Origin of the sequence: Bacillus sp. OK048, assembly GCF_900103525.1 — a bacterium.
Classification (GTDB): Bacteria; Bacillota; Bacilli; order Bacillales; family Cytobacillaceae; genus Neobacillus.
The window spans coordinates 57672-173014 of record NZ_FNHN01000009.1; the positions used below are offsets into that span (position 1 = coordinate 57672).

A 115343-nucleotide genomic window follows, 5' to 3' on the forward strand; every position below is an offset into this window, starting at 1 on the left:
CTTAAAATGAACCTAAGCTTTAACTGTTCCTATTTTCTTTTAGGCTGTGTTAAAGGTAAATGTTGATTTCACTCAATTTGAAAAATAGGCGGAGAAATTCCGTTTATATTGTGAAATACCCATATTCTCCTTAAAATAAGCGGAGTTTTTCCGGTTATACGATCCAAATCGGTGGATTTTGTCTTATTTAGAGCAGTTAAGCGTAATATCTCCGCTTATTTCTGCCTCTAAAGCCTCCACTATAGACAATAACCGGAAATTCTCCGCCTATGAATTCTTATACCTACACGAAAATCAACAATGGGTAATAACATAGCCTTCTTTTAACAAATAATCCTCGAAGCTATTGTGTCATTTCCCTGCCCTCTATATACTCCGATAAGTCCTTCAAATAAAAAAGACCATTCGAACCTCTGTATTAATTGGTATTTCGAGTGGAGCTAATAAAATTTAACCAAACAATTCTTTAAAGATTACCAAGATTATTGTACTTCTAACTCTTTTACAGTTTCGCCTTCAATTAAGACTGGCTGATAATAGGTTTGGTTTGGTAAATCCTTCTTTCCTTGTAATTTCTTAATGACCCAATCAGCTGCATCACGTCCCATTTGTTCTTGTGGATGTGTTAGTGTCGTTAGTTTAATATTAGCACTTCTGGCAAAATAAGAATTGTCCTGGCCAATAATTGATAATTCTTCTGGAATAGAAATATCAAGTTGTCTGCATACATTTGCCACTTCTAACCCTACCTCGTCGTTATAGCAAACCATTGCAGTTATTAGGTCTCTATTTTCATTTAGGAATTCCTTCAGGTTAGTGTATAGATCCAGTTTCGTCTCTGTATTGTACGAAAGAACCTGCTCTGGTTGAAATCGTAATTTGGCTTCCCCGAGCGCTTTTATATAGCCCTTCATTCGATACTTTCCTTGTAAATCATCCATTTTTGAAATAAGTCCAATTTGTGTGTGTCCTTTCGAAATCAATTCTTTTGTTGCGAGGTAGCTAGACTGCACGTCATCGAGACAAAAGAAAGGAACTTCTAGTTCTTCATAATAAGCATTGATCATGATGAACGGAACATCCTGTTCCTTGAACGATAGGTAGTAAGCAATATTGGGATTGTATAGATTGCTTTTCGTAGGTTCAACAATCAAACCGTCCACCCCAAAGGACAACATCATTTCCAAAGCTTTTTTTTCTTGTTCGACATCATTATTTGTACTAGCTAATAGTAACGAATAATTATCCTCATTCAACCTACCTTCAATTCCACGAATAATTGAGGGAAAAATGTAATCAGAAATATAGGTCGTGATTACACCGATTGTTTTATTATTGGAAATTCCACCAGATTTTGATTGATATTGGTTACTAACATAAGTGCCAGATCCTTTTTCACTTCTTAAGAATCCCTCTTTTGACAGCTCTAAAATGGCCTTTCGAACAGTGTGCCGGCTAACTTCGTATTTTTCCTGCATGGCGGATTCAGTAGGTATTTGTTCTCCTACGCTGTAATCTCCTGAAAGAATTTTACTCTTTATATCATCAATGATGACCTGATACTTATGTATCATGTAGATCACTTCCCTCATAGTTGTTCGTATTTTAATTAATTCACTCAAAATATTTGTATGGACATATTTTATCATGGCTTTGAAGTTATAAATAGATTCTACCTAATTATCATACAAATTACCAAACGGTAAAAACCTTTCTATCTTCTCTATTTTTTATTAAGGTCTTATATCAAGTGAATCCTTTCCGTTACATACATTTGTGCAGTAATAGCGTAATTATTATTATAAATTACATACGCACAAATAATTTAATTATTGACATTTGTACGTACAGAAAATATACTAAAGTTGTGAATAAAACTAAACGGAAAGAAAGCGCCATCTTTCGATTGTAAGTTTTGAAATCGTTATCAAAGAGGTGAATATTGTGAAAAATAACCAAGTAAAGATTAAACAAGCAATTACTAAGGGAGAAACATCACTTGGAATCGAATTCGGATCCACACGTATCAAAGCTGTGTTAATTGATAATAGCTTTGAAACAATTGCATCTGGAAGTTACGAGTGGGAAAATCGCTTAGAAGATGGAATTTGGACGTACAACCTAGTAGATATTATAACTGGACTGCAAACAGCTTATAGTGAAATGAAACAAGAAGTTGAACAGAATTATGGAATCACAATTCGAACAATTGGTTCTATTGGATTTTCCGCAATGATGCATGGGTATATGGCTTTTGACAAAACAGGTGAGCTACTTGTTCCGTTTCGAACTTGGCGTAATGCAACAACAAGTGTTGCAGCAAAAGAATTAACTGATAAGTTCCAATTTAATATCCCTGAAAGGTGGAGTATTGCTCACCTTTATCAAGCAATATTAAATGAGGAGAAACATGTGCCTCGTATTGATTTTATTTCCACTTTAGCTGGATATATTCACTGGTTACTGACTGGTAACAAAGCAATTGGCATTGGGGATGCTTCGGGCATGTTCCCGATTGATGAAGCTACCCAGGACTACAATGAATTGATGGTCAAACAGTTTGACGAACTAATTGCGACCAAAGGTTATCCTTGGAAGCTAAAAGATATTCTTCCCAAAGTATATATATCAGGCGACCAAGCAGGAGAATTAACTAAAGTTGGCGCGAAAATTCTTGATCGATCACAAAATTTACAACCTGGTATTCCAATTTGTCCACCAGAGGGTGATGCGGGAACAGGGATGGTTGCGACCAATAGTGTGAAAAGGCGCACTGGAAATGTCTCAGTTGGAACTTCAGTTTTTGCCATGATTGTATTAGAGAAAGAGCTTTCAAAGGTATATCCGGAAATTGATTTGGTAACCACACCCAATGGAAGTCAAGTTGCAATGGTTCATGCAAATAACTGCTCAAGTGATATTAATGCTTGGCTTGGCTTGTTCCGTGAATTTTCTGAGGCAATGGGACAAACGGTTGATATGAATAAATTATTTGAAGTGATGTTGAATAAAGCTTTGGAAGCGGACCCAGATGGCGGTGGCTTGCTTAGCTACGGCTATTTATCAGGTGAAAATATCACTGGATTAGAAAAAGGACGACCATTATTTGTCCGGTCACCTGAGAGCAATTTTAATTTGGCGAACTTTATGCGGACTCATCTTTTTACTGCATTTGGTGCATTGAAAATCGGAATGGATATTTTGAAAAAGGAAGAAAATGTCGCCATTGATAACATTTTAGCTCACGGTGGTTTATTTAAAACCCCTGTAGTTGGACAAAAAATTGTTGCAGCTGCAATAAATGCCCCCGTTTCAGTTATGGCAACCGCTGGAGAAGGTGGAGCGTGGGGAATTGCTATCCTTGCTACTTATATGATGAACAAAAAACAAGAAGAAAGCTTAGAGGACTTCCTCGACAATAAAGTCTTTGCAGATGTTGATGGACAAGAAATTTATCCAGATGGATATGACATTAAAGGGTTTGAAGATTTTATCAAACGATACAAAAAAGGGTTAGTGATTGAACAGGCTGCTGTTGACCATCTAATTTCATGAGTAGAAAGAGGGAGGAACAGACGTGTTAGAACAACTAAAAGAAGAAGTGTTTCAGGCAAATTTGGACTTGCCTAAACATGGACTTGTGAAATTCACTTGGGGAAATGCAAGTGCAATCGATCGAGAAAGTGGTTTATTTGTTATCAAGCCAAGTGGTGTTGAATATGAAACGATGAAAGCTAGTGATATGGTGGTTGTTGATTTAGATGGCAATGTGGTGGAAGGAGAACTGAATCCTTCTTCGGATACAATGACCCACGCAGTACTTTTTAAGCATTTTCCGGAAATTGGAGGAATTGTACACACACATTCAACTTGGGCAACAATTTGGGCACAGGCTGGTCTTGATGTTCCCGCGATGGGAACCACACATGCAGACACATTCTATGGTTCTATACCATGTGCGCGATTCTTAACACAAGAAGAGATTGATGGTGGTTATGAAGCGGAAACTGGTCGTGTAATTATCGAAACATTTGAAGAACGCGGGTTAGATGTTTTAGAGGTTCCTGGTGTTTTACTACATGGTCATGGTCCATTTACGTGGGGAAAAGATGTAAAATCAGCAGTAATGAACAGTGTGGTATTAGATGAAGTTGCGAAAATGAATTTATTTGCACGAGGATTAAATCATTTTGCTGTGGAATTACCACAACGTATTTTAGATAAGCACTATTTACGAAAACATGGGAAATACGCATATTACGGACAAAAATAATATAAAACTATTAATCTAAGAAAAGAGGATTATTATGTCAATAATGGATAAAAAGGAATTTTGGTTTGTGGTAGGATCACAGCATCTATATGGGGAAGAAGCGTTAGCGGAAGTCAAAGCACACGCACAAACGATGACTGATGCATTAAATGAAAGCGGCGTTTTACCTTATCCACTTGTATTGCAAGATTTAGCCGTTAGTGCTGATACAATCACAAATATAATGAAAGAAGTCAACTATCGTGACGAGGTTGCCGGTATTATCACTTGGATGCATACATTCTCACCTGCAAAAATGTGGATTCGTGGAACAAAGTTATTACAAAAACCATTACTACATTTAGCAACACAATTCAATGAAAGTATTCCTTGGTCAACGATTGATATGGACTTTATGAACCTAAACCAATCCGCTCACGGTGACCGCGAATATGGTTTTATTAATGCACGATTGAAAAAGCAAAATAAAATTGTAGTAGGTTACTGGGAGCGCCCTGAAGTGCAACGTCAAATTGCACAATGGATGGACGTAGCGGTTGCTTATAACGAAAGCTTCAATATCAAGGTCGCTCGCTTTGGGGACAACATGCGTAATGTTGGAGTGACCGAAGGGGATAAGGTTGAAGCACAAATTCAATTTGGATGGACAGTGGACTACTTTGGAATTGGTGACCTTGTTAAATGTGTGAATGCAGTTACGGAAGAAGAAATTGATGATTTATTAGCAGAATACGCAGACCTTTATGAATTTGATTATGGTACTAACAGTAAGGAAGAATGGGAAGCAAGTGTAAAAATACAGGCAAGCTATGAAATCGCCATTAAACGCTTCCTTGATGTTGGTGGTTACAATGCCTTCACAACTAACTTCGAAGATTTATATGGAATGAAACAGCTTCCTGGTCTTGCCGTCCAACGGTTGATGGCACAAGGATATGGATTTGCAGGTGAAGGGGATTGGAAAACGGCAGCACTTGATCGCTTACTTAAAGTGATGAGCCATAATCAATCAACTGGCTTTATGGAAGATTACACATATGAATTAACAGTTGGTCAAGAATCAGTCCTTCAATCCCATATGCTTGAAGTAGACCCAACCTTAGCAAGCAACAAACCGAAAATAATCGTATCTCCATTAGGTATAGGTGATCGTGAAGATCCAGCGCGGTTAGTATTTGATGGTAAAGCAGGAGACGGTGTGGTCGTTTCAATGGCTGACTTTGGTACTCATTACAAACTATTGATCAACGAGGTTTCTGCATTTGAGCCAACTATTCCAGCTCCTAACCTTCCAGTAGCACGTGTACTTTGGGAAGTTAAACCAAATTTCCAAGATGGGGTTAAAGCTTGGATTGAGAATGGTGGGGGTCACCATACAGTAGTTTCATTGAATTTAACAACAGATCAAATTATAACCTATGCAAGACTTGTTGATTTGGAATACGTAGTTATTAAATAATATCTCTCTCCTTCAAGGAGGCCTTGCTTCCTTGGAGGGGAAAAATAGGTATCCCTTTATTTGTAAGCATGGTTGTGGTTTTCAGGAATAGATGAAAACGTTTTAATAGTACAATAAGGACACAGAATTCATCCCAATAAATAATTTGTTAGGTTGAATATACTAGCATAATTTTTAGTTTGATAACACTATTATTATTTCTAAAAATAATCAGTATTTTAGTAGTGGGATTTTTTAAAAAGATAATTTTAAAACCTTGAGGAGGGAACTTTAATGGTTAATGAAAAGAAAATCTCAAGTGGCTTCATATACTTTTTTGGGGCTTTTGGAGGAATTCTCTTCGGTTATGATATCGGCGTTATGACGGGTGCTTTGCCTTTTTTGCAACATGATTGGAATCTTCAAAACAACCCTGGTGCTATTGGCTGGATTACCTCTTCGTTGATGTTTGGAGCTATTTTTGGAGGTGCCCTGGCCGGACAACTTTCTGATCGTTTAGGACGGCGCAAAATGATTTTAATATCTTCTATCATTTTTGCTGTTGGATCCATTTTGGCAGGAATATCCCCTCATAATGGGATCCTTTTTATGATTGTTGCTCGGATTTTATTAGGATTGGCTGTTGGTGCTGCTTCTGCGTTGGTCCCAGCCTATATGTCGGAAATGGCGCCTGCACGTTTACGTGGACGTCTGTCAGGAATTAATCAAACAATGATTGTTTCTGGAATGTTGCTTTCGTACATTGTCGCTTATTTATTGAAAGACTTACCAGGAACAATGGCATGGCGATTGATGCTTAGTTTGGCTGCCATACCTGCTGTGATCTTATTTATTGGAGTGTTAAGGTTACCCGAATCACCACGTTTTTTAATTAAGAACAATAAAATTGTTGAAGCTCGTAAGGTGTTGGGCTATATTCGCTCTAACAAAGAACAAATTGATTCTGAAATAGCACAAATTCAAGAATCTGCCAATGAGGAAGCAAAGGCAAATCAAAAAGCATCATGGGGTACACTCTTAAGTAATAAATACCGTTATTTAGTAATTGCCGGTGTGGGTGTTGCTGCTTTTCAACAATTCCAGGGTGCAAACGCAATTTTTTATTATATTCCTATGATTGTTGAAAAAGCAACAGGGAATGAAGCCAGCTCAGTACTGATGTGGCCAATTATTCAAGGGGTTATTCTCGTACTAGGTTCATTATTATTCCTAATGATTGCTGATAAATTTAATCGCCGTACTTTACTAACAGTAGGCGGAACAATTATGGGGCTATCCTTTATTTTGCCGGCAATATTGAATTTATTAATTCCTAATGCGAATCCGATGATGATCGTTGTTTTTTTAAGTATCTATGTAGCACTTTATTCATTCACGTGGGCTCCTTTAACTTGGGTCATAGTTGGAGAAGTTTTCCCACTGATCATTCGCGGGCGAGCGTCAGGATTAGCTTCATCCTTTAACTGGATTGGTTCTTTCTTGGTTGGATTGCTATTTCCAATCATGATCGCTTCGATGGCTCAAGAAGCTGTTTTTGCAATCTTCGGTGCTATTTGTTTACTTGGTGTTTTATTTATCCGGACATGCGTACCTGAAACTCGAGGTCGTACTTTGGAGGAAATTGAAAAGATTGGAGAAAATAGACAACCTAAGGGAAAAGTTGCTTAAATAGCGGTATGAGGTTTGGAAGCGTGCATTTTGAATTAGGATATTCATAAGTAGAGACACTTCTGAGTTGATCATAAATAAATCGTAGAGAATTTGATATGCTTATCCAATTCTTTTCTTGAGGCCGGAGTTGTTATTTCGGCCTTTTTTCTAATATTAAACTTTTGATTAAGGAGAATGACATGTATGAAAGATTCTCATTAAATTAAACGTCATTCACAAAATTGTTTCATATGTAATGCAGGAATTCTTTTTAGTTATAGGGCACGTTTTTATCATCTGATGCAAAGAAGGGAATTACATGGAAGTTATAAAGGAAGACTTTGGGGAACACAATAATCAGTCTATATATTCTTATAAAATCACAAATGACCGAGGAGCGGAAATAACCTGTATCAATTTTGGATGTATAATTACTAAAATTATCGTACCTGACAAGCAGGGGAATTTAGAAAATGTTGTCCTTGGGTATGATACTCTTGAGGAATATCTGAACGACACAGCATTTCTCGGTGCTGTTGTTGGCCGCGTGGGCGGGCGGATAAAAGGAGCACATTTTGAATTGGATGGACGAAGCTATACACTTGCAAAGAATGAAAAAATTAATCATCTTCACGGCGGCATAAAAGGATTCAATAGGGTTATTTGGGATGCCGAAGTATTTGAAAATGGAGATGAAGCAGGAGTTCAATTCAAGTACTTAAGCCCTGATGGTGAGCAAGGGTATCCTGGAAATGTAAGAATAAATGTTACCTACACACTAAATAACGAAAACGAATTAATTATTACTTATGATGCTGATACAGATCAAAAGACACTTTTGACAGTGACAAACCATTCTTATTTTAATTTAACCGGCAATCTGAAACGGGATATATTAAATCACACATTAAAAATTAAGAGTGATAAGTTTTTAGAACTGGATCCAGAATTTATCCCGACCGGTACACTTTTAGATGTAAGAAACACCCCATTTGATTTTACGCAAGAGAGGAGTATTAAAACAGGAACTCTCTCCAATCATCCGCAAAATGATTTAGTAGGGGAAGGGTATGACCATCCATTTGTTTTAAACAGCAATCGTGACAGAGAAATAGTACTGAAGGACCCTGAAAGCGGAAGAACGTTAATTGTGGAAACGGACGAGGTCGGAGTTGTTGTATATTCTGGTAATTCATTAAGCAATGAAGGAGAAATTCGCGGTGTTCCATGGAGAAAGTACTTGGGAATCTGTTTGGAAACACAAGGTCTTCCAGATGCAATCAATCATCCTACATTTCCATCAGTAGTGCTTGATAAGGATCAGAAATATTTCTCGGTTACGAGATATCGATTTGGTTTGGAATAGGTTAGTATCCTGTTAAAATAAGTCAGGAAATTGATTTGGGAGGTTTTCTTTAGGAACCCCCCAAAACTATAGTTTTATTTTTATACTTTCATAATATCAAGAAAATTTCCTATTAAGATAGAAAAAACACCTAATGCTGACGTAATTAAGGTACCATGGGTACGGTTATGTCTTTATCACATAAGATTCCTTATATAGGGTAACCATAAACCGTCCCCTTGACTGCTACCAATTGACTCACCCTAGTAAACTTTTTTTTAATCCCTCAATTCGGTCCTTTTCTGTATTTTTTGTCGATAATAAAATAATAGGAACATTGCTGTCCAATTCATAGCGCATCCACCAACAAAGTTAAGATTCGGTTAATTTTGAGCGTTTCGTGAACAAATACTATCCAAGGTATTATGCTTTAAAATGGAGGAAAACGGAAAAAATTTTCAGATTCTCAAGGAGTCTTCTATCCACATAAAAAAGCCACTAGGGTTCCTGGAATATCAGGATATCGTCTCTCTTGAGGTATAAAGAGGATATAAGGGTATAAATTAATAAGGAAATCCTAAATTAAGGAGGAGGAAGCAATGAGTATCGGAAAAGAAATAGAAAAAGAGAGAGACAACATACCAACACTCGATTCGAGATACATTCAGCAGCATTTAGCAAATGAAAGAACGTTTTTAGCTTGGATTAGAACTGCTATTGCAATCATAGGAGTGGGTTTCTTAGTTACGAATTTACATTTTAATATGAAAGAAAGTCTTTCACCTGTTGGGGATTTACTTGCAAATATGATTGGAATTGCTTCAGTTGGTATCGGAATCATTACAATCATTATGGCAACCGTTGTTTATCTAAAAAAAATCAATACGATTAATAACCAAACATATACAGCATCAAAAAAATATATTATTACTCTTAGTGTATTAATAATTGTTATTGCCCTATTATTTGGTTCATATTTCTTACTGGTATAATATAAATTTTCATATTCTACAGGGGACTGAACTATAGAATGGTAGGTTACCAATTGATTTTGAAATGGCGAGTATTTTATTGGCCGCTGGTAACAGCGGTCTTTTATTCGAAAAACTTTTTTAATAAACCGTTGACACCATACCTATAGGGGTATACTATTGAGCGTGTCATTGAAATTTGTTTCTTTGTAGGAAGCTTAAATGATATATTTAATATTAGCGTCAATAGTAATACTAGATATACTATATAAAAGATATTTTCCAGTTTTTGGTTGTAATAAATTATCAAATAGGAGATCTTGATTTGTCTAAAGTGAAAATTCTACTGTTAAGGAGGTAAAAGTCATGGACTATAATGATCAAATAAAAAATAGGGTTAAACGTATCGAGGGGCAGCTTAGAGGAATATTACGATTAATGGAAGAAGAAAAGGATTGTAAAGATGTTATTACCCAGCTATCCGCAGCTAGAACAGCAATTGATCGAACAATTGGGGTAATTGTAAGTTCAAATTTAGTCGAGTGTGTTAAAAAAGCAGAGGAAACACATGAAAGAAGTGCAGAAGAATTAATCAAAGAAGCAGTAGACCTACTAGTTAAAAGTCGATAAAAAAGGGTTGACACCCTCTTTTATTTTTATTAACATTATACCCATAGGGGTAAGGGTAGCGTAATTATTTTTTGGTTAAAACAAATACCCGTATAGGTAATTAATATATAGGAGGTCATAAAAATGACAGAGAAGAAAAAAACAACAATCGTCTTATTGAGCGGTGATTATGATAAAGCAATGGCAGCTTATATTATTGCGAATGGTGCAGCCGCCTATGATCATGAAGTAACGATCTTTCACACTTTCTGGGGATTAAATGCATTACGAAAAGATGAAAGTATTTCAGTTGAAAAAGGATTTTTGGAGAAAATGTTTGCAAAAATGATGCCAAGAGGCGCTGATAACATGGGATTATCCAAAATGAATTTTGCTGGTTTTGGACCTAAGCTTATCAAAAAAGTAATGAAAAAACACAATGCAATGCCTCTTCCTCAACTAATTGAGATGGCACAAGAGCAGGATGTAAAATTAATAGCATGTACGATGACGATGGATTTACTGGGTCTGCAAGAAGAAGAGCTTTTAGATAATATTGAGTATGCAGGAGTTGCAGCATATTTAGCAGAAGCTGAAGATGGTAATGTCAATCTGTTCATTTAATTTATATGGGGAATTTTTTCCCAAAACTATAGGAGGGCTAGACTTGGAATATATCAATTACGTATTCATTGCAATTTTCATCTTATTTATTGTTTATCGTTTCATGCCGACTAAAGGTGTAAGAAATATTTCAACAACAGAATTAAAAAATGAATTAAAGGATAAAAATAAATTGTTTGTAGATGTAAGAACACCTGGAGAATTTAAAGGAAATCACATTAGGCAATTTAAGAATATTCCCCTTAATTTACTTGCACAAAAAGCGGAGAAAGAACTTTCAAAGGACAAAGAAGTAATTGTTATTTGTCAAAGCGGAATGAGAAGCGGACAAGCAAGTAAGATATTAAAAAAATTAGGCTATACGAAAGTAACAAACGTAAAAGGCGGCATGAATGCATGGTCATAAAAGAAAATAGAGGCGGATTTTAAAAATGAAAGCAATAACTGTAAAGGAAGTTGAACAATTACTAAATGAAGGAAAAGAATTAAATATTATTGATGTTCGTGAAGTAGATGAGGTAGCAGGTGGAAAGATACCTGGTGCTGTAAATATTCGCTTAGGATTATTGGAGTTCCGTATGCATGAATTAGATAAATCAAAAGAATATATCATGGTTTGCCGGTCTGGAGCTAGAAGTGGTCAGGCATCACAATTTCTTGAGTATCAAGGATTTAATGTGATTAATATGACAGGTGGAATGTTGTCCTGGGAAGGGAAAGTAGAATAAATTTTTTAACCACAACAATACCCGTATAAGTATAAAGGCAGGAGGATGTTAAATGGATAGCATGAAAGCAAACGTAATTTTAGACGCAAAAGGATTAGCATGTCCAATGCCAATTGTTAAAACAAAGAAGACTATGAGCGAATTAGAGGCTGGTCAAGTATTGGAAGTCCAAGCAACAGATAAGGGATCCAAAGCTGATATTAAGGCATGGTCTGAGAGATCAGGTCATCAGTATTTAGGCACGTTGGAGGAAGGAGAAGTATTAAAGCATTATTTAAGAAAGTCCTCTAATGATGAAACAATTGAGAGAAAACATCCGAATGTCGTTAATAATAACGAACTCGAAAAGAAACTTGCTACAAGTGAAAAAATTGTTGTTCTTGATGTAAGAGAAACAGCGGAATATGCTTTTAATCATATTCCTAATGCTATCTCTATTCCCTTGGGGGAACTAGAACAACGTTCAGGTGAATTAGATAAAGCAAAAGAAATATATATTGTTTGCCGGACAGGAAGTCGTAGTGACCTTGCTGCACAAAAGCTAGCAGAAAAGGGATTTACTAAAGTTATTAACGTACTACCAGGGATGAGTCAATGGTCCGGAAAAACAACTGCACTATAGGATAAGATCGTAGATTAGTCAATTTTTTTGAAATAAAATATACCGTAGGGGGTAAGTTGATATGACTGTCAATCCAATGACTTCTAAAGAGGTAACGAAGAAAGTTTTTAATAAGGAAGAATTATTTATTCTAGATGTTCGAAATGAGAGTGACTTTCAGGATTGGAAAATTGAAGGGGAAAACTTCAATTATTTTAATATCCCTTATTTTGAATTGCTAGATGGTGTTGAAGGGATTATGGAAAAGATTCCTTCTGATAAAGAAGTTTTGGTAGTGTGTGCGAAGGAAGGATCATCTATTATGGTGGCTGAAATGCTCTCTGATGAAGGACTGACTGTTTCTTACCTACAGGGTGGAATGAAAGCTTGGAGTGAGCATTTAGAACCTGTAAAAGTCGGGGATTTAAAAGATGGTGGCGAAATTTATCAGTTTGTACGTATTGGTAAAGGATGCTTATCTTACATGGTTGTGTCAAACGGCGAGGCCGCTATTATTGATGCCACTCGGATGACGGATATCTATCTTGAATTTGCTGAAAGTATTGGCGCAAAAATTACTCATGTTTTTGACACACACTTACATGCGGACCACATTTCCGGTGGAAAAATTATTGCAGAAAAAACAGGCGCAACTTATTGGCTGCCTCCAAAGGATGCAACAGAAGTAACTTTTTCTTATCAGCCATTAAAGGACGGTAATGTAGTAGAAATCGGTAACGTGAAAATCAATATTCATGCCCTATATTCACCAGGTCATACCATTGGGTCTACTTCATTTATTGTGGATGAAAAGTTTTTACTATCTGGAGATATCTTGTTTATTAATTCAATCGGAAGACCTGATTTAGCCGGCTTGGCACAAGATTGGGTTGGAGATTTGAGAGAAAGTCTTTATAAACGCTACAGAGAATTATCAGAGGATTTAATCGTTCTTCCTGCTCACTTTATGATCATTGAAGAATTGAATGAAGATGGCAGTGTATCAGAAAAATTAGGAACACTGTATGCTAAAAACCATGGCTTGAACATTGAAGACGAAAATGAGTTTAGAAAATTGGTAACGGAAAATTTACCACCACAACCTAATGCGTATCAAGAAATTCGTGAAACGAATATGGGGAAAATAAATCCTGATGAAGAAAATCAACGTGAAATGGAAGTTGGACCAAATCGCTGTGCCGTTCGATAAAAACAACAATAACTAGGAGGTAAAAGAAATGGAGGCAAATAAGATTTTAGATGCAAAAGGGTTGGCCTGCCCGATGCCGATTGTAAGAACAAAAAAGGCGATGAATGAATTAGAAAGTGGTCAAGTGTTAGAAATCCATGCGACGGATAAAGGGGCAAAAAATGACCTTGTAGCATGGGCAAAATCAGGCGGTCACGAGGTTGTGAAACACGAAGCGGAGAACGATGTTTTGAAGTTCTGGATAAAAAAAGGTTAAGAAATAGGGAACCGATTGGGGTTCCCTTTTCTTAAGGGGGAGGTAGTACCATGGATATTGGCTTTATTATTACTATTTTCATAATTGGTTTTATTGGTTCATATATATCTGGAATGTTAGGAATAGGCGGTTCTATTATTAAATATCCGATGCTTTTATATATTCCCCCTATATTTGGTTTAGCTGCATTTAGTGCCCACGAAGTATCAGGGATAAGCGCTGTTCAGGTGTTTTTTGCGACAATCGGTGGTGTTTGGGCGTACCGTAAAGGAGGCTATTTAAATAAAACACTAATTGGATATATGGGAGCCAGCATTTTAGTTGGTAGTTTTGTTGGCGGTTTTGGTTCAAGGTTAATGTCAGAGGGCGGAATTAATTTAGTTTATGGGATATTAGCATTAATAGCCGCTGCCATGATGTTTGTTCCGAAAAAAGGAATTGATGATATCCCATTAGATCAAGTGAAGTTTAATAAATGGCTGGCAGCATCGCTAGCATTCATTGTTGGAATTGGCTCCGGAATCGTTGGAGCAGCAGGAGCGTTTTTATTAGTTCCAATCATGCTAGTTGTTTTAAAAATACCAACACGTATGACGATTGCTTCTTCATTGGCTATTACATTCCTTTCTTCAATTGGTGCGACTATAGGAAAGATTACTACTGGACAAGTAGAATTCTTACCTTCCGTAATTATGATTGTTGCAAGTTTAATAGCTTCACCATTAGGTGCAATGGCTGGTAAAAAAGTAAATACCAAGGTTTTACAAGTGGTATTATCCTTTTTAATTTTAGCAACAGCTATAAAGATTTGGATGGATATTTTATAAGTCGAATACTTAAGAAAAGGGTACTGCAATTAAAGAAGATACTGTTTTCCAAGGGGGAATTAAGATGACTGAAGGACAAAATAAAAAGACTAATTGCACTGAAACTGGAAATCGCGAAGAATCAATAATAAAGATACTATTTAATTAACAGGCTCACCAGCACCCCATGAGCTGCCACATACACACGACACACGTTGAGTGCGTCTCGCAGATAGTTTTAAAAGAAGCAGCAGACCCCAAATAGGGGATTCTGCTGCGTTTTAATCGGGTATGGAAGCCTAAACAGGCACTTTTGTATTTATTAAGGTATACTCACTACCTCTAATGAAGTAACGAGGTTCGTAAGAATATCTTCCACATATTTGAAAAAATTAATGGTAACTAGTAATTAATGATTGCTAACCTCTTCTAACAGGAGCTAATTCTTTCTATTCTTGTTAGAAAAGCGATATCGGTTCTCTGTTTTAATCGAAAATGAAAAAGCAGCCATACCATTGGGTATAGCTGCTTTTTAAGCTTTTACTTCTTAGAATTATCGTGTTTTACCACAATTTCCTGAGAAGCAGTAACTGTGTTTCCGGCACTATCGGTTGCTCTATAAGTAATAGTATAAACACGGTCTCCACTGCCACTTCTTTCAGCACGTACTAAGAAGTTTAGATCGGATGTCCCGAATTCAGCGCCTTGTATATCTTGAGTTGTATTTCCAGAACCTTTTGCGAGATCCGGTTGATTACTTACAATCGATACCAATTCATATGAATCAACTCCAGATAAATTGTCGACTGCTTTGACTGAAGCATTTATCGGAACCAACTTGTGGTTTTTATTTGTGATAACTGATTGATCTAAAGAAACGGTTAATGTTGGTGCTGTTTTATCGATTTTTACCTCAATGGATTTAGTTTCTTCAACATTACCTGCGTTATCAATGCTCTTATACTCAACTGTGTTTACGCCTTCGTTTTGTAATTCGAACGCATTGGTATACTGGCTCCAATCACCATCATTTATTTTATATAATGTTTTAGCAACTCCCGATTTATCATCAGTAGCATTTAATGAAACTTTGACATCACTTGAGTACCATTCATTAGCCTTTGGTAAAGAAGATTTTAGTTCCATTTTTGTTACAGGGCTAATTTGATCGGATGGGACTATTTTAATAGAATAATCGCTTAAATCGCGGTCCTCATAAGTGGATACATATTCTAAATCGCGGTATATATAAGTTAATTTTTCGTTATAATAAGCAATGGAATTATTTTGATTATCCCATACATAGATGTTTTGTAGTTTATATTCACCTTCAGCATCATTCTTATTGACGGGGAAAGTCCCTTCATATTTTCCGGTTTTAGAGTTATAGTAGAGGCCCATAGATCTAGTACCCCCGTTCGGAAAACGATAGCTCACATTTACATATTTAACCCCTGATAAATCGTCTGTTATATCTGCCGACATCTTAACATGATTACCAACGGAAGCCTCTCTAGCTGAAACTGTAAAACTATTTACTGTTGGCGGTGTAACGTCTGAATTGGTTCCATATACATTGATATCATATTCGCTTAAATCGCGGCTTTCAGAATTATAATCACTGAAGGGGTATGTTTGGTTTATATATTCATAGTCATTTCTTTGATTATCCCATACTCCGATGCTACCTATTTTCCATTTACCTTCAGTATCATACTGACCGACGTTGAAAATCCCTTCATATTTTCCAGTTGCAGAGTTATAATAGAGGTTAACAAGTTTACCACCCGTGCCTTTCGGATTATCATAAAACACACTTACAGATTTAGTTCCTGATAAATCATCTGTCACATCTGCCGATATCTTAACTAGGTCATCAACCGTGGCCTCGTTATCTGAAACTGCAAAACTATTTAATGTCGGTGGTGTACGATCCTCTTGTGCAAAGCCTGTTGATGTTGGAGATACTAATGATACTATCATCAATAAAACCATTACTTGTGCAAGAAAACGTTTCTTCAAAACTATCATGATCAAACCATCTCTCCTCTGAATTACGATTTCATTATCTTATTAAATAACACATCTACATCTTATTACTTTTGCATTATATTATTAAAGAATAGTAAAAAAAAGTAAATCAATGGAAAATGAGCGATTAGACTTAGATTTGGGACGTGGGGATAGGTCCGTTGACCCGCCATATCCTTCTAAAATTAAATCTTCGATCGCAGTATTGGATAATTTCATCGTTTTAGGTGTCTGTGCATTGAGATCAAAAAGTAGAGAAAAATATATTCTTATCTTAACAAGGGCCCAGAGCTATATAGCTCTGGACCCTTTTTTCTTGCCATTATTTTTTAAAAATAAGGGAGTAATTCAACAGGCTGCATCTCTCATTTTTTGAATAAAACGATTGACCCTACAAAAGGCTATTTGGTACCAAGGTTTATATTCGTTCTTCAGCAATCGGGCGCGATTGTGGAATAAGCGTCTTTTTACCTTCTTCAACTATAGAGGGTTTCAGTTGAGGAAGCTAAAGTTGAATATGTATAAGAAAAATAGGCTCGATTCCACTAAAATAGGGACCGAGCCTAAATAACTGAACCCACCAGCACCCTTGTGTTGCCACCTACACTCCGCACATGTGGAGTGTAGGTGGCACAGATAGTTTTAAGGAATTAAAAACAAACGTGCTAGTGTTAGGGGTGCTTTATCATTAAAGATATACTACTATATAGCACCCCTTAATAAAGCCTCATATACAGACACAGAATATAGTGAATAAAAAAGAAGATGAACACTACATTTTGTATAGAATTCATCTTCTTTTTCGTTTGAAGGGGCTTTTGTCAACCGCCCCTTGAGTTGTTTATTTTTGTGTGTAACATCCTAAATCTTAATATCAATCTTCGCATTTTTCTTTAACTCTTCAACCTGCTGAGCGAGTTTTTGCTGCTGTTTTTGCTGTTGAAGAGATTGCTCGATTTGCGGTTTTACTTCATCAAGCTTTGGCACTTCTTGCCCAGTACTCTTTCCTTGTTCCGCATATTGATCATACGCTTTTTGAATTTCTTCATCGGTTATTTTAGCAGCCGGCACTTCTTTCTCAACGTAGATCTTGAATATTTTCTACATATGATCTTCCACAATCGTGCCCGATTGCGGAAGATCTCTATAGCTAAAAATTAATATTCTAGTACTAATTCTTATTGAACAAAGCCGTTAGTTGAAACTTTTTTGTGGAGGATCAAATAGATGTTAAAGCCATTTCATACTTATTGAACAAACATTTTAATATCCTTTGTAAAATTGATAACGCATCAAACGTAGTCAACTCGATAATAACAAAAATCCTATTTCTTAGAACGAACGTGAACCAAATTACTAAAATATTAAAAATGCCTCCCAATAAACTCTTTGAATAAATTTTTGCTATTTTCTTAATCCTCCCATTACTTACTTTTTTTACAATGTTAATAAAATGTAAACTACCATTTACAATTTTTCTTCTCTACTATAAATAGTAGTCTAATTAATATATATATCCTACAAACAACCTGTGTAATTATTCCCTAAATAAATTAATTTATCAAATCAAAAGGTAAGCATAATTAACCAATTTATAGAGAAAACGCATACTTACTAATACAATATGCCTAATATTCTAATAATTTACACTGTCGTAATAATTATTTTGCTATATTATTTTTAGGGCAAAAAAATATATTGCAATATTATTTTTGGCGTCTATTAAACTCAAAAAAATATAGAAGGGAGGATTAAAACGAATTAGTTTAATACATAGGCAACATAGATAGAAAGGGAGAGGTTAAGATGAAGATGAAGAAACGAATTAGTTCAGTTTTGTTGACAGCAGCAATCTCTATGTCTACGTTAGGAATTCCTGTTAATGCGATGAGCGATGGAACGGAAGGGAACAGACCCTGGATGAACACTCAGCTCTCTGCTGAGGAGCGCACCGAGCTGCTTCTCGATGAGATGAAGATGGAACAGAAGATCCAGCAAATCGCCACCTCGCGCTTTAATGAGAACGACACCGGTAAGACGGTCGTCATCAATAATCCTTATAAAGCAACCGAGTACCGGAACGGTGAATTCGCGCCCCAGGGTACTCTGCCCGGGTGTGAGTTTCAGGACACTGGCCGTCAGATCCGTGGGATCGAGGAGCTGGGCATCCCCACAATCCGCATGACCAACAGTGGTACGGGCGTGATGGGCGGATCGTGTGGCAATAACCCAGAGGCGACGGGCCTACCGTCCACCCCGGGCTTGGCCGCGAGCTTCGACCGTGATCTGAACTATGAGGCCGGCCGGATCCTCGGCGAGGAGGCCCGGGCCTTCGCGCATCACGTGCTGCTTGGGCCGAGCATGAACCTCATCCGTCACCCGTACGGTGGCCGGGCCTTTGAGTACTTCAGCGAGGACCCGTATCTGACGGGTGCCATGGCGACCGAGCAGGTTAAAGGCATCCAGGAACAGGGTGTCCAGGCCCAACTTAAGCACCTGGCAGGCAACGAGCAGGAGACCGAGCGTAATACGATGGGTGGCGAGATTCCCTCAAAGGCCATGAACGAGCTGTACATGCTGCCATTCGAGATGACCGTCAAGGATGCTGACCCGGCCTCCGTGATGTGCTCGTACCCGATGGTTAACAGCACCTTTGCCTGTGAGAGCCCTGAATTGCTCCAAGAAGCACTAAGGGACAACTGGGGCTTCGACGGTTGGGTAATGAGTGACCGTCGCGCGGTTCACGACACAGTCGGTGCCATCAAGGCGGGCATGAATGTCGAGCTAGATTGGGCACCGCAAAACTACACCCTAGAGAAGATTCAGGAGGCCCTCGACTCAGGTCTGGTGACCGAGGACGACATCGATAATCTGCTTCGTCCACGGTATATCAAGATGATCGAGATCGGCCAAATGGATCATCCTTACGACAAGTTCCTGCCAGAGATCGTCGATCCGATGGCCAACGGCGCTAGCGCACGTAAGATGGCCGAGGAAGGGTCTGTACTGTTGAAGAACGATAACGGCTTCCTGCCACTGAACGGAGAGCCGAAGTCGATCGCGCTGATCGGCGTCGAGTGGTTCGCTGGCATGGCGAAGCTGCCGGAGCACTCGCTCAAAGCCAATAACACGAACGTCGTGACCCCTTACACGGTCACACCGCAGGAGGGTCTGGAGAACGTCATCAAGGAGCTGGGCTACGACACCAAAGTGACGTACAACGATGGCCGTGACCCAAAGGCTGCCGCTATGCTTGCCGCTGAGTCCGATGTCGTGCTGCTTATGGTCGGCGACAACCCAGCTGAGAGCAGGGACCGCGAGACTCTTGGCTTCCCGGCGATCGACCTCGACCCGACCGCCAAAGGAGTGGACTTGGTGGAGCAGGAACCGCTGATCGATGCAGTTCTAGAGGCCAACGCGGAGAAAACCGCTGTGATCCTGAAGACCTCCGGTACGGTACTTATGCCGTGGCTGGATAAGGTACCTGCCGTCCTCGAGGCGTGGAACCCGGGTATGGAGGATGGCAATGCCGTTGCTAACCTGCTTTACGGTAAAGTCAATCCTTCCGGTAAGCTGCCAATGACGTTCGGTGCCACTGAGCGTGAAGCTGCATTCGCGACTGAGGCGCAGTTCCCAGGAACCCGTAAAGATACTGGTAATGCAGGTGGTCCGGGCGCGTACGGTGATGGTTCCGACCAGCTAATCACCCAGTACACTGAGGGCTTAGAGATGGGCAACCGCTGGTATGAAGCCAACGACGTGAAGCCGCTCTTCCCATTCGGGTACGGCTTGTCGTACACGACCTTTAAGTATGACGACCTCAATGTGAAGGTGGGCCGCGGTTCAGGCCCTGAGAATGGGGGTCAAGGGGTGTCCAGTATTGACGTGTCCTTCACCGTCACGAACACCGGCGACGTTGCCGGCGCTGAAGCGGCACAAGTCTACTTGACTCTACCGGACGAGGCTGGGGAGCCGTTCAAGCGTCTTGTTAACTTCGAGAAGGTTGACCTTGAGCCAGGTGATAGCCAACAGGTGACTATGCGTATTGATCAGGCTGACTCTAACCACCCGTTCTCTTATTTCATTCCGGCAGAACCGGACAATCTAGCGAACTGGGCTGACGGAGAGTGGGCTACTGCTGACGGGAAATACCGCGTGCATGTTGGTGGTTCATCGGCAGACACTCCGCTGGAAAAGAGCATCACAGTAAACTTCAAGAAACCTACAGCTGAAAAAGCTGAAGAACAGAAACGTGAAGAAGCTAAAAAAGCTGAAGAACAGAAACGTGAAGAAGCTAAAAAAGCTGAAGAACAGAAACGTGAAGAAGCTAAAATAGCTAAAGAACAGAAACGTGAAGAAGCTAAAAAAGCTAAAGAACAGAAACGTGAAGAAGCTAAAATAGCTAAAGAACAGAAACGTGAAGAAGCTAAAAAAGCTAAAGAACAGAAACATGAAGAAGCTAAAAAAGCTAAAGAACAGAAACGTGAAGAAGCTAAAAAAGCTGAAGAACAGAAACATGAAGCAGCTAAAAAGGCTGAAGAACAGAAACGTGAAAACTGGTGGAATTTTTCTAACTGGTTTACCAAACTCTTCACCAATTTTCAGTAATGAAAAATCAGTCAACTAAAAAGGCTGAAGAACAGAAACGTGAAGCAGTTAAAAAAGCCGAAGACAAACTCAACTAGGACGACTGTAAGGGCAAGGGGAACTCCCGTTAGGAGGCCCCTTGCCATGGGATGACATAGGCGACCTGGTAGGGGTCTTCAGGCATCCTGAAAGTAGTGAGCCCACGGGCCTCGGCGTGATTCGCCGAGCCCGCGGGCTCACTGTTTTTCTCGACGCCTCTATGGGCGACGAGAGGGACGAAAGGAGTCATGGAAGGAGAGGAGAAGTATGATGAAGGAATCAGTTCGGAACAGCTGGCGAGGTCCGGCGCATTCGTGGTGGGTGGTCATCGGCTTGGTGTTTCTCTTGACTGCATGCACCGTCGAGGGATCCGACGGGCCGGTCGTGAGCGATGACGTCGTGGGACCCGCCCCGTCCGAGCACGGCGACTGGCATGTCCCTGGCTTGGTGGACCGGTCCGGCGCGCCGATCGAGGTGCAGATGCCGGGTCCGGCCACGGGAAGGACCCTAGACGTCACGCACTTCGGGGCAGATCCGGATCCGGACTCACACGATGACGCAGCAGCCATCCGAGCGGCCATGGACGCGGCCGAACCGGGTGATGAGGTCGTGCTGCCGGCAGGCACGTATGACCTGCGCTCCACTGACCCGGCCGACGATTCGGCGAACATCGTGTTGCGCAGCGGCGTGGACCTGCGCGGAGAAGACCAGGAGAGCACCGTGCTGGTGACCTCCTTCGACGGCGAGGACGATAGCCGGGTGATCCGCGGATCCGGCGTCCACGACGTCATCGTCGCTGACTTCACCATCACCTCCCGTCATGAGGGTCCACTCGGTGACGATCCTGACGGCGGTGACCTGGGTGGCGGCCCGATGTTCGGGATCCACATTGGAGCCCGCGAAGGAAAGGCTAGCTCCCGGGTCCTAGTGGAGAACTTGGGTATCCGCAGGTTCGAGCGCCACGGCATCTCCGTCAAGGCCAGCCGTGAAGTGACCCTCTCTGGAAACTATGTCAGTGAGGCAACTGCCGTCGGTCCCGGCGGACAGGGCTACGGCATCGCTATAGAGGGCTCAGTGGACCAGCACGACCCGGACGCTGCGAATGATTCCCGTCACAATGTCGTCATCGGTAATACCTTCGATGGCAGGCATTTACGTCATGCCATTTTGCTGCAATTCCCCACGCACAATAATCTCGTGGCGGAGAACAACATCGTCGGCAGCCATCTTGACGCCATCGACGTGCACGGCGAGGGTGAATACCTGAACGAGGTTCGGGATAACACGGTCATTGACGGTCAGCGGGCTGGTATCGCGCTGGGCAACTCCGGCGGGGCCAAGAACAAGCACGACGCCTCGGGGCCTGGAAACTGGGTGCACTCCAACGACCTGATTGGAAATCGTCAGGGAATCCTCGTCATCCTTGGAACTCCTGACAGCCTCATCGAGGACAATAGGATCACAGCTGGGGAGGATTCGGAGGCCGGCATCGAGGTCCGTAATGCACCTGGCACTGAGTTGCATGGTAATCACATCACTGGAGGGATTGACGGGTTCTGGGCTATCCGGCTCAGTGAAGACCGCGGTAATGACGGACGGGGTACAGGAATCCCCTCAGGCATTAGGATCGAGTACAACGTCATTCGACAGGCCGCCAACGGCATCAGGATCGATGCCGGGAAGGACCTCAGCATGGTCGAAAACGTCGTGGATGGCATCGTTGGAGCCGAGCTGAGGGTGGCCGACGGGATCGAGGTCGCGGGTCAGGGCTCAAACTAAGAAAGTTGGTATTTGATTCCCGTGCTAAAGAGATAGCAGACAAATCTGGCTTTTCTTTGAACTAAGTAAAGAAAATTCAATAGGGATAAATGTGGCACCATCTGTCCAACCAAGGGTAAGCATGCGAAATCCCTTATAGAAACGCAACGGTGCGAAAGTTGAGTAACTAGTAATTCTTATTTTAATTTCTATAATTAACCCAGCCTTCATCAAAAAGATGGCTGGGTTCCATCTAATAAGTTCACTCATTTTTCACATAAACCATATTTAATATATTTACTCACTACTTATTCAATATTTGCTTCAACATAAAATAGGCATAAAAGAGAAAACATAATCTGGAGGTGCTTTTAAATGAAGGAGAAAAAAAGTAGCGCTAATTTTATAATTATTATTATAGTCATAATAGTTGGATTATTAGCTGCACTATATTTTTTAGGCAAACAACAAAATGCAAACCTGGAAAAACAATTTCCTTTGTATGAAAGTGTAGAATTAAAAAAAGAAGTAACGGATTTTGATTATGCAAATCAACCGTTTATAGGGGATGAAAATGCTCCTGTATCAGTAGTAGAGTTTGGAGACTTTAAATGTCCTGCCTGTGCACAGTGGAAACAAATTGTTTATCCCACTTTGTATAGTGAGTATATTGAAACAGGTAAAGTGAAATTCTATTTCATTAACTTTCCGTTTATAGCTGCTGATTCAAGACTTGCTGCGTTAGCAGGGGAATTGATTTATCAGCAAAACAAAGATGCTTTCTGGCAATATTACACTGAATTATATGCAAATCAACCACCAGAAGCACAAATTTGGGGAACATATGAATTTTTAACTAAGTTCGTAAAAGAGAATGTAACTGGCATTGATTACGAAAAATTCAATAAAGAATTAAAAGAATTTAAGGATTTTGAAGAAGTTAAATACGATTTTGAAATCGCAAAAAAATTGAACGTACAAGGAACACCAGCTCTTTTTGTTAATGGACAACAATTACAAAATACGAGTTATGAATTGTTAAAACCTAGTATTGAAGCTGAATTAGCTAAATTAGAGGCAAAATAATAATGATAAACAGTATTAGATTCGCGTGGATTGTTTCTGTTGTAGCAACATTAGGAAGTTTGTATTTTAGCGAAGTTCTTGGTTGGGTACCGTGTATATTGTGTTGGTATCAACGTATTTTAATGTATCCGATGTCGATTATTTTAGGGGTATCAGTCTATAAAAATGATACAAAGGTTATCCCTTATATACTCCCATTGCCTATTATTGGATTGTGTATATCTACATTCCATTATTTAAAACAACACTTACCCTCTTTTGCTGAAATAGGTTCTTGCGAATTTGGTGGTGTTTCATGTACAACAGATTACATTGATTGGTTTGGATTCATCACTATTCCTTTCTTAGCAGGGACAGCTTTCTTATTAATTTTAATTACTTTTATATATGAACTCAAAAAAAATAAAAAGAAGTCAGAATAAATCTGGCTTCTTTTTATTTTTCTAAGTAGAAATCAATAGCGATGTTTATCGTATTAGATTCAAAACCGTTTCTCATCAGAAATCCGTAGCATTTGCTTTTAAATTCATAATCAGAATTAGATTTTCTAATGATTTTATTTTAAAGAAGTAATCACTAAAATTTTCACCTTTAATCTGTATTAATCTAATGGCTAAAAAAAGCAGGTGAGTTACATTTCATCTGCTTCAAAGATTTACACTACTAACTAATTTTACACATCACTCATAGAAAACCTTGTATTAATAACGTTTAAGACCTATTTCGACCCCGACCACTTGCCGGATTGCCTCTATCGTTAAAAATTGTTTTATTGGTTTTTTCGATAGAATTTCAATAAAACTAGTCAAAATATCAATGTGACAAAAAGGTGAAATCTCTTTGGATGAGAATGATTCCTGATATGATAAGTAGGCATCGAAGTTTGAAATTAAAAGGGAGAGTTCAGAATGTTTAGAGGAAAAAGAAATCCGGTTTTACTCATCATGTTGCTGCTTTTAGCTATCTTAAGTGTAACGGCCTGTAATTCAGATAAAAAAGATCAGCCTACAAATAAAAAAAGTGATGAAGCAAAAACAGCTATTACAACGGAAGAATTACAAGAAAAACTAAATGATGATTCATGGGTGGTTGTTGACACTCGTATTAATGATGCTTTTAACGGTTGGAAGCTGGATGGAGTAGAAAGAGGCGGACATATTGCTGGAGCAGTTGATTTTTCTGCCAATTGGCTAAAAGTAGAAGCTGATAATAAAGAAAAAACGTTAGACACAGCGCTTGAAACAAAAGGGATCAGTTCTGATAAAAATATTGTTTTGTATGATGCAAACGGAACGGATACCAAAAAAGTAGCTGAATATTTAAAAGGAAAAGGCTATGAAAATGTCTTTACGTATGATGTAAAAGAGTGGGCTAAAGATGAAAGCCTTCCTATGGAGAACTTTGAAAACTATCATATGATTGTACCCGCAAGTGTTGTAAATGATATTATAGATGGTAAAACACCTGAAACATTTGAAGAAGGAAAAAAAGTGAAAATTGTGGAAGCGAGCTGGGGAGAAGAGAAAGACGGGTATGCTAATGGTCACGTACCAGGGAGCTTCCATATCAATACTGACGACATCGAGCCACCACCAGCATGGATGTTAGCAAGTGATAAGGAGTTAGAAAAAGTTGTCTTAAACTATGGGTTTACGAAAGATGACTCTGTCATTGTCACTTCAGAAAGTCAAATGGCTGCCTATCGTGTAGCTGTAGCTCTTCGTTATGTAGGTATAGAAGATGTACGGGTTTTAAATGGTGGGTTGGGAGCTTGGACTGCAGCTGGCTATGAAGTTGAGACAACTAGTCATAAGCCGAAACCGGTTACTGATTTTGGTGCTTCAATACCTGGGAATCCGGATTTAATCGACACAATCGAAGAAGTAAAAACGGAAGTTCTAGCAAATCCTGAAAAGAATACATTAGTAGATAATCGTACTTGGGAAGAACGTATCGGAGAAACTTCCGGATATTCTTATCATGATAAAAAAGGTCGCATTCCGGGATCTGTATATGGATACGCAGGATTGACAGATGCGAACTCACTTGAAAATTTCCGTAACATTGATAATACAATGCGTAATTTTGATGAAATCGTAGCTCTATGGAAAGAAGAAGGAATTGATTTAGAGAAAGATCTTTCCTTCATGTGTGGAAGTGGCTGGCGTGCAGCTGAAGTCTTAACGTATGCACAAGTTTATGGACTAAACAACTCTTCTCTTTATAGTGATGGATGGATTGGATGGAGTAACAATCCAAGTAATCCTGTTGAAACAGGAGAAGAATAAAGGAATAGATAGTTATGAGTAATAAATTCCTAAAATGGATCTTACACATTATTTTACTTTTCATTCAGATTGGTTTAATAATTGCTGTTTTTGTGGTCAATTATCTGACTGGTACTAAAGCAGGTGTCTACCGCCATATTTATACGAGAAGGATGCAATATGCGGAGGGGATTTACTCACCTTCACATTTGCTATGGCAGAGTATTATTGCAGCATGTATCTGTATACTATTTATATTCCTTTTCTACTATGCAGTGAAAAAGGGTCATAGCAGGTTTTACAAAGTCCAAATTGCCTTAGCTTCCTTATTGAGTTTCTTCGTAATCGTAGTGATCCAAAGCGGATTTTTTATCAATATGATGGCATATCCATATTTCATCATGGTTTTCGAAATCATTTTGGTGATTCAAATCATCATTGTAATCATAGGGAGCTTCTATGAAAAACAAGTAGGAAGCAATAGGCATAGAGCTTACTGAACTAAACCTCAAAGGGGCACTTTTTAAGTGCCCCTTTTGAGGTTTTTACCTATTTACGAGAACGTAGTTTATTAACAAACTAGGTGAATTTCTATAAACGGTAAAGTTTTGTTATAATTCATTTCAATATACCAGTAATTTTTTTTGGTTTTCTTTAGAAAATGTGTAATTTAGTTTTGGTAGAAAACAAAGGCTATCTCAGCACTAGAATGGATTGATATTGTAGCATCTGTATAACAATGAAGGTGTTTTTATTTAATAAAAAAACATACCTAATAAGTCTCCGCTTGTAAATTTATATCAGCCCAAAAGGATAGAAAAAGGGGTTAGTCCCGATCGCTTTAACGCACGGGGGGACTGACCCAAACTACTAATGAGGTGAAATCTACATCACCTTATAATTTTATTAAGGACCGTTACAGTCCTGTTACCGAGGATGATGTGACAATATAAATTAAATATTATACAAAAAGTGAAGTGGAAATAGGAAGTGAGGGAAGAGATTACTAGATAGTAGATAAAGGTAACAATACAAGGTACAATATTAAATGTAATCGGTTAAATAAAAAAAGGGGAATGTGTATGGTTACAAGAAAAGATGTTGCGCTAAAGGCAGGAGTTTCACCATCAACAGTATCGCGTGTCATTAATAATAACGGGTATGTTGCCCTGGAGGCAAGAAAAAAAATAGAAGCAGCTATTGCCGAATTGAACTACATACCGAACCGGGCAGCACAAAATTTACGGGCGAAATCCTATAAACAAATTGCTTGTATCTCCCCCTCTATTAGTAACCCTTTTTTTTCAGAGATGTTTATGGGGATAGAGGAAATGGCAATTGAGTGCGGATATTCATTATCTTTGTATAATATTACGAAGAAAAAACGAAATTATTTAAAGCAAGTTGTAGAAGGTCCTTATGATGGGGTGATTTTGCTTGCATCACATGAATTAATCATAATTAAAGATTTTCTTGAAAATATTCAAAACATGCCACTGTCTATCTATTGGGATCGAATTGATAAAATAAACATTCCACGTAAAGCAGAAATTCCTCATGTATATGTGGACTTAAAGAGAGTAATGAGACAATCGGTAGATTATTTGATAACAAATGGACATAAGGAAATTCTCTTTTTAGGCCATTATTATGAAAAAGAAAGAAACAGTAATCCAAGATACAAGGGCTATGAAATGGCTATGAAGGAAAATCACTTACCGATTAAGGATTATTTTCAAATATTCGTTGAAATGTATGAAGATAAATTGACGACGGGGTATGAAGCGATCAAGATGTTATTGGATAAAGGGCAAGATTTTACTGCTGTAGCTGCGTCTAACGATTTGTTAGCAGCTGGAGCCATAAGGGCGATTATTGAAAGTGGGAAGAAGGTTCCTGAGGATATTTCCGTCATTGGTGTGGATAATATTGAGTTAGCCAAAATCGTGACACCAACATTGACTACGATGAATATTCCCAAAAAAGAAATTGGCAGAATGCTAGTACGGCAGTTAATGGATCAAATACATAACGAAAGTACGATGAAGAAAAGTATTGAAGCTGAAGTTATTTTGAAGGAAAGAGAGTCAGTAAAAAGTCTAATAATTAAATAATTTTGATTGACAACGGTTACAAAGTGATTTATTTTTAGAACATAGCAGAAAAAATATCTAGTTGAATAAATCGATGCGAGATTTTTTTATTAAATAATGTGGTTACGTGGCCATGTTATTTTTTGAGCATTGTGGTCACGTGACCATTTTTTCTGCAAAGTGGTCACGTGACCACAAATTTAGAAAAGGGGAGCGAAAAAAATGAAAAGATTTTCAGTATTATTGTCATTACTATTGGTTCTAACAGTCTTCTTGACAGCCTGTGGCAGTGGAAAAGATGAAAAGGCTAGTTCTACTGATGGAAAAGCTACCATTACGGTGGCATCCTGGAATGCTGCTGCGGATGCTTTAACAGAACAAATTGAAGGATTTAACAAAAAGTATCCAGATATAAAAGTGGAAGTACTACATACGGATACTGGATATTCCAAAGTTACCCCAGCTTTAGCAGCAGGAACAGGAGCTCCGGATATTATTCAAACACAAGCAAGGGATTTTCCAGCATTTCTTCAGAAGTTTCCTGATCAATTTGCGGATCTAACAGACAAAACGGAAAAATATAAAGATGATTTTATTGAGTCTTCTTGGAAAAGCGTAACAAAAGATAATAAAGTTTATGCAATGCCATGGGATGTAGGCCCAACTGCATTATATTACCGAATCGATTTATTTGAAGAAGCAGGCATTGATGTTGAATCGATTAAAACATGGGACGATTATATTGAAGCAGGTAAGAAATTAAAAGAAACATTCCCTGATACAGCGATGACCCTCTATACAAATGATTTTAATCTTTATGAAATCTTCTTAAACCAATTGGGTGGTTCTTATGTGAAAGATGGAAAAATTAATGTAAATTCACCGGAATCAGAAAAAGCACTTTTACTGCAAAAGAAAATGAAGGATGAGGGCATTGCCATTAATGTTCAAGATGGTAATGGACGAATTCCAGCACTAACGAACGATAAAGCTGCCAGTGTTATTTTACCTGTATGGTATGCAGGTACGTTACGCCATTCTGTTGAAAAACAAGCTGGCAAATGGGGCATCGTTCCGATTCCGGCTTTTGAAGAGGGTGGAAATACACAAGCAAATTTAGGCGGATCCATATTAGCAGTGTCAAAACAGTCTAAAAATGTGGATGCAGCATTTAAATTTATTGAATATGTGTTAACGACAGAGGAAGGTCAAAAGATTATGCTAAAATACGGACTTTTCCCTTCCTATACGCCTTTCTATAAAAGTGAAGCATTTAATACAAAAGATGAGTATTTTGGAATGGAATTATATCCTTTCTTTGCGAAACAAACGACAACCATTAAAGATATGGAATATGGTCCGATTATGTTAGACGCAACGAAACCGCTTAAAGATATGATCGATGGCGTGCTGGCAGGAAATGATGTCAAGAAAATGATGGGCACGACTGCAGAATCAATATCGAAATCTACTAAGCTTAAAGTAAATAATTAGAAAAAATAATAAGGTAGGTGTTTGCTAGTTGAACACCTACTCTTCTTTATAGGAGGTGCCAAAATGAGAGAAACAGCTGTGGGAAAAATGACAGGACCTTCTGTTGCCAGAAAGAAAAAACGGAATCAAAAAAAATTAACTCCCTACCTATTTCTATCGCCGTTTTTCATAGTATTTGCCATATTCATGGTATATCCCATTATTGAATCATTGTATTTATCTTTCACTTCTGCTCAAGGAAACAGTGCAGAATGGGTTGGATTTGAAAACTTTAAAAACATCCTTACGGACGGATTATTTTGGAAATCCTTATATAATGTTTTTATCATCTTAATTGTTCAAGTACCAATCATGCTCATTATAGGGACTTTATTAGCTGTCCTATTAAACTCAAATTTTATAAAGGGAAAGGCCATCTTTCGATTATTTATCTTTTTGCCGGTATTAATTGATTTAGTCACCTATTCCATTGTCTTTACCCTTATTTTTAATGAGCAATATGGAATGATGAATTACCTTTTAGGTCTCATTCATATTGACCCAATTCAATGGTTTAGTGACCCGTTCTGGTCGAAAGTGTTGATTATTATTGCGGTGACATGGAGATGGACCGGTTATAATACGATTATTTTGTTAGCAGGAATCACAACGATTGATCACTCGTTGTATGAATCTGCTGAAGTGGATGGGGCCAATAAATTCACCCAATTCTTTAAGATTACCATTCCCATGTTAAAACCAATCCTTCTGTTTTGTGGAATTCTTTCTACCATTGGGACGATTCAATTATTTACGGAGCCTTCTTTATTAACTGCTGGCGGACCAAACAATGCAACCAATACACCTATTATGTACCTTTATCAATTTGGATTTCAAAGCTTCCAATTTGGATATGCATCAGCCGCAGCGTATATCATTACCATTATCGTTGGGATTATTAGTTTCTTCCAAATCAAGGTTTCAAAAGGAGGAGAGATTTAATGAAAGGACCATCCTTCTTAACAAAATCAGCAGGATATCTATTTTTAATTTTGGCTAGTATTGCTTCTGTGTATCCGTTTTATTGGATGTTTGTAGGCTCTACTCTATCAGATAGTGACATTTTCCAAAGTCCTCCTAAGTTATTACCGAGTGGAGAGTTTATGAATAACATATCAGGACTAGCGGCATCTGCTCCTATTTGGCAGGCATTGGGTAATAGTTTACTCATTTCTACTATTTTTACGATTGCTACTTTATATTTGTGTGCGATTGCAGGATACGCCTTTGCAAAATATGAGTTTAAAGGGAAAAACGTCATGTTCGTTATCGTATTAATTACGATGATGCTGCCACACCAAGTAACCTTAATTCCTTTGTTCAAAATGATTATCGGGTTCGGCTGGCAAGATCAACCCCAGGCGGTTATTTTACCAGCACTCGCGAATGCCTTTGGGGTCTTCTTTATGAGGCAAAATATGATGAGTATTCCGACTGAAATGATAGAAGCAGCAAGAATTGATGGCGCTAGTGAAATGTCCATTTTTCATAAAATTATTTTGCCCACATCCTTACCGCCATTAGCTGCATTGGGTATATTGAGCTTTATCCAACAATGGGGCAATTACTTGTGGCCGCTTATTATTTTACAGGATCGAGAAAGTACCACGTTACCTGTTCTATTATCCCAGCTAGTGGCTCCAGGCCAAGTTGTCTATTATGGCCAAGTATTAGCGGGAACTGTTGTCAGCATTGTTCCGGTATTAATTTTATTCCTGTTATTGCAAAAATATTTTATCAGCGGAATATTTGGCGGATCTGTTAAAGGGTAATATCGAGAGGAGAAGGAAAATGAGTTTACAACATGATTGGGAAAACTTGAACGTATTACAAAAGAATCGGCTGCAAGCCAGGTCATCCTTTTTTAGCTATAAGAGTAAACAAAAGGCCCTTACGTATGAGCGAGGAGACTCACAGGGTTTCTTATTGCTCAATGGTAATTGGAAATTTCATTATGCGAACTCGCCGATGGAGTCACCGAGTGATTTTTACCAGGAGGATTACTCCACTGATCATTGGGCGGATATCAGTGTTCCATCCCATTGGCAATTAAAAGGGTACGGGAGACCACATTATACAAATGTCCAGTATCCTTTTCCAGTAGAACCTCCGTATATTCCATCCGAAAATCCAACTGGATCATACAGCCGAACCTTTACTGTTACAAAGGAAGCTTTACAAGGGAGAGTACATCTCATATTTGAGGGTGTGGATAGCTCTTTCCATGTTTGGGTGAATGGAAATTTCGCAGGGTATAGTCAAGGCAGTCGACTTCAATCAGAGTTTGATATTACTCTTCTTGTAAGAGAAGGCGAGAATCGGATCTCGGTACGTGTCTATCAATGGGCCGAATCCTCTTATATTGAAGATCAAGATATGTGGTGGTTAAGCGGAATATTTAGGGATGTCTATATTCTCTCAAAACCGGATGTTCATATCCGTGATTTGTTTTTGAATGGTACTCTAGAACATGACTATCAAGATGGCCGACTTGACTTTGAAATTGATTTGTCCGGAGTGTATCAAGATCATACGGTAGAAGTGGAAATCCAACAGGAGGGCACTGTTGTCGCATTACACAAACAAGGTGTAGCGTGCGAAACGGTGACAGGTTCGATCCACTTGGATAAAGTGAAATCATGGAATGCTGAAATTCCCTTCTTATATGATGTGGTGGTCACTCTACTAAATCCTGCTGGGGAAGTGGTAGAAGTTATTCCACAAAAATGCGGATTTAGAACGGTTGAGATTAAAGGCGGCCAATTATTGGTAAATGGTGTAGCCATTATGTTTAAAGGTGTAAATCGACATGATGCCCATCCAGATTACGGAAGGGCAGTCCCATTACGGTCCATGATTGAGGATTTAGTTTTAATGAAACAGCATAACGTTAATGCCATCCGAACTGCGCATTATCCAAACGACCCGAGATTCTATGATCTTTGTGATCAATTTGGCTTTTATGTGATTGATGAAGCCGATCTTGAGTGTCATGGGTTGACCAAAATTGGCCAGCCACATGTACTAAGTAATGACCCAGCATGGAAACCTGCCTATTTAGATCGAATGGAAAGAATGGTAGAACGAGATAAAAACCATCCTTCCATCATTATGTGGTCATTAGGGAATGAGTCCGGTTTTGGACAAAATCATGTTGCGATGTATGAATGGGCAAAAAGAAGAGATCCTTCAAGACTGGTCCACTATGAAGGGGAGACGAGGGAAATGTTGTTGGAGGATAACTTTATCCCAACAAAGGATCCAGTAGCAACGGATGTTCATACGTCCATGTATACGCCAATTGAAAAATTAAAGGCCATTGGGGGATTAACCTATTTAAACAAGCCCCATATTTTATGCGAATATGCTCATGCAATGGGCAATGGCCCAGGTGGTTTTAAAGAATATTGGGAGACCTTTTATGCCTATGATCGATTGCAGGGCGGTTTTGTATGGGAATGGGTTGACCACGGTTTACGCCAATATACAGAGGATGGAACGGAATATTTTGCATACGGCGGGGATTTTGGAGAGACACCGCATGATGGAAACTTTGTCATCGATGGATTAATTCGGCCGGATCGTGAGCCATCCCCAGCCATAGCTGAATTAAAAAAGGTGATCGAACCCGTTGTCACATCCCAGTTTAATGACAAAGAAAAAAACATCCTAATCCAAAATCGATTTGATTTTTCCGATTTATCAACTTTACAGTGTGAGTGGTTTATTGAAGCTGATGGACAAATCCTTGAAGGTGGAATAGTCGATGTTCCAGACATACCTGCAAACACGGCTAAGGTGGTTGACTTACCGATTCATCTGCCGACTGTAGTGAAGGAAAATACAGATTATTGGTTAAATCTCGTTTGGAAGACGAAAGAAAAGACAAGATGGGCGGATTCAGGTCATCCGGTTGCGTGGTCACAATATGAACTCCCAATCTCTCGTTTCGTTCAGATTGAACCCCAACATTTAGGTCAAATAACGGTTCAAGAAAAAACTTCTACAACGAAAATAACTGGACCTACCTTTGAGTTGACCTTTAATAAACATAATGGACGAATAGAAGATTTTTGTTTTGATGGTCAGTTAGTGATGTCAAAGGGACCAAGGTTAAATTTCTGGAGAGCACCAATCGATAATGATTTATTGGGATCGGAAGAGTTTAACGCAAGCTCCGTTACAAAACGATGGAAGGAATTTGGTGTACATGCCATTCAACATCGAATAATCGGAACCGACGTGACTATCAGTGAAGACCTCCAGTCCGTGGTCATTCAGTGTGAAGCCAAACTAGCACCACCTGTTCTTGCGTGGGGATTCCATGTGACCTATCTTTACACCATCCATGCGAATGGAAGAATCGTAGTAGAAATCAAGGGCGTGAAATCTGGTGAGGGACCTCAGTACCTGCCGCGAATTGGTGTAGAGATGGATGTAGAAGATACCTACGATTACGTGCAGTGGTATGGATTAGGACCAAATGAAGCCTATAGTGATAGCAGGCAGGCGGCAAGGATGAGCGTTTGGTCATCCACCGTTGATTGCTTACATACGTCATATGTGGTCCCGCAGGAAAACGGTAACCGCCACCAAACAAAATGGGCAAGTTTTACACAAGAAAGTGGAAAAGGATTGTTCATCAGTGGATCCTCTTTTGATTTCACTGCAAGCTATTATACAGTTGAACAGTTGGAGACAGCCAAACATACAAGTGACCTATTTAAACAGCCGTATATCACCTTACATGTTGATAAACAGCAATATGGGTTGGGCTCAGCCAGCTGTGGTCAAGAAGTGCAAGAACAGTATCGTTTGGAAAATGAAAACTTTGAATTATTATTTTCAATGATGCCATATGATGAAAATGCCAATTCTCCTATTGCTTTAAGTAAAAAGTTTACTAGTGTAACACATCAACTTAAAGAAGAATTGCAGAAACAGTGAAAATGAAGCAAATTTCCAATCTGTTTATAGAAGGCAAAGACGCGGACTTACCCTTTTAACCTAGAAATAGGTATCAGTGATTGGTAGATAGAAGTTAAGAAAAGGGAAGCATTCTACCATTTAGAATGGCTTCCCTTTTTAGTGGCTAGTGTGAAAGTGAAAATACGTTGCTTTATATAGAAGGATGATAAAAATGACCGATAAGTTACCAGTGTTGATGCAGGCAGTACGGGGGCTGATCGATTATTTAAAAGGGTACCCAAGTGAACTTTAATTCATTGGGTACCCCTTAATCTTTATTTAAAACACTTTCGTAGTCCAATCCTCACAATTCCAAATATCGGTCGCAATTTCACGATAGAAGTCAGGTTCGTGGGATACCATTAAGATACTTCCGCGATATGCCTTTAAAGCACGCTTCAATTCTTCTTTTGCGTCAACATCCAAGTGATTGGTAGGTTCGTCTAGAATTAATAAATTTGTTTCTGTGTTTAAAATTTTACACAATCGAACTTTGGCTTTTTCGCCACCAGAAAGGACCTCGACTTTACTTTCAATATGTTTCGTCGTTAATCCACATTTTGCAAGAGCAGTACGGACTTCAGCCTGATTCATACTTGGGAACTCGCTCCAAATCTCTTCAATACAAGTGTTGTAGTTAGACTGTTTAACTTCCTGCTCGAAGTAACCGACGTGTTGATACTCACCACGTTCCACTTTACCCGAAATGGGATCAATCAACCCAAGAATACTTTTTAAAAGAGTAGACTTACCAATACCGTTTGCACCAACGAATGCAATTTTTTGTCCGCGTTCCATTTTCAAATTCAGAGGGCGAGAAAGTGGTTCATTGTAACCAATAACAAGATCTTCAGCTGTGAAAATCCAACGACTAGCAGCACGAGCTTCTTTGAAAATAAACTCTGGTTTCGGCTTCTCTCTCCCCAATTCAATAACTTCCATTTTGTCGAGCTTCTTTTGACGAGACATCGCCATATTACGAGTAGCCACACTTGCCTTGTTACGAGCAACGAAATCCTTCAAATTCGCAATTTCTTGTTGTTGACGTTTGTAAGCAGACTCTAGCTGCTGTTTCTTCATCTCATGAATATTTAGGAAGTTATCATAGTCACCAACATAGCGATTCAACTCTTGGTTTTCCATGTGATAGATTAAGTTAACAACATTGTTCAAGAATGGAATATCATGTGAAATCAAGATAAATGCATTTTCATATTCCTGTAAATAGCGCTTCAACCACTCGATATGCTGTTCATCCAAATAGTTTGTAGGCTCGTCTAGTAATAGAATTTCAGGCTTTTCTAGCAAAAGCTTAGCTAGTAAAACTTTCGTACGTTGCCCACCACTAAGATCATCAACATCTCGATCGAGTCCAACATCGTCTAATCCTAGACCACGGGCAACTTCCTCAACTTTTGCATTAATTTGATAGAAATCATTGCTATCTAACGTTTCTTGTAGCTCTCCAACTTCTGCAAGTAATGCGTCGATATCAGCACCTTCATCACCCATTTTTGCATAAAGGTCATTAATCTCTGCTTCAGCATCAAATAAATATTGAAAAGCAGTACTCAAAGCCTCACGCATCGTAGTACCTTTTTGAAGTACAGCATGCTGATCTAAATAACCAACACGAACTTTTCGTGACCACTCAACTTTCCCCTCGTCGGGCTGCAACTTCCCAGTAACAATATTCATGAAGGTAGACTTACCCTCACCATTTGCCCCAACTAGTCCAACGTGCTCTCCTTTTAAAAGTCGGAAAGACACATTATTAAAAATCGCACGATCACCGAAACCATGACTTAAATTTTGTACGTTTAATACGCTCATTTTTTTATCCCCTTATCTAATATCACATGTGGATATCTTACTAGATTTTTGCTGCTTTTTCTACTTGAAGTTATATTTTCCAATAACGATTTAAGGGTACCTGACCACCGGTATAGTAATATTTTTATGAACTGGTGTCAGGCACCAATATTCTAATTAACCTTGTATGGTGTGTTCACATAATTGTAGAAAACCCTTACAAAAGAAAAATTAATATGAAAATATAGTGTGATATAATTTTATCGGAAGGGAGGTAAAAAATACCAAAGTAGTATCAATATTATTATTTTTTTAAAGGTAAGATTCCTTTCTACTAAATCCGCGATTTTCCCCTTTCATTTCTCATCATTTTAAATCCACTACTAGACTTATAATAACTTCCTGTAAAAATGCTGAATCCAATTTAATAATTAAATAATTGGGGAAGCTGCCGGTAAAATCCAAGTTATACAAAAGGTTATGTATACCACTTTTGTACGAAAATCTAAATTTGAAGGAGGATGATTAAAATGGGTCATGATATATCGGGATACAATAATGCAGGAGAGGAAATTGCTTATGCCCGTTTTAGCATGGGGAATTACAATTCAACCATATTGTACAGATTACTTGATGCTAATGATTTTTACGCAGGAGTTAGTGGGAATGGCAGGAGCACCACCTTCTCAACAGAACAAATGGAAAAGGCGTTGAAAGCCTACAAGGAATTTTTTCGTACTGGTGACTCCCTGTCAGGAATTGATTTATTAGGGATGGATCAAAAACAAATCCTGAAGTTTATACTCAACTGCTTAGCAGCAGCACAAAAAGAAAACAGTGTAAAAGTCTATTTTGGCTAATGTATTGTAAGACACTACACGGAATATTACCGCTTCAAAGCATCCCAATAACTCCTTTATATTTCTTCTTTCTGCATTCAATCTCAAGAATTGCCCATAATTTCCTAAAAACCCATGACTCAAACCTTCCATAAACAACTTCCTTTTTTGCAAAGAGCAATATTAGAAAGAATCATATAATTCTATAGGAAAAGAGCAATTGCATATTACTGGTGTTAACTGAAAACGAAGTGCATGGAGTATCAATGAACGGTCATGGTTAACTTTTAGGCGGAGAATTTCCGGCTAATGTATATAGAGGTAGCATAAGAAGCAGATATAAGCGGAGATAATTCGATTACCTGCTCTAAATAGGAAAAAATTTAAAGATTCGGATACTATAAACGGAAAACCTTCCTTTATGAAAAAATAGCAGTTTCCCAAAATAAATGGAATTTTTCTGTTTTTTTTCAAACGCAGTGAAATCAACATTCGGTTATAACAAAGCAAATAAAATCGATCATTAGTTCAAGTTGGTAATGATATAATAAAGAATGAATATGGAATGAATCGGAGGCGTATGTAAATGAAATGGTCTGAAGTACGTCAGCATTTTCCAGAACGTTGTGTCTTAGTAGAAGCATTAAAATCAGAAACAAGAGGTAAAGAAAGAGTCATTGAGGAAATGGCAGTAATTGATGACTTTGAGAATGGCAATGCAGCATGGAAAGCCTACAAAAAACTGCATTTAGAAAATAAAAGCCTAGAATTATATATTTTTCACACAAATAATGAAGAAATAAAGGTAATTGAGCAACCATATATAGGAGTGCGTAGAAGAGTATGAAATTTGAAATGGATGATCATTTACCTCTAGTTGCTGTTCAGATTGAATACAACGGAATGAAAATGATTTTTACTAACGTACTGCTTGATACTGGCTGTTCTTCAACCATTTTAGATACAGATTTATGTGAAGAAGTCGGATTGATGCTCGATTTAGAAAACGCCATTACACGGAAAATGTACGGAATTGGCGGTACTGAAGTCTGCATTGAACAAAAAGTGAGCGGTATGACTATAGATAAGTTTCCACTTAATGATTTCACTATCCAGCTAGGCGATGTCAGAGAAATGCATGGATTTGACGGGATCATCGGCAGTGATTTTTTTCTTGCAAATAAATTAATCATCGACTTCAAAAATATGGAAGTACGAAAAACTAGATTAAGGTAAACACTACTACACCATTCTATCTGCGATCACTATTCAAGCCATATGGAGTGCTGTAACAATAGGAGCAGGAAAATCTATTCACTGCATTATACCTTTAAATCGTTTTAAACAATCTTTTACACATAAGTTATTGAATACCTTATTAACTAAAAACCCTACATTACTTATGTATGTAGGGTTTTTGTTTTATTTTGGCTTCTCTGGAGGATGGGGGAAATCCCGAAGAACATTGTGAAAATGATGGCAAAACTATCAATTTATCATAATGCCACGAAGAGTAGCATCGGTGACAACAAGTATTTGTTGGATTTTGCAGAATAAAATGATATAAATTTCCTAACGACAAAGGAGGAATTGGTTTGACATTAGGAGAAAAGATAAAAGACTTTCGAACGAGAGCTGGATTATCGCAGGAACAGTTAGCAGAAAAATTATGTGTATCAAGGCAGGCAATTACAAAATGGGAAAATGACCGAGGAATTCCTGATATTAATAATTTACAGTCCATTGCAAATTTATTTGATGTGAGTATTGATTTATTAGTTAATAATAAGGAAGGCATTTCTAAAATAGTAATCAATGAAGAAATTGATTTAGAAACCTATCAAAAAAGTGGAAAATGTCGTTCAAAGTATGATGCAGTGGTGAAAGAAAAATATCCACATGCAAAAGTTATTTTTCCTCTAATAAGAAGAAAAAAGTTAAATTTAGCACAAGAAATTGTTGATTTTATTATACAGCCAGGTACTTTACAAGTCGCAGATTCCTTTAATGATCTGTCTTCTTACTATCTTGTTGAAATAAATAACAAGCAGCTATTAGTTCGAGTTACTAAAACATATATTGAGGGAAGAGAATTAAGTCAGAAATTTGATGGCAAGAAATGCATTATTGATGAAAATCTTTTCAAAAAAACTACCTACACAATCTAAGGTGTTTAGATTAAAACTGGATTTTAAAGCTACATTCAAGGCATGAGCATGGTAATTCACCGAGCTCGTGCTTTTTTGTTGTCTAAAAGATGGGGCACTTTCTGAATGGATTAAAAAAGACTACTCTTTTCTTTATCTAAAGATAAGAAAGTATAAGTTTTTGAACTTAGTTTACTGTCCAGCTCCAGCGCCAAAGCATATTCAGAGTAGCGGCTGTTCAGCTCGTCGCAAAGCTGCAAAGAAGTAATTCAAGTAGTGGCTTGGCTCTTCGTGTTTCCTTTATCTCGGTTGAAGCGCTCCACAAGGAACGCCCCGGCAGCATAAACTTCGCACGAAGAAAAAGCGTTAGCTTTTTCGAGGAGGCCATACGCCGCTGACCAGGGCGCTTCCGCTTTTCTTTTTAGAAATGATAAAAAAGTATAGAAGATAATAAAAGATTACTCTATGTTAGCGCTTTCAGATGGTATAAACCGCTATTCGATGAACATGTAGGAATTAATTTAATTTTAAAAGGAGGAAATTTTAGTGAAAAAGGTTTGGAGATTATTTTCTTTATTAATGATAGCGATATTGTTAACTGGTATGTTAGCAGCATGTGGTAGTGGTAAAACGGGTGGAAGCAGCAAAGTGAGTGTAGGTATTGTTCTACCGACAAAAGATGAGCCAAGATGGGTACAGGATGAGCAACGGTTCAAAGCTGCACTAGCTGATTCTAAATACACGACTGAAATCTTATTTAGCCAAGGTTCTTCTGCGAAGGAAAAAGAAAACGTAGAAACACTACTTAACAAAGGAATTAAAGTATTAATTATTGCTCCTCACGATGGTGCAGCAGCTGGTGCAGCAGTTGAAGCAGCGAAAAAAGAAGGAGTAACCGTTATTTCCTATGACCGTTTGATTACTGAAACGGATGCTGTTGATTATTATGTAACATTTGATAGTGTGGCAGTAGGTGCTGCTCAAGGCCAATATTTAATTGATAATGCCAAAGGTAAAAACGTTCCGTTATACCTTTATGCAGGTGCTGCTTCTGATAATAATGCATTTTTATTCTTCGAAGGTGCTTGGAAAGTGCTTCAACCTAAAATTGCAAACGGTACTTTTGTAATAGCTAACTCTAGTAGGAGAATGATATCTAGCGCTTGATACTTTTTAGTGGTTGAATATGGATAGGCATAAGTAGATTACGGGAGGTTTTTTCATGATAAAAACGATAGTTATTGGTTTTGGTGCTGCTGCAAAGGTGTTTCACTTACCGCACTTAGTTCATTCTGATAAATATGAAGTGGTGGGAGTTGTTTCAAGATCTAAAGCATCCAAAGAACATAGCGATGTAAGTCATATACCGGTGTATGAAACGTTAGAAGAGGCACTTTCACTTAGTGATGCAACGTTGTATATTATTACAACCCCTTCTGATAGGCATTATGACATGTTGAAACAATGTATTCTTGCAGGAAAAGATGTGCTTGTCGAAAAGCCAGCGTTTTTAACAGTTGAAGAAGGAAAAGAATTAATTCAGCTTAACCAAAATAGTGAGTCTGTCGTGACTGTACACCAAAATCGTCGCTGGGATGGAGACTTTTTATTCATACAAAAACTTCTCCATGAAGAAACGTTAGGAGACTGGAAAGTCCTTGAATCACGTTTTGATCGATTCCGACCAGTTATTTGTAATCGATGGAGAGAACAACCAGGTGCGGGTTCTGGTATTCTCTATGATTTAGGTTCCCACTTAATTGATCAAGTACTTGTGTTATTTGGTGAACCAGATACAATCTATGCAGAGGTAATGACACAACGAGAGAACGGTCAAACGGATGATGGCTTTTTCATTGTGTTCCACTATGGAGAAAAACGCGTCTATTTACGCTCAAGTTCCTTCATTAATTCGACTTATCCTCGTTTTGAAGTGCACGGATTAAAAGGTAGTTTCGTAAAATATGGACTAGACAAACAAGAACTTCAACTAATAGACGGTACTTACTATCAAGGAAAAGAAAAAGAGGTTGGAACCATCTATATAGAAGATACGAAAAACGTTACGATCGAGCCCGGAGGTTATAACCACTTTTTTTCATTGCTTGCAGATGGCTTAAGGAGTAGGAAGCCGGTTGTTTCTTTGGAAGAAGCCCTTAAAGTGACACGATTTATTGAGTTGGCTCGTATTTCTTCAGATGAAGGAAGAATGTTAAAAAAAGAAGAATGGATGGGTTAAAAACCTAGGGATTTCTCTTGCTCTTAACTTGGTTAGTATGTCTTTTTCGATTTTGACATCTGATGGTGTTAAATAAACCCTTTGTTTTAATAAAACTCCCCTCTCTAATATTGAATGGGGAGTTTCAGTCAATTAGGGGCACTTAGATAGCAGAAATTAAACATATGATTAAAAAATTTGGGGGAATCTAACATGATAAAGAGCAGTAAAAAGGAGTTGTCTCTAGAACAACGTGAAATTATTTGAGTTGAGCATTGGTAGGAGACAATGGCCCTACTCATACTAGAGAACAATTTACCTAGGAGTGGTGAAAATGGCACGTGTTTTATTTGTTAATGCTGGATCAGAAGGACATGTGAATCCAACAATTGGAGTGGTGCAAGAGCTTATTTCGCGCGGCGAAGAGGTCGTGTACTTTACGATAGAAGATTTTCGAGAGAAAATTGAGAAGACGGGGGCTACTGTACGAACATTAGACGGCCATAAATTTATAAGAGCCTTTATCTCGGGTGGGAGAAATTATTTACTAGAAAGAATTAATGGTCTATTACATACGGCAGATATTGTCATACCTAGCGTGCTCGAACAGATTGAAGGAGAACATTTTGATTACATCATTCATGATTCCATGTTTGGTTGTGGACATTTACTTGCTCAAATCCTTAAGCTTCCGGCAATCTGTTCTTGTACTTCCTTTGTGCAGACAGAGGAATCATTCAATATAATGTTCGAACAGCTTTCTAAAAACATTCCTACAGAAGTCCTTAAAGAAATAAACGATGAATATCAAAGTCTGACGGCAAGGTGTGCAGAAAAATATGATGTCAAGATCCCTTCTCATTACGAAGTTTTTTGTAATCCTGCGCCACTTACAATCGTTTATACAACTAGGGATTTTCAACCTTTTGAAGAAGCATTCGACCAAACTTATAAATTTATTGGTCCATCCATCTCTACACGATTCATTCAAGAAAACTTTGACCTTACAGCAATCAAGGGAAAGAGACCGATTTATATTTCATTGGGTACGGTCTTTAACCAGGCTATTGATTTTTATAAGCTTTGTTTTAAGGCATTTGGGAACACTGATCATACCGTTGTCATGTCTATTGGGGAAAAAGCTAAAATATCCGATCTGGGGGAGATTCCAAAAAATTTCATTGTTAAAAATTATGTTCCACAAACCGAGGTGCTGAAGTACACTAAATTGTTTATCACACATGGTGGAATGAATAGTACCCATGAAGGTCTCTATTACGGGGTTCCGCTCATAGTTATCCCTCAAAGCGCAGATCAGCCAGTTATTGCCGGTCAAGTTGCCAATTTTGGAGCTGGAATTCAATTACAAATGGAGAGCTTGACGGTGAACCAGCTTCGGAAAGCCGCAGACCATGTGTTAAACCAACCATCCATCCATAAAGCTGTAGCAAAAATGAAGGAATCGCTGCAAAAATCAGGGGGATATCAACAAGCTGTTGATGAGATTTTTAAATTTAAAAGTCAATATGATATCTAAATATAAAAATTCCCCAGCTGCAAAGTTGATATGGTGCTTACTACATCCGAGGGTTCCTTGTTTAATAGTAAGCCGCGTTTTGTTCTTGACAATCATCAAGGTATAAAAGTGAGGGCTGTTTATGAGTAGTATTACATCATATCTTGATCAGTATGGATATGTATTGTTATTTATCGTGCTTACTCTTGAGCTGTTAGCACTCCCGTTACCGGGTGAGCTCATTATGAGTTACACTGGGTTTCTTGTCTACCAAGGACATCAGGGATGGTTTATCAGTATTATCGTTGCTGGGTTGGGTAGTTCATTTGGAATGACCATTGCTTATTGGATAGGAAAAAAATATGGTACTGTTTTTTTTGAAAAATACGGCAGGAAGTTCCATTTAGGCCCGGATCGATTGGAAAACACCTCTAAATGGTTTAGTAAGTATGGGAATAAATTGCTAATTATTGCTTATTTTATCCCTGGAATAAGACACTTCACGGGCTATTTTTCAGGGATTACGAATCTCAAATTTCGTACCTTCGCTCTATATGCCTATAGTGGCGCATTTATTTGGGTAGCCACTTTTATTTCACTGGGTAAAGTACTAGGACCAAAATGGGAACATTTCCATGCTTCAATAAAAAAATATCTTTTAATTGGCATCATTATCGCTTTAATCATCTTGGTCCTTGTTTATGTATACCGTAGAAAGAAAGATCAAATTAAAGATGCAGCCATTTTATGGATTAACAAAATGATGAAATTATTAAAGTCAAGAAGACGAACAGGGATATTAATTGTGTGCACCGTTGTTATCACACTTGTATTTAGTGTCCTAATGATTGAAATCATTCAAAGTTTGTTAACAAATGAGTTTCAAGAATTCGATAAAACGATGACCTTTTTGGTTCCGTCTACTTTTGGTTACGAGTGGATTCCTTTCATGCAGGCTTTCTCTTTTCTAGGGACGTCTAAAGTCCTTTTTTGCTTATGTGTTTTTACATTAATATGGATATTATGGAAGGGTAGAAATAAGGTTCTTGAAACATTTACATGGCTGCTTATTGTTTCAGGTGGAGAATTATTTGAAGAAAGTTTAAGAAGTCTATTTCATAGATTGGCACCTATTAATCAAACTTCGGCGCAGGACTTGTTTTTCAATAACTTTCCAAGTGAACAGTCATTAATGGCACTTGTCATTTATGGTTTTGCCACTTTTATTTTTGTGCGATATACCGGTAAAGCACGATTTCATACAGCAGCAGTTACTGGAGCCCTTCTTTTATTACTTTTCATAGCGGTTAGCCGTATCTTTTTTAATGTTCAATACCCTAGTGATATTGTGGCAGGATATATATTTGGTGGAGTGTGGTTAAGTTTAAATATCCTTGTATTAGAGATTTTTCGTTTACTGCGAAAGGTCCATATTGAAGTTTAGACTAATTAATACGCTTAAGTACATTTCATTCATCATAAAATATAAAACCCAAGAAGGATTTGCTCGAAAAACCAATCCTTTTTGGGTTTTATATTTGGTAAATATCATCTTGTGATTTTCATGTAGCTATTGTTAAATGTATCAAGACTCCCGTTTTGATTTGGTCGTGTCTTGCCATTAATAAGGTAATTTGTGTCATGGTAATAGGCAGCGAAGATTATTTTCGATAGGCTAAATATTTAAGAATCCATATATTGGCATACTTATCTTTGAATGTTCTTAACCCTTGAAATGAATCTTTCATGCTCGTTTGGAATGGACCTGGCATAAGCAATAGCTATGGTTTTGGGAGTGGATCGCCTTATCATGAGGGGGTTATAGATGCTTCTTTGTTAAACCTATTAATTTGTTACAATTGATGTAGATTATTGACTAGGAATTTGTAAAAAGAGGAACCAAGAGAAATTATTGATGCGCATAAAGGAGCTGAATAGTAAGATGACTTGTGAAATAAAAAAGTGCAACCTTGAAGATTTGCAAATCCTTCAAGAAATAAGTATAGAGACATTCAACGATGCATTTAAAGAACAGAATTCACCTGAAAATATGAAAACCTATTTAGAAAGAGCATTTAACTTAAAACAATTAGAAAAAGAATTAACCAATTTTTCTTCGGAATTCTTCTTTGTTTATTTTCATAATGAAGTCGCTGGGTATTTAAAGCTCAATTCCAATGATGCACAATCTGAAGAAATGAGTGATGAATCGCTTGAAGTCGAGAGGATTTATGTAAAGAACAAATTTCAAAAACATGGATTCGGTAAACTTCTGTTAGATAAAGCTTTTGAAATTGCGATGGAATGTAATAAACAGAAAATCTGGCTTGGCGTATGGGAAAAAAATGAGAATGCTATTGCTTTTTATAAGAAGATGGGATTCGTTCAAACGGGGGTCCACTCTTTTTATATGGGTGATGAAGAACAAACGGACTTTATCATGAGCAAAGCACTTAAATAACTTTCTTTGCATGAAAACAGAGAAAAGTACTTTTTTGCAGTAGAAGTTGGAAGGATATTTAAAAAAGATTCAGGGGAAGTTTCCTATATTTTGATTAATATCCTTTTTTCTAAATGATAAAATTAAAGTGAGACAAGAGGTCAGGGGGATGAGTATGAAAAAATTTTTAGCTATCTTTTTAGCATTAGTTGTGTTGGGTATTGGGGCTAATTTTATGATCGATCAATTTAGAGCTACCCCACCTTCTACTACGATAACTGTGGGAGACAAAAAGGTTTCAGTTGCACAAGGTTCGTATTGTTGGCGAGGATTTTTGAATGCTAAGTGTGTCGATATGATCTCTCCTCCAGAAATTATTAAACATCAAGGTATTAAACCTACCATTGTATCCCCTGAAGCCGAATTGAAAATAGATTTTAAAAACAAACCTAATCGTACAATTGAAGCAAATATATGGATTAATAATGGAGAAACAGAAGCTGTCCCATTAAATGATAACATTTTGATCGCACCAAAAGATAAAGGTGTTTATGTATATGATATTTTCGCCAAATGGGAAAAAGGCGATTCAAGCTATGTTTTTGTCATTGAAGTTAAGACCAAAGAAGAGGATTCAAAAACATTACCTCCATTTAAGTTGACCTCTAATGAAGAAAAGGCTTATGAAAATTTTCAAAATGATTTTAATCTAACACATCTAAATGGATTAGAACCTATTAGTATTGCTAAATTATATGTTAAAGCAGGCTTCGAAAGAAAATACGCTGTTCAATATGCTTTATATACTGATAGGGTGAGAGAATCATGAAGAATTGGCTGTATACATTATATTTATTTGTGCTTGGAGTAATATCTTTTATTACAGGTGAAGTTGTTACTTTTATTATGCTGGGTGTCATCTTAATTAGTCTTAATAATATCCATTCTACATTAAAGGAGATATTAAAAGTAAATAAAGAAAAAAATAACTAATGGATGCATGAATTGTAATGCAATTTAAGAATACCTGAAAAGATGATTAGTATTAAAGGGTAAAGACTTGCCCATTTCAAGGATTAGGCGGTAAACAAATTTTTAGTTTCAAATCGGAATCTATGAGGTAGGCCGACAAAATTGGCAGCTAGAACGTAATCAAGTGGTTATTTATAGGGGGCTTTCCAAATGTTTTGCGACCTTTTGGAGACCTTTATTTCCTAGCTATTTCGAGGGGTTGAAGAGAATAAAACTACATTTTACCTCACAATAAAATGTGTTGTCAATAAGAAAATTTGTGATATTTTCAAAAAAATGTTATAATTGTCTTACTATTGTTTTTTCAATCGTATTCCGAATTCCGCTGTATTGTTTGTAGAAAGAATTATGGATGCGTTTTTTTAATATCCTTTTTAAACCGCAGAAAAATTCAAACAGTTCTGTGAGCTTTAAAGGAAGTTAGTTGAATAAAATTATCAATTTACTATCTAATAGTAACCGAGTTTTTATTCTATAAGGAGGACTAGAAAAATGAATCTAATCAATAAGAAAGTTACACACAAGCGTTTTGGGATGGGTAGTATAGTTAATCATAATGATTCTAGTATCGAAATCAATTTCGGATCGGAAGCTAAAAAGTTTGTTTTCCCAGATGTATTTGGAAAGCACTTAAAACTACATGATAAAAATGTTGCTAATTCACTTGAGAAAATTATACAAAAGATAGAAATGGAACGACAAGAGGAAGAATGGAAGAAGGAAGAGGAAAAAAAACTACAACAAAAAAATCACGAACTTCGCTTGGAACATGAAAAACTTATGAAAAATCATAAACTTCATCCCGAATCACAATTGGTTTTTTGGTGTGATACAGAAGAACAGAATCGTTCCTTTTCAGAATGGAAGGTTTTTTCAGGTGTAATAAAAAGTGGTAATAATAAGGGTAAGCCAAACAAGCCCATCCGCTTGCACCAAAATAGCGCTGTCCTGTTAACCGCAATAGATTCCAGCAAGCCTGAAAAAGACAGACGTATCTTAGGTGTCTATATGGTGAATGAAGATTTTATCGGTAAGCTTTGTGAAGATGGATATATTCCTGCTCATTCAACATACAAACTTCAACTTACAGAACAGGAATCGGATCAGATGCTCATGTGGAAATATTATGTAAATGAAAAATCCCCCCACAAAATGACATGGAACACAGGTAAATACCGTTATTTTGATAATATATGGATGGCTCAAATTTTGCTTGATATCGTTTCGTTGAAAAGTGACCCAGTGGAAAAAGAGCTGGCACAACAATTTTTTGAACATTTTTGTAAAATGAATCAAATAACAGGTCAAGAGTTACCAAAGCCTAATGGCGCATTAATGCGTATATAGACGTTAGCCAAAAGATAATTAGAATGACAGGGGAATGACACATTTTTCCCACCCATTACTAATGGCGAACCGAGCCTGGCCATTGTGAAGCGGTCTTGTTGTTGGAGTTGATATAATAGAAAAGCAGTTGATATAGAGAAAATCTATACCATCTGCTTTTTTGTTTATAAAAAATACCATTCAGGACCGATTTTCGGTTAAAATAAAAATTATTGATTTTCAATGTCCAAATGTACTTGTGTTTGATTATAAGTAAGTAAGCATGATATAAGTGTAAAAGAAGAGGAATATTTGGCTTTATATTTTTTGACCGAGAGTTTGAAGTTGTATCCATAGTGAGAGGATTTGGGTTTGAAATGATAGATAATTTTTGGCGTGATTTACCACGACCATTTTTTGTACTGGCACCGATGGAAGATGTGACAGATCTTGTTTTTCGTCACGTAGTAAGTGCAGCCGGTCGGCCGGATGTATTTTTCACAGAGTTTACAAATTCGGATAGCTATTGTCATCCAGAGGGCATGAAAAGTGTGCGTGGCCGTTTGACTTTTACAGAAGATGAACAGCCAATGGTGGCACATATTTGGGGAGATAATCCCGAATATTTTCGTCAAATGAGTATTGGTATGGCAGAGCTAGGATTTAAAGGCATCGATATTAATATGGGCTGCCCTGTACCGAATGTGGCATCGAGAGGGAAGGGTAGTGGCCTTATTCTGCGTCCAGACGTTGCGGCAGAACTTATTCAAGCAGCAAAAGCAGGCGGACTGCCTGTCAGTGTGAAAACACGACTAGGCGATAAGGAGGTTCAGGAGTGGGAGGAGTGGCTAACGCATATTTTAAAACAGGATATTGCGAACCTTTCTATTCATTTACGTACGAGAAAGGAAATGAGCCAAGTAGATGCGCATTGGGAGCTAATTCCAGAGATTAAAAAATTACGTGACCGTATCGCACCCAATACGCTGCTAACAATCAATGGCGACATTCCTGACCGTCAAACGGGGCTGCAGCTAGCGGAACAATATGGTATTGATGGTGTTATGATCGGGCGAGGTATTTTTAAAAATCCTTTTGCTTTTGAAAAAGAGCCGAAAGAGCATAGCAGTAAAGAATACCTTGATCTTTTAAGACTGCAGCTTGATCTTCAAGATCAATATGCGGACGTACTGCCACGTTCAATCACAGGGCTTCATCGCTTTTTCAAAATTTATGTTAAAGGGTTCCCTGGAGCTGCTGAATTAAGAAATCAATTGATGAACACGAAATCAACAGATGAAGTGCGAGCATTGCTTGATGATGAAAACTAACAAAAGATAGAAATGGGGACAGAGTAATGAGTAATCAAATTAAAGTAGGAATTGTAGGCTATGGTAATCTTGGCAGAGGAACGATTGAAGCTATCAAGCAATGTTCAGATATGGAACTTGTGGCAATTTTCACAAGAAGAGCACCTGAAAATCTTTCAATAAATGAACCAAATGTAGAAGTTTTGCATATATCGAGTGCAGAGGAATATAAGGACAAAATTGATGTGATGATTCTATGTGGAGGTTCAGCAACAGATCTTCCAGATCAAGGCCCTTATTTTGCTAGTATGTTTAACACAATTGATAGTTACGATACACATGCAAAGATTCCTGAATATTTTAGTGTAGTTGATCAAGCGGCTAAAGAAAGCGGAAAGACTAGTATTATTTCTGTTGGCTGGGATCCGGGTTTATTCTCTCTGAATCGTTTAATGTCAGAAGCGATTTTACCGAATGGTGAAACGTATACTTTCTGGGGAAAGGGACTAAGCCAAGGACATTCAGACGCCATTCGTAGAGTAGAGGGTGTAGTAGGTGGTGTTCAGTATACAGTACCGATTGATGAAGCTATAGAGAAGGTAAAAGGTGGAGAAAATCCTCAATTATCTACAGGTGAAAAACACCGTCGTGTTTGTTATGTGGTAGCAGAAGAAGGGTATAATCTTGCAAAAATTGAACAGGATATTAAAACAATGCCTAACTACTTTGCTGACTATGATACAGAAGTAAACTTTATTACTGCAGAAGAATTAAAAGAAAATCACTCAAAATTGCCGCATGGTGGATTTGTAATTCGAAGCGGAAAAACAGGAAATGATCATAAACAAAATATCGAATTTGCGCTTACCTTAGAGAGCAATCCAGAATTTACAGCTAGTGTACTAGTAGCCTATGCTAGAGCAGCTCATCGTTTGAATAAAGAAGGACAAGCTGGTGCAAAAACTGTTTTTGATGTTGCACCCGGATATTTATCTCCAAGATCCGCAGAAGATTTGAGAAGAGATCTATTGTAAAAGATATTCAGACGGATATGACGGAGATTATAGCCAATTATCTTATGAACCATAGGACGATTCAAGCACTTTCTCTTATGACAGTATAAAAGGCAGAAGGAGGCCCTTCTGCCTTTTAGTTAATCTAATATTCGCAATGATTCTCGAACAAATGCCGGTATGTCATCGGGCTGCCTGCTAGTGACTAGCTGATCGTGACACAGTAATGCTTTTATCAATAACGAGTTCACTATTACCTTGCTTTCCCTTTACTGTTTTTCCTTTTTCCATTTCAATCGTTGTTACTTCATGTCCCTTTTCTTTGAAGGATTTTACTGGTTCTGTGTACTCCGAATCCTCAAAATGATCCGTGATTAAGACAGCAATTTTTTTACTCATTCCAATCAACTCCTTTATTAGTACACTACCCCCTTATACATGAATGAAACATATATGGATGAAAAAGTTATCTCTATTTGAAGGAAACTAGTCCGCTTTTCTTAATAGTATGGCTCTGTTCGTGAGCTATGATGATATAAAATTCTGTTCATAACATTGCTAATATGGATTGATAGTTAAGAACATTCATTTTTTGAGTGGTGTCTAACTACAATCTCCAATGCTTTTCTAAAAAAATGTTTCTGTTATTATTATCTAAAACACCTAATTAACTTGAGTTTAATTTTACAGCCTTCTACAATTAGGTTATTAATAAAGGCTGTTTTCGCAACGATTGTTGTTAAAATCTTAAAAGCCATTTTACCAAATATTTAATTCGTTAAACACTTCTTTAGTAAAGACTTTTAACCGCTTTTATAGTGTATAATTAGTCTTTTGTTTCTGTAAAAAATGTATCGATAAGGCGACTCTGTACGTTAACGCTATTAAATAAATGAACCAATACTTCAGTAGAGTCTAATTATTCTTATTCATAGGAGGCTTCCATGACAAACGATATTATTATCCGATTTGATAACGTAACAAAATTTTACGACAGTGACACGAAAGTTTTACAAGATGTGAGCTTTGAACTTGAACGTGGAAAATTTTACACATTACTTGGTCCTTCAGGTTGTGGAAAAACGACGATTTTACGTATCATTGCCGGCTTTGAAAAACCGACAACAGGGGATGTATACCTTAACGGCAAGTGTGTAAACGACGTACCAGCAAACGAGCGTCAAGTAAACACTGTATTCCAAGACTACGCCCTATTCCCGCACTTAAACGTATTTGAAAACGTGGCATTTGGGTTACGCATTAAAAAAGTAAAGGAATCTGAAATTAAAGTGCGCGTAGCAGAATCGTTAAAGTTTGTAAACTTAGCTGGTTATGAAAACCGTGAAATTACAGAAATGTCAGGCGGTCAGCGCCAACGGGTTGCGATCGCACGCGCTATCGTTAATGACCCAGAAGTGATCTTACTCGATGAACCTCTATCAGCACTTGACTTAAAGCTGCGAACAGAAATGCAATATGAGTTACGCGAGCTACAGCAACGCCTTGGCAAAACATTTATTTTCGTTACACACGACCAAGAGGAAGCTTTAGCGATGAGTGATGAAATTTTCGTTTTAAACGAAGGGAATATCCAGCAATCTGGTACGCCAGTTGATATTTATGATGAGCCCATTAACCGCTTCGTTGCAGACTTCATCGGGGAGTCAAACATGGTAGACGGAGTCATGCTTGAAGACTATAAAGTTAAATTTGCCGGAAAAGTATTTGACTGTGTCGACGGCGGTATGAAGCCGAACGAAAAAATCGATGTTGTCATTCGTCCAGAAGATCTACTCATTACAACGCCAGAAGTAGGTAAAATTGTTGTGCGCGTCGATACGCAGTTATTCCGCGGCGTCCATTACGAGTTATCAACATATGATAAAGATGGAAATGAGTGGCTTGTACACTCGCTGAAAAAGGCTGAAGTAGGTGCACAAGTAGGTCTTGATTTCGACCCAGAAGCGATTCATATTATGCGTCTAAATGAAACAGAAGAAGAATTTGACGCACGCATAGAGGCGTATACGAATGAAGATTAAGTCAAAATCAGCGTTCATCCCATATTTACTATGGATTGCGCTCTTCGTTATTGCACCGATTGGGCTCATTTTGTATTATTCAATGCTCGATTTAAACGGAGAATTTACGCTTGTAAATTATAAAAATTTCTTTACATCAGCATACTTAACGATGACGCTAACGAGCTTTTGGTATGCGTTAATCATTACGTTTTTCACATTAATGATCTCGTATCCAACTGCGTACCTGTTAACAAAAACAAAGCATAAGCATTTATGGCTCATGCTCATTATTATTCCTTCATGGATTAATTTATTATTAAAAACGTATGCGTTTATCGGGATTTTCGGTTTATACGGACCCGTCAATGCTATTATCGAAATGTTAGGCTTCGACCCGACACAAATTTTATTTACCGACTTTAGTTTCGTGTTCGTGTCGGTGTACATTTTTATCCCGTTTATGATTATCCCAATTTTCAACGCGTTAGACAAAATGAATCCATCCTTAATTTATGCGGCACGTGACCTAGGTGCTTCACCGCTTACAACGTTCCGGCGCGTCATTTTTCCTTTAACGATTGAAGGTGTAAAATCAGGGATCCAAGTCACATTTATCCCTGCGCTCTCACTCTTCATGATTACGCGCTTAATTGCTGGGAACAAAGTGATCACGTTAGGTACAGCAATCGAACAGCAATTTTTAGTTGCGCAAAACTGGGGAATGGGTTCAACGATTGCCGTGTTTTTAATCTTAAGTATGTTTGCAATCATGGTGTTAACAAACACAAAGAAAAAAGGAGGTCGAGCATAAATGCGATCAGAGTTATCGACCACAGCTAAAGTATATTTAGCCCTCGTGTTTGTCATTTTATATGCACCGATCTTCTACTTGATTTTTTATTCATTCAATAGCGGTGGTTCAATGGCTTCCTTTGAAGGTTTTACATTAGAACATTATCAAGCCGTATTTGATGATAATCGTTTACTCGTTATCTTAATCAATACCGTGATTGTTGCATTGCTTTCTGCGTTAATCGCGACCATTATCGGAACACTTGGAGCCATTGGGATTGTTTCATTGAGAAATGAAAAAATACGTCAAACCGTATTATCATTAAATAATATTTTAATTGTTAGCCCAGATGTTGTGATTGGGGCAAGCTTCTTAATATTATTCACGATGATTGGAGTGAAGCTTGGCTTTACATCCGTATTAATTTCACATATTGCATTCAGTATCCCGATCGTTGTATTAATGGTCTTACCTAAGATAATGGAAATGAATACGAACTTAATTGATGCAGCACTTGATTTAGGAGCAAATCGTCGCGATGTATTAACACGTGTGATTATTCCATATATTAAACCTGGAATTTTAGCTGGTTTTTTTATGGCCGTAACCTATTCATTAGATGACTTTGCTGTTACATTTTTTGTTACTGGTAACGGATTTAGTACATTGTCTGTTGAAATCTATTCCATGGCACGTGCAGGTATTTCGTTAACCGTTAATGCAATCTCCGGGCTTGTGTTTATCGTAACAGTCGGTATTGTCGTTATGTATTATTTCATTACGCTGCGGTCGAAGAAAACGGAGGGCTCTACTCGATGAAATCCCTAATTCAGATCATGTTAGCAATTGTTATAGCATGTGGTCTACTTTCATTTGTTGCTTCAAAGCTAGAAGCAGCAAGCTCAGCTGGTGGAAAGGACACGTTAGTCATATACAATTGGGGAGAATACATTGACCCGTCGTTGATCAAGCAGTTTGAAAAAGAAACAGGCATTTCAGTTATTTATGAAACGTTCGATTCAAATGAAGCGATGTTAACGAAAATTAGACAAGGCGGCTCAGCCTATGATGTTGTTGTCCCATCAGAATATACGATTGAGACCATGATTAAAGAAGATTTGTTACTAGAAATCGATCATTCGAAACTTCCCAACTTACAAAATATCGATCCTTACTTTTTAGATTTACCATTCGACCCGAAAAACAAATATTCGATTCCATACTTTTGGGGAACGGTTGGTGTCGTTTATAATCCTAATGAAATTCCAAAACATATCACGTTTGACTCTTGGGATGATTTATGGGATCCGGCACTAAAAAATAAAGTATTTTTAGTTGATGGTGCACGTGAAGTCATCGGAATGGGCTTAAATAGTTTAGGCTATTCGTTAAATTCACGTGACGATAACGAATTACGTGAAGCATTAGATAAATTAAAACAACTAAACGGCAATGTAAAAGCGATTATTGGAGATGAAATTACCCCACTAATGATCAATAATGAAGCTACAGTTGCCGTTACCTTTTCTGGACAAGCGGCAGACATGTTGTCCGAAAACGAAGAGTTGAATTACGCAGTTCCTTCAGAAGGCTCAAACTTATGGTTCGATAACATGGTTATTCCTAAAACCTCATTAAATGTGGAAGGAGCCCATCTGTTCATTAATTTTATGCTGGATGCGCAGGTGGCTGCACAAAATACGGATTATGTAGGATATGCGATTCCAAATAAAGCGGCGTGGGAACTTTTAGATGCTGAAGTGGTAAACGATGAACGTTTTTATCCGCGTGAAGAAAGTCGCACACACTTAGAAGTATATGAAAACTTAGGTCTTGAACTGCTGGGAATATATAACGAATACTTTTTAGAATTTAAAATGTCACTAAAGTGATTCTTTAAATAAATTGGAAGCAAAAAAGCGGGTATCTCCCGCTTTTTTTAATTCCATTTTTAAAAAAAGTTTAGTATTATTTGAATCGTTTTTAGTGTCTGTTTTATCTAATATTTGAAAATGAAAAAGGAGGGGTGCCACATTGGAAACTAAGTTGAACTTAATATCCAAAGCTAAAAAAGGGGATATAAATGCATTTCAAACATTAATACATATTGAGAAGGAAAAATTGTACAAGATGGCATATGTGTATATGCGGAATGAAGATGATGCATTAGAAGTGTTTCAAGAAACGATTTATAAAGCTTTTGAATCGCTGTCAAAACTTAAAAATGACGAATATTTCTCCACATGGATAACGCGAATTTTGATTAATTCAGCGATTGATTTATTAAAAAAGAAAAAGAGAGTAGTTCCAATCAATCAAGAAGTGTTGGAAAACACGAGTGATACCTCATCTTTCAATTCTGATGTCCAAATAGATCTTCTGACAGCGATGGAAGAAATTGAGGAAAAATATAAAACGGTCTTACTGTTAAAGTATTATCAAGATTATACGGTTAAACAGATCGCCTCGATGCTTAAATGTCCAGAGGGAACGGTGAAAACGAATATCCGGCGCGGGTTAGACAAACTTAAGGAGAAAATGAAGGGGGTTTACAGTGATGACAGACAAAATTCCATCGTTCAAGGAAGACATTGACATGATTCATGTTCCGACTGATAAGCTTAATACGATAATATCCAACTTTTCATTGGACTCTGATACAAGAAAACAGCAGGTAAAGCGTAAAAGGAATCGTATTTTAATCGCCGCTGCCTGCTTATTAATTGGAATACCGACGACCGCCTTCGGTGCAGTAAAAGCCTATGATATGATTGTCCAAAAACAAAATTATGAAGTGATTATTTCAGTGGCAAATAAGATTTTCAATAAGAGTGACAGTTGGTATAAGATGAAAGTCGGCTATTTACCAGAAAATATGGAAGCAAACGATAGCTTGGCTATGAAATATTCCTTTAAAGATAACTATGCAAATGGTGGGTTTTCATTCATTCTATGGAGATTAGGGAAAAATTCTGATTTTCAAACTTTGTATTCAAATGGCTACGAAGAAAAGGAGATCAATGGCAGGAAAGCAGTGATTGTGAATAAAGATACTGGAAACAAAAATGTTAGGTTTGATAGACAGGTCTTTCTCTTATTCGAGGAAGAGGGAATTATGTTAGAAAGTTATATTGGAACCGATGTCAGTGATGAACAAATGATGAAAGTCATAGAGGGCATTTCACTTGAACCAACAACGGAGGAAAAGGCAACATATACAGCGGATTATAATGGATCCCTATTTAGTAAGTCGGAGGAACCAACAGAATCTCGCGTTATTCCTTTGAAAAAAGACAGCAACCAATTATTTAGTGTAGGTCAAAAGGTTCCAGTAACCATAAATGAGGTAGACAATCTTGAATATGTGGTAGAAAAAGTTGAAGTTTTTGATTCAATCCAAGATTTTAAACAAGGGAACTTTAATGAAGTGGGACTAGGAATACTAAGCGAGAATAAGGCTTTAGATCATACAAATAAATTGTTACCGTACAAACAGGATGTATATAAAGTAGGAAATGGTAAAGATTCAATTGACGAATTAGTAGAGTCGCAATCAGTTAACCTGAAATTTGTCTACTTGACAACAACAGTAAAAAATATTGGCAAAAAGGAAACAGAAGAAATCTATATGCATCCATCCTTAGGAGTGCTTAAATTTGAAAAGAATGCATGGATCTATGCTGGAGAAGATGGAATCGCCGAAGATAGTATTATGACGGGCGAAGTTGATTATCTAGCACCTCACGGAAACGGAAAAGACTTTTACAATATTGGCAGTATTCAGCCTGGACAAACGATGAAGGTTAACCTAGGTTATTTTGTAGATGCGGATAAACTGGATTCAATTTTTCTTGATGCTTTCCATTACAGTGGTGCCACTGAAGACATGAATGCAAAAAATCGTCGGTGGATTGATATTCGTCAATAGTATAAAAAAGTGTTACTTTCGATGGTCGAGTGGTGATGCAATTTAAAGTGGAACATAACGCTTAAAAACACCCTATCGGCAATAAAAAATGATCTTTCAGTGGAAGATCATTTTTTATTTGGCTATTTTCGCAAACTTTGTTGTTTTGGAATATGGGTTTAGTCAGATTAGGTACTAGTCTGATTCCCATTTCCATGTTTTTTCGTGTTCAACGGTAACCAGAAGGTCCATCTGATTCCCACTAGCATGATTTTTCAGGATTTGCGGTAATCAGATGGCTTGTTCATTTCATTAAATTTCGGACATTATTAAAGGAACAAACTTTTAGAAAAGAGCCTTTTATTTTTATCACAATTACTTAAATAGCGGCCATCAAGCAATGATTTCTCTTCTAATCAAATAGTTCCTTTGTTATTTGAATAAATAATTGGACAGCACGAGATGCTCCCTTTAAGGAAGGTAAGCCCAAGGCGATATGTCTGTAATTGTTTGTTTCTAATGGCCGGATGTTCGCTTTGGGAAAAGAAAGGTTTTTCAATGAGAGCTCAGGCAGAATAAGTACCCCTAATCCTTCTTTTATCATACCTAATGATGTATTTAGGTTAGATGTATTATATTTCTCAATGATTGAAATCTTTTGTTTCCTCATTAAATCGATAATAGGCGCTTCATATCCGCCATTAGATACAATAAGGGGCTCGTTTTCCAAATCTAATAGACGCACCTGTTCATTCTGAAGCAAAGGATGGCCATCAGGCAGCATCACAAGATATCGATCCTTTACAAGAGGAATCGTTTCTAATTCGCTGCAAGGAAGAACGACAAATCCGATATCAATTACACGTGAGATCAACCATTCTTTGATTTCCTCTTGTGAACCCTCCTTAAACGTCAGCGAAACATTGGGTCGTTTTTGTTGAAAGGTCTTAATAATTTTTGGTAAAAAGTGAGCCGTTACACTAGGGAAAGTGGCAATGCGAATCGTTCCAGTGATCAATCCCTTTTCTAATGAGACTTCTTGGTCCATTTTTTCGAGGCTATTAAGAATATTTCTTATTTGGAATAGAATTCGTTTCCCGATATCCGTAACAATTAAATCTTTACCACGCTCTCGCACTAATAAAGTAACTCCAAGCTCTGATTCTAAAGCAGAAATCGCATGGCTGACCGCTGGCTGCGACATATGCAGTGCTTGAGCAGCTTTTGTAAAGCCACCTTCATCAATAACTGTCACGAAAATTTCAAATTGAGTAATGGTTGGCATAACTAATTACTTATCTCCTTTATAAATAATATTCATTTTATTTATTAATGAGGATATTGTACCATAAACAATGTGTTCATCTTAGAAAAATCGATAGCAATGATTTAATAAGATTTGCGGCCGTCCTTATGTGGATGGATAAAAATAAATAAAGGAGTGTAGAAATAGTGACTCGACCGAAGTTATGGACTAAAGACTTCATTATGGTTTGTTTAACAAACTTATTTCTTAGTATGAATTTTTATTTACTTATGGTGATTTTTTCTGAATATACTGTAAAAAAGTTTGATGCACCTCAAAGTTTGGCAGGACTTGCCTCGAGTATCTTTATTCTCGGAACCCTCTGTTCCCGCCCATTAGCGGGAAAATATCTTGATGTCATCGGCAGAAAAAAAATGCTATACTCATCGATTATTGTGTTTATTGTAACGACTATTCTTTACTTGGTCATCAATAATTTAGCACTGCTATTAATTGACCGTTTTATTCATGGTGCAGCATTAGGTGTCGCCGCTACCGTAATAGCAACCGTTATGACAAGTTCAATTCCACGTGAAAGAAGCGGAGAAGGAATTGGCTATTTTTCTATGAGTGTGACCATTGCGACAGCTATTGGCCCATTTATCGCTTTGATAATTGTTCAGCAGGCTGGCTATAACATGGCCTTTTTGATGTGTGTCATTTTTGCGGTAATTGGAATGGTACTCTCTTTAGCTTTGAAGGTGGAGAATGTAAAAATATCAAAAGAGCAGGCTGAGAGCTTAAAAGGATTTAAACTTAGTGATTTCTTTGAATTTAGCGGCCTTTCCATGGCCATATTAATGGTCATTCTAGGATTTGCCTATTCAAGTGTTATAACATTCTTTTCTGCCTTTGCTAATGAAGTGAATTTGACGGAAGCCGCAAGTTTCTTCTTTCTCGTGTATGCTGTGTTTCTATTGGCATCTAGACCCATTACGGGAACAAGGTTTGATGTAAAAGGTGAAAATTCAGTTGTTTATCCATGTATGATCTTATTTTTAATCGGAATGCTGATCCTTAGTCAAGCTCAAAACGGCTTCATACTTTTATTAGCAGGCGCTTTGATTGGGATTGGATATGGAACAACGATGTCTTGTATTCAAACGATTATGGTCAAGAAAGCACCGCCTCACCGTGTTGGATTAGCGAATTCAACTTTCTTCGTTTCCTTTGATTTAGGTATGGGAGTTGGACCGTTCGTTTTAGGATCTATACTTCCATCATTAGGCTTTAGAGGCATGTATGTAAGCATGGCTGTTGTTGTTGTACTTTGCATCATTTATTATTTTTTTGCACACGGAAAAAAAGTCTCGTATATACAAAAGAGTTTACAAGCCGAACAGTAGGATCTCAATTAATAGATAAAAATGGTAAATAAGTTCTCAGAGAGGCTGTCTAAACAGGGGGGTTATTCCCTTTTTAGACAGCCTCTTATGGGATGGTTTTGCTTTCACTTCCCCAGTCGAAGAGTATAATTATTGTAGAATATGTTTTCCCTTAAAGGAGAGGGATAAAGATACTAAAAAGGAGAATGATCTACATGCAAGTACGCGATTTTATGATTACAAAAGTAATTACAGCTAAGAATTCAACAACTGTCAAAGAATTAATTTCTATTTTAGAAACGAATCGAATTGGCGGTGTCCCAGTGGTTGATAATAAAGGAAATTTAGTGGGCATCGTTTCAGACGGGGATATTGTGCGCTTTCTTTCCCCGCATAAAGAGAAATTATATTTATCTTACTATGTTACCTTTATAGAAGAAGCTCAAAAAATTGAAGATGTATTAAGAGAAAAAATGAACACCCGAGTTGAAGAAATTATGGTAAAGAAAAATATTAAGACATTAGCACCCGATGATGAATTTGAAAGTGCCATTCGTTTAATATCTAAGCATCATTTTAAAAAGATTCCTGTAGTAAATGGAGTAGGTAGAGTTATAGGGATTATTAGCCGTGGAGATATTATCCATAATTTATCAAAATCAATACTTAATGAGAATTAGTCCAGGAACAATAGATTAAATACTCAACTCTGGAACCAGATCCCTGATAGATCGGATTTAGGATATCAGGGGTCTGGTATTGTTTAATTCAAAACACAAAACGTAATACCATTATAGAAATGATTCCAGCCACAACAGTTCCTAATAAACTGCGTGTTACAATCGCGATAATAAAAGCAGGCAACGCTGCGATTAGTTCAAGGTTTTTGTGCAAAGGTTCCAGTTTTCCGTTCGGCATTAGCAATTCTTGCCCCACTAAGGCTGCCATAACAGCAATGGGAACGTAGCTCAACCAGCGCATGGCCCATTCTGGCAGTTCAACACGACTCAGAATGGCAATTGGCAACACTCTTGGAATGAATGTTACCAAGGCTGAGCCTAAGATAATTAAAAAAATAGACCATCTTACTTCCATATTTCCACCGCCATTCCTATGGTAGCGGCAATGATTGTTGCCACAATAATACCTACACTGCCAGATGCTACTAAACTTACCCCTACAACAATGGCAACCGCACTTAGTGCAACTAGAATATCTTTCATCAAATTTCTTCGGTTGACCATTTGCAGGACAAGAAGGCCAATAAACATTCCGGCCAATGCAAAATCAAGACCGAATTTTTCCGGATTCGAAATCCATTCGCCGAAAAATGCACCTGCAATATTGGCAATGAACCAATTTAAATAAGCAGTTATATTTAAACCATACATCCATTTTTCACTGAGCTCTTTTCTGTTTGCTGCTTCATTCATTGCCACACCAAATGTTTCATCTGTAAGCAAGGAACCGATGAATACATTCTTGTAGGGTGAAAGATGACGGAAATAAGGTGATATAGCTGCGCTCATTAAAAGATGGCGGAGATTAATAAAGAAAATAGTAAAGATAATCGCTAGAGTTGGACTATTCGCCCCAATCATCGCGGCAGCAATAAATTGACCAGAACCTGCGTATAAAAGCAAGGATATTAGTCCAACTTCAACAATCGAAAGTCCTGCTGTTTTCTCCACAACACCGGCCGCAAATCCAATACTTAAGTAACCAAGTACAGTGGGCAGACAATCCCGTACACCAGCGAGGAAGCTGTTTTCTTCCCGCAAATAAGTGTTTTCACTTATGTTCATTCTCACTCACCGACTTTTTCAGAATAATTTATATTTTAAAAACTTTATCATCTTTATTGTTCGGCTTCAATGATATAATTTTTTGCAGAATTAAATAAACTTTTGCTAGAGTCATAAATATCTAGATGGTAAAAGAGCAAGGTATTTTTAGAAAGCTATTACAAAATTGAGTAGGTTACTTCTCCTCGACAAGAAATTTACTAGAAAACAGGGGAAAGTTCACTTTTCTAAAGGGCTCATAGTCCTTTTAATCAAACGTTTGATTAGTGGTATCGGGATTAACTAAACGTTTGATTAGAAAAGCAGTACAGCCTATCATTATAGTATTTGTGCCATCTATGTAGAAAGGAAATTGTCGAAAAATGAATAAGTGATAAAAGTGAAGGCATTCGTTGATTTGTTAATTGGGAACCTTGTGGTCAGTACCTCCTGCGTTAATGTGGCGAGAGACTGACCCCAACTTTTTATTTTCAATTGATTTCGTAACAATAATAGTGTATGATGCATAGTATAAAGCATATAGTGTATAACACACAGTATTAGTGATAGCAATTATTAGGAATATGAGGTGGGTGAATGAGTACTTTACTTGATTCATTAATAACAGAGCTTAGGAGAGGAACATTGACATTAGCCGTTTTAAGTCAATTGCGTACACGACAATATGGATATTCGCTTGTTCAGCTATTGGAGGAATCGGGGATATCTATTGAACAAAGTACTTTATATCCCTTACTACGTCGTTTAGAAAAACAAGAATTAGTAACAAGCAGCTGGGATACAACAGAGAGCAGACCCAGAAAGTATTATGTTTTGAGTGACTTCGGACATGAGATTTATAGGCAGTTAAGGGCGGAATGGATGAAGGGTTCAAAGGAACTTTATGGTTTATTAAAAGGGGAGGACGATGATGAATTTAATTGAGATTTATATTCAAGAAGTAACTCGAAGGCTATCGGAAAAAAATCATGAGGATATTGCACTTGAATTAAGGTCAACGATCGAGGATATGCTTCCAGACGATTACGCTGAAGATGATGTTAAAAAGGTGCTTGAGAAATTAGGAAATCCTGCCTCATTGGCAAGTGGATACCATGATCGACCGATGCATTTAATTGGTCCGCGATACTTTGATGTATATGTATCTTTGTTTAAACTGATTTTACCGATTGCCAGCGTCATTGCGTTGATTTCAATGATTGCGAGTTATTTCTTCAGCTATAATGGAGAAGAAGCCATATTAAATATTGTTATTAAGGTTTTTGCAGAAGGTATATGGTTCTTAATTGAAGTGGGTATACAGGTTGCTTTTTGGCTGACTATTACATTTGCTATTATTGAACGGGTGGATAAAGGAAAAGATCTGGAGCCATTAACCATGAATTATACGAAATGGACTCCTGATGATTTAAAAAATGTCACGATTATCCCTATGAAAAGGTCAATTTCAAAAGGTGAAGTGTATTTCAGTTTAATCTGGACCGCAATTTGGGCAACCGTTTATTTTTACGCGCAGAAGCTTTTGGGTATATACGTAAACGAAGGCAATGGACTTGAATTTGTAACTCCCGCTTTAAATCAAGATGTGTTACTCTCCTATTGGCCGTTTGTCGTTTGCGTAATAGGATTGGAAATTGCTTTAGCTCTTTTCAAATTAATCATGGGACAGTGGACGCGAAAATTGGCCATCTTTAACACGGTATATGAGGTTATTGCAACGGTTGTTATTATTGTCATCATGTTCAACCCCAATTTGTTTCAACTTGAATTTACTTCATATATGGCAGATTTATTTTCCAGTACCATAGAACAATTTAAGAATAGGGTTATTAGCGGCGTAATTTTCCTGTTTGTTATTTTTGGTGTATTTAATGTTTATGATGGCTTTCGAAAGGCAAGAAAGAGATTGGCAAGGTAGCCTATTCGTGGAGGACAAAAGTATCCTCAATATTACAGTGGAATTCATGGCATAGAGTACAAAATTTCGGATGTTCTCTAAACAAAAATGGACCGGGCGATTTTTATGCCCGGTTTTTCTAATTTGTGTTAAAGGTGAAATAAATAAGTAGTCTATTGCTGATATAATAAAGCTATTAACTCGAAATGTTATATTTTAAAAGAATACATTGAAAAAATTATCGAAAGGTGGAAGAACAATGAAACTCTACAGCTCAATTCTTGACTTAATTGGAAAAACTCCGATTGTAAAATTAAATAAATTACCTGAGCCAACTGGGGGGGAAGTGTACATTAAATTGGAATCATTCAACCCAGGAGGAAGCGTTAAAGACCGTGCTTCCATTAATATGATTGAACGTGCAGAAAAAGAGGGCAAATTAATTCCAGGAAAAAGTACCGTTATCGAGCCAACTTCTGGTAATACCGGTATTGGAATTGCCATGGTATGTGCTGTAAAAGGATATCGTTGTATTATCACCATGCCTGATAATGCGACAAAAGAACGGATTAAAATCATGAAGGCCTATGGAGCGGAAGTCCATTTAACTCCAGCAAGTTTGCGCATGCAAGGGTCCATTGATAAAGCAAACCAAATAGCTGAATCTATATCTGATTATTTTATTCCCATGCAATTTGAGAATCCTGCCAATGCTGATGCACATCGCAAAACAACTGCAGTTGAAATTTTTGAAGCTTTCGAAGGGAAATTGGACGCCCTCGTGTTGACTGCAGGAACAGGAGGAACGGTAACAGGGGTTGGGGAAGAGCTGAAAAAACAGATTCCAAACTTGAAAATATATGTTGTCGAACCGTTCGGGTCCCCAGTTTTATCTGGTGGTGAGCCTGGACCACATAAAATTCCAGGAACAGGGCCGGGCTTTATTCCTTCGATATTAAATCGTGCTATTTTTGATCAAATTTTGCTCATTGAGGACGAAGATGCACAAGTAACTGCTCGCCGGCTAGCGGCAGAAGAAGGGATTTTTGTAGGTGCGTCAGGAGCAGCGTCAACCTATTTTGCTGTCGAGGTAGCAAAAACCTTACCATCTTCAGCTAGAGTTCTTTGCTTAGCTCCGGACACGGGTGAACGTTATCTGTCTTCTGATTTATTTCTGGATTGATTTTTAACAACTTATTTTAAATTTCAAACGCGCCAAACCTCTCATTTGGTGCAATTTACACACGGGGCATCTCGAGTGTGTAGCACAACTCATATAAAAGAAGGCAACTACCACTTATTCAACTGGAAGTTGCCTTTTTACCATTTATTCTGTGTTATCAATACTGTATTTACTGCTATTTTAAAATTATATATTTTTAAAAAAGTGTAACTTTTGTATTCATCATCCGTTTTTAAGATACGATATAAAAAATGGAAAGGAGATGAGGGATTGAGGCAAGACTTAATGATACAGAAAATAAATGAGTTGTACAACGAATACAGCAATGATTTATATAAATATGCCTTTTTTATGATTAATGAACACGAGCAAGCAAAAGATATCGTGCAAGAAACCTTTATTCGTGCATATATCAAGTTAGACTCCTTTCAAGGAGAATACGTAAAAAGTTGGCTGTTCCGGATCGCGCGGAACGTGACGATTGACTTGATTAGAAAGAATAAACCCATAGCCTATTTTCTTGATTTAACGACACCTATTAAGTCAAATGATAAAACACCAGAACAGGTTTTGCTGATGAATGAGACTGAGCAACAATTGTACTTTGCGATGAACAAGCTTAAACGTTCCTATCGGGATGTTATTATTCTACGAAAGATTAAGGAATTTTCTATCAGTGAAACCTCACATATCCTTGGATGGTCTGAAAATAAAGTCAAGGTTACTTTATTTAGAGGGATGCAAGCGTTGAAAAAAGAACTAGAAAAGGAGGGAGTTCTTCGTGAAACGAATTGGGGAGATGAATCAATTAGATAACCATTTTAAATCTATGAATCATAAAATGAACATGACGGAACAAGAACAAAAAGAAGTTCTGTTGCAAATACAAAATAAAATGAATAGCAGAAAACAACAATCAAAACAGCCTTGGAAATACTACTTTACGTTAGCTTCTGTTGCCTTCATTCTTATGCTATTAGCCATGCCTTTGTTGGATTCCATTCAAAATAAATCAGAGGGGTCCAAGGTATCTCTAAATACTGATGAAAAAAATTTAAGGACCATTGGAGCTGTATTACAGAATGCCCTAACAGGACCAAATGATGAATTGGACCAAAAAATAGAAAGTGAGGGACTTGAATATCTAGTGAAATATGAAGAAGACCTGTACCGAGAGTATTTCGCAAATGATACGGCTTACCTAGGTTTTGTAAATAGATTTGCTTCAACATTAATGATTGCACCGAGGAGAAATGGTTACCAATTAAAGGTGAAAAACATTGAATATGAAAAAATAGATGCTAAAGATATGGTTTATAATTTCACTGTAGAATTACAGTACCAAAAAGAAGGCAGTGGAAAATCAGACGTCGAACAAGTGAAAGGGCAAGCAAATTTAAATGAAGAACATAAAATAGAAGATATAATAATTAGTTTTAAAGGGGTTCCATGGGAAATTGAATAATACAAAAAACATCTACATAAAAATCGTAGATGCTTTTTGTAAAAATTTTCAATCTATGAAGTTACAGATGTGTAAGAGTCGTGCTAAGATTAAACCATTAGCAAAGGGGGGAACATAGTATGATCCCAGCAAAAATAGATCCCATTTCTATCACTCCAAAAAGAGAAAAAGGCGTGGAGTCGGTTGTCGAATGGTTCGAACAGCATAAACAATCGTTTTATCTACTTGGCTGGTCCTATCTCAGTAATCAGCAGCAAATGGAAGAGCTTTTTTATCGATCCATTCTAAAAGTGCACAAGGAATTGCCTCGTTTTAAAAGTGAAACATCATTTGAACTGTGGGTTACATCCATTTTTATACATATCTGCCGTGAGCTTGCTGGTGATAGAAGTTTACAATCTTTATTGGAAAGTGAGCCACGTCAGGATTTTCTTATAGCACTTGATCAATTAGAAGAGTACGAGAAAGAAGCGATGGTCCTTACATATGTTAAAGGATTTTCACGGGAAGAAGTGGCACATCTTCTCCAGGTTTCAGTGGAAAAAATGAAAGAGGTTTTGTTTTCCGGAATCCAGTCACTTAGAAAAGCATTGGGGGATGGAACAACCTTTAATGGCTGTAAGGAGTATCATAAGGATTATATCGATTACTTAGAACGAACCCTTGATCGGCCGAAAAAGATTGATTTAGAGAAACATATATATCATTGTCAACATTGTCAGCAGGATCTGGCTACTTTTCAGGATGTCATGTTAACCATGTTAAATCTTACTGATAGGATTAAAGATTTGCATATGCCATCTGGTATTATGGAGAACGTCAAAGCTAAACTGGCAGAAATGGAAAAGATTAAACAGCAAAGGAACAAGAAACGTATAAGAAAAGGACTTGTTTTTGCTGGTATATTCGCAGTATTAATAGCAATTGATTTTTTTACAGGGGCGTTTTCTAACCTTTACTATACATGGACAGAAGAAGATCAAGAGGTGCTTGCCTATTTGCAACAGGACCTGGGTGAGAGGCTGAACCTGGAAGCGGAAAGTGATGGGGTGAAAATTAGGATCAAGACTGCGATTGCGGATGACGTTCAGACACTTATTTTTTATGAAATAGAAGATACAAATGAAGACAACCAATTTATGATAAGTTATGGTGATGGGGTTTTTGTAGAGAACGAACATGAAATCATGAGCACCATAAACTATCCAAGGTTTTATCCTCCTGTCCTTGAAACCGATTTAAATATCCAAGAAAAGAACGTGTATCACGGGAAGCTTAGTCTTCTGCCACTCACAAAGGATAAAGGGACCATCAAACTCAAAATCACTAGGCTTCTGAAATTGATTCAAGATTCCTCTGATCAAAATGGTTTTAGGGTTAACGAAATCTTGGGATATGAAACAGGGGAGTGGAACTTCGAGATCCCTGTTACAAAACAGGCTTCCATCGAATATGCTTTGAATGAAGAGACTCTAGTAGAGGGGATCCCGGTTCGATTTGATAAACTAATCATTGCGCCAACTGCCACGGTTCTGCAATATGGTATTAATAGTAAACAGCATGAGAAGCGGATCGATGCTCTTAATTTTGACGATTTAGTAGTAAACAATAAAAAAGTGAAAGCTGATATGTATGGCAGCTCTTATTTGGATTTACAGCAAGACGTGAATTGGTATACGCTACAAACACATTTTGGCCCGCTTGTTGGTGAAAAACCCAAAGAGGTTAACGTACACTTCGCATCGGTTTATGTAACGTTTGAAGACCAAAAAGTCATCGAACTGGATGCGTCTAGAGGATATCCTCAAACCTTTGAATATGCAGGCAGTACAATCTCCATCGATGAGGTGGAAGTTGGAATGCCTACCACTGTTGTCATAAGCAATCATGATATTAAGAAACGAGCCTACCAGTCGCTTCACTTCAATATTGTGGGCAAGGATGAAAATGAAACCAGGTCAATGGAGATGGAATCTGAAGCAGTGCTTGTTGATAAAAACGGGATTGAATACGATATGACTAAACATATCCCCTATGAAGAAATTGAGCAGCCCCGTTATTTCGAAACCGGCTACAGAGTGAAGTTACACGGTGACAAAGTGATTCCTAAAAGTCTCAATATTTATGGATATAATACAATGAAATATCTGGATGATGTTGTAAAGATATCGTTAGATTAACATGTGTAGGAAGAGGAAACTACAGTGGGTTAGTTCCTACCTTATAGTTTAAGGATAGGATTCACCAAGTATCGTCCCCTCGACCCCACTTTTTAGTAGTTTTCGGGAACGATTCATCAAGTATCGTTCCCTCGACCCCACTTTCTAGTAGTTTCAGGGAACGATTCACCAAGTATCGTCCCCTCGACCCCACTTTTTAGTAGTTTAAGGGAATGATTCACCAAGTATCGTTCCCTCAATCCCACCCTTTAGCAGCAAAAGGGCACGATTAGAAATTTAAAATGTCAGTCTAATTTGTGCTAGTAAGCAAGGAAAGGTTATAATTTTCCTGAACCGAAGAATGTGAACTACTTTCAGAAAAAAACCAAAATGAAGGGGAGCGAATTAAATGCTTAGAGTTGTTGCTAAGGGTAAATTGAAATCAGATGTAAATAAAGAAGAATACTTAAAAATTGCTAGAAGGCTCGTTGCTGAAACTAATAAAGAAGCAGGTTGTATTGCTTACATTCTTCATGAGGATATCAATGATCCGACCATCGTAACAATGATTGAGGAATGGGTGGATGAAGAAGCGCTAAACAAACACAACGCTAGTGAACATGTTCGGAATCTCGTTCCAGGACTTAGGGAAATGAGAGAAAGTACCGAAATTAACCTCTATCGAGAAGTATAGAAAGCAAAGACCGAAAATAGTATATATTTCCATCATTTCCTCTATAATAGAGAGGATGCTTGGTAAATACATATTGTGAAAAAATAACTTAAGCAAGCGTTTACAATGCGGATGAATAGGAGGAGAAAACATGGGAAGATTAATTCATTTTGAAATTCATGTGAGTGACATGGATCGTGCAAAGAAGTTTTATGGAGAGGTATTTGGCTGGTCCTTTCAAGATTGGACTGATTATGCCGGAATGCCTTACTTTGGAGCAGTGACGGGCGAGGATAACCAACTAGGAATCAATGGGGCATTGATGCAGCGTCAAAGTGCTCCGCCGGAAGCAAACCAAGCTTTAAACGGGTTTGCTTGTACAATGGGAGTGGAAAATTACGACGAAGCGGAAGCCAAAATCCTTGAGAATGGCGGAACGATTGCTATGCCGAAATATGCTCTGCCAGGAATGGCTTGGCAAGGCTACTTTATTGATACCGAAGGCAATATATTCGGTATTCATCAACCTGATGAGAATGCAAAATAGGATCAATTATAGGTGGAAAATATGAAAGCAGAAGACTCGGCAGACATGCTTCAACATGTGCGTGATATCTGTCTTGCACTGCCAGAAGCAGTAGAAATTATTGACGGTTTTGGTCACAAAACGTTTAAAATCAATGGAAAATCGTTTGTGATAACTGGTGAAAATGAGAGTGGCTTCAACTTGTCATTCAAGTCTGATCGGGAAACTCAAGAAATATTGCTGCAAAAAGAGCATTTTTCCAAAACTCCATACATCGGACAGCACGGCTGGGTATCCATGCAAAATCCGGCAGAAAAAGACTGGGCTGAATTAGCTGATCTAATTCAAGAAGCCTATTTACGTGCGGCACCAAAGCGAATGATTAAAGTATGGAATGAGTTGAATAAAAAGTAATGAAAAGGCGGAAGATTTCGCCTTTTTTCTATGGTGATTTTTTTGGTAAGGTAATTATTGCACCAGCGTTGACAATGCTTGTACAATTGGGATGAACTCGAACGGATAAGACAGGTGATAAAAATGATCCATACCTACTCAGGTGAAACAATTAGCTTTGATATCGTTTATAAAAAGCGGAAATCTATGAGCATTTCGATTAATCTTTATGGGGAAATTGAAGTACAGGCTCCGAAAGGGACATCGGAAGAAAGTGTACTTCAATCAGTAGAGGGAAAATGGGATTGGATTCAACAAAAGTTAAAGGAAATGCAGGCTAGAAGCCAAGGCCCAAAAAAGAAGGTCTATGATCATGGTGAGCGTTTTCTGTATTTAGGAAACGAATACCCTATACAGGTCTCACAAGATATAACGATCAAGCAAGACTATGTATTGTTTGAAGAGGGTAGGCTGCAAATAGTTGTGAAACAGCTTGAGGATGAAAAAGTAAAACAAGCTCTTAAACGTTTTTACTACCAGAAGTGTAAATCGTTGGTAGAGAGGAGTATTCAGTCCCATCAAAGCAATTTTAAAATAAAACCAAGGTCAATCCGGATAACGGATAATAATAGTAACTGGGGAACCTGTGATTTTAAACAGCAGTTAACATTTAATTGGAAGCTTGCGATGGCACCACAACAGGTAATCGATTACGTGGTCATTCACGAGATGTGCCATATGGTCCACCTGAATCACGACCGGTCCTTTTGGCGTCTAGTTGGGAAAATCATGCCCAATTATAAGGAGCAGGAAAACTGGTTAGCATTATCAAGCTGGAAAATGACTGTTTAACATGCTATTGTAACAGTTGTTATTAGGTGCAAAATATGGAGGTTCATAATGGATAATAATGATATATTAATTCGATTAAGGTATGCGCTAGATATAAAAAATACAGATATGGTGGAAATATTTAAACTTGGGAACGTTGAAGTTACCAAAGATGAGGTACTAAAAATCCTCACAAAATCACCAGACAGCTATGACGATGACGAAGAAGAAGTTGAAAATGACGACCATATAAAAGTTAATAACTCAATGTTAGAGTCATTTTTAAACGGCTATATTACTTTTAAAAGAGGGAAACAAGAACCCAAACCTGGCCAACCTGCAACACCAGCCAAGTCAAATGAAAGTGTTAATAATATGTTGTTAAAGAAATTGAAAATTGCCCTATCGTTAACAAGTGAGGATATGCTTGATATTTTAGAAAAGGCTGGAATCACGGTAACAAAAGGTGAAATAGGCGCTATTTTAAGAAAAGAAGGCCACAAAAACTACAAACAGTGCGGTGATAAATACGCAAGAAACTTCCTAAAAGGATTGGCTGTTAAATATAGGGGTTAACGCACAAAAAAGGCAACGAACCGTTGCTTTTTACCATATTTAATCCCGCCCCGATTACCTGATTATAAATATGAATCGAGCCTTCCTACTTGGAAGGTTTTTTTATTGTCTAAAGCTTATCGGGAACAATTACATTCGAATAATGCCCGTAATTTAAGAGGGCTCAAATTACAGGAACAATTACATTCGAATAGTGCCCGTAATTTAAGAGTGCTCAAATTACAGGAACAATTACAGGCAGATAGTTCCCGTAATATAAGAGGACTCAAATTACGGGAACAATCACAGAATCACCCGCGGCCCGCGCAAGTCTAGATTATGAATTGTAATAAAAAACCAGTTAAAATACTACACAATGAACACAAAATTATCCATCTTGCTAATTTTTGAAGGATTTATAATGAAAGGTATGAAAATTCTGATTTATCACCACGATCTAATCAACTAGAATCTACCACCATCCCTAGAATCTCTAATCTCAACTATTATCATATGAATGTATGTCATCGACTTTAAGGAGGTGAGTCCATTAAAATCTATTCTAAATTTACTACGAATAAATGAATGCGTTTACACTAAGGGGGAGTGCCTATTATGAAATTTTTGTCTAAAAAAACCATATCCATCTTACTTATTTTTTGTCTAATCCAATCGATGTTTATCCCAGTATTTGAAACGAGGACGTCTGCTGAAGAGGGTTTGACGAATTTAGCTTTAGGGAAGACAACAAATTTAAAAAAGAGTTCACATTGCTCTGGTTGTGGTTTAGCAGCTGATAATGCAGTGGATGGTAAAACTACTACTTTCTGGGCACCAACAGTCGCAGACGTTACGGATAACCATAATGTTTGGATTGAGATTGATTTAGGGGAAGAAACTCAAGTCAATGAGGTCGTGTTAAAAGGATTAAGTATCCCTTATATTGAAGCATACCAAATATCGTATAAGAATGCCCAAAGCCCTTCTTGGGTGGAAGCGGCGGTTAAAGAGCGAGCGTTAACAACGAATGAAACTGCTGGGTTTGAAGCGGTACAAGCAAGATATATAAGAGTAAGTTTAGATATTATTAGTACCGCGACAGGAAGAGAAAATATCTTGTCTGAAATTGAGGTCTACAACCGCCAAGTCGATCCATCATTAAGCCCATTATCCTCTTTGACTGTCATAAGTGATGGACAAAAGGTGGATGAGGAGGGGCTGACAATCCTGCCGGGGGAAACCAAAAAAATATCCGTTGAGGGAACGTTATCAAGTGGCAACATCGTGGATGTAACAGCGGATGCTGTTTTCCGAAGCACGGAACCTGACACCCTTACAGTAGATGAAACTGGTTTATTAACCGCTAAGGGTGAGGGAACAGCAGCAATTGATATCTCGGTAACTAGAAATAATGTAACGAAAACCCACCGTTTATGGGTGGATAGTTTTGGCCCGAATACTGACAAATCACAGATTAATCTTGCATATTTGAAAGTTGCTTCTGCAAGCTCACAATGTTCCAGTTGCCAAACATTTGCATCCAATGCAGTTGATGGAGATGAAGGAACGGCCTGGAGAGCGTTAAGTGGAGATTTTCGTGACGATCAGCAGCATTGGTTAACGATTGACTTTGGCAGAGAATTAAATTTTAACAAGGCTCAATTTACTTTTAACCTAGATGCTGTTGTAAACTATGAATTGCTCTCTTCAAACGACGGAAAAACGTGGAAGTCCTTTTATCAAAATAGATTGATTGTTGCCAACCAAGAAAAGGCCATTTTTGAAAAAGAAAAGGCACGCTATTTGAAAGTAAATTTGAATGCTAAGAGAGAATCTGCACCATTAATCTATGAATTAAAGGTTTTCAATACGGATGAAGCACCTGTGCCGCCAGTTCAAAACCCTTTAACAGGTGTATACCTATCGGATGATAAGACAGATAAATATAAAGTTGATTCAGAAGTTTTACTAAACAAAGGAGAGTCAAATCAGCTAATCCTCAAAGGTGAATTTTATGAGGGAGGAACGTTAGCTGAAGAAAATGCAGTTATTGAGTTTGCTAGCAGCAGACCGGAAGTTGCAACAGTTGATGCACAAGGTCATATTACAGCTATTCAAGGGGGCGTTACCGCTATTACTGCTAAGGCAACGATTGAAACGATTACCCAGAGCACGCAAGTGTTTGTAGTAGTGGATGATCCGGAAGCAAGAATTGCGGATACAGCATTGGTTCACCCGGATATTCCGACAAGAATTGGGCTACCAGCAATCCTTTCCCCTGGGGGAGAATATCCACAGGTAAAGGTGAATGCCCATCAAGATGGGAAGCTGCGAGGAACGGTTGTAGATGCAGACAATCAAGTTGTCTATAAGTTTAAACAGCTCCATATTTCAAGCGGTAAAGAATATATCCTTACCATACCTGGGACCCTCCAAGAAGGAAAATATGAAATTCAAATGGAAATCCAATTGGATAAAGGAAAGCGTGTATACGATATGCTGCATTTCCGCGTCATGGATACAGAAAAGTTACCAGAGGGTCAAAGTAAGATGGCTTTCTTGAATGAGGAAGGAAAACTTGAGTATTCTTCAGACTTTAGAGGCAATCAGATTATGGACTACTCTACTAGTGGTTATATGGGCGGCGGCGTCAAAATTCCTGATGTTCAAGCAAAGGTGTTTGTTGAACCTGGAGAAGGCGATGATACAGAGCGAATTCAAACCGCGATTGAAACTGTTGCAAACCTACCGCTGATGTCAAACGGTTTCCGAGGAGCGGTTGTATTAAGTAAAGGAACATTTGAAATCGAAGGAACGTTGAAAATTTCTAAAAGTGGTGTAGTTCTACGTGGCAGCGGAGAGGGTGAAGAGGGAACCATCCTATATGCAACAGGTAAGACAGTAAGAAATATTTTAGAGGTGGGAGATTTAACAGCCTCACCGAGTTTGCTTCCTGGAACAAAAACAGCTCTGACTGATTTGTATGTTCCTGTTGGAAGTCATAGCTTTCATGTTGAAAAAGCATCTAGCTTTAAAGTGGGCGATACCATCATGATTCGCCGGTATGGAAATAGCAGCTGGATTCATGAAATCAACATGGATAGAATTCCAGATCGAGGAACAACAGTTCAGTGGGAGCCATTTACCTTAGATTTCGATCGTGTCATTACAAATATTAAAGGAAATACGATCACGATTGATGCTCCAATCCCAAATGCGATTGAAACGGTATGGGGTGGCGGAGAGATCTATAAGTATGATGACTCTGACAGACTAAATAATGTCGGTGTTGAAAATCTTAGAGTAGATGTTGAATTTGACCGTTCTGTCACAGCAGTTCATGAAGGTAAAGTCTACTATTCAGATGAAGAAAAAGCTTCTACATTCTTAACCTTTGAATATACCAAAAATGCATGGATGAGAAATGTGACAGGTCTGCATTTAACCAAAAGCATAGTCAATGTTGGAAGACACTCAAAATGGATAACGATTCAAGATTCAACGAACTTAGAGATGGTGAGTATCATAACAGGTTCGAGACGGTACCCATTCAATTATGTCGGACAGCTTACATTAACGCAGCGAGTTTATTCAGAAACGGCTAGACATGGATTTACTTTTGACCGACAGATGGCGGGACCACATGTCATCTTAGATTCACAGGATGTGAAAACGTATGCCCGAAGTGAACCTCATCAACGCTGGGCAGCAGGAGGTTTATTTGATAATGTGACGGGGAATGCCAATGTCATGGATCGTTCTTATTATGGCACTGGACATGGTTGGGCTGGAGCTAATTTTGTATTCTGGAATCATACAGGTGAATTAGCGGTACAAAGCCCGCCGACAGCGCAAAACTATGCCATTGGTCTTATCGGAAAACGTCTGCCAGGTGATTTTAAGACAGAGGGAGACATTATTAGGGAAGATGGATATTGGGAGGCAGAAGGAAGCCATGTTTCACCTCGAAGTTTGTTTCTAAAGCAACTAGAAGACAGGCTGGGGAGTGCAGCTATTGATAATATTAAGTAAAATCCTGTTGCAGAAAGAAACTAGACTAGTTTAGGTGAAAGAGAGGTTGGGGGAAAACTCCAATCTCTTTTTAAGTATGAAGTTTAAGAAAAAGAGCCTTTAATAAAGTAAAAATAATGCACTAATTCGTACGAATCGTCCAGAGGATTCCATATTGGTTTAGGATTATGATTATAGTGAATAAGTATAGGACGGAGGAAAAAAAGTGGCTGAATTTTTTGTGCTTGAGACCAAGAGGTTAATAGAAGAAAAGATAACCGAGAATATAAAAACAATCCAAGATCAATTACCCCATGTTGCTGGAAATGACGGCATTTATGATAACACCAAGCCAGATTGGTGGACCTCGGGTTTTTGGCCAGGTATTTTATGGACACTCTATGACCTAACTGGTAACGAGCACTATAAAAACACAGGTGAAGTTTGCAATAAAAAAATAGAGCGTTATTTTATGGATAATCAAGAAAAATTTGATCATGATACAGGATTTCAATTTTTATTAACTTCTGTATTCAAATATGAGATTACTGGAGATGAAGAAAGTAAGCGTTTAGGATTACAAGCTGGAAACTTCTTAGCTGGGAGATTTAATCCTAAAGGGAATTTTATTAAATCATGGGACCGTGCACCAGGCTGGGTAATTGTTGATTGTATGATGAATTTATCATTATTGTTTTGGGCGAGCCGTATTTCAGGAGATCCTCGCTATAAACATATAGCGACTCTGCATGCAGATACATTCCTTAAATATGGGATTCGTGAAGATGGGTCAACCTGTCATATTCTTTCATTTGACGCAGAATCAGGGGATTTTATTGAAGCAATTGGCGGTCAAGGGTTTGGACCTGACTCATCTTGGAGCAGAGGAAATAGTTGGGCAATTTATGGATTTGCAAATATGTATAGGTTTACTGGAGATGAAAAATACTTAGATGCAGCAAAGAAAATAGCCCATCAATTTATTGCCTCCTTACCAGATGACTTTGTTCCATATTGGGATCATCGAGTAGAGTCAGTAGAAAATGAACCAAGGGATAGCTCTGCGGCAGCTATTGCCTCATCAGGATTATTAGAAATTGCCAATCATGTTACTAAAAATGAGCAGCGGCTATATAGAGGGAATGCCATGAGGATATTGCAATCGCTCTCGGAAAATTATGCAACCTGGGACAATCAAAACCACCAAGGGATATTACTAGAAGGTACTGGCCATAAACCAAAAGGGAACTTTGTCAACGTCTCGTTAATTTATGGAGATTATTTTTTCATTGAAGCGATTGCGAAGCTAAATGGTTGGAACAGAAATATATTTTAATATTACCATAACACGGTAGAGTGCCATTCCTGGCACTCTTTTCATTTGTGTGCACTATTTTTACTTCGACGGTAAAAATAGTGCATACGCAAAATAGGGTATAAAAGTTTATACTTGTAGGAATAGATGTAATCAAGCTGGGTGTCCGCTTGGCATGAAAGGAGCAATTTGATAATGGAACCGCAAGGGGTATTAGGAGGATTTTATCGGCTAAGTGAATGGATCATGAGACTCGCGTATGTAAATCTATTATGGATCTCCTTCACTTTACTAGGTGGAATACTATTCGGGATTATGCCTGCAACGATTGCTTCGTTTGCAATCATCCGCAAATGGGTGATGGATAAGGAAGAAGACTACCCAATATTTAAAACATTCTGGGAAAGTTATCAGAAAGATTTTATGAACGCTAATCTTTTAGGTGTCTTTTTATTCATAGCAGGAGGAATCCTTTATCTATATAACGCTTACCTAAACGTATTGCCAAACAATTTGTCAAACATCTTTCAAATCATCTTTTACAGCGTAGTTTTAACTTTTGGGTTTGTAATCATTTTTATCTTCCCAGTATTTGTTCATTACAATGGATCCTTGAAACAATATTTTATCAATTCCATTGTTATTGCTTTGTCATTTCCACACTATGCCATTCTTATGCTGTTTATCATCAGCGTTTCAATTATTGTTTTTCAATTCGCCCCTATTTTGGCATTATTCTTTGGAGTAAGCATAAATGTGTTTTTATTAATGAAAATATCATTTAATGCATTTACTAAAATAGCATTAAAACAGAATCAGAAACTAGAATGTGACGACAAATCTGAACAGATTTCAGTATAATTAGAAGGTAGATTTCATATTCATCACGAGAAGAGGTGTTGGACATTAAACTTAAATATTTTTTATCCTTTTATCAGAGAATCCAACTCTCACTACTATTCCTGGTTATACTTCCATTTACAATAAGTTCGATTATTACTTACTTTTTCATTAAAAATGAAGTAACTGAGAGAATTACAACGTCTAACCAGCAAATCGTTAATATTATCGCCAGCGACTTAACGGATACGATTGATGATATTACTTTTTCAACTATAGTATTAGCAAGAGATACTGCTATTAAAGACAAGCTAGATCGATTAAAAGAGTCGAATAAAATTCGTACCTTTCAGGAATATGATTATCTTCTCCAAGTGAAAGAGTTACTAGGCCTTTTAGAAACAAAAATGGCCGGTGCTCAATCAAAACTTTATTTTGTAAATCCACGCGAATATATTATCCATGCATCGCAAACTGGCATGGTCGATCAAATTAATAGCGAGTGGGATGTTATCAAAGATCGATTAGATTTACATAATACAAGTACAATCCAGTCGCTAGGTGTCATTCAACGTGATGATATTTCTGAGAACGATTACTTTTTTGGCAGAGTTATTCGACATAACGTGAGCAATGAATATTTAGGTACCGTTGTTATTCGGATTCCCCATTCATACTTTAAAAGCATTTTTAAAAGCTTAGAAATGGGCCGTTTGATTCTTTCAGATCAAAACGGAGAGGAAATAGCTGTATTTCAAACGGAAAGTTTTAGTGAAAAAAATATTATTAGAGTCGAAAAAACAATTAGTCGCGCAAATTGGGGGCTAACCTCTGAAATCTCACAGAATGAAATTACTGGATCGATTACAAAGGTATTCTTTCTCTTTTTTATTATGATTGTGATATTCGTAGTGGTATTTTTTCTACTCTCGATTTATATGTCAAAGAGCTTAGTTAAGCCATTAAAATCATTTGAAAAAATCATAAAAGAGTTTGTACGCGGTGACCATTCTGTTCGATTTCATGTCAAAGGTAAGGATGAAATTGCGATGATTGGGACTGCCTTTAATAAGATGTTAGATCAAATTAAAGATCTCATTCTTAAAATTGAGCAAGAGCAAGAAGAGAAGAAGGTACTAGAACTTCAATCTTTATCAGCACAAATCCATCCGCATTTCCTTATGAATACGCTAAATTCAATAAAATGCAACCTTAGTATCTCGGGAGATCCATTTCATAGCAAAAAAATTGATTCCCTAATAAGTTTATTAAGATCCTATATGCGTGTAAATATCCCAAATACGCTCGCCCAAGAATTTCTGTTAATTAATGCTTATTTAGATATTATGAATATGCGAAATGGGACGGATACGATAGCGAAGGTAGAAGTGGAAGATGGGATAGAGGATTTCGAAATACCTAGATTGCTCATCCAGCCTATCATTGAAAATTGTATTATTCATGGATTTGTTGACCGCGAACCGAATGCAATCATAACGATATCTGCCTTTACGTGTGAGGGTGAAATTCAAATTCATATTGCTGATAACGGAAAAGGGATGTCTATGGAGAAATGTCAAAATCTCAATCTGCTTTTTTCAGAAATGAGTGATGAAATCATTTCCGCTTATGACAGAGTAGGGCTAATCAATATCGCTCGGCGTTTGAAGTTGACGTATGGTAAAAATGCCAATCTAGAAGCAAAAATGAATGAAAAAAAGGGAACGACATTTATTATGCACATTCCCAGGTCATAGCTGCTTTTGTTTTTCAGTGGTTCGTTTATATTCGCCAGGACTCAAACCCGTATACTTTTTGAAAATCTTTGAAAAGTAGGTGCGATCGGAATATCCGAGGCCATAAGCTATATTTTCAATTGATTCATATCTTTCTGTAAGCATGGTGATCGCTAAACGAATTTTAAAACGGTGAACATAATCTGTGAAGTTTTCACCTGTTAACTGTTTAAAGTATCTGGAAAAATAACTAGGATTTAAATGAAGATGATTGGCCATTATGATAGAGGTAATGTTTTCGGACAAATGCTCTATGATATATTGGTCAATCTCTTTTATTTTTGGATTCCTGATTGTATGTTTATATTTAGTATTTTCCATGTCCTCAAGGCTCGCATGAATTTTAAGATTAAGTAAATGAATCATGTCTTCAATGGATATAGAATTTTTAAAACACATCTCAAAATTCGAAAAAGAAGAATTGCTGGAATTGAAAATGTGATTTAGAATTTGAAGACATTTTTCTTTTAACTGAAAAGGCTCTAATTGAAGTGTTCTCGCTGTTTCCTCTAAATAGTTTAGTGACATGCCAACCTCATCATGATTGGCATATTGAATGGAATCATTTAATCCTTTCATAAATGGGTCAAGCAGAGAGTCTTCGACTAAATTAAAAGCTGTTTTTTTCGAATGAACTTCTTGAAAAGAATGATCATTGCTCGTATAAAATAAATTGGATTTCAACTTATTTAGTTTATTTATACTGCTGCCTAATGAAGATTTATCGCAAATATTATTATGGAAAAAGCGTACATCAAGCTGTAAAATGTCCTTTACTTTTAGTTGAATACTCGTTAGGAACTGTTCTACCACTTCAAAGCTTTTAGTTGAAATACTTTTCTTGAAGTTATAAATAATAACCAGGTTTAAATGTTTATCTTGCAAAATAGTAAAATCATGATTTCCCTTTGCAAGGTCATCCGCAATGCAGAACAATTCACCATGGATTTCAGGGCTATCATTGTCTACTAGTCTATGTGAACAAGATGAATAATCAATAAAAGAGGAACAAACAATGAAATCATTGTGTTTCCAGTTAATTCCTAAACTCCAGCTGAAATCAAGTATTTTTTCATTAAACTCTATGTCTGTTAAATTTTTGAGAAATGATTGTTTTAAAATGTCTTTGTTATGATGGATCGTTTCTTGATATTTTAATGCTTCTTGAAAGTCTGTTGATTCTTTAAGGTAATTGATAGATTTGATAACGCTTTCTTTCAGTTGTTCCAAAGTAAGCTCATCTTTAATTAAATAATCATCGACATCTAACTGGATTGCTCGTTTCGCATAATAAAAATCCTCATGGCAGGTTAAGAGAATGACCCTTGAGGCTGGATTCATTTCTTTGAAACGAACTGCAAGTTCTAAACCATCAATTTGCGGGATTCCAATGTCGGTAATGACTAAATCTGGTTGATACTCATCAAATAGTGTTAACGCTTTCACGCTCGAGAAAGTGGAAGCCACAATCTCAACACCCAAATCTCCCCAGTCCATTATGTTTTCCAAGTATTTAAGCATCGGCACATCATCATCAACGAGCATCACCTTGTACATCCTAAACCTCCTCAAATAATTAGTTTATTAAACATATTATAATCGCTTTTTTTGAAATTGAAAGATTGTTTTGAAAAAAATGTGCAATATTTTTACCCTTGATTTAAAAAACAAGTAAAAATAATCGGCAGAAAGTAGACGTGAAAACTCCTATAATAAACTAGAAAATGAATTACATAGAAAAGGAGGACAACATAGTGGAAGTAAATTATCAAAGTAAAAAGGAAGTCACCAGTCTATCTCCGAACAGAAAAAGACCATTTTGGAGTGAAAAACGGAAAGAAAGTGCTGCTGGAATACTTTTTGTTCTTCCAGAGTTTTTAGGAATTTGCCTCATGGGAGTTTTCCCTCTGGGTTTCACCTTATTTCTAGCATTCACAGAATGGAATTTTATAGGTGGTATGGATACCATAAAATTTATCGGGTTTGATAACTTTATTAGATTAGCAAATGACGATAATTTTCTTTTAGCGTTAAAAAACAACCTATTATACACGATATTTACTGTACCGGTGGGAATGGTGCTGGCTTTAATTCTAGCAGTCGTCATTCATTCGAAAGCGTATGCGAAAGATTTCTTTAAAGTAGCATTTTTCATCCCATATATCTCTACACAAGTAGCTGTAGCTGCAATTTTTGCAGCATTATTTCATCCATCTTTAGGACCAATTAATCAATTCTTACTGAATATCGGAATTTCAGATCCTCCAAAATGGTTAGGAAGCACTGACAGTGTAATGGCCGCCATTATCATTGTAGGTATCTGGCATACAGTAGGATATATTGTCATCATTTATATTTCCGGTTTAAGTACGATTTCGGAAGAAGTATATGAGGCAGCAGAAATTGATGGCGCGAATTTTTTCCAAAAGTTCATAAGAATAACCGTACCACTATTAGCTCCAACCACATTCTTTTTAGCGATTACATTAATGATTTCTTCGTTTAAAGTATTTGATCTTGTTGCGTTCTTAACGAACGGTGGACCAAATCATGCATCGAATGTTCTTGTTTACTACATTTATGAAGAAGGATTTAAAAACTTTAGGATGGGTTATGCCTCTGCGATTTCTTGGGTTCTATTTACCATTGTAGCTGTGCTGACCATTATTATGTGGAGAATCCAAAATAGAAAAGCAGATTAATAGAGGAGGTAGATTTTATGTACAATTTGAAGGAGGACCTTAAGAAAAATCCCTCCAAACTCATTGTAACGATCATATTGGGGATCATATCCATTGCATTTCTTATACCGCTAATTTGGATGCTTTCAACATCTGCAAAATTTGAAAGCGATGTCATGGTATTTCCGATTGAGTGGATACCAACAAGATGGAATTTTGTTGAGAATTTTAAAGCTGTTTGGATGAGCAAGGTTCCGTTTACAACCTTTTATTTTAATTCTATTAAATTAGCAACCATTACAACGCTAGTGACAATCATTGTTTCATCTATGGCGGCGTATTCATTCTCAAAGCTTAGGTTTCCAGGAAAGAGTGTACTATTTGGCCTGTTAATGGCATTCTTAATGATCCCAGAGCAAGCAACTTTAGTCCCTCGCTATATTATGATTAAATGGTTTGGTTTGTTTAACACGCATGAAGGTCTAATTCTAATGGCGATGTTTTCTATTTACTTCACTTTCCTTATGCGCCAATACATGGTTGGAATTAGTGACGAATACATTGAAGCAGCAAAAATTGATGGCGCTGGGTATTTTAAAATCTATTGGAAAATTATGCTTCCCTTATGCCGTCCGATTTTAGCAACGGTTGGGATTATTAAATTCATTTGGGTTTGGAATGATTATCAAAACCCACTTATTTTCCTTTACGATGAAAAGCTTTATCCGATTACATTGGGGATGCAATATTTTAAAACTGAATACAGTGAAAACTACGCAGTAATGATGATGGCTGCATTATCAGCAATCCTGCCACTCATCATTGTATTCATCATCCTACAACGGAATGTAATTGCCGGTATTTCATTAGGTGGAGTAAAAGGTTAAGTAAAAAAAGTACACACATCTAAAAAAATCTTACACATTGTTTTCTAAAAATCTAAGCTATGATAAAAAGGCGTCCAAGTATTTTAAAAATTAGAAAAGATGAAAGGGGTTTCAATTCTATGAAAAGAAATAATCGTTTTTTACTTATGCTTTCTGTTCTATTTCTTCTACTTTTAACGGCATGTTCTGGATCTAAAGAAAGTGCAAGCAAGGAAAAGCCAGAGGGAAAAAAGGCAGAGGAAGAAGAAGTAGTAGAAATTAAGTATTTCAACTGGGATGCTGATCAAACTGCTATTACTAAAATTATTGCGGATTTTGAAGCAAAGAATCCAAATATTAAAGTTAAATCTGAGGTTCTTATTCCTGGTGGTAGTGCAGTAGATAATATGACGCGTATGGACGTATTAATGTCTGCAGGAGAACAAGTAGACGTTGTTTCAATTCCTAACGTGGACCAAGCAGTACTACGAGCTGCAAACGGTATGTTTGAGCCATTAGATGATTATTTTAAGAAAGATAAACTCGATATTAAAGAAGAGTACTTAATCAATGCAGCTTATGATGGTAAGGTATATGCGCTGCCACACTTAACAAACTACTGGTATATCTTATTGAATAAAGATCATTTAGACGAAGCTGGTTTATCTGTACCTGAAGTTGGCTGGACATGGGATGATTTCAAGGAATATGCAACAAAGCTAGCAAAAGGTGAAGGGAAAAATAAGCGATACGGCGTATACTTCCATACTTGGGGTGAATACGCGAACCCAATGCTGTTTGCAGAAAAAGAACACCCATATATGGTTGATGAAAAGAAATCTATTTTTGATGATAAATCATTTGACTACTGGTTTGAATTACGTAGGAACATGGAAAAATCCGGTGCTATTAAACCTTTCTCTGATGTAATCGGAGCAGAATTAAACTATAGAACAGAATTCTTTAACGAACAAGCTAGTATGTTAATGACTGCAAGCTGGACGGTTGCCGATGTTGGAAATGTTGAAAAGTATCCACATGAATTCAAAACGGCTTTTGCTCCAATGCCAAGAATGAGTAAGGATTCACCAATTGGTTCTACAAATATAGCAGGTGAGTTCTCAGCGGTTTCTAAGAATTCTAAGCACAAAGAAGCATCATACAAGTTCTTGAAGTATGTAACAGGGGAAGGCTCACAAGTAAGAGGTTTATCTTCTTGGAAAGATGCTGATGGCGAAGCAACGATCAATAAAATGGTTGCTGGAAAAGAAAATTATTACGATGTAGATTCACTATTACACACATTATTTAATGATGAAGTTAAAGGTGCTTATAAATCTGATCTTGCTATTTCTTATGGTAACGAACTTAAGAAGAATGTATTGGAAGCTGGATTTACTAAATTCATGCTCGACGGTGTTTCTGTTAAGGAAGCTAAGGAATACATGGTAGGAGAAGCGAATAAGATCATTGAGTTAAATAAAAAATAATCCTCGAAAAAAAGTAACTGACTCAGATGCTCTTGGGTCAGTTGCTTTTATTTAAAGATTAGGTAAATACAGGAGGAACCGGATGATGTTATATCCACAGACAAATCAGATAAGAAGTGAAATTTCCCTCGATGGTTTTTGGAAATTTGCAAAAGATGAAGACAACCAGGGAGAAACCATGGGATTCCAATACTCTATTCCGAGTGATCGGGAAATTGCTGTACCAGCCAGCTGGAATGAGCAACATCAGGATTTGGTTCACTTTTTTCACACAGGCTGGTATGAGAAGGAAGTAATCATTCCCCATCTCTATAAAAATCATCAAATCATGTTAAGGGTAGGCGGTGCTAACTATTATTCTCGTGTATGGTTTAATGGTAACTTAGTAGGGGAACATGAAGGCGGGCACCTTCCTTTTAGTTTCGATATCACTGATTTCATAGATTGGGATGTTCCTAATAAGGTTATTATTTCCGTTGATGTAAGAATCAAACCCGATAGTCTTCCAGCTGGGGAAGTGGAAAGCGAACATATTATTCAAAAAAATGGATTTAAAGGGCAGTTTCCAAGAAACTACTATGACTTTTTCCCGTACGGGGGAATTAATCGTCCTGTTAGCTTAGTCGTACTGCCAAAAACGCATATAGAGGATGTTACGGTTGTTACAGATATTATCGATGATTCTGTCGGAATGGTTGATTTTAACGTTACCTTAAATCAACCATTTACAGGTTCGGTCTCCGTCATGATTGAGAATAAGGTTGAGGAGTTTTTTCTAAACAACCAATTATCGCTGAATGGTAGATTAACCATTAAAGATGCGAAGTTTTGGTCTATGGATAATCCTCACTTGTACCCGTTAACGATCGCCTTATCACAGAATGGTGAGAAGATTGATCAATATACGTTAAAGATAGGTATTCGTACGATTGCGTTTGATGGAGATAAGCTGCTATTAAATGGAGAGCCTATTTTTTTACGTGGAGTTGGGCTTCATGAAGATTTCGCTGTCTTAGGAAAAGGCATGCACCCAGCTATTATTGTGAAAGATTTGAATTTATTAGATTGGTTAGGCGGCAACTCGTTACGTACCTCCCATTATCCTTATAGCGATGAATTTTTAAATTATGCTGATGAAAATGGGATTTTAGTGATTGGAGAAACGCCATTTGTAGGTTTTGTTGAAAGTCATTATAACAGTACAATGGAAGAAAAAGCACATCGAGTCATAAGCGAAATGATCCAGCGTGATAAAAACCATCCAAGTATCATAGCATGGAGTTTAGCAAATGAGGGAAATACGTTTGTTCCAAAAGCAGATGGATTTTATAAGTCTCTATATGATCATGCTAAAAGCTTAGATCAAAGCCGTCCAATTACCATTGTTAATTGTTTAGATGTGGAAGGGGATGTTGCTCTCAAACATTTTGATTTTGTTTGTATTAATCGTTATTACGGATGGTATACACAACCTGGATTGCTTGATGAGGCATGTGAAATATTAAATAACCAACTGGACTTGTGTCATGAGCTGTTTGGAAAACCAGTTATGGTTACAGAGTTTGGTGCAGACGCGGTGGCTGGAATGCATATGGATCCGCCAGAGTTATTTTCTGAAGAGTATCAGGCTGAAATGATTACTAGACAATATCAAATCATTCGGTCAAAGTCGTATACAATTGGTGCTCATATTTGGGTGCTTTCCGATTTTAAAACAAGTCAAAATGCCAAACGTGTAATCTTAAATCGCAAAGGTTTATTTACAAGAGAACGGCAACCAAAATTAGCCGCTCACGAAATAAAAAAAGTTTGGAAGCTGGAAGAAAAGTAGCTTGAATTCCTAAAAAAATGCAGTGTTCCCAATGGGCAGCACTGCATTTTTATTCGACATCTATTTTATTGGTTTCAGGGTTTAAAGCCTTATTTAAATGGATTTTGACCCGTCTTAATCAAACGTTTGATAATCAGAAATATTGTCAGTAGTTGTCGTCTTAACCATGTTGAAAATCGAGTTTTTTGTATCTGATCTAAAAAAACTATACAATGTAAAATATATTTTAAATGCGAGGAGTAGAAGAATGAAAGCACTTATCTTTGAAAAATTCGGTGGACCCGAAGTATTAAAATATATAGATATCCCTAATCCAGTCATTAGTGAAAATGAAATATTGGTAAGGATGAGAGCGATAGGACTAAATTTCGCAGATATATACAGGCGAAAAGGGAATTACCATCTGGCCGGTCAACCACCTTACATATTGGGGTATGAGGGTGCAGGTGTTGTGGAAGAAGTCGGAACTGGCATTACAAATATAAAAGTTGGCGATCGAATTGCCTTTGCAGATGTGCCATTTGCTAATGCTGAGCTAGTTTCAGTTCCTGTAGATAAGGCCATTCCAGTACCAGATACTATTTCTTTCGAGACCGCTTCATCTGTCTTACTGCAAGGTTTAACTGCACACTACTTAACAAAAGATAGCTTTGAAGTAAAAGCTGGGCAAACTATCCTAGTTCATGCTGCCGCAGGCGGAGTGGGCCAAATTCTTATTCAAATTGCAAAATTAAAAGGCGCACAAGTAATTGGTCTTACATCTTCGGTAGATAAGTCAAAAGCAGCCTATTCAGTAGGAGCCGATCAAGTATTTTTATACAATGATAACTGGGTTGAAGAAATAAAGAATATATCAAATGGTAATGGTGTAGATGTTGTTTATGATTCAGTGGGTTCTACTCTCCAGAAAAGCTTTGAAGCTACTAGAGTTGGAGGGACTGTTGTTTTTTATGGCATGGCAGGGGGTGACCCCGCTCCGGTCGATCCTCGGATGCTTATGGATACTTCGAAAACGCTCACTGGCGGGGACCTATGGAATGTTCTTACTTCGTTAGAGGAAAGAAAAGCACGTTCAAATCAATTGTTTGATTGGATCCAGGAAGGAAAAATCAACGTCCAAGAACCAGCTGTTTTTTCTTTAAAGGATGGTTCTGACGCACATGCTTTACTTGAAAGTCGCAAAAGCACAGGTAAAATTTTATTAAAACCTTAAAATGTTTATAAAGCTCTTACTATCATTTTTTCCCTTTTGTTGGGAATAATGATAGTTAAGGGCTTTTTTAATTGAATGTCACATCTAGGAGTTGCTTTAATGTATTTTATAATTAATCTAATAGGCTTTTTTGTTGTGATGGGTGTGGTATTTTTATGTTCACCCAAAAAGAAAGACGTTAAATTGAAAGCGATTGTCTCGCTTGTTGTAGTTGAATTGCTGATTACCTGGTTTATGTTGGGAACAAATATTGGCAGCTGGCTGATTAATCAAATTGCGGCATTCTTTACATGGTTAATTGCCTGTGCGAGTGAAGGGATTGCGTTTGTATTTCCAAGTGTCATGGCAAATGAGACAATAGACTTTTTCTTCAGTGCCCTGCTGCCGATTATTTTTATTGTGACGTTTTTTGATATTTTATCTTATTTTGGTATTTTGACATGGATTATTGATAAAGTGGGTTGGCTTATTTCCAAGGTATCAAAAATGCCCAAATTAGAAAGCTTTTTCTCCATTCAAATGATGTTCTTAGGAAACACGGAAGCATTAGCTGTAATTCGTAATCAACTGTCTGTTCTAAAGGATTACCGGTTACTAACCTTTGGTATTATGAGTATGAGTAGTATTAGCGGCTCGATTATAGGTGCGTATTTATCAATGGTTCCAGCTACTTACGTTTTTAGCGCCATTCCTTTGAATTGTTTAAATGCTCTTATTGTTGTCAGCATCTTAAATCCAATCACAGTGCCGAAAGAGGAAGATATCATTTATGAACCTCCAAAATCGGAGAAAAAGGACTTCTTCTCAACCATTTCAAACAGTATGTTAGTCGGAATGAATATGGTAATCGTTATTTTAGCGATGGTTATTGGATACGTAGCGTTAACGGCTGCGCTTAATGGAATATTAGGGGTTATTATCAATGGGCTAACGATCCAAAAAATCTTCTCGTATATCTTTAGTCCATTTGCTTTTTTACTAGGATTACCAGTAAAAGATGCTCTTTATGTAGCTCAGTTAATGGGAATAAAATTAGCAACGAATGAATTTGTTGCCATGATGGACCTGAAAAATCAATTGGATACACTGGCGCCTCATACGGTAGCGGTTGCAACGACATTTTTAACATCATTTGCTAATTTTAGTACGGTGGGGATGATTTATGGAACATTTAATTCAGTTCTAGGAGAGGGGAAATCTGCAATTATCGGTAAGAACGTATGGAAGCTTCTTGTCAGCGGAATTGCTGTTTCATTGTTAAGTGCGATGATTGTTGGATTGTTTGTCTGGAATTAATAAACTTTTTTCGGATTGCAATTTTTTATTTTGAGCCGGTGAACAACATCACCACAAAATAAAAAACCTGAAAGTGACTTATCACTTTCAGGTTTTTTAGATTAGTCTTCTACAATATCTTTACGACTTTTCTTGAATATTTTTGATAACACTTCATAAACAATTGGGACAATAATTAATGTTAATAACGTTGAACTTGTTAAACCGCCGATTACGGTAATACCAAGACCCTTCGAGATCAAACCGCCGCCGCCTTGGCCGATTGCAAGTGGAATTAACGCACCAATGGTTGCGATGGCTGTCATTAGAATCGGACGAAGGCGCGTTGCACCTGCTTCTAGTACTGCTTCACGCATCGTCATACCATCACGTTCCATATGAATAATCCGGTCAACGAGTACAATCGCATTCGTTACAACGATACCAATTAACATCAATAACCCCATCATGACAGATACAGAAATCGTTTCACCGCCGATTAATAAACCAACAAATGAACCAATTACCGCAAATGGTAACGAGAATAGGATTGAAAACGGTGCGACACCCTCACGGAAGGTTACAACAAGGATAAAGTACACAATCGCGATCGCACCAAGCATTGCCATACCAAGTTGTGTAAATGTCTCAGTCATATCTGCCTGTACACCGGCAACGCCGATGGTAACGCCTTTTGGTAAATCTAATTTATCAATTTCTTTATCTACTTTAGCTGTAGCTTTTGAAATATCCTTATCAAGGATGGTTCCTGAAACCGTTGCATAGTATTCACCTTTACTACGTGCAAGTTTATTCAGCGTTGTACCTTTCTCAACTGTTACAAGTTCAGAAAGAGGCATTGTCGTACCAAATGCTGTCGGTACTTGTGTTGCTAAAATATCGTCAATTGATTTTGGCTGCGCTGCTTGTTCTTGCTGAACGATTACTTCTAATTCGTTACCGTCCTTTTTAACTGTGGTTAATACATCTTGAGTTTTTGTAGGGTTTAACATCATAACGATTTGACCGGTTGTTAAACCATACTGCAGCAATTCATCTTGTTCTACTTTGAAAGTATACTCAACGTATGCTTCCTCTGCACTTGAAGAAACATCTTCTAAGCCGTCATTTTTACTCAAAACGCCTTCTACCATTTTTACAGCTTCATTTAGTTTATCTAAATCTTCACTGTAAAATGTGTAGCTGACCTCATTTGTTGACATCGACATAGCGGAGAAGTTTTGAGTTTTCCACTCGCCTGTTTGTCCAATATTGAATACATACTCTTCAATTTCTTTACGAGCTTCTGGGAAGTTCTTCATTTCTGGGTCAAAGATGAGGTACATTAATGCACCGCTGCCTCCACCGCCCATCATCGCTGCCCTTGGATCCCCACTCTCTGTTACAGAGATCTGAACGATATCGATATCATCACGTTTTAGCATTTCTTCTTCTACTGCTTGAACGTTCTCTAATGTTTCATCCTTTAGCTCGCCAGCTTTTGGTGTGTATGTTAAGTACATTACCTTTTCTTCTTCACTGCCCATAAAGCTAAAACCGATTAATGGTGTTAACGCTAAACTGCCGACTAATAAAACAACCGCAATAACGGAAGTAATAACTTTATGGTTTAGTGTCCATCCAAGGATACCTTTGTACCAGTTCGCCAATTTGCCAGCTTCTTTATGACTGCTTTCAGTTTTTTCACCATATAACTTTTTCTTAAATAAGAAGTGAGATAATGCAGGCACAATTGTAATGGCAACAACCAATGAAGCGCCAAGAGCAAATGTCATGGTCAATGCGAATGGCATGAATAGCTCACCAACCATACCGCCAACGAAGATAAGAGGTGCAAATACTGCAACCGTTACTAATGTTGATGACATGATTGGTTTGAACATTTCAATGGTCGCTTCACGGACAAGTGCACGGCCTGATAATTTCTCTTCTTTTAAATGCAGACGTCGATAAATATTTTCAACTACTACGATTGAGTCATCGATTACACGACCGATGGCAACTGTAATAGCACCAAGCGTCATGATATTGAGCGTAATCTCCATCCAGTTAAGCAGCAATAATGCCATGAAAATGGAAACTGGAATAGATATGATTGAAATAATAGTTGATTTAAAGTCACGAAGGAATAAAAGAATGATGAGTACGGCAATTAAACCACCAAATAATGCTTTTTCAATCATCGTTTTAACTGATTCCTCAATTGGAGCACCTTGGTCGAGAGATACATCGATAACAAGACCCTCTATATTTGCCTTTTCATCCTTGATTAAATCCTTCACACTGTTAACAACATCTACAGTGTTTGCTTGTTGTCCTTTGACAATTTGAATGGCAATTGCATCTTCACCATTCGTACGGGAAATTGATTGTACTCTGCCAACTACTTCAATTTTAGCAATGTCGCTAAGCTTCACAAATGGTGAAGGTTGTGTTGCGGATGGTGTTACAGGAATAAGCATTTCCTTTAATTCATCGGCTGTCATGAACTTGCCATCGATTGCTACGGCTTGTTCGCCTTCTTCAAATTCGTAAAGACCCAATGAAACAGCTAAGTCACTTGCTTGTATCATTTGCTTTACAGTATCTTCTTTTAAGCCGAATTCAGCCATTTTGGCATCGTTATACGTAAGCTGTACTTCTTCAATATGTTGACCTGTAATAGTTGCAGAGGCAACACCATTAATTTTCTCGATTTTTGGAAGGATAATCTCCTCAACGGTTGATGTTAATTCAACAATATCCTCTGTTGTACTACTAACACTAAGGGCCATAACTGGCATCATGTTCATGCTAATGGCTGTAATAATTGGTTTTTGTGCGTTTTCTGGCAGCTTCACGGCCTCTAATGCAGATTTTAAGGCGCGATTTGCCTCGTCCATATCTTCACCGTATTCATATTCCACTTGAAGACTTGCCATATTAGCATTTGAATTGGAATAAACGGATTTTACACCCTTGAGGTTTTCGATCGCTTTCTCTAAAGGTTTTGAGACATCTTCCATTACTTGCTCTGGAGTTGCCCCGGGATATACGTCCATTACCATTAAGTATGGAATTGAAATATCCGGAATTGTCTCCATATTCATTTTAGTACCTGAATAAATACCAGATACCGTAATGATGATTGTCAGTAACCATACTGCAAGTTTGTTTCCTAGAACAAAGTTTACTAAACCTTTCACAATTACACCTACCCTTAATTGACTTATCTAACTCAAGTATTTATAATACTGACTAGCCGGTCAATTGTCAATGATTGTACTTAGGAGCGATATAAATGATAAAAAAACAATTAATTATGGAAAAAGCGATTGAGCTTTTTGCAAAACAGGGTTTTGAAGCCACATCCGTCCAACAAATAACAGAACAATGCGGCATATCCAAAGGTGCTTTTTATTTATCTTTTAAGTCAAAGGATGAATTGATTTTTGCCCTAATTGACCACTTTATGATTCAATTCACCACCGATATTGACTATTTAGTCAGAAATGCCGATAATCATCAAAATCCTCTTTATAAATTTTATTTAGAGATATTTAGCTCTTTTCAAAAGCATTCTGATTTTGGGAAAATTCTTATCAAGGAGCAATCGCGATCATTCAAACAAGATTTCATTTTGAAAATGCGTTTCTACGACAGATTAATGGAAAAAACGATTCTTTCGATGGTGGAGCGGTTGTTTGGAGAAAATGAGATAAAAGAGATAAAATATGACTTAGTATTTTGTATCAAAGGCTTTATAAGTATGTATTCACAGTTGTTTTTATTCTATAACGTACCATTAGATTTGGACTTGTTGTCACAATCGTTAGTGGAGAAAACAAATCTAATTGCAAGTAATTCTACAGTACCCTTTATTACAAAAGAGCATATCCAGATGTTTGAAAACCCACTGGATGAAGTTGTAACGAAGGAACGAATTCTTGAAATGATTGAACAAGAATTAATGGAAATGGATGATTCTATTGAACAAGAATCATTACTACTGTTAAAACAAGAATTACTTGAACCAGCTTTACCAAGGGCGATTATAAAGGGATTAATAGAAAATATTCGAAATCATCCTCAAACTAGATGGATTTCTTATCTCATGCGTATTTTCTATAAGATGTAGATATTAAGGAGGGTAACAAGTGTTTGTCCTAACAGAAGCTGCAGAAACAGAAATAAAAAATAGGCTGGCACAATTAGATTCAGCTAAGCTTATCCGATTACAAATGCGTAAAAGTTGTTTTATGAAAGTGAAGCTAACTCTAGAAGCAGTGATACAGTCAAATGATCGTACAATCGTGAAGGATGATTTAACTTTTATCATCGACAATGGTGAATGTCATTACTTCAGGGATAAAAAGTTAGATTTTATACCGGACCAAACAGGTTTTAAACAATTTGAAGTTTTGTAAGTTGTTTATAGATTAAAAGAGCCCAAATTCACATAAAGGAATTGGGTTCTTTTTTTTTTATTAAATTATGTCAAAATAATGAACTTAAACTAATTGACATAAAATAAAATGCGAGTTAGTATAAACGTATCGATAGAAATTTACGAACGCCATTCGACAATGACGAACGAGAGAAGGATGATAATGTCTGAACGTTTAATTCAATCGATTGAAAGGGCAGCCGATGTCCTGGAATTATTTTTAAGTACGAGTCCAGAACTAAGTGTCAAAGAGATTAGTCAAAACCTAAATTTATCTAAAAGCACCGTTCATGGAATCATTAAGACTCTTGAACATAGAGGGTTTTTACAGCAAAATCCAGATGACTTAAAGTATAGGCTGGGGATTAAACTCTTCACTCTGGGTAATTTTGTGGCGAAACATCTCGATATTGGAAAAATAGCTAGACCAATCATCAGAGAACTAGTGGATGAGTTAAATGAAACCGTTCACTTAGTCACCTTGCAGCGCGACGAAGTTATTTATATTGAAAAAGTAGAAGGTCCGCGAGCACTTACCATATACTCCCATACAGGAAAAAGGGCTCCAGTGCATTGTACAGGTGTCGGCAAGGCAATTCTTGCTCACTTAAGTGAAAAAGAAGCTGACAGGCTGTTATCATCTTCAAGTTTAGAAGCCTTCACAGAGTACACGGTGACAGATATTGATGAAATTAAAAAACAGTTGGTTTCTATTCGTGAGACTGGTTATGCTGTCGATGATGAAGAAATCGAGCTGGGACTTAAATGTATAGCCGCTCCGATTTTCAATCATAAAGGAAATGTAATCGCTTCAATTAGTTGTGCCGCACCTAAAATGAGACTCGATGAAGAGAAGCTTCCAATCGTGATAGCTGGTATCCAAAGGGCAGCATATGAAATTTCAAAAGCTTTTGGATACAAGGATGAATTCATCTAAAAGTAGCAAAAATGTAAACTCACATAAAAAATATGAATATCTAGGAGGAGAATTATTTTGTCAAAAATAAAAGTTGCCGTTCTTGGCTCAGGGAACATTGGTACAGATTTAATGATTAAACTAGGTCGCTCTGAATTGCTAGAGTTAACCGCTGTAATTGGGATTGACCCGCAATCTGACGGATTACGTCGTGCGAGAGAAATGGGTTATGCAGGGGTAGACACTGGAATTGACGGTTTTCTAGCAGATCCAACATTAGAAGCTGATATTGTATTTGACGCAACTTCAGCAAAAGCTCATTTATATAATGCAAAGGTATTAAAAGAAGCAGGGATTAAAGTAATCGATATGACTCCTGCTGCGGTTGGTCCATATGTATGTGCTGCAGTAAACATTGACGAGCATTTAGAGAAGGATAATATTAATTTAATTACCTGTGGCGGGCAAGCGACCATTCCAATGGTTCATGCTGTAAACCGTGTAAGCCCAGTAGAATACGCTGAAATCGTTGCAACCATTTCAAGTAAAAGTGCGGGCCCAGGAACGCGTGCGAATATTGATGAATTTACTGAAACAACATCCCGTGCAATTGAAGTAGTCGGCGGCGCTAAAAAAGGGAAAGCAATCATGATTTTAAACCCTGCTGAACCGCCAATCATGATGCGTGATACTGTTTATACGCTTGTGGAAGAAGGAAAAATGGACGAAGAGGGTATCAGAAAATCGATAGCTGAAATGACAGACGTCGTTCAATCCTATGTTCCGGGTTATCAGCTTCGTACGGAACCCATTTTTGAAGGAAATAAAGTAACCATCTTCATTCAAGTCGAAGGTGCGGGAGATTACCTGCCTAAATATTCAGGAAATCTTGATATTATGACAGCTGCTGGTGTAAAGATTGCAGAAGAGTTTGCTAAAAATCTATTAAAGAAAGAAACCGTTTAAGCGGTAGAAAGGGGTAAATAACATGACAAATGAAAGAGATATTCTAATCACCGAGGTAGCATTACGAGATGGAAGCCATGCGGTCTCTCATCAATTTACCGTGGATCAAGTACTTAAAGTAGCAAAAGCCTTGAATGATGCAAATGTTCCATATTTTGAAGTATCACACGGAGATGGTTTAGCAGGATCTTCCTTACAATATGGTCTTTCACGTACAAACGAAATGGAATTAATTGAAGCAGCCGTGTCTGTTGCAGATAAATCTAAAGTGGCTGTGCTTTTATTACCGGGTATCGGTACGCTACATGATTTAAAAGAAGCAGCTAATTTAGGAGCAAAAATGGCACGTATTGCAACCCATGTTACGGAAGCAGACGTGGCACCGCAGCATATTGCTTATGCGAAGGAATTGGGAATGGAAACAGTAGGATTCCTAATGATGAATCATATGGCACCAGTTGATAAATTAGTTGAACAAGCAAAATTAATGGAAAGCTATGGAGCCGATACGGTATATGTAGTAGATTCAGCTGGTTACTTGCTTCCAGGTCAAGTTCGTGAAAGAATTCGTGCCCTTAAACAATCAGTAGGTGTTAACATTGGTTTCCATGCTCATAACAATTTATCTCTAGCAATGGCAAATACGCTTGTCGCGATTGAAGAAGGCGCTACCCGTATTGATGGCAGTGTGCGCTGCTTAGGAGCAGGTGCTGGTAATACCCAAACAGAAGTCCTTGTTGCAGTTTGTGAACGGATGGGAATCAAAACGGGCATAGATCTATATAAAATGATGGATTTAGCGGAAGACATCATTGCACCAATTTTACCGGTGCCGCAAGAAATTACGAAAGATAGTTTAACGCTTGGTTATGCGGGTGTTTACTCAAGCTTTGCATTGCATTCAAAACGTGCTGCTGAAAGATATGGTGTAGATTCACGCGATATTTTAATCGAATTAGGTAAACGTAAAGTAGTTGGCGGTCAAGAGGATATGATCGTGGAAGTAGCTGCAGAACTTGCTAAAAACAAGTAATAGCCTTTTTTGACCTAAAAATGGTTTTCTAAATCTTTTTTTAATAGAATGAATCACCTGTAAGTGAGGAGTGGAGAATTTGAAATCATTTTCTGTACATGGAGCACCGAGTGAGTATATTTTCAGTGAAGGCGTTTTAGAACAGCTACAATCAAAATTGATTGAAAGAGGTTTAAAAAAGGTACTTATCGTTCATGGTGTAAAATCATGGGAGGCTGCTAAACCATTTTGGCCAGAGCTGAACGATATCGAAGTTGAAGAATATGTCTATGGCGGGGAATGCTCTCTATCAGAAATAGACAAAGTGGCTAATCTTGTTGAGGAAAATTCATTTGATGGTGTGATCGCGGTAGGCGGGGGAAAGGTTCTTGATCTTGTTAAAGCTACATGTAATCAGACCCATCGCCAAGCGATCCTAGTTCCAACGCTTCCCTCAAATTGTTCGCCATGGGCAGCTGTAAGTGTTCTTTATGATGATGCAGGAACTTTTATTCGATACGACGTTTATCCAGTAAGTGCAAGCCTTGTATTGATCGAACCTAGAATTTTGATTGATGCACCTGTAAACATGCTCATTGCAGGTATTGGTGATACTCTTGCGAAATGGTATGAAGCAGATGTTCAGATGTCAGGGATCGATAACAAGCCTGTTCCTTTACAAATTTCCTATTTTGCTGCAAAGCAGTGCAAAGATCTGCTGCTCGAGCATTCGAAGGGTGCTATAAGTGCTTCAAAAGCTGGACAATTGAATGATGATTTCATGAAGGTAGTTGAGACGATCATTACGATGGCTGGTTTAGTTGGTGGATTTGGCGATTATTATGGTAGGGTTGCTGCGGCTCATTCTATTCATAACGGATTAACGATTTTAGAAGAAACACATCATGCCTTGCACGGAGAAAAAGTAGCCTATGGAATTCTTGTTCAGCTTGTACTTGAAGGAAAATGGGATGAAATTGGTCAGTTAATTCCGATTTACCGTGACTGGGGGCTTCCTATTTCTGTATCGGAAATTGGTGTGCAAAACCTTACTCAAGATATGATTGCAGCAGTAGCTCAAAAAGCTGTTATTCCTGAGGAATCCATCCATGTAATGCCAATGGAAATCACTGCAGAGAATGTGGCCTCTGCCATTACAGAACTTGAAAATAAAGTTGCGGTTTTAAATTAAAGATAATAGATTACTAGATTGGGGAATAGTGATGAAGGTGGGGATAGATTTTCTTGCCTTCATCCTAAATAGATTAAATAATCGGGGATTTTTCTATCATGTCTGAAAGCGCTTAAAGGTCCAACGCAAAATGCTCCTTTCCGTTTAAAAAGACATCCTAGAAATAAAGGGGAAAAAATATTATGGAATTAGTCATTATACTATTAGCACTCGGAATGTTGATGTTTATTGCATACCGAGGATTCACAGTTATCATTTTTGCACCTATTTGTGCGTTATTTGCTGTACTTTTAACAGAACCAGGATGGATTCTACCTTTTTACTCTAATGTATTTATGGGGAAAATGGTTGAATATATTCAGCTTTATTTTCCAATCTTCTTATTAGGAGCTATTTTTGGTAAAGTAGTAGAAATGTCAGGACTTGCTAAATCTATTGCTTCTACCATCGTTCAAGTCGTTGGTCAAAAAAGAGGAATGTTAGCCATTGTTTTACTTGCTGCTATCTTAACATATAGTGGAGTTAGCTTAGTGGTGGTATCGTTCGCAGTCTATCCATTTGCCGCACATCTTTTCAGACAATCAAATATTCCAAAGCGTTTAATTCCAGGTACGATTGCACTTGGTGCATTCACCTTTACAATGGATGCATTGCCTGGTTCACCACAAGTACAAAACGTAATTCCAACAAGCTTCTTTAAAACAGATCTTTATGCTGCACCTACGCTTGGGATTATCGGAGCCATTTTTATCTTCGTACTTGGAATGTGGTATTTAAATTCTCGTCGTATCAAAGCAGAAAAAGCTGGAGAAGGTTATGACAGCTTCGGTACAATTAAGGAAGACAATGAAGTAATCATGAATTTAGGGGAACAAGAAAGCATCGGCCGTAAGATTTTTGCTTTTGTTCCTGTTTTATTGGTAGCTGTTTTAAACAAAGTATTATCAACGATTATTCCAAAATGGTATCCAAATGGTTTTGACTTCGCAGCCATTGGAATGAATTTTCCAAGCATTGAAACGTCAAAGGTTATCGGAATCTGGTCGGTTGAAATCGCACTTTTAGTCGGTATTATCGCGACTATTCTGTATAATCGCAAACCAGTTTTGGTGAATTTCAAAGATGGAATGAGAATCGGAGTAGCAGGTGCGCTTCTTGCTATTATGAACTCAGCAACAGAATACGGATTTGGAGCTGTTATTTCAAATTTACCTGGTTTCTCTATTGCAAGAGATGGGATTGCCAAAGTATTTGGTCATCCACTACTAAATGGGGCTGTTACCACCAACATTCTTTCTGCAATCTCTGGTTCGGCGTCTGCTGGTATTGCCATCACTCTTGGGATGATGTCAGAAAAATATATTGAACTAGCAAATCAGTTCGATATTCCACTTGAAGTTATGCACCGTGTTATCTCGATGGCCTCTGGAGGTATGGATACATTGCCGCATAATGGAGCGGTTATTACCTTGCTAGCAATAACAGGTTTAACACATAAGCAATCATACCGTGACATTTTTGCTATTACGATCATTAAAACAATCGCAGCATTCTTTGTCATTGCAGTATATCTGTTAACAGGTATAGTTTAAGAAGACAATAATTAGCAAGTAGATTAAGTCTAATTTCAGACAAGTCTACTTGCTTTTTTGTTATTCGATTACACCTGATTCAGAGATTTGCACCTCAGGCTTTATCTTTACCACCGTGTCTTTATATTGATTGTCCCACCAATTTTTGAAATCAAAATTCCTAGTCTTTGTTTTGAGGAAATGACCAAATCCTATCGGATCAATTTCCTTTTCTTTAAATCGTTCGATCATAGCAAGGCATTCCTTCTCGACATCTTTTTCAAACTGATTTTGTAATTTGTGCATTAATTTTGGTGTGAGTTCTTGACCAGTAAACTCATTAATAATGCCCTCAATTTTAATATGAATCGTGACTTCAGTTGGGTTTCGTTTCGTTAATTCAAAATTGTGAGATGAATGAATGCTTCGAATGGCTGCTTCACCACCAGCTATTTTGACTCTGTGCAAGCCTTGACTGTATTTGTCTACTAGTAGCTTGAAAAAAAACATCTTCTCCGCTGCAATAAGATCAATCATTTTTCCATATTTGAGGAGGGCAATCCCATTAATTTTTAGTTTATCTTTTCCAATTTGTTTTAGTTGTGGTAAATAGGGTGTTTTTCCCTGTTGATAAAAATCAGCAAGAAACAATTGTAAATTTGTTTTAGGCAGATCTTCATTTTTGATATTATGTTCTAATAAATTAGAAATATAGGTTGCGTTACTCCTTATCCCATATTTCCCTGATAGTAATTTCTTCGTGTCTCCATCTACCACAGCTAAAGATAGACCAGACCCCACACCTGGATCCCTTTGAAAGGGGTCAACCAAAGGGAGAATTCCTACCTTTTCGGCTAACGTATTACTAAATAAGACGACCTCAAGACTTCCAGTTACGACGGGGTCAGCGGTTTGCCGTTGAATCTCCTGTAGGATGGACTTATTAATCTCAGCTTTTGCCGAGAAGGTTTGACTTTTTGGCGGCTGGTTAGGCAGGTAAACGGGGATAACAACGGTGCCAAGAATGTTTTCTTTATCAACATAGTCAAAGCTTATTCCTTCAATTAAGCTAATATCATCTAATATCTCTTTCTTGACACAGCCCATTAAACTAGAGGCTAGGAATACAGAAACTATCCACTTAAGTATGCTTCGCACGACTTTTCACCTTCTTTGCTAGTAACGTAGCTGCAAACAACAACGGAACATAAATGATATTAAAGTAAAACGCAACTTTGGCTGTAATATCAGTCAGAAAATTAATTTGTTCTCTCGTTGATAGCAAACTGGTCGCTATTAAACAAAAAACGGCAATAAAGAGAACGGAGGTTTTTTGACGAATGGAAAAAAGCTGCTTGGCTAATCGACTTGCACACCACAAACAAATACATATATTGGGCAATATTATCAAAGCCCAGTTTGTGATTCCAATATATTCAAAGCGTTCCACGAAGGGCATTTTAATAATTTTCCACATGGTTAATGTTGGCCAGACGTTTTTTTGCAATTGCTCTTCCGAAAAGTAGCCAAAGGATAGAATAGCTAAATAGATGCAAAGTATTATTGAGAATAATACGCCAAAGTGAGCCCATTTTTTACTCTTTTCTGGTTGTTGGATAAACGGATAAAAAAATAATAATGTTTCAAATCCTAAAAGAGAAAACGACATATTTCGACTAGCAAGAAGTAACTCCTTTATAGAATGATCGAATATGGGAAGGAGATTGGTAAAGTCAGCATATGGAATGATAATAATAAACAATCCAGCAATGTATAAAGGTAATATTACCGAAAAAAAGGCAATCCCTGCCACCGTCCGAAAACCACCAAACACAATATAGATAACTAAAAGTAGATAGGCAAGAGCAAACCAAAAAGTCCTTAGCTCTGGAAACATCCATACTTGAACAATTTCTATATAGCTCCGCAGGACCGTAACAGCATATAAACTAAAATATAGAATAAAGGTGCTGCTAAGGATATTCCCAATTTTTTTTCCAAGTACATATGTATGAATCGAAGTCAGGTCGCCGTTTGCTATTTTTAGCATTTTAAACATCATCCACAAAAGTATATGGATAACCAAACCCGTAAAAATGATGGACATCCACGCATCATAGCCTGCCGCTTTAGCAATAAATCTTTGGAATCCCAGAATACCTATCCCTGACTGCATGGAATGAATAAGAAAAAATACGAGAAAAGGAGATATTTTTTTGCTTTCTGGAACGTTAGAACTCATGATGGGAACCCCTATTCTTCGATATCTTTCTTGACCTTTGCAGGCTTTTTGTGAAAACGGTTGGGTTGCTGTGTATCAAGAAGGAATGGCCGTTTTCTTAGTTTATCAAAAGATAATCGTACAAAAGCATCTTTAAGGTCTTGCATCCTAGGAGGATATAAAGGCTGTAAATATGGCCTTCCTAGTGAAGTAAGACGAATTAGATGGGTCAACAAAAAACAAAAGCAAACGACAATTCCCAGCAGTCCCCAAATTTCCGCAAAAAGTAAAAAAGGAAAGCGCAGTAATCGTATCGTATTGCCGATTCGGTAGACAGGGGTTGTAAAGGAAGCGAGTGCCGCTAAGGCGATGAATATTAATAGGATGTTACTTGTAAGCCCCGCTTCGACACTTGCCGTTCCAATAACAATTCCACCTACGATACCAATAGTCTGACCGACCTTTGTCGGCAATCTAGCTCCAGCTTCTCGTAAAAGTTCAATCGTTAATTCAAGGAATAGTGCTTCCAATATAGGTGGGAAGGGGATGGCCCTTCGTGAAGCTACTAAGGTGCTCATTAAGTCTTGCGGTATCAGTTCGTAATGATAACTAAGTGTTGCTACATATACAGGAGTAACCAAAACAGAAAATACAACAGCAAACAATCGAATCAAGCGGAAAAAGGAAGAAAGAATCCAGTTTAAATAATAATCTTCAAATGAACTAAAAAACTCAACAAGGGTAGTTGGACCAATTAAGGCATGTGGAGAACCATCAACAAAAATCGCTACTTTGCCTTCAGCGAGAATGGCAGAAATTCTGTCTGGCCGTTCCGTATCAAGGAGCTGTGGAAAAGGTGAATTTTGATTATCAGAAATGATCTGAACGATATAGGAACTATCAGTAATTTCATCAAATTCAATGTCTTCAATTCGCTGTCGGACGGTATTTACATTTTCTGGGTTTGTAAGCCCGTCAATGTAAAGGATTGCTACTTGTGTCTTAGAAAGTGTTCCAATCGTTACTTTTTCGATGATCAATTCTTTAACGGGAATCCTTTTTCTAATAAGATTTAAATTCTGGTCTAACGATTCTACAAAAGATTCCTTAGGGCCGATTACACTAAATTCAACTTCAGGGAGACTCACGCTTCGGCCGATTTCTTTTTTTGCTCCCAAAAAACAAAATTTGTTTTCTTTCCCATTGATAGTTAACACGACAGAACCAGTAAAAAGCTTTTCTTCGATAAGTGAGATATCCTCTGAAATCTGTACGTCAGCAAGTGGAATAATCTGTTTTACATCTTCTATTTGTTTAAAATTTTCTTCTAATAAATAGGGGAGTATACTCTCACGTATGGTTAGTTCATCAATCAGTGTTGCTAGAAATTTTAAGGTGAAAGTAATATTTGATTTTTGGTTAACATACTCTACACATTTAAAATCATGGGACTTTTCTAATGCTTGATCTAAATTTTCTTTTTCTGTATTTTTGTTTTTAAAAAAATTAAACATACCCTTTCTCCTTACTTGGAAGAGACTAGTATGTATTGTTACCAATATTGGAAAGTTTATGTTCGGGGGCAGCTTTTACTAATATTTTGATTCAGGGGCTATCTACGTATTTTAAAAAGCTGTCCATTGAGGACAGCTTTAAATTTTTCGTTCTTTCAATTTTGCACTGTTCACCTAATTTAATATTCTTACTAAATCATTCTCCATTTTTAATGGATCAGTTGTCGGTGCATAGCGTTCGACAACATGTCCGTTTTGGTCAACTAGGAACTTAGTGAAATTCCATTTTATGTTCTTGGATAGAAGTCCTTTTTTTTGTTCTTTTAAGAAAGCAAATAGGGGATCAGTATTTTCGCCATTTACATCTATCTTTGCAAAGATAGGGAAGCTTACACCATAATTTAATTGGCAAAATTGCGTGGTTTCTTCTATATTATCAAATTCTTGATTATTGAATTGATCACAAGGAAAACCTAAAACCTCTAAACCTTGGCCCTTGTATTTTTCATATAACTCTTGTAGACCTTTAAATTGGGGGGTTAATCCACATTTACTGGCGGTATTAACAATAATTAACGGTTTGCCCTGGTATTGCTTTAGTCTTTTTTCTTCACCATTTGTCATTTTTACAGTAAAATCATATACCGTTGTCATTAGTCTTCCTCCTCTAGAATAGATCTATCTATTTAAATCGTATATGAGTTAAATTTACGCGAATAAAATGCTAATAACAAGGAACAAAAAAGCAGCATCCCAATAATTGAGATGCTGCCTTATATCGATTACCGAATCCCTTTCATTAGGCCCTGAATTCTTGGAGCCAATGCAAATAGGATAATACTTAGTACGATGGCTGCTCCGCCGATGACGCCAAAGTACGCCATTTCATTCTCAGGTGAATAAAAAGTAACGATTTGGGCATTAAGTGCCTGAGCGGCAGCACTTGCTAAGAACCATAAACTCATCGTTTGTGCTGAGAAGGCTGCAGGGGCTAATTTTGTTGTTGCAGATAAACCAACTGGTGAAATACACAATTCACCAAATACGACAATTAAATAACTAAGCACAAGCCACATTGGGCTTACCAATGTACCTGTACCGCCAAAGTAAGCAGGTAAAAGGATAACTAGGAATGACAATCCAGCAAATAATAAAGCTAATGAGAACTTTTGAGGTATATTTGGCTGGCGCTTTCCTAATTTCACCCACATCCAAGCAAATACAGGCGCAAAGATGATAATAAATAACGGGTTTAAGGATTGGAACCATGCAGGTGAAATCGTCATTCCTGCAAACTCTAACTGTGTCCGTTTATCGGCATAATTCGCAAGAATCGTTGAGCCCTGCTCTTGAATGGACCAGAACATAACGGCTGCAATAAATAGCGGAATATATGCAATGATACGCGAACGTTCGACAGCAGTAGTCTTAGGACTGCGGTACATAACAACAAAATAAATAGTTGGAATTAATACACCAAGGAATGTAACGATGTTAATAAAGCTCTTGAATGTAAGAATACCCCTTGGAATTAATACAGCACAAAGGACAACTAAAAGTGCGACACCCAATCCAATAAATGTGAAAGTTCTTTTCTTTTCGGTTTTTGATAGCGGGTTTGGAACATTGGTACCGGCAAGACCTAGATTTTTCTTCTTTGTTAAGACAAACATGACAAGTCCTGCGAACATACCGACAGCAGCAATTCCGAAGCCTAAGTGGAAACTATAACCCATGACACTTCCGACAATGATTGGCGATAAGAATCCGCCCAAGTTAATTGCCATATAGAAAATGGTAAAACCTGCATCACGACGGTCATCCGTTTCGCTGTACAGATCACCGACAACAGTGGAAACATTTGGCTTCAGCATACCTGTTCCGAGTACAATCAATACCATCGAAACAAAGAACAAGGCTACGCTACCGGGAATTGCTAGGGCAATATGCCCGAACATAATCAATATTCCACCATAAAAGACTGCCCTAGAGGTACCGAAAATCCGGTCCGCTAGCCAACCGCCAATAACTCCTGACATGTAAACAAGTGATCCATAGATGGACATAATCGATAGGGCTAAGTTTTCATCAAGTCCTAATCCACCTTTTGAAACCTCATAATACATATAGTAGACAAGGATTGCTCTCATTCCATAATACGAGAAACGCTCCCAGAATTCTGTGAAGAAAAGGGTGGATAATCCCTTTGGATGTCCAAAGAATCCCGTTTGAGGAACACTATCCACAATTTTCTGTTTATTGTAATTTGACATATTTCTACCTCCCTGTATTAACTAATAATACTTTCGATTGTTTTCAATTGTCAAAAACTATTTTTGGAAAATAACATTACAAACATTCGAATCATTGATATAACAAGGAAAACTGCGGTGAATAGGGAAAAAGAAAGTTTTTTTAAAATAATAAATATATTTTGATAATGTAGACTATTATGAACCATAGTATTTAAAATTCATTGAAAAAGCCAATTTATAGCAAAGAAAAAGACTGATGCATGATTTGGAAAGGATTCCGTTTTCGGGTGCTTTCTTATTAAAAGACACAAAAAAAGACGTATGAATTGGCATACGTCTTTTCTTTATTTATCAAGGCTAGGTTGGGGGGCAAGTTAAGCACCCGAGCTGATAAATAGACGGAGGAATTCCGCTTAATTAGTAATTCTTATTAAAAAAGGCTTAAATAGACGGAGAGATTCCGCCTATTGACTCTAAAAATTCAAAAATGGGGGATTTTGCTTTGCATAAGCGGAAAACTTCCGCTTATTTACCCCGAAACGAGCTCGATTTTGCAATTAACCGGAAAATCTCCGCTTATTTTACCTTTTCTGGTGACTCAATTAAGGGCAAGACATCTTATTTTAAAGTTTGGCTGTGTTAAAGGTAAATGTTGATTTAATAACTATGTTGATTTTTGCGGAAGGCGCGAGACTCCTGCAGGAGGACGGGACAGGGGAGACCCCGCAGGCGCTTTAGCGCCGAGGAGGCTTCCCGAACCGCCTGCGGAAAGCGAAGCGCCTGGAGCAAAAATCAACAGCCTAGTTTAACACAGCCTAAAGTTTAAGAAAAAGCCTTGCTAAATAACTGTTTTGGCTTTTAATGAACGCTTTTGCCAAGTGAAGGTTATGAATAGGGTTACTATTAATAATGCAAACCCTAATCCAAACGGATAGGTAATTTTAATATCGTATAGCAGTCCTGCGAGTGTTGGTCCAATTACGTTACCAATACTCATATAGGCATTATTCATCCCCATTGCAAAACCCTGTTCATTTCCAGCAAGCTTTGAAATCAGTGTATTGAGAACGGGACGTAAAATGGATGATGATAGGAAAATAAAAAGTGAGATTACAAAGAAAAGTGTATAGGTGGAAGCGAAAAGTGAGATTAAAAATCCAGCTGCGGCTACGGAAATAAAAAAGTTCAACACTGACCTTTCTCCAAACCGATTGACAATTTTGTCGACAACAAAGAGTTGAACAATAACACTAACCACCCCAGTTGCTGTAACCATAATTGCGATATCCTTTGCGGTGGATTGGAACTGGTTGTCAAGGTATAATCCAATGACTGATTCATAGGCAATTAAACCAAAACTCATTACGAGCGTAATAATTAGTGGAATAAAATAAGGCATTTTTACAGAACGGGCTATTTTAAGAGCCATAGATTCATCCTGAACCATTTCCGTTGCGTCAGCAAATTGGGACGCTGTTTTGCTTTCCTTAAGCAAGAGAATGGAAAACAGTACAGAAACAAGAGAAACAAGTGCGGATATTAATATAGGAAACTTCAAACCGAATTCTGCTAAAAAACCACCAATTCCAGGGCCGACGACAATCCCAAGCGACATGGCTGCCGAAACCAAGCTATTTCCTTTTGCACGTTGCTCAATGGTCGTTATATCAGCAATATAGGCAAAAATTGCTGGAACGAGCATAGCGCAGCCAATTCCGCCAACAGCCCGTGAAGCATAAAGTACCCAAATTGAATTGGAAGCGTAAAAAATAAACATCGACAGGGTAAGACCTGCTAGTCCGTAAATAATCATCTTTCTGCGACCATATTGATCTGTCCATTTACCCGCAATCGGGGAAAAGATGAACTGGGCACCAGCAAAGATGGCAATGAAAAGTCCAGCAGCAGTTCCGCCTTGATTAATTGACTCTAAATAAGCAGGTAAAATTGGGATGATGATTCCAAAACTCCCAATTGCAATAAACATGTTGATCATCAACATGGTAATTTTCTTCCGTTGTTCTCTGTTCATCGTTAAGCCACCTTTCTACAAAGGGTTATAAGCATGTCTATAGTGCTTTCCCTTTTTTCACTGTTTACTATCATATATAGGAAGACAGGTTTTTGTCAAAGAGAAAGATTTTTCAAAGGATTTTGAGAGTGGAATTGTTAAAGAATTGTTGAAGTTAAGCGATTCTAGAAGGGTTTTTCTATGATATGGTTTTAGTAGAAATAATAATGGATATTCATGCGAAAGGGGTCAGCGTACGATGAAGAGGGAATTAAACAATGGTCCTAATGTCCTGAAGGAAAAGGAAATTGTTACCAAGATGATTGACTTGTATTGTCGAAAAAAACATCACCACCAGGAGCTATGTAAAGAATGCCAGAATTTAAAAACCTACGCTTTAATGAGACTTTCCCTTTGCCGTTTTGGCGAAGAGAAAAGCGCCTGCTCCAATTGTACAGTTCATTGTTATAAGCCGAATTATCGGTCGGAAATGAAAGCAGTCATGCGCTACTCTGGACCATGGATGTTGTTGTATCACCCTGTTTATGCCGTGATGCATTTAATGAATAAGCCAAAAAAAGTAAAATAGCTGATTTTGCATGGAAGTAATCTTCCATGCATTTTAATTTTTTGATAATTCTGTATTAACTATTGCTAAGATTTGATATTATTTAACTAAGACATGTGCATATGGAGGGGATTATATGACAGGAATAATCACGATTATTATGGTTTTTTCAATTCCTATTATCGCTATTGTAACAAGCCATTTCCAGAAGCAATCAAAAATCAAATACAAAATGATTGAAGGGGAACTGGAATTAGAAAAACTTAAACATCAAAACTATTTAATGGAAACAGATAGGATGAGGCTTGAACTTGAACAAATGAAACTGGAAGAGCCGAAGGACAAATTAAGTTAGTCAAAAAGGGTAAAAAGCAGGATGAAAAATCAAATAAAAATAGGTGCTATCATAGTGGTAGGACCTATTTTTATTTATCAATTTTACAGTCCTGATTTATTTTTAAAAGAGTCTCTTTATCGCAAATAACAAAAAGCTGGGCATCTTCTGGAATGGGTTCATCGAGTTTTTGATTAATGTGCAGGTTTCCTCGATCTGCTACAAGGGTTGCGCCTTTATTAAGAAGGTCATTAAAAGCATCCCGGTAGTTTTTCCAAGCTGCGTTTTTTGATATTTCATACATGGTTTCTTCATACTGGGTGCTCATGAGTTCAGAATACATATTGATTACCCCATGAGAAAATAATGATCGAACAGCTGCATGGGAGATCATTTCCTGTGTTGGTATGAATTCATCCACCTTTACTCTCTTAAATAAATGGATATGCTTTTGATAGATAACTTCAGCTGTAACGTGAATATCTGATTTGAGTTTTTTTTCCATTGAAGTAATGGCTGTGGCAATCAGCAACGTCTTTCCATCGACGAGCAGCGGATCCTTTGTGGCAAAGTTGTCTTGTGTGATTTGGTCGGCAAAAATAATCACTCCTTTTGCCTCGGGCAGATTTGCCTGAAACAGAGTCTCTTCATCCGTGGCATCACCGCGGACATAATACAATTGCTTCTCCACCATGGGGGCATTTTCCAGATCATCGATGATGACAATGTCAATGGATGTATCTGATTTAAGAATTTCTTTAATGGCAAGCTGTGATTTATCGCTCCAGCCAATGAGAATAATATGATTTTTTCCTGTGTATTTCATTTTTCCACCAACTTTAAGTTTATCGAGCAAATAGACCGATTTGATGACCTTACCAATAAAAACACTGACCAATCCGATCCCGGTAATATAAAGGACAATAGTAAATGCCTGCCCTGCCTGAGTGACGGGAGTATAGTCACCAAAGCCAACCGTAGCAAGTGTTGTCAGCACCCAGTATATCGCAGTAAGATAGGTTTTAAATGTTTGCGGCTCTAAATATAATGCGATGTATGCAGCAAATAAGAGATATAAGATAGCTACAGGAAAAAAAATCCTGTTTCTGAGTTTAACTAAATAATAAAGTAATTTTTTAAAATGCATCCCCAACAATCCCCTAACTTCTATGAACTCGAATAAACTTATATTTCCAAAAAAAGTTTGAAATAACCATATGGTTTTATACATAAGAAGGCTTATAATGGTATCAATATTATTTGTCTGTGGGAGATGGATTCGTTGTCAAATACTGCATTAAGAGAAAAGAATATTGTCTTTATCGGTTTTATGGGTGCTGGAAAAACGACGATTGGAGAATTAGTAGCCAAAAAGCTTTATCGTGATTTTATCGATATTGATGAAGAAATCGAAAAAGAGTACAAGATGTCAATTCCAAATATATTTGCAGAAATTGGTGAGCAGGCCTTTAGAGAAAAAGAAAAAGAATTCATTCAGAACCTGTGTCACTATAAGTTAAAGATCATTTCTGTTGGAGGAGGGGCCTTCCTTCAGGAGGAAATCCGAAAAGTATGCCTCACATCTTGTATTGTATTTTATTTGGATATTACCTGGGATGCTTGGAAGAATAGACTACTTTCGATTATTGACAGCCGTCCCGTACTGCAAGGGAAAACGATAGACGAAATAGAAGAGTTATTTTATAAAAGAAAAGAAATTTACCAAAATCACTTTCACTCAAAAATTGAAATCAATGATCAAGATTTAGAGGAATTAGCTGATAACATTGTAGAAACGCTAAAATTATCATGGGAACTCGATGAATCTAAGTAAAGGCCGAGTGGAGTGGAGAAAATGAAAAAAACGGTTACGGTTAGAGGGAAAGCAATCGGAGAGGGTGCACCAAAAATATGTGTTCCGATGGTTGGAGAAACAATCGCCCAATTAATAGAAGAAGCGGAATTTCTACAAACAGTAGACTTAGATGTTGTGGAGTGGCGTGTGGACTTTTTTGAGCAGGTAGAAGATTTGGAAAGAGTGAAAGATGTACTGGCTGCCATTCGTTCTATCTTAGTCGATACACCCCTCGTTTTTACCTTCCGTAGTGCAAGAGAAGGTGGAGAAAAGGAAGTCAGCACGTCATACTACTTTGAATTAAATAAGGTAATCGCTGAAAGTGGTCAGGTTGATATCGTCGATGTGGAGTTGTTTAATGATGAGGAAGAGATTAAAACGCTCATTTCCACTGCACATCGTAACAATGTGTACGTGATTATTTCGAATCATGAATTCGAAAAGACACCAGACAAGGATGAAATCATTTCCCGCCTACGTAAGGCGCAAGCTTTAGGTGGAGACCTTCCAAAAATTGCGGTCATGCCAAAAAGCACATCAGATGTATTGACGCTTTTAGATGCGACCAATACCATGAACGAGCAATACGCGGACAGACCCATTATCACCATGTCGATGGCAGGGAAGGGCGTCATTAGTCGTTTAGCAGGTGAACTATTTGGATCTGCGTTAACATTTGGTGCTGCCAAGAGAACTTCAGCTCCAGGGCAGGTGCCTGTCACCGAATTAAGGAAGGTATTATCACTATTGCATGAAAGCCTTTAGTAAACAGGAGCTTGACACTTTGTGGGTGTCAAGCTCTTGTTTATTCTAGATTTCTTTAAGTGCTTTAAGTGTTCATACTCATATTATAACGAGAATGGTTGATAGAAACTTTGACGCAGGTCATATATCATTCGCATATGGTTGGAAAATTAGATAAAATTTGAGGTGAGGGGATTAGGTCATAAAAAGTCATCTGGATTCCGGCGTAAATTCCATTTGTTTACGGCATTTGCTTTTTTTCTAATGTTCCTTATCCATATGTTCATACCAATCTAATCGGGGTGTGGTTGATGAAGCTGACTGAAAGTACTAATCGAATCGACATTCTTGATTATTTACGTGGGTTTGCGCTGCTGGGTATCATTCTAGTCAATATCCTGTCGTTGTTGGCTGTTAAACTTCCCGATCTAGGATCTGTGGATGCAGCTTATCAAAGATTTCTGTTTCTATTTGTCGAAGGCAGATTTTATACGCTTTTCTCCTTCTTGTTCGGTGTAGGATTTTATTTATTTATCTCAAGAGCAAATGCGAAAGGGAAAAATGGCTATGGTTTGTTTTTGCGAAGAATCGCAGTGTTATTTATCCTAGGATGGTTTCATGTTACGTTTCATCCAGGTGAAGCCTTAACGGTTTATGCGGTTACGGGGCTCCTGTTACTCCCATTTTACAAGGTAAAGAAAGAAATTAATCTTGGTATTGGGTTACTCCTCCTTGTTGGGTTGAGTATCATGGCATTTAAACTGTTTATGGTGGTACCGTTAATGCTGCTGGGGATTACAGCCGGTCAATATCGACTATTTGAGGGGTTATCAGGAAAGCTGAAAAAAGCAGCTATTTTTACTGGAATTATGTTTTTACTGAGTCTGGTGGGTATTATTAATCAATTTCAACACATACCAGCCCAGCCGTTTGGATTTTTTGAGGGAGGAGTAGATGAACAGACTTACCAGTTTTTAAGTATCGGAATTACGATTGGACCTGCTGTTTCGGCTTTATATGTTGGGTTGCTAATTCTTCTTTTACAATTCCCTTTTGTCCAAAAGCTGTTATCTCCTTTGAAAAGCTATGGACGGATGGCATTAACCAATTATATTTTTCAGACTGTTTTTATCTATCTAGCAGGCTACGCGTTTAACTTGTTTGGGTCTATCTCATATCTTCAATCTCTTGCCGTTTGTATATCTATTTATGTAATTCAGCTTGTATTTAGTGTTATCTGGCTTCGATATTTCCAATTTGGACCGCTGGAATGGATATGGAGAGGGCTCACTTACTTGGAATTACCGCCAATGAGGAAACGAATTAAAATTGAAAATGAATACGCTAAGAAATAAGGCACTCCTACCGCTTATAAGTGCCCGCTTTTCCGATAATAATAGAATACCGGTCACTAATAGCCCTTATAAGTGCCCGCTTTTCAGATAATAATAGAATACCGGTCACTAATAACCCTTATAAGTGCCCGCTTTTCAGATAATAATAGAATACCGGTCACTAATAGCCCTTATAAGTACCCGCTTTTCAGATAATAATAGAATAATGGTCACTAATAGCCCTTATGAGTGCCTGCCTTTCCGATTTAGCAAGGATTTGTGGTCCCTATGAATTCGTTCCCCAAATAAAGAAGGCCTAATCGGAAAACGATTAGGCCTTCTTTTTGCTATTCCTCTGTTTGTTCTTTTCGAATATAATCCGAGTACTCCATAAGTAGGAGTGTATTATCGATACCTTTTTGCAGGCGGTTGGTATTCTTTGTTTTTTTCATCGTTTTTCGATCGTAAATTGATGCTGGGAGCTTTGCGCTTGGTGCCATGTAAAATGTTTTATCACTTATAAACGACCCACCTGGAAGGTAATACCTCATTCCGAGAAGGTTCTCACTGTAGTGAAAGAGATTATGCCCGATCATTTGTGTGTCATGCTCAATGCCCAGCAAGTTTAATAGAGTGGGCATTAAGTCAATTTGCCCGCCAAGGTGAGAGAATGTTTCACCCGTAAACAGTTCAGGGACCGTAAAGATAACCGGTACCACAAAGCGGTCATGCATTGTATAGTCGTGGCCTAATACTTCTTTTAACAGGACTTTATCATTTTCAGTAACGGGAGCACCGTGCAGCCCAGAGTGATCTCCATAAATGAGAATGATTGACTCATCATAAATCCCAAGCTTCTTTAATTGCTCTATAAATAAACCGATTTGTTCATCCGTATAGCGAACTGATTGAAAATAGTTGCCGACGTAGGTATCTTTGTAGTTTTCAGGTAAGTCGAGAATCTCATATTCCTCGGGCATATCAAACGGTGTGTGACTTGTGAGCGTAATGATATTGGAATACATTCTATCATGTGATTTCAACTGCTTTGGAAGTTGTTCCTCAACAAAGTCAAATAGCACTTCATCTGCTGGGCCAAAGCCAATTTCTTTCTCATTTGGTATTTCGTTACTAGTAAAAATAAAGTCAAATCCTAGCGCTGGATATAATTTATCACGGCTCCAATAGGTAATATCATCAGCATGATAGGTCGCAGTACCGTAGCCATTCCTTTTTAATGTCCGCACAAGAGAAGGAATTTCATTTCCTTTAATCGTATTAACGGTTGGATCCATGCCCTCCGGATAAAGGGATGTATGCATAAGCCATTCCGCGTCCGAAGTATTGCCTGCCCCAATTTGTTGGTAGACATTATCGAAATAGGCACTATCCTTTAAAAGCGCATTTAAATTTGGCGTGATTTCTTGGCCATTAATACTTTGATTGATTGTGAATTCCTGTAATGATTCGACTTGGATGATAAAAACATGACGATTACTTGCGACCCCGAAGGTTTCGTGCTCTCTTGCAGGGACATAGGTATTGCCTTTTAGCGTTTCAAGCTCTTTTTCAGACATATGTTCCTGGCTGGCTAAAGCTGTTCCTAGGCTGTTTTCGTATGCTTGAACAAACTGTGATTGGATATATCCATGCTTTTTGGCAAAGTAGGATACATCAATTAACGGATAACGAAAAGCAATAGCTGACATCACTAGTCCAAGGCAACCAAAGCCAAGTGCTAACCTTTTTGCAGAGGCAAATGATGTTGAATTCTTTTTAAAAAACCAGATAAGCGGAAGAACGATTACGACATCTACGAAAAATAAAAAATCATAGGGACTTCCGAGCAACGCTACCGTGCCACCCACAGAATTAGATTGATAGATTTGTTTTACATCATAATAAGATGGCACCGTTGAAAAGTATCGTGTGTAATAGACGACGACAATGAAAAGAACGGATAGGATAAAGTTATAAAACCAAATCGCTGCCCAAGTCCTTTTTTTAAAGAACATCATCAGCAATGTTAAAATCAGTGCCCACATCGGAAACTCAACAAACAAGACATGAAAAAACGATGTGTTTTCAAAAACCACAATCTGAAAAGCATAAATTTTAATAAACAAAACCAGCAAAATAAATATAACTGGGTGGAGAAATACAGTATCCAAGTAATTTTTCATATAACAACACCTCTAAAAACTCTTCTCTCATTAACTTATCAATCTTCTACAACTCTATCAACTAAAAATGGTAAATTGATTGTAAATTTTCTAAAAATTGACCATGGGTTGCTGAAATAAATTTTCCAGTATGATATGATTATGCAGAATTTTGGCAAAAATAACTATATAAATGTTTAAGGGAGGAATACAATGCAGGCTAGTAACGAAGGTACGTCCGCCATTCCTACAGGAAATATATTTGCAAATCGAATTGTCTTGGCAATTATGAGCTCAAACTTTTTACTTCAGCTAGGGATTTGGATAAGAAACTTTGCCATTTTATTGTACGTTACGGATATTACCAATAACAATCCACTATATGTTTCATTGATATCTGTCGTGGAGTTTACACCTATATTTATCTTTTCATTTATTGGAGGTACCTTCGCGGATCGATGGAAGCCTAAACTGACGATGGTTTGGTGTGATCTGTTGTCTGCCGTATCGATTGGATTTGTGTTGTTAGCACTACTTTTTGGATCATGGCAGGCAATATTCTTGGCAACATTGGTGTCAGCTATCCTTTCACAGTTTTCGATGCCTTCTGCCATGAAACTATTAAAGCAGCATGTACCAGGCGAACAATTACAATCTGTTATGGCCTTGTTCCAATCGTTGATGGCCATCTTTATGGTTATTGGCCCTGTTATTGGAACCCTTGTCTATCAAAGGTTTGGTATATATGTTTCTATTGGCGTCATGGGTGCCATGTTTTTACTTTCAGGACTCGTGCTCATGTTTCTTCCGCGTGATTTGGAAAAGGAAAAAACAGAAGTTGAAAATAATTTTAAGAAAGAACTGGCAGATGGTTTCCGCTATGTGATGTCAAAGAAAGTCCTGAAATCAATGGGTGGTATTTTTGCTGTTTGTGGTTTAGCTGTTGGATTGATTTCACCATTAATGATTTTCATCGCAATTGAAAATCTTGGAATGCCAAAGGAATCTCTGCAGTGGTTATTAATGGCAAATGGGATAGGTATGTTAGCTGGCGGTGGTATTGTGATGGCATTCTCGAAAAAAATCTCACCTCAAAAGCTTCTTGCCATTGGGATTTTTGCAAGCATGTTGTTTACAGTTGGGATCGGCTGGTCGACAAGCTTTGTTGTCACGCTGGTATTACAAGTATTGAACGGGATCTTCTTCCCATGTATTCATATTGGGATTAACACGATCATACTTAAATATTCAGATGAAGCCTTCATTGGTCGTGTGAATGGAGTACTAAGTCCTTTGTTTATGGGGATGATGGTGATTGGGATGTCGGTTGCAGGCATTTTGAAAATCCCGTTGACATTATCTGGTGTCTATACGGTTTCCGGTATATTATTTCTGATCGGATCCTTACTGGTAGTTCCGCTTTTCAAAGTAAAAGAGGATGGATCAAATGTTTCAATTGGAGAAAAGCAGCCACAGTCTTAGAAGAGGAAAAGATGCAGGAAGCTGAGCTTCCTGCATCTTTCTTATGATTTTC

97 protein-coding genes and 2 pseudogenes are annotated in these 115343 nt (G+C 37.6%); 81 read left to right on the forward strand and 18 right to left on the reverse strand.

Features of this window, described 5'->3' with window-relative positions:
• Nucleotides 1-482: 482 nt before the first annotated feature.
• A complete protein-coding gene (locus BLR86_RS16895) occupies nt 483-1574 on the reverse strand; it encodes a GntR family transcriptional regulator (protein ID WP_090763907.1) in 1092 nt (363 codons plus the stop codon).
• Between the two features lie 370 nt (nt 1575-1944).
• Between BLR86_RS16895 and BLR86_RS16900 the strand changes: the two genes are divergently transcribed.
• From BLR86_RS16900 to BLR86_RS16965, 14 genes are all read left to right on the forward strand, one after another.
• A complete protein-coding gene (locus BLR86_RS16900) occupies nt 1945-3555 on the forward strand; it encodes a xylulokinase (protein WP_090763911.1) in 1611 nt (536 codons plus the stop codon).
• A gap of 22 nt (nt 3556-3577) precedes the next feature.
• Nucleotides 3578-4273, forward strand: coding sequence for an L-ribulose-5-phosphate 4-epimerase (locus tag BLR86_RS16905; RefSeq protein ID WP_090763914.1), 696 nt, complete (start codon nt 3578-3580; stop codon nt 4271-4273).
• Between the two features lie 34 nt (nt 4274-4307).
• Nucleotides 4308-5732: an L-arabinose isomerase gene (gene araA, locus BLR86_RS16910; protein ID WP_090763916.1), complete on the forward strand. Its 1425-nt coding sequence runs from the start codon at nt 4308-4310 to the stop codon at nt 5730-5732.
• Nucleotides 5733-6005: 273 nt separating this feature from the next.
• Nucleotides 6006-7400, forward strand: coding sequence for a sugar porter family MFS transporter (locus BLR86_RS16915; RefSeq protein WP_090763919.1), 1395 nt, complete (start codon nt 6006-6008; stop codon nt 7398-7400).
• A gap of 301 nt (nt 7401-7701) precedes the next feature.
• Nucleotides 7702-8748, forward strand: coding sequence for an aldose epimerase family protein (locus BLR86_RS16920; RefSeq protein WP_090763922.1), 1047 nt, complete (start codon nt 7702-7704; stop codon nt 8746-8748).
• A gap of 578 nt (nt 8749-9326) precedes the next feature.
• Nucleotides 9327-9719 (forward strand): YidH family protein, encoded by a 393-nt coding sequence (locus BLR86_RS16925; RefSeq protein WP_090763925.1) that lies wholly within the window; start codon nt 9327-9329, stop codon nt 9717-9719.
• Nucleotides 9720-10064: 345 nt separating this feature from the next.
• Nucleotides 10065-10328 carry a metal-sensitive transcriptional regulator gene (locus BLR86_RS16930; RefSeq protein ID WP_090763927.1) on the forward strand — a complete coding sequence of 88 codons (264 nt, stop codon included), beginning with the start codon at nt 10065-10067 and terminating at the stop codon, nt 10326-10328.
• A 123-nt stretch (nt 10329-10451) separates the two neighbouring features.
• Nucleotides 10452-10931, forward strand: coding sequence for a DsrE/DsrF/DrsH-like family protein (locus tag BLR86_RS16935; protein WP_090763930.1), 480 nt, complete (start codon nt 10452-10454; stop codon nt 10929-10931).
• Between the two features lie 43 nt (nt 10932-10974).
• Nucleotides 10975-11337, forward strand: a complete 363-nt coding sequence (locus tag BLR86_RS16940) for a rhodanese-like domain-containing protein (RefSeq protein WP_090763933.1) — start codon at nt 10975-10977, stop codon at nt 11335-11337.
• Nucleotides 11338-11362: 25 nt separating this feature from the next.
• The gene (locus tag BLR86_RS16945) at nt 11363-11659 is read left to right on the forward strand and encodes a rhodanese-like domain-containing protein (protein ID WP_090763938.1); all 297 of its coding nucleotides are present in this window, start codon (nt 11363-11365) and stop codon (nt 11657-11659) included.
• Between the two features lie 52 nt (nt 11660-11711).
• Nucleotides 11712-12281, forward strand: a complete 570-nt coding sequence (locus tag BLR86_RS16950; protein ID WP_090763941.1) for a sulfurtransferase TusA family protein — start codon at nt 11712-11714, stop codon at nt 12279-12281.
• A 61-nt stretch (nt 12282-12342) separates the two neighbouring features.
• The gene (locus BLR86_RS16955; RefSeq protein WP_090763944.1) at nt 12343-13470 is read left to right on the forward strand and encodes an MBL fold metallo-hydrolase; all 1128 of its coding nucleotides are present in this window, start codon (nt 12343-12345) and stop codon (nt 13468-13470) included.
• A gap of 28 nt (nt 13471-13498) precedes the next feature.
• The gene (locus tag BLR86_RS16960) at nt 13499-13726 is read left to right on the forward strand and encodes a sulfurtransferase TusA family protein (RefSeq protein WP_090763947.1); all 228 of its coding nucleotides are present in this window, start codon (nt 13499-13501) and stop codon (nt 13724-13726) included.
• Between the two features lie 50 nt (nt 13727-13776).
• Entirely contained in the window at nt 13777-14553 is a 777-nt protein-coding gene (locus BLR86_RS16965) for a sulfite exporter TauE/SafE family protein (RefSeq protein ID WP_090763949.1), read from the forward strand.
• A gap of 519 nt (nt 14554-15072) precedes the next feature.
• Here the strand turns inward: BLR86_RS16965 and BLR86_RS16970 are convergent.
• Both BLR86_RS16970 and BLR86_RS16980 read right to left on the reverse strand, forming a co-directional pair.
• Nucleotides 15073-16569, reverse strand: coding sequence for an OmpL47-type beta-barrel domain-containing protein (locus BLR86_RS16970; protein WP_090763952.1), 1497 nt, complete (start codon nt 16567-16569; stop codon nt 15073-15075).
• An 855-nt stretch (nt 16570-17424) separates the two neighbouring features.
• Nucleotides 17425-17634 carry a hypothetical protein gene (locus BLR86_RS16980; RefSeq protein ID WP_254782357.1) on the reverse strand — a complete coding sequence of 70 codons (210 nt, stop codon included), beginning with the start codon at nt 17632-17634 and terminating at the stop codon, nt 17425-17427.
• A 735-nt stretch (nt 17635-18369) separates the two neighbouring features.
• Here BLR86_RS16980 and BLR86_RS16985 point away from each other — a divergent pair.
• From BLR86_RS16985 to BLR86_RS17045, 11 genes are all read left to right on the forward strand, one after another.
• Nucleotides 18370-21171 (forward strand): beta-glucosidase family protein, encoded by a 2802-nt coding sequence (locus tag BLR86_RS16985; RefSeq protein WP_217642394.1) that lies wholly within the window; start codon nt 18370-18372, stop codon nt 21169-21171.
• A 285-nt stretch (nt 21172-21456) separates the two neighbouring features.
• Nucleotides 21457-22968, forward strand: coding sequence for a right-handed parallel beta-helix repeat-containing protein (locus BLR86_RS16995; RefSeq protein WP_090763959.1), 1512 nt, complete (start codon nt 21457-21459; stop codon nt 22966-22968).
• Between the two features lie 354 nt (nt 22969-23322).
• Nucleotides 23323-24033 carry a DsbA family protein gene (locus BLR86_RS17005; protein ID WP_090763964.1) on the forward strand — a complete coding sequence of 237 codons (711 nt, stop codon included), beginning with the start codon at nt 23323-23325 and terminating at the stop codon, nt 24031-24033.
• 2 nt (nt 24034-24035) lie between these two features.
• Complete coding sequence (locus BLR86_RS17010) at nt 24036-24455, forward strand: disulfide oxidoreductase (protein WP_090763966.1); 420 nt, start codon at nt 24036-24038, stop codon at nt 24453-24455.
• 486 nt (nt 24456-24941) lie between these two features.
• Nucleotides 24942-26321 carry a rhodanese-like domain-containing protein gene (locus BLR86_RS17015; protein ID WP_090763969.1) on the forward strand — a complete coding sequence of 460 codons (1380 nt, stop codon included), beginning with the start codon at nt 24942-24944 and terminating at the stop codon, nt 26319-26321.
• A gap of 14 nt (nt 26322-26335) precedes the next feature.
• The gene (locus BLR86_RS17020; RefSeq protein ID WP_090763972.1) at nt 26336-26800 is read left to right on the forward strand and encodes a hypothetical protein; all 465 of its coding nucleotides are present in this window, start codon (nt 26336-26338) and stop codon (nt 26798-26800) included.
• Between the two features lie 582 nt (nt 26801-27382).
• Nucleotides 27383-28414 (forward strand): LacI family DNA-binding transcriptional regulator, encoded by a 1032-nt coding sequence (locus tag BLR86_RS17025; RefSeq protein WP_175492935.1) that lies wholly within the window; start codon nt 27383-27385, stop codon nt 28412-28414.
• Nucleotides 28415-28615: 201 nt separating this feature from the next.
• Complete coding sequence (locus BLR86_RS17030; RefSeq protein ID WP_090763978.1) at nt 28616-29887, forward strand: ABC transporter substrate-binding protein; 1272 nt, start codon at nt 28616-28618, stop codon at nt 29885-29887.
• A 63-nt stretch (nt 29888-29950) separates the two neighbouring features.
• Nucleotides 29951-30868, forward strand: coding sequence for a carbohydrate ABC transporter permease (locus BLR86_RS17035; RefSeq protein ID WP_217642395.1), 918 nt, complete (start codon nt 29951-29953; stop codon nt 30866-30868).
• Nucleotides 30868-31698 carry a carbohydrate ABC transporter permease gene (locus tag BLR86_RS17040; RefSeq protein WP_090763981.1) on the forward strand — a complete coding sequence of 277 codons (831 nt, stop codon included), beginning with the start codon at nt 30868-30870 and terminating at the stop codon, nt 31696-31698. The genes BLR86_RS17035 and BLR86_RS17040 overlap by 1 nt, the downstream gene beginning before the upstream one ends.
• Nucleotides 31699-31717: 19 nt before the next feature.
• Nucleotides 31718-34873 (forward strand): beta-galactosidase, LacZ type, encoded by a 3156-nt coding sequence (locus BLR86_RS17045; RefSeq protein WP_090763984.1) that lies wholly within the window; start codon nt 31718-31720, stop codon nt 34871-34873.
• Between the two features lie 300 nt (nt 34874-35173).
• On the opposite strand, the gene BLR86_RS17050 is transcribed toward BLR86_RS17045, so the two are convergent.
• On the reverse strand, nt 35174-36727 hold the full coding sequence (locus BLR86_RS17050; RefSeq protein ID WP_090763987.1) for an ABC-F family ATP-binding cassette domain-containing protein: 1554 nt from the start codon (nt 36725-36727) through the stop codon (nt 35174-35176).
• A 509-nt stretch (nt 36728-37236) separates the two neighbouring features.
• On the opposite strand from BLR86_RS17050, the gene BLR86_RS17055 reads away from it, so the two are divergent.
• The 14 genes and pseudogenes from BLR86_RS17055 to BLR86_RS17115 all read left to right on the forward strand — a co-directional run bounded on the left by BLR86_RS17055 (nt 37237) and on the right by BLR86_RS17115 (nt 50568).
• Nucleotides 37237-37566: a hypothetical protein gene (locus tag BLR86_RS17055; protein ID WP_090763990.1), complete on the forward strand. Its 330-nt coding sequence runs from the start codon at nt 37237-37239 to the stop codon at nt 37564-37566.
• A 565-nt stretch (nt 37567-38131) separates the two neighbouring features.
• Nucleotides 38132-38392 carry a hypothetical protein gene (locus tag BLR86_RS17060; RefSeq protein WP_090763993.1) on the forward strand — a complete coding sequence of 87 codons (261 nt, stop codon included), beginning with the start codon at nt 38132-38134 and terminating at the stop codon, nt 38390-38392.
• Nucleotides 38389-38781 carry an aspartyl protease family protein gene (locus BLR86_RS17065; RefSeq protein WP_090763996.1) on the forward strand — a complete coding sequence of 131 codons (393 nt, stop codon included), beginning with the start codon at nt 38389-38391 and terminating at the stop codon, nt 38779-38781. The genes BLR86_RS17060 and BLR86_RS17065 overlap by 4 nt, the downstream gene beginning before the upstream one ends.
• Before the next feature lie 359 nt (nt 38782-39140).
• Nucleotides 39141-39713 (forward strand): helix-turn-helix domain-containing protein, encoded by a 573-nt coding sequence (locus tag BLR86_RS17070; protein WP_090764000.1) that lies wholly within the window; start codon nt 39141-39143, stop codon nt 39711-39713.
• A gap of 525 nt (nt 39714-40238) precedes the next feature.
• A pseudogene (locus BLR86_RS17075) lies at nt 40239-40835 on the forward strand (substrate-binding domain-containing protein); the annotation flags it as partial.
• Between the two features lie 79 nt (nt 40836-40914).
• Complete coding sequence (locus BLR86_RS17080) at nt 40915-41931, forward strand: Gfo/Idh/MocA family oxidoreductase (RefSeq protein WP_090764003.1); 1017 nt, start codon at nt 40915-40917, stop codon at nt 41929-41931.
• Nucleotides 41932-42244: 313 nt separating this feature from the next.
• Nucleotides 42245-43447 carry a macrolide family glycosyltransferase gene (locus tag BLR86_RS17085; protein WP_090764006.1) on the forward strand — a complete coding sequence of 401 codons (1203 nt, stop codon included), beginning with the start codon at nt 42245-42247 and terminating at the stop codon, nt 43445-43447.
• 121 nt (nt 43448-43568) lie between these two features.
• Nucleotides 43569-44870 (forward strand): VTT domain-containing protein, encoded by a 1302-nt coding sequence (locus tag BLR86_RS17090; protein WP_090764008.1) that lies wholly within the window; start codon nt 43569-43571, stop codon nt 44868-44870.
• A gap of 498 nt (nt 44871-45368) precedes the next feature.
• A complete protein-coding gene (locus BLR86_RS17095; RefSeq protein ID WP_090764387.1) occupies nt 45369-45887 on the forward strand; it encodes a spermidine/spermine N(1)-acetyltransferase in 519 nt (172 codons plus the stop codon).
• Nucleotides 45888-46041: 154 nt separating this feature from the next.
• Nucleotides 46042-46695: a hypothetical protein gene (locus BLR86_RS17100; protein ID WP_254782358.1), complete on the forward strand. Its 654-nt coding sequence runs from the start codon at nt 46042-46044 to the stop codon at nt 46693-46695.
• Nucleotides 46692-46859 carry a hypothetical protein gene (locus BLR86_RS26175; protein WP_175492936.1) on the forward strand — a complete coding sequence of 56 codons (168 nt, stop codon included), beginning with the start codon at nt 46692-46694 and terminating at the stop codon, nt 46857-46859. Before BLR86_RS17100 ends, BLR86_RS26175 begins: the two co-directional genes overlap by 4 nt.
• Before the next feature lie 531 nt (nt 46860-47390).
• On the forward strand, nt 47391-48245 hold the full coding sequence (locus BLR86_RS17105; protein WP_090764014.1) for a malate synthase: 855 nt from the start codon (nt 47391-47393) through the stop codon (nt 48243-48245).
• Between the two features lie 356 nt (nt 48246-48601).
• Nucleotides 48602-49555: a tRNA dihydrouridine synthase gene (locus BLR86_RS17110; RefSeq protein WP_090764390.1), complete on the forward strand. Its 954-nt coding sequence runs from the start codon at nt 48602-48604 to the stop codon at nt 49553-49555.
• Between the two features lie 26 nt (nt 49556-49581).
• Entirely contained in the window at nt 49582-50568 is a 987-nt protein-coding gene (locus tag BLR86_RS17115) for a diaminopimelate dehydrogenase (RefSeq protein ID WP_090764017.1), read from the forward strand.
• 119 nt (nt 50569-50687) lie between these two features.
• Here BLR86_RS17115 and BLR86_RS17120 read toward each other — a convergent pair.
• Nucleotides 50688-50946 (reverse strand): annotated as a pseudogene (locus BLR86_RS17120) (DJ-1/PfpI family protein).
• A 545-nt stretch (nt 50947-51491) separates the two neighbouring features.
• Between BLR86_RS17120 and BLR86_RS17125 the strand changes: the two are divergent.
• The 6 genes from BLR86_RS17125 to BLR86_RS17150 all read left to right on the forward strand — a co-directional run bounded on the left by BLR86_RS17125 (nt 51492) and on the right by BLR86_RS17150 (nt 57292).
• Nucleotides 51492-52589 (forward strand): ABC transporter ATP-binding protein, encoded by a 1098-nt coding sequence (locus tag BLR86_RS17125; protein ID WP_090764020.1) that lies wholly within the window; start codon nt 51492-51494, stop codon nt 52587-52589.
• Nucleotides 52579-53382, forward strand: coding sequence for an ABC transporter permease (locus BLR86_RS17130; RefSeq protein ID WP_090764023.1), 804 nt, complete (start codon nt 52579-52581; stop codon nt 53380-53382). Before BLR86_RS17125 ends, BLR86_RS17130 begins: the two co-directional genes overlap by 11 nt.
• Nucleotides 53383-54183 carry an ABC transporter permease gene (locus BLR86_RS17135; RefSeq protein WP_090764026.1) on the forward strand — a complete coding sequence of 267 codons (801 nt, stop codon included), beginning with the start codon at nt 53383-53385 and terminating at the stop codon, nt 54181-54183. It begins immediately after the preceding gene.
• Nucleotides 54180-55256: an ABC transporter substrate-binding protein gene (locus BLR86_RS17140; protein ID WP_090764029.1), complete on the forward strand. Its 1077-nt coding sequence runs from the start codon at nt 54180-54182 to the stop codon at nt 55254-55256. Before BLR86_RS17135 ends, BLR86_RS17140 begins: the two co-directional genes overlap by 4 nt.
• Nucleotides 55257-55398: 142 nt before the next feature.
• Entirely contained in the window at nt 55399-55959 is a 561-nt protein-coding gene (locus BLR86_RS17145) for a sigma-70 family RNA polymerase sigma factor (RefSeq protein WP_090764032.1), read from the forward strand.
• A complete protein-coding gene (locus tag BLR86_RS17150; RefSeq protein WP_090764034.1) occupies nt 55922-57292 on the forward strand; it encodes an anti-sigma factor in 1371 nt (456 codons plus the stop codon). The genes BLR86_RS17145 and BLR86_RS17150 overlap by 38 nt, the downstream gene beginning before the upstream one ends.
• Nucleotides 57293-57683: 391 nt before the next feature.
• Here BLR86_RS17150 and BLR86_RS17155 read toward each other — a convergent pair whose 3' ends face one another.
• The gene (locus BLR86_RS17155) at nt 57684-58556 is read right to left on the reverse strand and encodes a LysR family transcriptional regulator (RefSeq protein WP_090764037.1); all 873 of its coding nucleotides are present in this window, start codon (nt 58554-58556) and stop codon (nt 57684-57686) included.
• Between the two features lie 167 nt (nt 58557-58723).
• Here BLR86_RS17155 and BLR86_RS17160 point away from each other — a divergent pair, with 167 nt between their 5' ends.
• Together BLR86_RS17160 and BLR86_RS17165 are read left to right on the forward strand one after the other, a co-directional pair.
• Nucleotides 58724-59923, forward strand: a complete 1200-nt coding sequence (locus BLR86_RS17160; protein ID WP_090764040.1) for an MFS transporter — start codon at nt 58724-58726, stop codon at nt 59921-59923.
• 194 nt (nt 59924-60117) lie between these two features.
• Complete coding sequence (locus tag BLR86_RS17165) at nt 60118-60582, forward strand: CBS domain-containing protein (RefSeq protein ID WP_090764043.1); 465 nt, start codon at nt 60118-60120, stop codon at nt 60580-60582.
• A gap of 88 nt (nt 60583-60670) precedes the next feature.
• On the opposite strand, the gene BLR86_RS17170 is transcribed toward BLR86_RS17165, so the two are convergent.
• Together BLR86_RS17170 and BLR86_RS17175 are read right to left on the reverse strand one after the other, a co-directional pair.
• The gene (locus BLR86_RS17170) at nt 60671-60997 is read right to left on the reverse strand and encodes an AzlD domain-containing protein (protein WP_090764046.1); all 327 of its coding nucleotides are present in this window, start codon (nt 60995-60997) and stop codon (nt 60671-60673) included.
• Entirely contained in the window at nt 60988-61707 is a 720-nt protein-coding gene (locus BLR86_RS17175; RefSeq protein WP_090764049.1) for an AzlC family ABC transporter permease, read from the reverse strand. Before BLR86_RS17175 ends, BLR86_RS17170 begins: the two co-directional genes overlap by 10 nt.
• Nucleotides 61708-62283: 576 nt before the next feature.
• Here BLR86_RS17175 and BLR86_RS17180 point away from each other — a divergent pair.
• The 15 genes from BLR86_RS17180 to BLR86_RS17250 all read left to right on the forward strand — a co-directional run bounded on the left by BLR86_RS17180 (nt 62284) and on the right by BLR86_RS17250 (nt 79312).
• Nucleotides 62284-62631: a PadR family transcriptional regulator gene (locus BLR86_RS17180; protein WP_090764052.1), complete on the forward strand. Its 348-nt coding sequence runs from the start codon at nt 62284-62286 to the stop codon at nt 62629-62631.
• Entirely contained in the window at nt 62618-63625 is a 1008-nt protein-coding gene (locus BLR86_RS17185; RefSeq protein ID WP_090764055.1) for a hypothetical protein, read from the forward strand. The genes BLR86_RS17180 and BLR86_RS17185 overlap by 14 nt, the downstream gene beginning before the upstream one ends.
• A gap of 238 nt (nt 63626-63863) precedes the next feature.
• Entirely contained in the window at nt 63864-64787 is a 924-nt protein-coding gene (cysK, locus tag BLR86_RS17190; protein ID WP_090764058.1) for a cysteine synthase A, read from the forward strand.
• 270 nt (nt 64788-65057) lie between these two features.
• Nucleotides 65058-65603: an RNA polymerase sigma factor gene (locus tag BLR86_RS17195; protein ID WP_254782359.1), complete on the forward strand. Its 546-nt coding sequence runs from the start codon at nt 65058-65060 to the stop codon at nt 65601-65603.
• The gene (locus tag BLR86_RS17200; protein WP_090764063.1) at nt 65569-66252 is read left to right on the forward strand and encodes a hypothetical protein; all 684 of its coding nucleotides are present in this window, start codon (nt 65569-65571) and stop codon (nt 66250-66252) included. The genes BLR86_RS17195 and BLR86_RS17200 overlap by 35 nt, the downstream gene beginning before the upstream one ends.
• Nucleotides 66253-66371: 119 nt before the next feature.
• Entirely contained in the window at nt 66372-68432 is a 2061-nt protein-coding gene (locus BLR86_RS17205) for a DUF4179 domain-containing protein (protein WP_090764069.1), read from the forward strand.
• Between the two features lie 388 nt (nt 68433-68820).
• Nucleotides 68821-69105 carry a putative quinol monooxygenase gene (locus BLR86_RS17210; protein ID WP_090764072.1) on the forward strand — a complete coding sequence of 95 codons (285 nt, stop codon included), beginning with the start codon at nt 68821-68823 and terminating at the stop codon, nt 69103-69105.
• Nucleotides 69106-69235: 130 nt separating this feature from the next.
• A complete protein-coding gene (locus BLR86_RS17215) occupies nt 69236-69631 on the forward strand; it encodes a VOC family protein (protein WP_090764075.1) in 396 nt (131 codons plus the stop codon).
• Nucleotides 69632-69652: 21 nt separating this feature from the next.
• Nucleotides 69653-70024, forward strand: a complete 372-nt coding sequence (locus BLR86_RS17220; protein ID WP_254782360.1) for an MmcQ/YjbR family DNA-binding protein — start codon at nt 69653-69655, stop codon at nt 70022-70024.
• A gap of 123 nt (nt 70025-70147) precedes the next feature.
• The gene (locus BLR86_RS17225) at nt 70148-70855 is read left to right on the forward strand and encodes a M48 family metallopeptidase (protein WP_090764079.1); all 708 of its coding nucleotides are present in this window, start codon (nt 70148-70150) and stop codon (nt 70853-70855) included.
• A 48-nt stretch (nt 70856-70903) separates the two neighbouring features.
• A complete protein-coding gene (locus tag BLR86_RS17230) occupies nt 70904-71410 on the forward strand; it encodes a YehS family protein (RefSeq protein WP_090764082.1) in 507 nt (168 codons plus the stop codon).
• Between the two features lie 594 nt (nt 71411-72004).
• Nucleotides 72005-75421, forward strand: coding sequence for a discoidin domain-containing protein (locus BLR86_RS17235; protein WP_090764085.1), 3417 nt, complete (start codon nt 72005-72007; stop codon nt 75419-75421).
• A gap of 205 nt (nt 75422-75626) precedes the next feature.
• Nucleotides 75627-76736: a glycoside hydrolase family 88 protein gene (locus BLR86_RS17240; protein ID WP_090764088.1), complete on the forward strand. Its 1110-nt coding sequence runs from the start codon at nt 75627-75629 to the stop codon at nt 76734-76736.
• 174 nt (nt 76737-76910) lie between these two features.
• Nucleotides 76911-77576 (forward strand): YesL family protein, encoded by a 666-nt coding sequence (locus tag BLR86_RS17245; RefSeq protein ID WP_090764091.1) that lies wholly within the window; start codon nt 76911-76913, stop codon nt 77574-77576.
• 38 nt (nt 77577-77614) lie between these two features.
• On the forward strand, nt 77615-79312 hold the full coding sequence (locus BLR86_RS17250) for a sensor histidine kinase (protein WP_090764094.1): 1698 nt from the start codon (nt 77615-77617) through the stop codon (nt 79310-79312).
• On the opposite strand, the gene BLR86_RS17255 is transcribed toward BLR86_RS17250, so the two are convergent.
• On the reverse strand, nt 79307-80908 hold the full coding sequence (locus BLR86_RS17255; RefSeq protein WP_090764097.1) for a response regulator transcription factor: 1602 nt from the start codon (nt 80906-80908) through the stop codon (nt 79307-79309). The two genes, BLR86_RS17250 and BLR86_RS17255, sit on opposite strands and share 6 nt — an antisense overlap.
• A gap of 197 nt (nt 80909-81105) precedes the next feature.
• Between BLR86_RS17255 and BLR86_RS17260 the strand changes: the two genes are divergently transcribed.
• The 6 genes from BLR86_RS17260 to BLR86_RS17285 all read left to right on the forward strand — a co-directional run bounded on the left by BLR86_RS17260 (nt 81106) and on the right by BLR86_RS17285 (nt 88728).
• Nucleotides 81106-82053 (forward strand): carbohydrate ABC transporter permease, encoded by a 948-nt coding sequence (locus BLR86_RS17260; protein ID WP_254782361.1) that lies wholly within the window; start codon nt 81106-81108, stop codon nt 82051-82053.
• Nucleotides 82054-82070: 17 nt separating this feature from the next.
• Nucleotides 82071-82919 (forward strand): carbohydrate ABC transporter permease, encoded by an 849-nt coding sequence (locus BLR86_RS17265; RefSeq protein WP_090764102.1) that lies wholly within the window; start codon nt 82071-82073, stop codon nt 82917-82919.
• A gap of 119 nt (nt 82920-83038) precedes the next feature.
• A complete protein-coding gene (locus BLR86_RS17270; RefSeq protein ID WP_175492937.1) occupies nt 83039-84388 on the forward strand; it encodes an ABC transporter substrate-binding protein in 1350 nt (449 codons plus the stop codon).
• An 82-nt stretch (nt 84389-84470) separates the two neighbouring features.
• Nucleotides 84471-86219 carry a beta-glucuronidase gene (uidA, locus tag BLR86_RS17275; protein WP_090764109.1) on the forward strand — a complete coding sequence of 583 codons (1749 nt, stop codon included), beginning with the start codon at nt 84471-84473 and terminating at the stop codon, nt 86217-86219.
• 247 nt (nt 86220-86466) lie between these two features.
• Nucleotides 86467-87432 (forward strand): quinone oxidoreductase family protein, encoded by a 966-nt coding sequence (locus tag BLR86_RS17280; RefSeq protein ID WP_090764112.1) that lies wholly within the window; start codon nt 86467-86469, stop codon nt 87430-87432.
• Between the two features lie 99 nt (nt 87433-87531).
• Nucleotides 87532-88728, forward strand: a complete 1197-nt coding sequence (locus BLR86_RS17285) for a nucleoside transporter C-terminal domain-containing protein (protein ID WP_090764115.1) — start codon at nt 87532-87534, stop codon at nt 88726-88728.
• A 101-nt stretch (nt 88729-88829) separates the two neighbouring features.
• Here BLR86_RS17285 and BLR86_RS17290 read toward each other — a convergent pair whose 3' ends face one another.
• On the reverse strand, nt 88830-91913 hold the full coding sequence (locus BLR86_RS17290; RefSeq protein WP_090764118.1) for an efflux RND transporter permease subunit: 3084 nt from the start codon (nt 91911-91913) through the stop codon (nt 88830-88832).
• A 95-nt stretch (nt 91914-92008) separates the two neighbouring features.
• Between BLR86_RS17290 and BLR86_RS17295 the strand changes: the two genes are divergently transcribed.
• The 7 genes from BLR86_RS17295 (at nt 92009) to BLR86_RS17325 (ending at nt 98832) form a co-directional block, all read left to right on the forward strand.
• Nucleotides 92009-92845 (forward strand): TetR/AcrR family transcriptional regulator, encoded by an 837-nt coding sequence (locus tag BLR86_RS17295; RefSeq protein ID WP_090764121.1) that lies wholly within the window; start codon nt 92009-92011, stop codon nt 92843-92845.
• Nucleotides 92846-92864: 19 nt separating this feature from the next.
• The gene (locus BLR86_RS17300) at nt 92865-93134 is read left to right on the forward strand and encodes an iron-sulfur cluster biosynthesis (RefSeq protein ID WP_090764126.1); all 270 of its coding nucleotides are present in this window, start codon (nt 92865-92867) and stop codon (nt 93132-93134) included.
• Nucleotides 93135-93317: 183 nt separating this feature from the next.
• Entirely contained in the window at nt 93318-94091 is a 774-nt protein-coding gene (locus BLR86_RS17305; protein WP_090764129.1) for an IclR family transcriptional regulator, read from the forward strand.
• A gap of 57 nt (nt 94092-94148) precedes the next feature.
• On the forward strand, nt 94149-95036 hold the full coding sequence (locus BLR86_RS17310) for an acetaldehyde dehydrogenase (acetylating) (RefSeq protein WP_090764131.1): 888 nt from the start codon (nt 94149-94151) through the stop codon (nt 95034-95036).
• Nucleotides 95037-95058: 22 nt separating this feature from the next.
• Nucleotides 95059-96069 carry a 4-hydroxy-2-oxovalerate aldolase gene (gene dmpG / locus BLR86_RS17315; RefSeq protein WP_090764132.1) on the forward strand — a complete coding sequence of 337 codons (1011 nt, stop codon included), beginning with the start codon at nt 95059-95061 and terminating at the stop codon, nt 96067-96069.
• A 79-nt stretch (nt 96070-96148) separates the two neighbouring features.
• Nucleotides 96149-97240 (forward strand): iron-containing alcohol dehydrogenase family protein, encoded by a 1092-nt coding sequence (locus BLR86_RS17320; protein ID WP_090764135.1) that lies wholly within the window; start codon nt 96149-96151, stop codon nt 97238-97240.
• 182 nt (nt 97241-97422) lie between these two features.
• Entirely contained in the window at nt 97423-98832 is a 1410-nt protein-coding gene (locus BLR86_RS17325) for a GntP family permease (RefSeq protein ID WP_090764138.1), read from the forward strand.
• A gap of 60 nt (nt 98833-98892) precedes the next feature.
• Here BLR86_RS17325 and BLR86_RS17330 read toward each other — a convergent pair whose 3' ends face one another.
• From BLR86_RS17330 to BLR86_RS17355, 6 genes are all read right to left on the reverse strand, one after another.
• The gene (locus BLR86_RS17330) at nt 98893-99969 is read right to left on the reverse strand and encodes a Ger(x)C family spore germination protein (RefSeq protein ID WP_254782362.1); all 1077 of its coding nucleotides are present in this window, start codon (nt 99967-99969) and stop codon (nt 98893-98895) included.
• The gene (locus BLR86_RS17335) at nt 99953-101053 is read right to left on the reverse strand and encodes a GerAB/ArcD/ProY family transporter (RefSeq protein WP_090764141.1); all 1101 of its coding nucleotides are present in this window, start codon (nt 101051-101053) and stop codon (nt 99953-99955) included. The genes BLR86_RS17330 and BLR86_RS17335 overlap by 17 nt, the downstream gene beginning before the upstream one ends.
• Nucleotides 101054-101064: 11 nt before the next feature.
• Complete coding sequence (locus tag BLR86_RS17340; RefSeq protein ID WP_090764145.1) at nt 101065-102546, reverse strand: spore germination protein; 1482 nt, start codon at nt 102544-102546, stop codon at nt 101065-101067.
• A gap of 174 nt (nt 102547-102720) precedes the next feature.
• Nucleotides 102721-103200, reverse strand: a complete 480-nt coding sequence (locus BLR86_RS17345) for a glutathione peroxidase (RefSeq protein WP_090764148.1) — start codon at nt 103198-103200, stop codon at nt 102721-102723.
• A gap of 128 nt (nt 103201-103328) precedes the next feature.
• Nucleotides 103329-104819 carry a peptide MFS transporter gene (locus BLR86_RS17350; RefSeq protein ID WP_090764150.1) on the reverse strand — a complete coding sequence of 497 codons (1491 nt, stop codon included), beginning with the start codon at nt 104817-104819 and terminating at the stop codon, nt 103329-103331.
• Nucleotides 104820-105639: 820 nt separating this feature from the next.
• On the reverse strand, nt 105640-106833 hold the full coding sequence (locus BLR86_RS17355; RefSeq protein WP_090764156.1) for an MFS transporter: 1194 nt from the start codon (nt 106831-106833) through the stop codon (nt 105640-105642).
• A gap of 238 nt (nt 106834-107071) precedes the next feature.
• Between BLR86_RS17355 and BLR86_RS17360 the strand changes: the two genes are divergently transcribed.
• Together BLR86_RS17360 and BLR86_RS17365 are read left to right on the forward strand one after the other, a co-directional pair.
• Nucleotides 107072-107401 (forward strand): nitrous oxide-stimulated promoter family protein, encoded by a 330-nt coding sequence (locus BLR86_RS17360; RefSeq protein ID WP_090764159.1) that lies wholly within the window; start codon nt 107072-107074, stop codon nt 107399-107401.
• 115 nt (nt 107402-107516) lie between these two features.
• A complete protein-coding gene (locus tag BLR86_RS17365; protein WP_090764162.1) occupies nt 107517-107735 on the forward strand; it encodes a hypothetical protein in 219 nt (72 codons plus the stop codon).
• Between the two features lie 70 nt (nt 107736-107805).
• On the opposite strand, the gene BLR86_RS17370 is transcribed toward BLR86_RS17365, so the two are convergent.
• Entirely contained in the window at nt 107806-108861 is a 1056-nt protein-coding gene (locus tag BLR86_RS17370) for a potassium channel family protein (protein WP_175492938.1), read from the reverse strand.
• 126 nt (nt 108862-108987) lie between these two features.
• On the opposite strand from BLR86_RS17370, the gene BLR86_RS17375 reads away from it, so the two are divergent.
• The 3 genes from BLR86_RS17375 (at nt 108988) to BLR86_RS17385 (ending at nt 111668) form a co-directional block, all read left to right on the forward strand.
• Nucleotides 108988-109548 carry a shikimate kinase gene (locus BLR86_RS17375; protein WP_090764168.1) on the forward strand — a complete coding sequence of 187 codons (561 nt, stop codon included), beginning with the start codon at nt 108988-108990 and terminating at the stop codon, nt 109546-109548.
• Nucleotides 109549-109569: 21 nt separating this feature from the next.
• Nucleotides 109570-110334 carry a type I 3-dehydroquinate dehydratase gene (gene aroD / locus BLR86_RS17380; protein WP_090764170.1) on the forward strand — a complete coding sequence of 255 codons (765 nt, stop codon included), beginning with the start codon at nt 109570-109572 and terminating at the stop codon, nt 110332-110334.
• 290 nt (nt 110335-110624) lie between these two features.
• The gene (locus BLR86_RS17385) at nt 110625-111668 is read left to right on the forward strand and encodes a DUF418 domain-containing protein (protein ID WP_090764171.1); all 1044 of its coding nucleotides are present in this window, start codon (nt 110625-110627) and stop codon (nt 111666-111668) included.
• Nucleotides 111669-111994: 326 nt separating this feature from the next.
• Here BLR86_RS17385 and BLR86_RS17390 read toward each other — a convergent pair whose 3' ends face one another.
• Nucleotides 111995-113830, reverse strand: coding sequence for an LTA synthase family protein (locus tag BLR86_RS17390; protein ID WP_090764174.1), 1836 nt, complete (start codon nt 113828-113830; stop codon nt 111995-111997).
• A 192-nt stretch (nt 113831-114022) separates the two neighbouring features.
• On the opposite strand from BLR86_RS17390, the gene BLR86_RS17395 reads away from it, so the two are divergent.
• Nucleotides 114023-115291: an MFS transporter gene (locus tag BLR86_RS17395; RefSeq protein ID WP_090764177.1), complete on the forward strand. Its 1269-nt coding sequence runs from the start codon at nt 114023-114025 to the stop codon at nt 115289-115291.
• Nucleotides 115292-115343 lie beyond the last annotated feature (52 nt).

What these genes read in the sequence shown, in the direction of transcription:
- BLR86_RS16895 (WP_090763907.1), bottom strand. Translation starts at nt 1,574, where the DNA reads ATGATACATAAGTATCAGGTCATCATTGATGATATAAAGAGTAAAATT.
- araA (WP_090763916.1), top strand. Translation starts at nt 4,308, where the DNA reads ATGTCAATAATGGATAAAAAGGAATTTTGGTTTGTGGTAGGATCACAG.
- BLR86_RS16915 (WP_090763919.1), top strand. Translation starts at nt 6,006, where the DNA reads ATGGTTAATGAAAAGAAAATCTCAAGTGGCTTCATATACTTTTTTGGG.
- BLR86_RS16920 (WP_090763922.1), top strand. Translation starts at nt 7,702, where the DNA reads ATGGAAGTTATAAAGGAAGACTTTGGGGAACACAATAATCAGTCTATA.
- BLR86_RS16925 (WP_090763925.1), top strand. Translation starts at nt 9,327, where the DNA reads ATGAGTATCGGAAAAGAAATAGAAAAAGAGAGAGACAACATACCAACA.
- BLR86_RS16930 (WP_090763927.1), top strand. Translation starts at nt 10,065, where the DNA reads ATGGACTATAATGATCAAATAAAAAATAGGGTTAAACGTATCGAGGGG.
- BLR86_RS16935 (WP_090763930.1), top strand. Translation starts at nt 10,452, where the DNA reads ATGACAGAGAAGAAAAAAACAACAATCGTCTTATTGAGCGGTGATTAT.
- BLR86_RS16945 (WP_090763938.1), top strand. Translation starts at nt 11,363, where the DNA reads ATGAAAGCAATAACTGTAAAGGAAGTTGAACAATTACTAAATGAAGGA.
- BLR86_RS16950 (WP_090763941.1), top strand. Translation starts at nt 11,712, where the DNA reads ATGGATAGCATGAAAGCAAACGTAATTTTAGACGCAAAAGGATTAGCA.
- BLR86_RS16955 (WP_090763944.1), top strand. Translation starts at nt 12,343, where the DNA reads ATGACTGTCAATCCAATGACTTCTAAAGAGGTAACGAAGAAAGTTTTT.
- BLR86_RS16960 (WP_090763947.1), top strand. Translation starts at nt 13,499, where the DNA reads ATGGAGGCAAATAAGATTTTAGATGCAAAAGGGTTGGCCTGCCCGATG.
- BLR86_RS16965 (WP_090763949.1), top strand. Translation starts at nt 13,777, where the DNA reads ATGGATATTGGCTTTATTATTACTATTTTCATAATTGGTTTTATTGGT.
- BLR86_RS16985 (WP_217642394.1), top strand. Translation starts at nt 18,370, where the DNA reads ATGAAGATGAAGAAACGAATTAGTTCAGTTTTGTTGACAGCAGCAATC.
- BLR86_RS16995 (WP_090763959.1), top strand. Translation starts at nt 21,457, where the DNA reads ATGATGAAGGAATCAGTTCGGAACAGCTGGCGAGGTCCGGCGCATTCG.
- BLR86_RS17005 (WP_090763964.1), top strand. Translation starts at nt 23,323, where the DNA reads ATGAAGGAGAAAAAAAGTAGCGCTAATTTTATAATTATTATTATAGTC.
- BLR86_RS17010 (WP_090763966.1), top strand. Translation starts at nt 24,036, where the DNA reads ATGATAAACAGTATTAGATTCGCGTGGATTGTTTCTGTTGTAGCAACA.
- BLR86_RS17015 (WP_090763969.1), top strand. Translation starts at nt 24,942, where the DNA reads ATGTTTAGAGGAAAAAGAAATCCGGTTTTACTCATCATGTTGCTGCTT.
- BLR86_RS17020 (WP_090763972.1), top strand. Translation starts at nt 26,336, where the DNA reads ATGAGTAATAAATTCCTAAAATGGATCTTACACATTATTTTACTTTTC.
- BLR86_RS17025 (WP_175492935.1), top strand. Translation starts at nt 27,383, where the DNA reads ATGGTTACAAGAAAAGATGTTGCGCTAAAGGCAGGAGTTTCACCATCA.
- BLR86_RS17030 (WP_090763978.1), top strand. Translation starts at nt 28,616, where the DNA reads ATGAAAAGATTTTCAGTATTATTGTCATTACTATTGGTTCTAACAGTC.
- BLR86_RS17035 (WP_217642395.1), top strand. Translation starts at nt 29,951, where the DNA reads ATGAGAGAAACAGCTGTGGGAAAAATGACAGGACCTTCTGTTGCCAGA.
- BLR86_RS17040 (WP_090763981.1), top strand. Translation starts at nt 30,868, where the DNA reads ATGAAAGGACCATCCTTCTTAACAAAATCAGCAGGATATCTATTTTTA.
- BLR86_RS17045 (WP_090763984.1), top strand. Translation starts at nt 31,718, where the DNA reads ATGAGTTTACAACATGATTGGGAAAACTTGAACGTATTACAAAAGAAT.
- BLR86_RS17050 (WP_090763987.1), bottom strand. Translation starts at nt 36,727, where the DNA reads ATGAGCGTATTAAACGTACAAAATTTAAGTCATGGTTTCGGTGATCGT.
- BLR86_RS17055 (WP_090763990.1), top strand. Translation starts at nt 37,237, where the DNA reads ATGGGTCATGATATATCGGGATACAATAATGCAGGAGAGGAAATTGCT.
- BLR86_RS17060 (WP_090763993.1), top strand. Translation starts at nt 38,132, where the DNA reads ATGAAATGGTCTGAAGTACGTCAGCATTTTCCAGAACGTTGTGTCTTA.
- BLR86_RS17065 (WP_090763996.1), top strand. Translation starts at nt 38,389, where the DNA reads ATGAAATTTGAAATGGATGATCATTTACCTCTAGTTGCTGTTCAGATT.
- BLR86_RS17080 (WP_090764003.1), top strand. Translation starts at nt 40,915, where the DNA reads ATGATAAAAACGATAGTTATTGGTTTTGGTGCTGCTGCAAAGGTGTTT.
- BLR86_RS17085 (WP_090764006.1), top strand. Translation starts at nt 42,245, where the DNA reads ATGGCACGTGTTTTATTTGTTAATGCTGGATCAGAAGGACATGTGAAT.
- BLR86_RS17090 (WP_090764008.1), top strand. Translation starts at nt 43,569, where the DNA reads ATGAGTAGTATTACATCATATCTTGATCAGTATGGATATGTATTGTTA.
- BLR86_RS17095 (WP_090764387.1), top strand. Translation starts at nt 45,369, where the DNA reads ATGACTTGTGAAATAAAAAAGTGCAACCTTGAAGATTTGCAAATCCTT.
- BLR86_RS17100 (WP_254782358.1), top strand. Translation starts at nt 46,042, where the DNA reads ATGAAAAAATTTTTAGCTATCTTTTTAGCATTAGTTGTGTTGGGTATT.
- BLR86_RS26175 (WP_175492936.1), top strand. Translation starts at nt 46,692, where the DNA reads ATGAAGAATTGGCTGTATACATTATATTTATTTGTGCTTGGAGTAATA.
- BLR86_RS17105 (WP_090764014.1), top strand. Translation starts at nt 47,391, where the DNA reads ATGAATCTAATCAATAAGAAAGTTACACACAAGCGTTTTGGGATGGGT.
- BLR86_RS17110 (WP_090764390.1), top strand. Translation starts at nt 48,602, where the DNA reads ATGATAGATAATTTTTGGCGTGATTTACCACGACCATTTTTTGTACTG.
- BLR86_RS17115 (WP_090764017.1), top strand. Translation starts at nt 49,582, where the DNA reads ATGAGTAATCAAATTAAAGTAGGAATTGTAGGCTATGGTAATCTTGGC.
- BLR86_RS17125 (WP_090764020.1), top strand. Translation starts at nt 51,492, where the DNA reads ATGACAAACGATATTATTATCCGATTTGATAACGTAACAAAATTTTAC.
- BLR86_RS17130 (WP_090764023.1), top strand. Translation starts at nt 52,579, where the DNA reads ATGAAGATTAAGTCAAAATCAGCGTTCATCCCATATTTACTATGGATT.
- BLR86_RS17135 (WP_090764026.1), top strand. Translation starts at nt 53,383, where the DNA reads ATGCGATCAGAGTTATCGACCACAGCTAAAGTATATTTAGCCCTCGTG.
- BLR86_RS17140 (WP_090764029.1), top strand. Translation starts at nt 54,180, where the DNA reads ATGAAATCCCTAATTCAGATCATGTTAGCAATTGTTATAGCATGTGGT.
- BLR86_RS17150 (WP_090764034.1), top strand. Translation starts at nt 55,922, where the DNA reads ATGACAGACAAAATTCCATCGTTCAAGGAAGACATTGACATGATTCAT.
- BLR86_RS17155 (WP_090764037.1), bottom strand. Translation starts at nt 58,556, where the DNA reads ATGCCAACCATTACTCAATTTGAAATTTTCGTGACAGTTATTGATGAA.
- BLR86_RS17165 (WP_090764043.1), top strand. Translation starts at nt 60,118, where the DNA reads ATGCAAGTACGCGATTTTATGATTACAAAAGTAATTACAGCTAAGAAT.
- BLR86_RS17170 (WP_090764046.1), bottom strand. Translation starts at nt 60,997, where the DNA reads ATGGAAGTAAGATGGTCTATTTTTTTAATTATCTTAGGCTCAGCCTTG.
- BLR86_RS17175 (WP_090764049.1), bottom strand. Translation starts at nt 61,707, where the DNA reads ATGAACATAAGTGAAAACACTTATTTGCGGGAAGAAAACAGCTTCCTC.
- BLR86_RS17180 (WP_090764052.1), top strand. Translation starts at nt 62,284, where the DNA reads ATGAGTACTTTACTTGATTCATTAATAACAGAGCTTAGGAGAGGAACA.
- BLR86_RS17185 (WP_090764055.1), top strand. Translation starts at nt 62,618, where the DNA reads ATGAATTTAATTGAGATTTATATTCAAGAAGTAACTCGAAGGCTATCG.
- cysK (WP_090764058.1), top strand. Translation starts at nt 63,864, where the DNA reads ATGAAACTCTACAGCTCAATTCTTGACTTAATTGGAAAAACTCCGATT.
- BLR86_RS17205 (WP_090764069.1), top strand. Translation starts at nt 66,372, where the DNA reads ATGATCCCAGCAAAAATAGATCCCATTTCTATCACTCCAAAAAGAGAA.
- BLR86_RS17210 (WP_090764072.1), top strand. Translation starts at nt 68,821, where the DNA reads ATGCTTAGAGTTGTTGCTAAGGGTAAATTGAAATCAGATGTAAATAAA.
- BLR86_RS17215 (WP_090764075.1), top strand. Translation starts at nt 69,236, where the DNA reads ATGGGAAGATTAATTCATTTTGAAATTCATGTGAGTGACATGGATCGT.
- BLR86_RS17220 (WP_254782360.1), top strand. Translation starts at nt 69,653, where the DNA reads ATGAAAGCAGAAGACTCGGCAGACATGCTTCAACATGTGCGTGATATC.
- BLR86_RS17225 (WP_090764079.1), top strand. Translation starts at nt 70,148, where the DNA reads ATGATCCATACCTACTCAGGTGAAACAATTAGCTTTGATATCGTTTAT.
- BLR86_RS17230 (WP_090764082.1), top strand. Translation starts at nt 70,904, where the DNA reads ATGGATAATAATGATATATTAATTCGATTAAGGTATGCGCTAGATATA.
- BLR86_RS17235 (WP_090764085.1), top strand. Translation starts at nt 72,005, where the DNA reads ATGAAATTTTTGTCTAAAAAAACCATATCCATCTTACTTATTTTTTGT.
- BLR86_RS17245 (WP_090764091.1), top strand. Translation starts at nt 76,911, where the DNA reads ATGGAACCGCAAGGGGTATTAGGAGGATTTTATCGGCTAAGTGAATGG.
- BLR86_RS17255 (WP_090764097.1), bottom strand. Translation starts at nt 80,908, where the DNA reads ATGTACAAGGTGATGCTCGTTGATGATGATGTGCCGATGCTTAAATAC.
- BLR86_RS17265 (WP_090764102.1), top strand. Translation starts at nt 82,071, where the DNA reads ATGTACAATTTGAAGGAGGACCTTAAGAAAAATCCCTCCAAACTCATT.
- BLR86_RS17270 (WP_175492937.1), top strand. Translation starts at nt 83,039, where the DNA reads ATGAAAAGAAATAATCGTTTTTTACTTATGCTTTCTGTTCTATTTCTT.
- uidA (WP_090764109.1), top strand. Translation starts at nt 84,471, where the DNA reads ATGATGTTATATCCACAGACAAATCAGATAAGAAGTGAAATTTCCCTC.
- BLR86_RS17280 (WP_090764112.1), top strand. Translation starts at nt 86,467, where the DNA reads ATGAAAGCACTTATCTTTGAAAAATTCGGTGGACCCGAAGTATTAAAA.
- BLR86_RS17285 (WP_090764115.1), top strand. Translation starts at nt 87,532, where the DNA reads ATGTATTTTATAATTAATCTAATAGGCTTTTTTGTTGTGATGGGTGTG.
- BLR86_RS17295 (WP_090764121.1), top strand. Translation starts at nt 92,009, where the DNA reads ATGATAAAAAAACAATTAATTATGGAAAAAGCGATTGAGCTTTTTGCA.
- BLR86_RS17305 (WP_090764129.1), top strand. Translation starts at nt 93,318, where the DNA reads ATGTCTGAACGTTTAATTCAATCGATTGAAAGGGCAGCCGATGTCCTG.
- dmpG (WP_090764132.1), top strand. Translation starts at nt 95,059, where the DNA reads ATGACAAATGAAAGAGATATTCTAATCACCGAGGTAGCATTACGAGAT.
- BLR86_RS17325 (WP_090764138.1), top strand. Translation starts at nt 97,423, where the DNA reads ATGGAATTAGTCATTATACTATTAGCACTCGGAATGTTGATGTTTATT.
- BLR86_RS17335 (WP_090764141.1), bottom strand. Translation starts at nt 101,053, where the DNA reads ATGAGTTCTAACGTTCCAGAAAGCAAAAAAATATCTCCTTTTCTCGTA.
- BLR86_RS17340 (WP_090764145.1), bottom strand. Translation starts at nt 102,546, where the DNA reads ATGTTTAATTTTTTTAAAAACAAAAATACAGAAAAAGAAAATTTAGAT.
- BLR86_RS17345 (WP_090764148.1), bottom strand. Translation starts at nt 103,200, where the DNA reads ATGACAACGGTATATGATTTTACTGTAAAAATGACAAATGGTGAAGAA.
- BLR86_RS17350 (WP_090764150.1), bottom strand. Translation starts at nt 104,819, where the DNA reads ATGTCAAATTACAATAAACAGAAAATTGTGGATAGTGTTCCTCAAACG.
- BLR86_RS17355 (WP_090764156.1), bottom strand. Translation starts at nt 106,833, where the DNA reads ATGAACAGAGAACAACGGAAGAAAATTACCATGTTGATGATCAACATG.
- BLR86_RS17360 (WP_090764159.1), top strand. Translation starts at nt 107,072, where the DNA reads ATGAAGAGGGAATTAAACAATGGTCCTAATGTCCTGAAGGAAAAGGAA.
- BLR86_RS17365 (WP_090764162.1), top strand. Translation starts at nt 107,517, where the DNA reads ATGACAGGAATAATCACGATTATTATGGTTTTTTCAATTCCTATTATC.
- BLR86_RS17370 (WP_175492938.1), bottom strand. Translation starts at nt 108,861, where the DNA reads ATGCATTTTAAAAAATTACTTTATTATTTAGTTAAACTCAGAAACAGG.
- BLR86_RS17375 (WP_090764168.1), top strand. Translation starts at nt 108,988, where the DNA reads ATGGATTCGTTGTCAAATACTGCATTAAGAGAAAAGAATATTGTCTTT.
- aroD (WP_090764170.1), top strand. Translation starts at nt 109,570, where the DNA reads ATGAAAAAAACGGTTACGGTTAGAGGGAAAGCAATCGGAGAGGGTGCA.
- BLR86_RS17385 (WP_090764171.1), top strand. Translation starts at nt 110,625, where the DNA reads ATGAAGCTGACTGAAAGTACTAATCGAATCGACATTCTTGATTATTTA.
- BLR86_RS17390 (WP_090764174.1), bottom strand. Translation starts at nt 113,830, where the DNA reads ATGAAAAATTACTTGGATACTGTATTTCTCCACCCAGTTATATTTATT.
- BLR86_RS17395 (WP_090764177.1), top strand. Translation starts at nt 114,023, where the DNA reads ATGCAGGCTAGTAACGAAGGTACGTCCGCCATTCCTACAGGAAATATA.